The sequence below is a fragment of the Maridesulfovibrio spiralis (SeqCode) genome (assembly GCF_048571135.1).
Classification (GTDB): Bacteria; Desulfobacterota; Desulfovibrionia; order Desulfovibrionales; family Desulfovibrionaceae; genus Maridesulfovibrio; species Maridesulfovibrio spiralis.
This window is the reverse complement of record NZ_CP182344.1, coordinates 1,662,541-1,777,883: the sequence shown is the minus strand read 5'-3', so window position 1 is coordinate 1,777,883 and position 115,343 is coordinate 1,662,541. Positions and strand designations below refer to the sequence as shown.

Below are 115,343 nucleotides of genomic sequence, written 5' to 3'. Positions count from 1 at the left end.
GGGGCAGAATCTCGGCATGGCCCACAAAAAGCAATCCATCGTCCTTCAACTTTTCACTGAGCAGGGAAGCCAGACACCTTCGTGCACCATCATCCAGATATATCAATAGATTGCGGCAAAAGATAACATCGTACCGTCCCTGCGGCAGGCAGCCCTCAACAAGATTACCGGAAAAGAAGCGGACCGCATCCCGGACATCGCGATTCAATTTACGCCCCTGACTACATTTGCTGAAACATCTTTCAGCATAAAACGGCAGCTGCGTACGGAATGAATTCTCCTGAAAGATTGCCGCTCTGGCCTTGTGCAAAGCCCTTTCGCTGATATCCACCCCGTCCACTCGAAAATCCTTCAATCCCGCACCCATAAGGGTCATGGCAATGGAATACGGTTCTTCCCCGGTGGAGCATGGCGCACTGAGAACCCTGAATTCTCTGTCATTCCGTCCCGCTGACATTTCAAACAGCAAGTCAAAAGGCTTTCCGTCCCTGAAGAACCATGTTTCCGGAACAACAATTTCCTCAACCAGTTCAGAAAGCTCTTTTTCACTGGAACGCAGCAGGGCAAGATACTCTTTTTCAGTGCACCCAGTCTCACGCATCCGCGCCTTCAAAGCCAGCCTGATGCCGGAACTGGACAACGAATCAGGCGCCAGCCCGACCGCGCGGTTGAGGATTTTTTGAAACGGAGCAAGATTCATCGGTTACTCCTGCCCTCCTGAAAGACCGTCTCCAGCTTCCTTGGGAAAAAGCACCGTGCGCAACTCTTCGGTAAGCAGCTTGTACGGCTTCAGAAGCTGCAGCATGTTTCCATTGATGCGGGCAACCCTGCCCAACCATGGCGCATCCGGGATTTCCAACCCGGGATCTTCAAAATCTGAATCAGCAACTTTGAGGGTCTCGGTGATATTTTCTGCCAGCAGACCCAGAAAGTGCTCTTCGCGCTTTGCACCTTCATCAAGATCAGCAAGATCTATGATTACAATACGGGTGGACATGCGAGACACACAGGGAAGATCCATGGCCAGCATGGAAAGATCCACAACCGGAGTAACCTTGCCCCGGTAGTTAAAAAGTCCTTTCACGTAATCTGGTGAACGGGGCAATTCCTTACACACTGTTGGCGGAACAACCTCAGCCACAGTGCGTGCCTCCAGCCCGTAAACGTATTCACCTATCCTGAAAGTAAGCACCAGCATCGTTATTCACTCACCTTGAAACGGGAAACTTCGCTGCGTAAACCCTGCACAGCTTCATTCAGCTGCGAGGTAGCCCGGTTGAATTCTGAAAGGGCATCGGAAGTATCGGAAGCGGTATCTGAAAGCTGGGACATGGCTTCACTGATCTGCCCTGCTCCTTCAGCCTGTGCGCTCATACCGTCATTCACCTGCTCGATGCGCGGGTTAAGTTCCCGGACCCCGGTCATGATACCTTCCAGCTTCTTGCCCAGCTTACCCGCTTTATCTGCGCCGAAACGGACATCAGAAGCAAACTTCTCCATCTCGTCCACGCCGGAATCAACGGAGCTGCGCATGTTGCTGATCATATCCTCAATTTCAAGCGCAGCAACGGAAGTCTGGTCTGCAAGACGCCTGATTTCTGCTGCAACCACAGAGAAGCCCTGCCCGAACTTCCCGGCCTTTTCAGCTTCAATGGCGGCATTCAGGGAAAGCAGGTTGGTACGGTCTGCCACTTTGGTGATGGTATTAACGATGCCTTCAATGGAGTTGGCCCGGTCATTTATTTCATCCAGCTTGCCGGTAATGGACACGGTGGCCGAGCTGAGTTCATCCATTATTCTGATCATGGTCTTCAGGCCGTCCTGCCCTTCTGTGGCTAAACTGTTCATGTTGGATGCGGAGTCATTCACGTAGTGCATGGCTCCGGCCAGTTCGCCGGAGTTGGCAGAAATTTCGGCACTGGTAGCACTGATCTGGGTGGTGGCAGCGGCCTGCTGGTTAACGGTGACTTCCAGCTGGCGGGCCGAAGCAGCAATTTCAGTTGAAGACGTAGTCACCTGAATACCGGAGCGCTGCACCTGACCAATGAGGGAATAGAGGGCCTCAACCATTCCTTTGACCGCAAGATAAAGCTGTCCGGTCTCATCAAGAACTTCAGGGTTATCCGCATGCTTGATGGCTTTACGGGCATTGGGACAATGCTCTTCCACTCCGGTAAGACTTTCCCGGGCAGTATAAACATCTCCGGAGGCAATGACCTTGACCAGCTCAACCATATGGCTGACCGGTTCGGCAATAAGCCCGCTGGCATAGAAAGACACGGCAAGAGTAATCGCCAGCAGCACCATTCCGGTGATAAGCAGCCATTCGACCAGATAGTCCAGAACCCCGGTCAAACGGTCGGAAATACCCTGATATTCATCAAGGTAAACCCCGGCTCCGATAACCCATCCCCAAGGCTTGAAATATGTAAATACGGAAAGTTTGTCCCGCCCGCTGTCGTCAGGTCCAGTCTTCCAAAGATAGGTTTTGCTGTTAAGCTTGCCTTCGCCTGCATCCATTGACTGGTTGATAAGGTCTTCGACAAAACCTTTCTTATCGCCGACAGAATCTACAAAAACTCCGTCATTCTTTGCCGAATTGGAAACAATATAGCGGCCCCTGTCTTCTCCGCTGGTTCCGATAACCCAGATATACCCGGTCTTGCCGATGGAAGTTTTAAGCATGGATTTTTTCAACACATCGACGATGTCGTCATGCATATAAACTGCGACCATTCCGGTCACATAACCATCCTGGTCGCGCAGGGGGACATAGATCGTAAACCGGGTTCCATCATCCGGACGCTCATATTTTTCAGTATTGCGTCCGGACAGAACATCATCAATGGCCGATTCAACCTGTCCGTCATCACCTAGAGAATAAAAGATATCTCCCAGCTTCCAATTGCCTTTACCGCTCCCGACAGTGGTGTCTACCACCAGCATGTCACCTTCGGGGTTGATCCGCTGAAAGATGGTGCAGTAAGCACCGGAAATACGGGTAGCCTCAACCAGCATAGGCAATGGTTTACCTTTACGCTGGGCATAGGTAAGTCTGTTGCCGCCGATGCTCAGTACAGGCAGGGTAATATCGCTCTTTTCAGCTGAACGAAGGTTGTTGACCGGCCAATCCGTAACGTTTTTCTGAATCATCACCCGGCCTTCATCTGCAAGCAGAGCCTCAAGAGCCATGGATGCCCTTCTGGTCTCAGCAACCAGCAACTGGTCGGCTGTGCGGCATTCCTCGTACAGATCTGCAGCCAACTGGGAAACATGAGATTCAATAAGAGAGTTTACCTCATCCTTCATGCAGAGCTGCAAACGGTCTTCAAGGACATCGGTAATGAGAAACATGACCACAATAGGAATAATTGCGGCCCCGCAGGCAATGGCGATTATCTTTCTTCTGAGGGAAAAACGCATCGAATACATCCCGGCACTTCCACCCGGCAGACGGAAGCACCCTTTATTACAGATTAAGCGGATTAAAGCATAACAGAGTGCAGATATTCTGACACCCGTCCCTCTCTTGTATTTATTTTATATGATTAAATCAATGACCGTAGGAATTTTGGAGCATTTCCAAAAATATATGAGTTTTTGTGTAAAGAGATTGGCCCGGACTGCCGATAGCAAAAGTATGAACAGGCGGACAAATTTATGCCCAGCCGATGCCCACTCACGGAGGAGTGTATGTATTATCACGGATTTGATAATAAAGCAGCGTCAGCAACAAAGTACTGGACCAACAAAGATGACGAGCTTGTCTCGGTATTATTTGCAAAAATAATCAACAAGACAGTTAACACACAGGAAGCCTGCCCGGAACAGGACCACCTTGTGGACCAGATGGTCAACAATCTTTTCGACCTCTGCTTCTACATTAATAAAGACGTCCACGACTGCTGATACATTTTTCAGAGACCAGTACGTCCGGCTTTAACACCGAAAACGAACTGAGGCTGAACAAAAAAATCCCCGGCAGTTTTAAACTGCCGGGGATTTTTTTGAGATGCTGCCTTATTGGGCGTCTGCTAGCTGACCTGTGCGAGGCGGGGTGCATTCTTAGCTTTTTCTTCTTCCGCTCTCTTACGCAGGTAGTGAACCATGGTCAGGATTGCGGTGATTGCTTCGAAGCCTTCCTGCTCTACGGAATCAACCAGTTCATCAGAAGGATCGGACTGCAGTGCGCTCTTGAGAGCTTTGGAGTATCTGCCGAAACCGTCCATGAGATCAAGAGCCATGTAGTTGGCTTCATCAGGATCTTCAGGATTGATGTCCATGGGAACCAGAACATAGCCCATGATATTGGCAAGTCTGGTCAGGGGACGGATGCTGCCGGTTGCTTTCATGATGGGAATCAGTTCTTCTACACCAACTTTAGCGCCTTTGTCTTCGGGGTTGATTTCGCGAAGAAGGGTGGGGTAGGGTTTGTTGATTTCGGTTGCCACATCACGCGCGGGCTTGTCGTTTTTGAGTACAACATCCTGCAACAGTTTGGTCAGTTCATTATTTGCCATTTTTTATCTCTCCCTTGGTTCATTATTTTTTGATTATAATTAATCTTAATAACAAGCTAATTTCATGCCAGTTTATTATGTAATAACAGACACACATATAATCTTTTGTTTACAGACACTTAGTTTAAAAGAGCCTTCTGACGAAAGGCTCGCAATCGCACAAAGCAGGACTTTTTACTAAAAAACAGTAATATTAATTATCCTACTAATCATTGCTGCTGCGGAAAGAAGGCTATACAAGGAATACTTCTCCCTTGCAAGGGCTGTTTCAGCCAATATTTCAATTTACACGAAAATGGTAGGCTATTACCCAAAAACCAAAAAAGAGCGCCGCAAAAAAAGAGACGCCCTTTCCAAATGAAAAAAGAATTATTCTAATCGAGTCCCAGAGAATCAACGAAAACTTCACCGCTAAAGGTGAGTTCCGCCCCCCCCTGCAAAAAGACGTTACCGTCTTCAATGATAACTTTCAGAATTTCACCGCCGGTTGTGCGGATGCTGACCGCAGCATCGGTCAGTCCCTGCTCATGAAGAGTCAGCTGTACTGCACTGACACCGGTTCCGCAGGCATAGGTTTCGTCTTCTACACCTCTTTCATAGGTGCGCACAATCAGGCTGTCGTTATCGGAAATCTGCACGAAGTTGACGTTTGTCCCTGCGGGGGCAAAAGCTTCATGGTACCGAAAAGCAGCACCGAGCTTCTTGATATCCACTTCTTCAACATCGGCCACCTGCACTACTACGTGGGGAACGCCTGTGTTGGCGAAATGATACTCATATTCTTCACCGTCAATTTCCAGAGTCTGCTTTACGACCAGACCTTCAGGCGGAGTCAACTGAACTTTGACCTCTTCCAGCATCGGGAAGACCTGAACTTTAATCGGTCCGGCATCGGAACCGAAGGTGTGTTCTTCACCGGCAATGCCCATCGCATGGGCCAGACGCCCGGCACAGCGGGAAGCGTTGCCGCACATCTCGGCTCTGGAGCCATCGGAATTATAAAACTGCCAGACGAAATCAAGGCCGGAACCTTCAGGCGCATTTTCAATAAAGAAAAGTCCGTCAGCGTAGACACCGAAAGCACGCTGACAAAGCTTCTTTGCCCAAAGCTCCATTTTTTCAACCGGAACACCAAGCTCACGGTTATCGATAATTACGAAATCATTGCCGCAGCCCTGCATTTTATAAAAAGGAACAGATTTTCCGAACATTTTACTCATTTGGCAGCCTCATTAGTATAATGATCTAAAGTTTAATAATTCATTCCGCCGGCACCGGGTCAATTTTGACATCATCAGGATTCAACAACGCGGGAGCGCAGACGGCGTGCCAGATACAGAAAAGGTGTATCCATAACCGCCACTATAACCTTAAACAGGTAAGTGGTAAAAAGAATTTCTACCCAGACCTCAAAGGGGAAAAGACCCCACAAGGCAACAAGGCAGAACACGGAAGAATCAAGAAACTGGCTGAGCAGGGTTGACGCATTGTTGCGCAGCCAGAGGTGGCGCTCACCCATCTTATCTTTAAGCAGGTGAAAAATATATACATCATTTAGCTGAGAGACAACATACGCGGCCATGCTGCCCAATGCAATACGGGGTAGAAAACCGAAAATAGCCTCAAGGTGGGGCTGCGCAAAATCATCAGCAGCCGGGACGAACTTAAGAGCCAGCTGCATATAAACAACAGCCATCAGTAAAACCACAAAGCCCAGATAGACGGCTTTCTTTGCTTCTTTCTTACCATAAAACTCGCTGAGCATATCAGTTGAAAGAAATACACTGGCGTAAAGAATGTTGCCGAGGGTGGTGGTCATCCCGAACAATTCGATTGTCTTCAGGACCTGAATGTTACACAGAATCAGGTTGAACACAATCAGGCCGAAAAGGCCTATTTTTCCAAAAAATCTATAAATAACAAGCACAAGACTTAGGTCCATAACCGCAAAGCCGAGCCATAATAATTCGTTCATCACATATCTCCTGTATGCGCGTTCCGTAAGTAAACACTACTATCGTAAACGCCGCAACATAATAAATACGGGCCTTCACGGCTCCGGGGTTTGCTCCTAGCGTAATTTATACTGAAAATCCATACAAAAAAGCGGCCCCGACAATCGGGACCGCTTTAATCCAGCCTGACAGCTATAGGCTGAAGGAAACCTTCTTTAATTTACATAATCCGCAGCTTGGGTCTCATTGGAGAAACAACCACACGGTTACGACCCTGCATCTTGGCATCGTAGAGTGCTTCATCGGCCTTGCGCACAATCTCGGTATCCTTTTCAAGGCTTCCGGGACGCACGGAAGAGACACCGATGCTGGCGGTGATAGTAAAACTTGCATCCTGATAGGTCATGGTACTGCCCGCAATCTTCTCCCGAAGCCGTTCAGCGAGCATACGGGCCTGATCTTCAGTGGTATGCGGCAGCAGGATAGCAAACTCTTCGCCGCCGTAACGGGCGATAAAATCTGTGGACCGAAAAGTCTTTTCAAACATGCGGGCCACTTTTTCCAGTACCATATCCCCGGCCATATGCCCGTAGGTATCATTGACGGCCTTGAAATGATCAAGATCGATCATGAGCAGGGCGAGTTCGGTATTCAAACGCTGATGGCGCTTGAACTCTTCGACCAGCCTTTCGTCAAAGCTGCGGCGGTTGTAGACTCTGGTCAGACCGTCACGGTTTGCACGGGTCTTAATCTTCTCGAACATTATCGCGTTACTCAAAGCGAGGGAAAGGTGGTTCACTGCTGCATTGAGTGTAGAAACCTGATCCTTTGCCAATCGGACATTGCGTTCGCAAAGCATGACCAGACAACCGAACTTCTCACCACGGGCCACCAGCGGCAGAGCCAGAATCCTCCCTGATTCCGGGCTGTAAACCATATTGGTGGACACTGCGGGAATTGTTTCAGCCATGTTGTAGCTGGACACATCCATGCCGCTGAGTGCAACCACATTTTCGATCATCAACTCAACCCATTCTTTCTGGACACTTTCAACCTGTCCGGGATTGATAAAAATATCGGCGTCAATATGCTTTCCGGTAGCGAGAACATTCCAGAAGGCCCCCTGCACGGAATAAACCGGAAGCAGCATCTTAAGGTCTTCGGCTGCCTGACCGAGGATGTCAGCAACTTCGAGACGTTCTGTGGCATTAGAAAGAACAGTGTTCAGGAACTGTAATTGTTCTGTCTTGCGGGAGAGCAATTCACGCTCAAGGATTATTTCCTCGGTCATACGGTAAAGATCACCGTAAAGCCCGGAAATTTCCTTGGCCCTGAAAAGAGCATCCTGCACCTTGGAACTGGTAAGCGGAGAGCTGACCACAGCAAGAAATCCATCTTCAAGGACACGCTCAAGATCAGTATTCTGTGTATCGTCTTGAATAAGGATGCGCTGGGTGGATTCAAGATTGCGATATGCGGAACGACGCTCCTCCGGCAGTTCCTCCCAGACTCTCTGCGGAATCCAGGTTGCGGAAGGCTTTTCCTTGTTGCTCAGCTCTTTTTCGCCGGGCAGGGAACGTTCAGAAAAATTTCTCAAAAAGAATCCGGGACCGAGGGAATCCTCAATCTTTCCGGCTTCTGCTGTATTAAGACCGAACCCCCAAAGCAGTTCGGGTCTGTCTCCTCTTTTCATTTTGGTCTCCTTGGTTGCCTGTTTAAGCTGTCAGAAACAGTTTTCCACCCAAGTTTTTGCAAAAAAGGGACCATATAAAAACAAGGACGTCCGGTATTGCGGTCAGACATTCAGAGACTCTTTCCTGAGTCCGGCACAAAAGCATTTAAAACAAGACATTAAGCAGTTAATCAAGTGCGTATTATAAATTTCAAAGCGTATGTAAACTGCTGCATAAGAATACGCTTAATGCAAATAAAAGGAAAACTCTGCCGGGAATTTGACATGCAATAACCTCCAGAAGGGGAAAATAAATCCTTTGACAAGAACATGCCAAATGTGGCTTGAAATAACGTATGAAAACTCAAAGAATATGGGGAACTCTGGACCCATTCCATGAAAGCGGGCCTATTCTGGGCAGGAAGGTGGCCAACGAGGGATTTCTTAACGGACTGCTGAGTCTTGATCCCTTTGATGAATATCACTTTTTTCTTTCCGGAGAAGGCGTCAGAAAAGGACTGCATTCCTTTTTCTGCAAGACCTACCCCGCCCTTATCGAGCATAACCGGGTCAGAATAATGGATCGCCGGGATCTTCCGGCAGAACTTGCCCAGCGTGAATATTTCTGCTTCCACCAGTCGGACTGCATAAATTATCCGCCCCATCTGGGCCGGTTGCGCAACGCATACGCCCACAATATTTTTCCCATTACCGGAACAACCCACTCTTTGAGCTACAGCAATTACGGCTCATTTTTCCTCAACCACCTCTGGTCGGGAACAACCGCCAGGGACTGTATCGTCACCACTTCCAGAGCAGGTAAACTTGTTGTTGAAAATTATTTCAAACACCTACGGGAAGGATTCTGCCTGAGCGAGGAAACCCACCCTGCGCCACAAGTACGAAGAATTCCGCTCGGGGTCACTCCCGGAGAGCTAAATCCGGCGGATGAAGCCCAAAAAGCACAGGCCAAACGCAACATCGGAATTGACAGTGACGACGCCAGGATCAATATCCTCGTCTTCGGACGCATTGCACACTATTCTAAGATGGATGTCCTACCTCTGCTGCGCGCCCTGCAACGTCTTTTCGCCAACGGATTGGACCGGAACAGCATCCGGCTGCTTCTTGCCGGATGGCTGGACGAAGAGGACGATTTCCCTGATACACTTACTCAGCTCTGCCGCAATATGGGACTCGACCTTTCGATCATCGGACGCCCCTCGGATAAGCGCAAAATAGACCTTTTCCGCGCGGCTGATATTTTTGTTTCCATCTCCGACAACCCGCAGGAAACATTCGGAATTACTGTACTGGAAGCAGGCGCGGCCGGACTGCCGGTAATCGCATCCGACTATGACGGGTACAAAGATCTGGTTGTTAATAATGAAACCGGAATCCTCATAGAGACCATTGGACCTGAAGCCACCCCGGATCTGGACATCATAGCTCCGCTTTGCTTCGACAACCACTACCATCTACTCATGGCCCAGCAGACAGCGCTGGAAACACCCAAGCTGGCAGCAGCTCTGGAAAAACTCATTAATGACAAGCAACTACGATTAGACATGGGACTGGCTGGAGCAGAAAGGGTGCGAAAAAATTTCAGCTGGTCCAAGGTTGTTGAAAGCCACGTAGCCCTCTGGGAAGAGTTGAATACCATCCCGGTAAACATCAACGAACTACGCGACAGGCTCCATCCCGCACAGGTACGGTTGGGAGAAACATTTTCACATTATCCAACCCGGACATTAAGCCCTGAAACCAAGCTGGTTACCGGAACTACCGGTCAGGCCATCTACCATGGAAAAGAATTTCCGCTTATTTATAGAGGTATAGACCGAGTCCTGAATCAGGAGATTATCCGCAAAATGGCATTCCTCGCCCGAAAACCGATCAGCACAGCCCAATTGACAGAAAAAATAATCTCCATGGCCGGGGAAATGGGTGAACGTGATGCCCAGTTCCATATCCTCTGGTCACTGAAACACGACATTCTGGAAAAAGTATGCTGACCCGGACCGTAGTCCACCATAGCGCCCTTGCCAAAAGCGGCGGTGCGACCAAGGTCGCAACCATGCTTCATGCCGGGTTGCTCAACGCCGGGCATGAGTCCATCCATTCCTTCGAGGCATCGGAAAAACCGGGAGACCGGCTGATTGCGCCGGAAGAGGCCGCACAATCCATCCCTGAGGGCAGCATTGTGCACCTGCACTCTTCCGCCGATCCAGTCCGCTTTTTGCGCGCACTCCCTACTAATACAAGAATTGTCATAACCCTGCATGATACCCAGTTGATAACCGGAGGATGCGCCTCCCCAATGGACTGTGCACAATTCAGCTCAGCATGCAGTAATTGCCCGCGAAACTTCCCGGACAGTAAACGCTCCCGCCAAGAAAAGATTGCGGCGTTAATCGAATCGGAGGCCGTACTGGTCTCACCTTCCGGCTGGCTGGGCAGACTGGCCCGCAAAGCAGATCCCGCGCTGAAGCCTAAAATCATACCCAACGGCACAGCATGGCCGGAGAAACCAGCAGATCAGAAAGAAGCCCGGCAGCGACTCGGAATCCATCCAGCTTCAAGAGTTTTGCTCTTTGTTGCCCATGGCGGAACGGAAGCGGCCTATAAATCCGGACCTGAATGGAAAAGATACTGGCTGGAGATCAAGCAAGCCGTCCCTGAAGCTCTGTGCTTCGCTATTGGCGGCAAAAGTAATAGCAGGGATGGCGATTTCATCTCTATTCCCTATGTCCAAAGCGCCATGCTGGATAAATTCCTGGCCGCTGCAGACGTTCTGGCTTATCCAACCCTCGGGGATAACCACCCGCTGATTATCCTTGAAGCCATGGCCCAAAGCCTTCCGGCAGTAAGTTACGCTGTCGGCGGAATAGTTGAACAGATTTCGGACGGGGAAAACGGAATCCTGATTCCCCCTTATGAAAAACAAATATTTACCGAAAAGATATCCATGCTCTTAAAAAATCCCAGTCTCTCCCGGAAGATGGGCAGCAGGGGATTTCATACTGGTAAAAAACGCTATTCCAGTGAAAGAGTTCTCGGAGATTACACCAAATTATATTACAATCTTGTGTAATTCGGTGTTAACGTGTTATTATTTTATATATTTCCTAAATTATCACGTGATCCGGGTTGACTTTTTTCCGTGTTTAAACTGGAAATGACTTTATTAATCAGAATATGAAGATAAGAAAAATCTTTCATTAACAAGCATTTCAGGCTAACATTATAATGAGCTGATGCTGTTCCATTAAATGTTGCTTGCTCGATACATTCTTTTTTTCAGGGGAGGATGACAATGTCCCAAACTAATATTCTACTTGAATCAGGCACTAATGAACTTGAAATAGTTGAATTTTACATTGACGAAGTCGACAATGTACATGAAGGTTCCACTCGCCGCAGCTATTACGGAATCAACGTTGCCAAGGTCGTTGAAATTATCCGCCTGCCTGAGTTGACCGACATGCCCGATGCGGCAAACGATGCTGTTCTGGGTGCTTTTGATCTCAGGTCGGAAATTATTCCCCTGATCGATCTTAGCCGCAGAGTCGGTAAAAATAGAATCGAAGACGAAGCTCCCAAGGTCATCGTCACCGAATTCAATAAAATTTCCACTGCTTTTCTCGTCTCCGGAGTAACCCGAATCCACCGCATCAGCTGGGAACAGGTTGAAGCTCCGAGCAAACAGGTTTCTTCGCTGACAGCGAACTCCATTACCGGAGTGGTCAAACTCGAAGGGCGCATCGTTTTCCTGCTTGACCTTGAAAAAATAGTCGCTGACCTCAACCCGGACATGGACCTGACAGACGTGCCGGAAGCATCCCTCGTCGACAAGATCGAAAAACGTCAGCTCAAAGCACTGATTGCCGATGACTCCACCATGATCCGCCGTATGATCGGCCAGATGCTGGAAGATGCAGGTTTTCGTGTAACCAGAACCCACAACGGTAAAGCCGCGTGGGATAAGGTTATGGAATGGAGGGCAAGAGCTGAAGCAGAAGGCAAGGCCATTAACGATTTTCTCGACATCGTAGTCACTGATATTGAAATGCCAGTCATGGACGGTCACAACCTGACCAAACGCATCAAGGATGACCCGGAACTGCGTCACCTGCCGGTGCTGCTCTGCTCATCCATCATCACCGACACCCTTTACCACAAAGGTGAATCTGTCGGTGCAGATGACCAGATTTCCAAAGCTGAAATCAACCAGCTGGCAGAAAGGGTCTTCAAGCTCATCGAGAGAGCAGGAAACTAATAGTTTTCACCAACCTCGAAATATTCAAAAGCCCCGCAAGGACACCTTGCGGGGCTTTTCCACTTTTCAGGCAGCTTGAAAAGCTACTTAATCCAGATGATTGAGCACTGACGCCCTGTCTGCTTGTCCCTGCGATAGGAAAAAAAACTATCCGTCATGGAATAGGTACACAGGTCAACAGAGTAGATATTTCGCCGTGACAATCCAGCTTCATGCAGCTGGTCTATGGTCAATTTCCAAAGATCAACGGTGCTGGTCTCCTTATCATAATATGCTTCAAATCCCGGCTCGAAATCGGATTCAAAATTCACGAACTGGGCAACTGAAGGACTAAGACTTGGGCCGCGTACAGCCAGTAAATCCTTTGGATCACAGCTGTAACGCTCGCAGATATCCGCCACTCCCTTGCCCGGGAAATTAATGGAGTTTCCGCGCCAGCCATTGTGCAGTCCGGCCACAAAATCACCGTTTTTATGGGCGATCATGATCGGCTGGCAATCTGCGGTTTTGATCACCATGGCATGGCCTGCCGTTTTTGTGGCAATTCCGTCCCCTTCAAGAACAGGCTTATCCGCAGGGGAACCTTCCTCCAGATCATAATGCATAACATCGCCATGGACCTGAATACACTCATGCCAGTGGGTAATTCCCAACGATGCGGCAAACTCAGTGCGGTTTGCCCGAACATCAAATGGATCATCACCCACATCATAGGAAATATTGCCCCCGTCATACGGGGATTTACAGCAGCCGCCGCTTCTGGTGCTGAAGGCCACCGAAACTTTCTCCAGTCCCGGAAAAACAAAAGGTATATAACTTATTTTTGCCATATCAATTCCTTATCTGTGCAGACCAGCTGCACATTTTTATCCCACGGTTCTATGGGGAAACCATCCACCAGCTGAAAGCTGTAGCAGACCCCCACGGACAGAAAGCCTTCCTTTTGTGGACGGGCCAGAAAACGATCATAATAGCCGCCCCCGAACCCGATACGGAAACCGTTGCGATCAAATCCCACCCCGGGGACAATAATCAGGTCAGGGGAAACCGCACCTGGAAACTCGCAACGGGTTCGGCATGGTTCCTTGATGCCGAACGAACCGGACATCAGATCCGCTTCAGCGCGAACCACGCCAAAATCCATCTGTCCCGGTTCATTTTTGCGACAGCAGGGCATGAAAAGTTTCTTGCCGCAATTCCAGGCATCCTCAAGCAGCGGGCGAACATCCACTTCGTTCCTGATGGGCCAATAGAGCAGAACTTCCCCGGCTTTAGTCCATTCTTCAAGAGACATCACCGATTCAACTATGCTGTGACTCATGGAATCCACATCCGGTCCGCGCATGGTTGAACGTTTTTCCAGAAGCTGCCGTCTAATTATTTCTTTATCCATCTCAGTCACCTGTATCCCGGTTGTAATCATGAGATGGAAAAATTAAGCACAACCCGGTAACAAAAAGCAATCACCAAGTGCGACAATAATGAAAATTTATCTATCCCCAAAAAGCCCGCCCCATTGCAACCATTGGTTTTTGGGGCCAATGATGCTATCCAGTATCCTTCTGGAAACAAGGACTGATACTACCAACAATCCAGCGATATATAAGCGGAGGCAGCATGGCTGAACCCCAAAAAAAATGGATCGCTTTCGGTGATATTCACCAGAGCCTGAGATTTGTGGATCTCATCCCGGAGATTGAAGAGGTTTCCGGTGTAATAGTCACTGGTGATCTGACAAACCATTCCCCGGCAGGGGCGGTTGAAAAAGTCTGGAACGCTATTTACCGCAAGAACAGCAGTATCCTTGCCCAGCAGGGCAACATGGACCGGGACAATGTTACAGAGTTCCTGAAATCAAAAGGAGCCAACCTGCATTGTGAATACCGTGAACTGGATGCAGGAATCAAAATCATGGGCGTTGGCTGTTCCATTCCAACTCCCTTCGGAACTCCCGGTGAAATTACCGAGGAAGAAATGGGCCGATATCTCGAAGAAACCCACGCCGGACTCGGGGACTACGCACAACTGCTGCTGGTCGTTCACGACTCTCCGTTCAACACCAAGCTGGATGTCATCGGCAACGGCATGCATGTCGGCAGTAAAGCTGTGCGTGATTTTATTGAGAAGCACCAGCCGGAAATTGTCATATGCGGTCATATTCACGAATCCAGCGGAGAAGATGTCATCGGCAAGTCCCGGATTTTCAATCCCGGCATGGCTTCAGGCGGCGGCTACGTGCTCGTTTCCGTCACTGACGGCAAGCTGGACGCAACCCTTAAGCAGATTTAATCATGAGTAAACTTAGATTTGTCTGGGTCGGCAAGGTAAAGGAACCCTTCTTCCGCGACGCCTGCGCCCATTATACCAAGAAGCTGGGACGATTCCACAAGCTGGAAGAAACCATCCTTAAGGATGCTCCTGGCAAGTTTCCGCCGCAAGACAAAGTAAAACATGAAGGCAAGGCCATCATGGGCAAAATAAAGCCCTCTGACATGCTTATCTGCCTTGATGAGAAGGGTAAGGAAATGACTTCGGTTGAGCTTTCCACGCACCTGCAACGCTGGACCGAAGACCCGAACCTGACTCCTACTTTTGTCATCGGGGGGCCTTTCGGATTAGCGGACGAAGTGAAAAATGCCGCCCGGATCAAGCTTTCACTAAGCAAAATGACCCTGCCTCATGAACTGGCCCGGACCATGCTGCTTGAACAGCTCTACCGCGCAGCTTCAATACTTCGCGGCTCGCCTTATCATCACGTTTAATAATACTTGGCCTCCGGCGGCTTAAACCCTTTTGAAAAAGGGTTTAAGAATCCCAAAAACTTTTGTTTCGGCTTCGCCGCCGGTGTTTATAAATTTGGCGGAAATCCTCGCCTTGGAGATATTTATGCTTAAAATGGATTACCTTGAAAGGCTGGAAAAATACATGACTTCCGGTGACATGAAATTCGAATTCGACAACGGAACTGAAGAGAAAAGATTTGAAATCCTCGAATTCCTAGAAAAACTCATGGATGTAGCTGAGATAGCCGACGAGCACGCCACCAAACTGATCTTCAAAGGCGGCCTGCTGGAACAACTTTCAGGCATGGGTCAGGAAAAAGAAGAGTAATAAAATTATCTCTAAAGAACGCAATAAGTATTAAAAGAAAAGGGCCCTCGGAGAATCTCCGAAGGCCCTATTTTTCGCACGGAAAATAAAATCTAAAGCTTGGTGACCCTGACCACCTCTTCGAGGGTAGTCACACCTTCTCTCACCAGACGGATACCATGATCCACCATGGTCTCACGGCCCATTACATCGGTAGCGTAAGCTTTAATACGGTCAGAAGACGCAGTGTCCATAATCAGGCCACGCATTTCTTCGGTAACCGGGATCAGCTCGTATACCCCGCGGCGTCCGCTGAATCCGGTAAAATTGCAATGCTCACAACCGGGCCCGGCAGTCTGTGTGGTAGGTAATCCTTCCGCATCATCAAAGAGCTTGTGGGTGTTCTGAGACACTTCCACTGTCTTGGAGCAGTGTTTGCAGTTAACACGCACCAGACGCTGTCCAAGCACTAAAGAGATGGAAGAGGCCAACAGGAACGGTTCAATGCCCATATCGAGCATTCTGGTTACCGCTGTAGCCGCATCGTTGGTGTGCAGGGTGGAGAGCACAAGGTGACCGGTCAGGGATGCCTGAACAGCAGTACTTGCGGTTTCCTGATCTCGAATCTCACCGACGAGGATAATATCGGGGTCCTGACGCATGAAAGAACGGATGGTTTCCGCGAAAGTCATGCCAGCAGCCTTGTTGACCTGCACCTGATTGATCCCGGAAAGCTGATATTCCACCGGATCTTCAACAGTTACGATGTTCTTGTCATCACGGGGCAATTCGCTGAGTCCGGCATAGAGACTTGTTGTTTTACCGGAACCGGTCGGACCGGTAACAAGTACAATACCATGCGGCTGTGCAAGGACCTTCCTGAACAGCTCAAGATCAGGACCTTTGAGGCCGAGGTCTTCAAGGTTAAGAATGTTCTTGGAGCGGTCGAGAATACGCAAAACAGCCTTTTCTCCGCTCATTGTAGGAATAGTGGAAACACGGACGTCGACTTCCTTCTGTCCGAGTTTGAGAAAAATACGTCCATCCTGCGGCTTGCGGCTCTCGGCAACGTCCATCTCACCCATGACCTTAAGACGGGCGATAACTGTAGGCTGAAGGCCTTTATCCAAACGTTTGACGGCCTTGAGCACACCATCCTGCCGGTAACGGACTACAAAGCCTGTGCCTTGTCCCTCAAAATGAATATCACTGGCTCCGGTAGCAATTGCCTGATGCAGTGTTTTGTTGACCAGCCTGACGATAGGCGCATCATCATGTGACCAACCGAGCAGATCCTGCCCGTCCTCTCCTTCAGCTTCATCAGAATCAGATTCAATAGCGCTTTCCTCTTCCCAGACGGTAAGCGCCTGTTCAAGCAGCGGAAAGAACTCTTCTTCCGCCACAATCTCAGACACCACATTCTTGCCCATTTTCCAGGCCAGAAAATCAGCCATAGGCAGGGACGTTTCGTTCTGCAAAAGGAATTTAATCTCTGTATCGCGAACTTCAACAGGGATGAATTCACTGCGCTGGGGAAAGGTCAAAAACAGATCAACCACTTCCCGCGGAACCAGATTCAAATCATAGGAGGTACTCAATTTTTACGCCCTGCTAGCTATCAGACGAGGAAGAACTAACTTCGCCTGATTCTTCTGAGTCATTTTTGTAAGTATTGAATTCTTTATCGATAAAGCTTTCAAAACGCTTACGCTGCTGACGGTATTTATCCATCTTGGCTTTACTGATGGCTTCAAGCTGCTCGGTAGTCTGGATGATGCGGGCAGAAAGAAAAACCATCAAGGTCTGCTTGTTGTTGCTGTTGGATGTGGTTTTAAAAAGCCACCCCAGCAGAGGCAGATCGGACAAATACGGAATACCTGAATCTGAGCGGCTCTGATCGGACTTAATCAACCCACCGATAACCATGGTCGAACCGTCGGCCAGCAGAACCGTAGTGTCGGTAATGCGGTCGTTGGTAATCGGCAGGTCATCCGCAGTAGTAGACTCTGAAATTGTATTATAGGTCTGGTAGACGTCCAGCTTGATCAGTCCGTCTTCACGGTTGATGCGCGGAGTAATCTTAAGTTTGATACCAACATCTTTGTAGGAGTAGGTGGAAACAACACCGCTACCGGAAGTGGTACTTTCACCACTTTTGTAGGGTCTGTTCTCACCGACGAAAATTTCAGCTTCATTGTTATCCAGAGTCATGATCTGGGGAGCGGAAATCAGGTTGAAGTCAGTTGCGGTTTTGGTGAAGTTGACCAGTGCACCGATGGTGGGAAAAGTCTTTCCCGCATAAGAGATAGTGTCACCAAGAACCCCCATGGAGTAACCACCAGGCATAGCCGCTGGATTGGTTGTGTACCCGGGAAGGTTGCTTCCCGAAGTCTTGGTGTATCCCAAAGTAGCGACACTACCGCCCATTTCAATACCGCCCTGCCATTCAACACCGAATTTTTTGGTGTTTTCCAGAGAGGTTTCAAGAACCAGGGCTTCAATATAAACCTGATCCTGAGCCTGGTCCAACTGTTCCACAAACTTGTCAATCTGAGGAAGCTGATCGGGGCTGGCCATTACGATGAGAGTGTTGGTAGTCTCATCTGCGGAAATCTGGATTTCGTTTTCATCATCGGAATCGGATGACTTATTCTGCTGGTTTGCAGTATTTTTATTTGCGCCTTTTGCTGATGGAATAGCACCGCCGGAGGTAAGACTTTTCAGCACCTCGCCGGCAACAGTAGCTTCGATGTTATGGACCCTGTAGATCTTCATCTTTGAGGAAAAAGACTCATTACTCGAGCGGTCAAGCTTTGAAATCAAGCTTTTGATGTTCTCGATCTGCTCTGAAGTGCCGGAAACCAGCATACTGTTGGCCCAGTCGAGGGATTCAATGACCGGGGGTGTTCCGGCTTTACCGCTCTTTGATAATTTCTGGTAAAAAGAGATCAGCTTGTTTGCAACGGTCATAGAGCTGGTCATCTCAAGCTCAATCAAAGCAGAATCCTGCTTATCTCCGGCTCTTTCAAGAATTGCCAGCAGCTTCTTCATCTTATTAACATTGTCCTGCAGGTCGCGAACCATAACCGCGTCGGCCATAGGCACGGCGGTAACCTTTCCGATACGGGAAGCAACCTGAACAAGTACGCCCTGAACTTTAGCAGGGTCCATCTTACCTTCGAGCTGAAAAATAGATGTGATGATCTCTTCGCCATTACCCGGAGAGGGTGAGGCTTTAACGTCTGGAGAAATGAGTTTCGCATCGCGCACAGGCAACACATAGGTAACGTTATCACGGGTCACGGCATTAAATCCGGCTCCGGTGAGAACTTCCTGAAAAACAGCCATGAGTTCAGGCTCAGTAAGGGATTGTCCGGCATAAATGCTGACATGCGTTTTCGGCAGTGTCTCTTTCTGAAAAACAATATTCCGCCCAGTGTAACGGCCGACAAACTTGATGAATTCTACGAGGGAAATACTCTCAAGATTGGCGTGAACACCGTCACCACCTTCTGGCTGGGCCATTGCAGCAGGAACAGAAAGAGAAATGGACAAGACCAAAGTGACAAAAAAAACACTTAATTTCTTCAGCATATTCAGCTTCATAGGCTCCACCGGACTTCCGGCAAGATCTTATATTCTCTGCAAAAAAATCACCAATCCTGATGATAATTTTCCAGTTCAGACGTTCTAATGTTGCATCCCTGCAAGCATCCTACACTTATAAAGGCCCGTCAAGCTTTCCCACTTCCGGGCTTGATTACATAAACTGATAAAACAAAAATGCGTTGTATGCAAAATGGATAAGTGTTGAGGAAACACAACTCCTGTACCTTTGCCAGATATACCCGAAAGCAAGGGACGGAAAAAATGTCAGCAGTGCCCAATGCACAGGCTGATGAATAAGGTGAACACTGGCAAAAGTTGCCGATGTAATCACATTGGCCAGACTCAACGGTCCCAACCGCCACTTGTACTTCAGGAGTCTGTCTATACCCTCCTGCAGCAGAAATCTGAAAAAGAACTCCTCAAACATCGCCTTGAAAAACAATGTGGAAAGAGTGAGTTTTATATCCGGCTCAGGAACATAAAGCCCCACGAATCCCAATGATAAAAACAAATAAAATATAGGATCGGTAAGGCTGATTGCCCCCCATTTAAACTGGTACCAAATCCCTTTCAAGATTCGGTTTACGAAAAAATCATAAACCATAAGTTTCTTTATCTATATCAAATGTTATTAAATCTAAATAGTTGGAAAGGGCTACAGACCAATCCACTCTCAAGAAGCTACTTCTTGTAGCAGGTTTACACTCTGTCTAAAACCCTTAAAAGCACATCTTCGGGCAAAACTTTAGTCAAACAAGCCAGATCGCCCCGTTCGCAGCTCTCCTTTCCGCACGGCTCGCAATCCATCCCGGCCACGATTTCTTCGTGTTCCGGAGAAGGAAAGACCCAGCTTCCTGAAGAACCGGGCATAACAATGCTCTGAGTTCCAACGGCCACAGCAAAATGCCTCGGAGCAGAACAGTTCCCGATATGCAGCACTGCCCTTTCAATCAGAGCAGCCATGAGGCGCAGGGAACCGGGTTTATCCAACAGCACACACTGGTCGGGTACACCGGATTCTTCCCTGACTTTCAGGGCGACATCCTTTTCGCCGGGACCGTAGAGCAGAAAAAATTTAAAATTAGGGCGTTCCTTGGCTATCAGGCCGATCAGCTTGCCGTAATATTCCTCCGGCCACTTCCGGGTATACCTTCTGTGAGAGGCATCAATGGTAATCAGCTGCTCATCATCAGTGACACCCAAGGATTCGAGGCAGGAATCAGCTTCGGCCCGCTCTTCATCCGAGACAAAAATCCTGGGACGTTCAGAGTTCCAGTCGATGCCCAGAGGCTTAAGCACTCCGGCCTTATACATGCCTGCATAGCCCGGTGGAATTGATTCCGGCCAATGGGTATACAGCCAGCGGTTGTACCACGGCGGCATTTCAGCAAGTTTTACCGGGGCATCACTAAACAGTACCACCCAGCGACAGCGGGGTAATTGCTGAAAATCCACAATCAGGTCATATCCAGACCGGCCGACTTTCCAATAGAAGGCAACTGCTTTCAGAGGATTACGCAGTTCTTTTTTCTTGATTGCCCAGACATGGCTGACTACCGGGTTATTATCAAAAACCTGTGTGCACTTTTCTTCAGTTAAAATATGAATTTCTGCATTTGGAAATCTTTTATGCAAAAGCGAAACAGAAGGAGTTGCCAGAACAACATCACCAATCTGGCGCAACTGGCAGACAAGAATCTTTTTTGGATCAAGGGATGAAATATCTTTCACTATAAAAAGCTCACAAGTATTGTACAAACATCTATGATGTCAGAAAGGACGCAATAAAGCATACCCGTCCGCTAAAGTCCAGACAAGGCAAAGCCGGTATGCTGCACTCAGCATGCCTGCAAATAAACCAGCACTCCATCCCGGTCAAGCAAATGCATCAGACCTGGCTCCCGCCATTCAGAACCAAACAGGCAATATCTCTTTTTAAAAACAACTTTGACAAAAAGAACACAGATCAATTAACTTGCAGACATAAATATACCGACAATCATTCCGCCAAACCTTAAAACGGGAGACCGCCATGAAAAAATTAAGCATCTGCTTAATCGTCCTGATCTTGTCATCTATGACAATCTGCCCTGCCGCATTCAGTGGAGAGAAAGTGAAGGAAACAACACTGCACTTGAGTTATAGCCCGATCGACATGGAACTTCCTCCCTGCCCGGAAAAAATCGCTGTAGTTAAATTTACGGAAAGTCAGCCCATCAAACAGATCGGACAAAGCAAACAATTCAAATACCACCCTTCCATGGATATCGGCACCTGGATGGGCAAGGCGCTGTATACACAGTTAAAAGCTGAGGGCATGAACGTCGAATACTTTGAACACATGGATGATGCAGACGGTATGTTCATAATTACCGGAATTGCAAACAAGGTTTATATCAACCGCCCGGGACAACTGGAAATGCAGTACAAAGTCCGTCTCGACGGCATGGTCACCAAAAACAACAAGCTGCTCTTCGCCCAGAACTACACATCAAAGCAGAAAAAAGACCTCAGCAATACCGGAGACAATGCAGGGAAACTCATGGCCGGACTGCATGACATTTTCAGTATATTCCTCCCTCAAGCAATTAAAACAATCAACGAAAACCGATAACTGCCAATTATTTCCATTGCAAACCCCTATGCCCGGGATGCACTACAGCATTCCGGGCATTATATATACACCGGGGAAGGTATATATTTTAAAAGCTTATGCTTGCATCGTGTGTGAATAACCGCTATTAGAACCCTCCCCGACTTATAATTCTTCCAACACTCCATTATTTTAACATCCTTCAACAGAAGCCGTAGGCAGAAACACACTGCAAGAACAATGAACAGCTTTATCAATAATATAGAATACCATCTCCCGGAACATACCATAGACTGCCATGCATTGGATGAAACCAAACCCCACTGGCATGTCCGCAACTCTCTGCCCAAAACCGGGGTTCGCTACCTGCACCATAGCGAGAAAGATGAAACAACTTTGCAGCTGGCTCATAAGGCCGCTTCAAAGGCTTTAGCCGATGTCCCTGAAAATGAACTACCCGACACCCTGATTGTCTGCACCCAGACCCCGGATCAACTGCTACCTCATGTTTCAGCCTGCCTGCAGCACGAACTGGGCCTTCCATCATCTACCAAATGTTTCGACATAAGCCTTGGCTGCAGCGGATATTGCTACGGATTATCCATCGCCTACGGATACATTGCTGCCGGTATTTCCAAGCGGGTATTGTTCGTAACCGTTGACAACTATTCCAAAGCGATTGACCCGGAAAACAAGACTTCATTCCTTATTTTTTCTGATGGCTCTGCCGCGACAATTATCGACAAGCCTGATTCGGCTCCATCTTTTCTGTTCGGAACTGACGGCAGCCGCAGCGCAGCCATCCGTTGTCTCAATTCCGGTATCAGCGTTGTAACCGGAAAAGAGGACGATGCTCCCATTGCCAAGCCGGACCTGCAGATGGACGGCTTCAATGTCTTTCAATTCACTGTGAAAACTATCCCTGCCGAGATCAAAAAACTGGCCGAACAGGCCGGAACAGGAATGGACAATATCGATCTGTTCGTCTTCCATCAGGCCAGCAACAAGGTTCTTGAATCTTTAGCCGCCAAATTGAGTATACCGGAAGAGAAAATGCTCATTGATCTACACGACGTCGGCAACACTACCTCCTCTACTATTCCCATTGCCATGAAACGGGCAGAGGCAAATGGAAGGCTTAGCCGGGGAGATACTGTCATGCTCTTCGGATTCGGTATCGGCCTCAGCTGGTCCGGAGCCGTCTTCAAATATTAAAATATAAAACTCCCCGGAACACATGTTCCGGGGAGTTTCTGCATTCAAAGGTCCACGCCAATTTAGAGTTGCACTTTCTCCAGAATAAATTGCTCGACTCTGGATATGGATTCCTCAAGGGTCTCCCTATCAGTTTCAACAATCAGATCCGGCTCTTCCGGGGCATCATAAGGAGCTGATATTCCAGTGTAGTTTTTAATTTTACCTTCTCTTGCCATTTTATAATAGCCCTTCACATCCCGTTGTTCGCAAACCTCAAGGGAACATGAAACGAATACTTCGTAGAAATCAGCTTCGCCTATAATCTCACGGGCCATCTCCCGATACTCTTTAAGCGGGGAGATAAAGGCGCACATGCAGACAGTTCCCTTATCAGTGAACAACTTACATACTTCTGCAATGCGTCTGATATTTTCAGTGCGCGCTGCTGGAGAAAAGCTCAAATCTCCGCACAGGCCGTGCCGGACATTATCGCCGTCAAACACATAAGCCCTCATGGCACGATCAAACAATCGCTTCTCAACGCCGTGGGCAATTGTGGATTTTCCCGACCCGGAAAGCCCGGTAAACCAGAACACAGCTGCACGGTGTCCATTCAGCCTTTCCCGGTCTTCACGGAAAACCGCACCACGGAACTTCTGCACATTTTTACTAACAGCCATATAAATTACTCCCCAACTTTATGCAGGTACACATCCCGCTGCGGGAAGGGTATGACTATTCCTTCCTCGTTGAATTTATTATAAATATCTCGACTGAGTGTATGAATTAAACGCCCCCGGTCATGAGGTCTTGCAGCCCAGCAGAGCAGCTCGAACTCAAGAGCCGAATCACCGAATCTGCGAAACCTGACCCGGGGCTCCGGTTGAGCAATAGCAAGCTCGTTGCCTTCTGCCAATTCCATAAGAATTTCCTCCACCCGGTCTATATCAGAACCGTAAGCCACTCCGAGCTTAACTCGTATCCTGAAATGAGGATGCGGACTGCTCTGGTTAACGACTTTACCGTTGGTTATAACCGAATTGGGAATGGTAATCATGATATCGTCACGGGTCTGAATTTTTGTACTGCGCATACCGACAGCCATAACCTCACCGCGATCCCCGTTATCGAGCACAATATAATCCCCGGCACGAAACGGTCGGTCCATGAAAATCGACACACCCCCAAAAAAATTGGCAAGAGTTTCCCGGGCTGCCAGCGCAATAGCCATACCTACAATACCTGCCGAAGCAAAAATAGCCGTGACCGGTATGCCGAACGCGCTTCCGACATTATAAAAAAGCACGAATACAAGCCCGAAAGAAACCAGCCGGCAGCCAAGCTTGATAACATCAGCATCAAGAGCCTCATCATTTACTTTAGCAGTAAGAAGTATGCCGCGCATAATCACATCGCCACCGATAATAATGGCCACACCTGCAAAAAGAGCAAAAAACAACTCCAGCACCATAGTCACACAAGAAAGGACATCACCGGTAAAATTAATTTGTTCATCGGCAACATATTCAATACAAAGACAAACCAGCATGCCGTAAGCAGGAAAAAGCAGTCTTTCCAGACGCCAGTTCCATTTACGGGTTCCCCCTTTCAAAGTCCGATGCCAGAGCCAGAAAAGCCACAAACTCAGGACACCAAAAACAATAAGCAATGCAACTGCCGTCCACTGCCAGACAGCCTGCCCCAGATAACCTTCACGCATCCAGTCCGGAAGTTTTTTTAAAAATCCGTCCGGGATCATCCAACCGGAAGAATAAATATACTGTTCGTAAAAACCGGTATAATTTTCACCTTTATCCGCACGGTAAGGCAGGTGGGAAATTTCGTTGTAATACTCCTCCAGTCTGCGCACCGTTTCCGGGGTGAACAGGTAAGAGCCCATGCGGGGACCATCCGGACAGCGACCGATGGTTATCTCGGTATGCGGAATTCTCCAGAGCTGGATTTTATGGGTCTTAACTTCTTTCTTATCCGGCACATCGCCCATCTTCGGCAGTTCAATACGGTCAAGGACTTCACGCAACCGAAGAACAGATTCAATACTCACATCATCCATTAAAGTCGGTGGAACTTTACTCAGATCAAAACAACGTTCCGCCCTTTGCAAAAACTCCCTCTGCAAAAACAGGTCTTCAGCAGCGACAGCCTCTTCGTAAAGCTTGTCAGAATAGTAAACAAAACTTTCAAGAGTAGCCCGGGGGCTGGATGTATCCGGCGGCTCAAGCGGGAAAATATTCGAGGCTAAAGCCATGCTTCCCTGTGAGGCCAAAAAAATCAATACGCATATTAAGCAGCGGCTGATGGATTTCATAAATCTCCCCTTAATCAAATTATGCCGCACTTTAACATGATAAAGATCAGAATTGCCATTATTTTAAAACAAGAAAACCCACTTCCAGGTATGGAAACGGGTTTTCATCATTCAAATATTATCAACAAACATTAAACGAGGAAGTCTACAAGCACCTTCCAGATACGCTCTGATGTATGGCCGTCCCAGCCCTCAATCCTAGGGGCCGGATTGCCGGTCTTTTTCAACGCTTCGCCAACTTCACGTATAATATTTGCCCCGGAAACTCCGGCCAACGCATTGGTTCCTTTTTCAATTGTCACCGGGCGTTCGGTATTTTTCCGCACGGTAACGCAAGGCACGCCCAGCGCGGTTGTTTCTTCCTGCAAGCCGCCACTGTCGGTAATGACCACCTGCGCATCTTTCCACAAATACAAAGACTCACGGAAAGACAAGGGCGGGAAGGTATGCACATTCTCCGAGAATGAAATACCGAACTGCTTCATCATCTTTTCAGTGCGCGGGTGGATGGGAAAGATCAGGGGCAGCTCATCAGCAATAGTATTCAAGGCATTGACAATCCCTTCCAGCACGTCACGGTTATCGACATTTGAAGGCCGGTGCATGGTCATAAAACCATAGCGGCCTATCTTTTCCTTCAGTTCCCGACTCTGGTAACCAGCTACAACCTCCGGCCCCAGACGGTTCACGTTGTGGAAAAGGTTGTCGATCATCACATTGCCGACATGGAAAATTGTATCCGCGTCCTTACCTTCACGAAGGAGATTGTCGCGTCCGTGGTCTTCAGTGGTAAAGAACAGGTTACTGATGGAATCGGTCACCATGCGGTTGATTTCTTCCGGCATGTCCATATCACCACTGCGCAGACCGGCCTCAACATGGGCCACCGGGATATGGAGTTTTCTGGCTGTTACCGAACAAGCCAGCGTGGAGTTGACATCACCCACCACAACCACAAGATCGGGCTGCTCATCCATACACATCTGCTCGAAAGCAACCATAATCGCCCCGGTCTGCTCGGCATGGGTTCCGGTAGATTTGCCCATATTGAACTTGGGCTTTGGGATATCCAGATCCTCAAAGAAAACCTGTGACATCTGACGGTCATAATGCTGCCCAGTATAAACCATCTGGCACTCAACAGAATCCACTGCGAGCGATGCCCGGAAAATGGGTGCCACTTTCATCAGGTTGGGTCTTGCCCCGGCAACTAGGAATACTTTCTTCATGGTAAATGCCTCCGGCGGCCCTCCGGGGGCCCTTCGGGGACCAGAGAACCCTTTTGTAAAAGGGTTCTCTGGACTCTCCTAAAACTTTTAACCAGCTTCGCTCCGGTGAACGAAATGTATAATTATAATTTATTGCTCATCCCCAACCTATCCCAAATAACAACTAAAAAGTTTTGAGATTCTTAAACCCTTTTGCAAAAAGGTTAAAGTCGCCGGAGGCAAATCAGATCATTCTACATCACGCAAAGCGCATCAAAATTATTCAGGTCCGAACAATTTACTCTGTAATTCTTCCAGAGTGCGGCAGGTTTCGGACTGGTAAATGGGTCCGTAGCCCAGCCTCTTGGCCTGCTTGAGCCTTGTTTCGCCGCCTGAAGCCGGACGGATGCGTCCGTTCAGGTCCACCTCACCCCAGAAAACAGCACCGGGCTGCAGCGGGCGGTCGTAGAACGAAGATAATACAGAGGCCACCACACCCAGATCCAATCCAGGATCACGCATGGCCAAACCGCCGCCGATCTTGGCATAAATATCCAGCTGACCCAAGTTTAAATTGAGCCTTTTTTCCAGCACAGCCAAAATCAGGTTCAGCCTGTTGGTATCAAAGCCCAGCGCGGTGCGACGGGGTATAGAAAGAACCGTCCGGCTGGCTAAGGCCTGCACTTCCACCGCAAACGGCTTATGACCGTCCATGGCCATAACAACCGCTGCACCTGAACAGGAGTCGTCCCGGTCACCTAGAAACAGAGTCGAAGGATCTTCTACAATCTCCATACCTGCTTCGCGCATGGAAAAAACCACCAGCTCGTCGCTGGGACCGAACCTGTTCTTCAGCACACGCATGATGCGCATCATATGCTTACGGTCACCTTCAAGGTAAAGCACGGTATCAACCATGTGCTCCAACAACTTAGGTCCGGCAATCTGGCCGTCTTTGGTAACATGCCCCACGATGACCAGCGTGGTGCTGGTTTTCTTGGCAGCTTCTACCAGCTCGGATGAAACCGCCCGAACCTGACTTACGCTTCCGGGAATGCCATCCGCACGCGGAGAAGTCAGCGTCTGCACCGAGTCGATGATCATCAGGTCAGGCTTTTCCGGAGCTTCCAGAATAGAAAGGGCCTCTTCCGCATTTGTGGATGCAACAGCCAGCAAGCCCGATTGCAGAACACCCAGACGGTCCGCCCTGCCCCTAATCTGGGCAAGCGACTCCTCACCTGAAAAATAAACCGCTTTGTTGCCCATGCGACATTGCTCCGCTGCAAGCTGCAGAAGCAAAGTAGATTTACCAATGCCCGGTTCACCGCCGACAAGCACAGCACCACCCGGAACAAAGCCCTTGCCAAGTACGGTATCAAGCGGCTTGAACCCGGTAGAGCGGGCTTCGGTATGCTCGACGGGGATTTCGGAAAGCGGCACAGCCAAAGTATTTGCCGGAGCATGACTGACCCCGCCCTTGCGACGGACGACAACCTTCTCCTGCAATGTGTTCCACTCACCGCAACGCGGACACTGGCCCTGCCATTTCAAAGCCTGTGCACCGCAATTAGTACAAACAAAAACGTCTTTAGTTTTCATGTGGATGCCTCCGGCGGCTGGGGAAAGAAAAATTTTGCAAAAACTTTCCTTCCCCAGACCCCATCCTTTCAAAACCTTTTAGTAAGCTTCGCTCTTAGTTTTTAAGAACGAACCTAAAATTCACACAAATAAAAAGGCGGGAGATTCAGCTTAAAAGCCATATCTCCCGCCATTCTTAATATCTTATCGGCATAATCGCCCAAGCTACCCCCAAACTAAACCTAACAAAAGGTTTTGGGATTCTTAAACCCTTTTTCAAAAGGGTTTAAGGCCCCCGGCAGGGTCGCCGAAGGCAAGCTATTTCTTAGGCGGATTCTTGGCGTCTACTACGTTAATGACATACTCTTTAACTGCAGGCGAGGGCTTGAAGAACACAACCATGAAAGGCGTATCCATACCCGGCTTGAGCAGCGTGTTGTTGGAGAGTATGCCGACCTTGGAGCCAAGTCCGGCCTCGATTTCTTCTTTGGACTGCACTTCAAGCTGGAACAGGGAAAGGGTATTCCCGCAGAGCAGGCGTCTGGAATCGAGCACCTGTCCTTTGTCGTCGAAAAGCTGGGCTTCAACTTCGATCAGTTCCTTGGGCTTGCTGAAGTTGTTTACAACTTTACCTTCAATGATGAACAGCTGACCGGCCTTGTCGTTGTTGACATAGAACTGGCGCAGATCCTTGAAAGAGAACTTGCTGAAACGCTTGGAAGGCGGCTCGTCGGAATCGGCTGTCCCGCCATCATCTGAAGAGATGAAGGGGATACTGAACGGCAGGCTTTCCCAAAGCTTGAGATACCATGCTGTTCCGAGACCACCACCAAAAAGCAGCAGAACAATCAGGGTAATGATCAATCCTTTCTTGCCCTTCTTCCCTTTCTGATCTTTCCTTTTAGACGGAGGCTCGTCGAGATCTTCATCAAGATCGAATCCGGCTATTTCACCATCATCAAGGGAAATACCTTCATCATCTAAATCTTCTTCAGAGAAATCCTCTTCTTCGAAGTTTTCGTCCTCTTCCTCGAAACCTTCCTCTTCAAAAGTTCCGTCATCTTCCTCAATCTCTTCGTCATCATCGAAAAGGCTGTCTTCAGAAAGATCGGAACTGTCGTCGTCATCACCGAAGAGATCATCATCGTCGAAGAGGGCGTCTCCTTCCTCTTCTTCGGCAGCAGGTGCTGCGGCTTCCTCAGCTTCCGGCTCATCGTCACCGAACAGCTCGTCATCTATATCAAAATCATCTTCCTCAGCAGGAGAATCCCCGGCTTCGGGTTCTGCAAAGGGTTCGTCGTCATCAAAAAGATCGGCCCCTATCTCGGCATCTGCGGAATTATCGTCCGAACCGAACAGGTCATCCTCAAGATCATCTGAATCAGCGGCAGGAGATTCAGCCGGTGCATCATCGACACCGATATCACCGAAAACGTCGCCATCAAGCTCTTCCCCAAGTTCATCGGCGGCCTCATCAAAAAGGTCGTCGTCGAAATCAACTTCCGGTTCGGGTTCCGGCTCGGGTTCAGGTTCGGGTTCCGGCTCAGGTTCAGGTTCCGGCTTTGGCGCAGGCTTAGGTTCCGGTTTAGGCTCCGGCGCAGACTGCTCCTCTTCAAGCAAGGACTCAACTTCGTCCTCCGGCTCTTGAGCTGGAGGTGTTACCTTAAAAATATTCCCGCATTTGGAGCATTTGACCTTAGCTCCGCCCGCCGGAATCTTACTTTCCGGTAAATTGAACTTGGTTCCGCAGTTTGAACACGTAATTATCATGGACCGATCTACCTGCCATTAAATAGGTTTAACCGACTCGTATTTATAACAATTTTAAGAACAGAACACCTTTTAACTAGGCATTATCAAGTTCATACACTGCACTTAAATACCTGTATTTTTCAGCATAGTCCATTCCGTATCCCACAAGAAAGCCACTCTCGAGAATAAAACCAGGAAATTCAACTTCCAGATCAATCTCGCGACGCTCCCGTTTATCAATCAAGGCGCAGGTTTTCACGCTGAGAGGGTTACGTTTCTCAAAAACATGTTTCAAGAACTCAACAGAGTGTCCGGTATCAACGATGTCTTCGATGATCAGCACATGCTTATCGGCGATGGAAACTTCGAGATCCTTGGAGAAATTCATATTCCCGGTTCGGCTGGTTCCGGCACCGTAGCTGGAGAGGCGTACGAAATCGATTTCAGGATCAGCAGAAAGTGCACGGGTGATGTCAGCAAAAAAGAGGTAAGCCCCTTTGAGCACACACACGCATACCAGCGGTTCCTGACCGTAAGTTTCGGAAATTTCTTTACCGAGTTTCTCAATTCTTTCCGCAATTATTTCTTTAGAAAAAACTTCTTTAAGGCTATGGCCCATGATAGTTTTCCTTTTTATTTCAGTTTCATATTCATTGGGATTTCATCACAATCCGGGAACTGAGGACAATTGATACAGTCAGCCCATATTTTCTGGGGTAACACATTTTTATCAGTTTCCTCAAAACCAAGTTTTGCAAAGAATTTCTCAATGTTAGTCAATACAAACACGTCGCAAACACCGAGTTCACGCGCTTCCTGAATACAGGCGGCAACCATCTGTGCTCCCAGATTTGCCCCCCGAGCTTCAGGCACAACAACCAGAGACCGGACTTCTGCCAGACAATCCCAGCTTATGGCAAGTGCACAGCAGCCAAGAATTTTGCCATCCCCGGTCTCCGCCACAAAAAAATCACGCAAGTGGCTGTATATAGAACTTAAAGGACGCGGCAAAACCATTGCGTTCTTTGTACTATCCTTAATGATGGTGTGGATTTGCTTAACATCGCCCATCATAGCCTTTCTTATCTTCACCATCTATATCTACCGGTCCTTTAACATCTTCTTGATATATCTTTCAAACATCTCTCCGGGATAACTCCCTTCCTTATCGAAGACACGCTTCCCGCCAGGACCGTACATCATAGTTCTGGGAATAGACTGGATTCTGAATGCCGGGCCGATATCTTCAGCAGCGAAATAAACCGGGTAATTGAATTTTGCCTCTTTTTGCATAAATTCATCTACCACATCGCTTTCCTGATCCACGGCAACACCAATCATTACCAGCTCATCATCAGAAAATTTCTTACGCAATTCAATGAGTTCCGGAATCTCCGCACGGCAGGGAGGACACCATGTAGCCCAGAAATTAACCAGCACTACTTTACCTTTATTCTTGGCGATAATGTCCTGAACACCCTGAGCATTGATAGTCTCAACACCTTCCGCTGTTTCGGCCTTGTTGCAACCGACAACAAGAAGCAGAAGAAGAACCAGACAGACGCTTAATCTACTCAATATTTTCATACACCCTCCAATGGGGAGCTTATCTGCACTAAACAAGTAAATAATGCACTAGCAGATTCCATGAAATAATTCAAAAATCGGCCCACCCCGTTACTGGAGCAGGTTCTTGGCAACCTTGACCGCTGCAACAGCGTCAGTGGACCAGCCGTCCGCTCCGATGGATTCACAGAATCCTCCGGTGATAACCGCGCCGCCGATCATTACTTTAATATTGAGATCGCGCTCTTTGATCAGGTTGATGGTATCTTCCATCTTGACCATGGTGGTAGTCATCAGAGCGGAAAGACCGACAATCTTGGCGCCGTGCTCTTCAGCAGCGTTAACGATAGTCTCGGCGGGAACGTCCTTGCCGAGGTCGATTACGTTATAGCCGTGGTTCTTGAGCATCAGACAGACGATGTTCTTACCGATGTCGTGGATATCGCCTTCAACGGTAGCCATGATAATGGTTGCCTTTTCCTCGACATCACCGGACGCTTCAAGCAGGGGCTTGAGCTTTTCAAAAGCTTTCTGCAGGGTTTCTGCTGATTGCAGCAACTGAGGCAGGAAATATTCCTTACGCTCGTACTTTTCACCGACTTCCATAATCGCCGGGATCAACTCTTCGTTGACCAGCTCAAAGGGGGCGCGCCCGCCTTCAAGATCACGCTCAACCAAAGCTACAATTGACCCCCGGTCTCCTTTAACGACTGCATCAAAGAGATTTTCCGCACCGGATTTTTTCTCTTTTTTGCCACTGCCAGCAGCACCGGACTGTCCTCCGTCACCTGAGGGAGTCCAATCAGCGTAGCGTTCGATGTACTGCTCAGCCTGCGGATCGCGGGCAAGCATAACTTCGTTGGCGTAAAGGGCTTCACGCAGACGCACAGAATTGGGATTAGAAATGAATGCGCACATGCCCTGCCCCTGACAGAGGGTCAGGAAGCTGGAGTTAAGCAATTCACGGGCCGGAAGCCCGAAGGAAATATTAGAAAGTCCCAGAACAGTAGGCAGGTTCCATTCTTCACGGCAATGCTTGATAAAATCAAGGCAGTGACGCGCAGCCATGGGTTTGGACGAAACGGTCAAAGCCAAAGCATCAACCATGATCAGCCTGCGCGGGATGCCCAGATCATCAGCCTGCTTAAGCAGTTCGGAGACAACTTCCACTTTTTCTTCGCAGGTGATGGGCAGCTTACTGCCAACGATGGGCAGCAGGATGAACGGAGCACCGAATTTCTTACACAACGGGCCGAGACGTTCCATACGTCCTGGTTCACCGCTGATGGAGTTGACCAGAGGGGATCCGGGATATTCCCAGAGAGCCGCTTCAACTGCATCAGGGTTGGTGGAATCAATGGAAAGCGGTGCGGAATGCTGGGAAAAAATTTCTTTTACCAGAGCAGGCAGGATTTCAACCTCGTCAACCATGGGAGCACCGACGTTGACATCAAGAACAGGCGCACCGACAGCCAGCTGCTCTTCAGCAAACTTCATGGCCTCTGTGAACTGACCCTTCTGCAATTCTTCGATGAGCACCTTTTTCCCGGTAGGGTTGATGCGCTCGCCGATGATTACACCGCGCTGCTCAAAACCGATTTTCACGGACTGGGCGCGGGAGGTCAGCACCAACTGGCAGTCGTCCTGCGGCACAGGACGCTTCCATTTGGAATCGCCAACGACATTACGCAAGGCACGGATATGATCAGGACCGGTTCCGCAGCAACCGCCGATAAATTTGGCGCCCACATTTACGAACTTCGCGGACTGCTCGGCAAAAGGCTCTGGCTGGAGACGAAAAACAGTGTTGCGGTTTTCATCCAGCTCAGGGAGTCCGGCATTAGCTTCCACCAGCAGGGGAGAAGAAAGACGCGGCTGCATATTTTCCAGAACCTCAAGAATCTGCTCCGGTCCGGCAGAGCAGTTGGTCCCCATAAGTTCAACACCCATGTTCTGCATGGTGTCGATAAAGGTGGCCGGGCTGGTTCCGGTCAGACAGGCTGCCGGGGATTCGAAAGTCATGGACAGGGCAACAGGCAGGTCACAGACCTCGCGGGCCGCAATGACCACAGCTCTCGCTTCGGCCAGATCGAAATGGGTTTCACCAAGGATCAGGTCAACTCCGCCTTCGACAAGACCGGTAATCTGTTCCTTGTAAATCTCTACCATTTCCTTGAAAGTCATTTCGCCCAAGGGCTGAACAAAATGCCCGGTAGGACCGACGCTGCCGCCGACAAAGACGTTATCACCGGCAACGGAGCGGGCAATGAGAGCCATTTCCCGGTTCAGGCCGATAACGTCCACATCTGCGCCCAGCTTGGGTCTGCTGCCGCCAAAGGTGTTGGTAGTCAGAACATTTGCACCGGCATCAACGTAATCCTTATGAACGGATTTAATTACATCCGGACTCTGCAGACCGAATAGTTCCGGAGACATACCTGCCGGCAGTCCCCTGCTCTGCAAAAAGGTTCCGTATCCACCATCAAAGAAGTATATTTTTTCGTCACTGAGGGCTTTGCGAAAATCAGGCATGCTCAACGCTCCACTTTTTTATTGATTCGAATTTCAGCCAAAATGCTGATCAACATGTTTATATCTAGATGAATTATAGTCCTTTCGGACAACAGGACTGCCGGACAACCGGCTCTAACGGACTGTGCTATGCAGTCCTGAAATTTATTTTTTTGAAAAAAGACACAAAAAAAGTTACCGGGAACTCCAAAAGGAAGGTATAATGCGTTGAAAACGCTTCTACTTAAAAACATTGAAAAGGACAAATAAAAACTATACCCTTGTAAGTTACAGATTAGAACTTTTGTTTACAATAAAATATTCAAATAAATTCAGTTGAACAGGAAACATTAACTGGACAATGTCAGAAAAAAAAGAACCGGTAGAGCTTGAACCTGTTGAAAATGAAGAAGTAAAGCTGCCGCCCAAGGACGATTTCCTGCCCACACCAAGGGCAAAAGGCGAGGTTGCAACAAAGGACCCTCTCCATCTGTATCTTCAGGAAATCAGCCGCTTTCCCCTGCTTGAACCGGACGAAGAATTCCGGCTGGCCAAGCAGGTACAGGAAAACGGAGACCAGCAGGCCGCATTCAGACTGGTATCCTCACACCTCCGCCTTGTGGTCAAAATCGCTATGGATTTCCAGCGCCGCTGGATGCAGAATGTACTTGATCTCATTCAGGAAGGTAACGTCGGGCTGATGAAAGCCGTCAATAAATTTGACCCCGACAAAGGCATCAAATTTTCATACTATGCGGCATTCTGGATCAAGGCTTACATCCTGAAATACATTATGGATAACTGGCGCATGGTCAAAATAGGGACCACCCAGACCCAACGAAAACTTTTTTACAATCTAAACAAAGAACGCCAAAGATTACAGACTCTTGGATTCGACCCAACGACCTCTGAACTTTCAAAAAACCTGAATGTAAGTGAAGAGGAAATTACAGAAATGGACCAGCGTCTGGCCAAAAACGATCTTTCCCTGAACCTTAAGTTCGGCGAAGATTCCGAAGCCACACGCATGGATTTTCTGCCTGATCTCGGTCCCGGAGTAGAAGAAACCCTTGCCAACAAGGAGATTTCCACATTACTGCTTGACCAGCTCAGGGCAATTGTTCCAAATCTAAATGAAAAGGAACAGGTGATCCTGAACGACCGCCTTTTATCCGATTCACCCAGAACCTTGCGGGAAATCGGTGAAGAGTTCGGGGTAACAAGGGAAAGAGTTCGCCAGATTGAAGCAAGACTGCTTAAAAAATTGAGGGAACATCTGGCTGAATCAGTTAAAGACTTTTCACAGGACTGGATACCTGAAAATGAATAAACTGCTTACGGACCTTAAGACAGAAGCAAAAGCAATGGCCTCGGCCCTGCCTGTTCCGGTTTTCTACCGGGACCTTGAAACACAGATTGAATTTGCACGGGACATGTTTTTCGACCATCCTCTGATCATCAGATTGCAGGAAGACGTGCTGCCTTTTCTTTATGATGAATATGCCCACGGCATTTACCACTCCAAAAAAGTAGCCATCGAAGCAGGGGCAATAATCCTGCGCGAAGGCGACGAAATGGATGGCGACCGTGTGCGTGAGCTGGTCCTGCTGGCCCAGTTCTGCGGACTGCTTCACGATTGTTGCCGCCTTGATGAAAACCACGCCCTGCGAGGATCTGAAACGTCCAAGGTAATCCTCAGCAACTACCCCCTTTCCGAACGCAGCAAGGAACTCATTGCCGAAGCAATCGCGCGGCACGAGGCCTTCAAGCCTGAAATTCCCATTGAAAATGACCCCGAACTGGAACTGCTCAGCGGCGCACTTTACGATGCCGACAAGTTCCGCTGGGGACCGGATAACTTCTCCACCACTCTCTGGGAAATCTGTGACTACGAAGACTGGACCGTTGAAGAGATCATTGAAAAATTCCCCAAAGGCCTTGAAATCATCAAGTCCATCGAATCCACATTCAGGACTGAAACCGGTAAGGAATACGGACCGGAAATGATTGCTCAGGGCATTAATATCGGGTCTGCAGTTTACGAAAAGCTGGTTGAATTCTCCAAGGACCCCAAATACCTCCCGCAGGAAGAACCAGAAAGGCTTGTATGATACAACTCCCCGGCTCAACACGCTTTCCGCTGAAGAATGCTCTTGTAAGTGCCCTGCTTGCCCTGCTCATGTTGCAGGGCTGTGCGGGTAAAAATACCGCACAGCCGCAAATTCAGGCTCCGCTCAGTAAGGAAGCACAGCTGACTTATGATTATCTGGTCTATATGGATTACCGCACAAGGCTCGGACAGGCTTTGAGCGGCATGAAGACCCCGCAGAAAATCAACGAAGTCGCCCGCCTGCAGAAGGAAGCATTAGTTGTCCTGAACAGGCTGATCGCTGCTGAGCCGCAGGAAAAGCTTTATATCGACAAATTCGCCCTATACTGGACAACAAACCAGATAGACGAAGCCCGTAACACTCTCAAGGAAGCGCTGCAGAGATATCCTGACAGCCGAGACCTGACCATCAGCCTCGCCAACACCTATCTGGTGGAAAACCGCAACGAAGCGGCCGAAGGGGTTTTAAAAGAGTTTCTGCTCAAACAGCCGGATGAACTGATCGTCACCGGACATCTGGCCCGCATCTATCTGGAACAGAAAAAGTTCGCCCAGGCGTTGGATATCCTTAAAGTAATCCCTCTGGATAAACGTACTCCCCAGATTCATTTCCTGCATGCCAAGGCCAGTGCCGGACTGGGGCTTACCCGTCAGGCCATCAAGAGCCTGAACAGGGCGGTTAAGGCAAAGCCAGACTTCCTTGAAGCTTGGGGTGAGCTGGCGTACATGTACGAAATCGAGAAGGATTACGACTCCGCCGAGAAAATTTATACCAGAATGCTCAAATTCCCGGATGTATCAAATCACATCCGCTTGCGCCTCATGGAGCTTTGCCTCAAGCTGAACAACCCAGAACGGGCCTTGAAACTCGCCATTGAAGGGCCGCGCAACAAATCCTTTCTACTGGAAGCAGCGCAATTGTTCATCAACGGTAAATTTTACGGACAGGCTTCCATTCTGCTCGATTTATTCGCACAGCAGAAAACGGTTCCCGAATCATATTATTTCTTCAAGGCTTCCATTGCTTATGAAGGAGAAGGTGACCCGCAGAAGGCACTGGATTATCTGAAAAAGATCTCCCCGCAGAGCGAACACTATGATCGCAGCCTGCAGTTCAGGGCGCATCTGCTCCTGGACCTTGAACAAAATAAAGAAGCCCTTGAAATAATCCGTACCGGACAGCAGAAATATCCCGAAGAAGTTAATTTCTACCTGCTTGAATCGGGTCTCCATGCTGAAAACGGCGATGACGCGGCTGCTAAAAAAGCACTGCTGCTCGGGAACAGCAACATTCCCAACCATCCGCAGATACTCTTTCAGCTCGGCGTGATAGAAGAGAAAGAAGGCAATCTGGACCAGACCCTGAAGTACATGGAACAGATCATCTCCAGCTATCCTGACCATGCGGATGCGCTCAACTTCGTCGGCTACATCCTCGCTGACCGTAATGAACAGCTGGATCGGGCCATGGTGCTGATCAGCAGAGCCAACAGACTGGAGCCGGATAACGGCTACATTCTCGACTCTCTGGCCTGGGTCAACTACCGCATGGGCAATTTCGAAGAAGCGTGGGAAATAATCAAACGCGCTGTTTCCCTGAAGCCTGAACAGGCTGAACTCTGGTACCACTATGGTGATATTGCCGCGGCACTGAAAAAGAAAAAATCCGCCGCCAAGGGTTATAACAAAGCCTTGAAGCTGAATCCCGAAAACGCCGGTGAAATCAACAGGAAACTTAAGGAATTATGATTCTGAGACCTTTGAGCAGACTTGTAATGCTCCTGAGCGTGATTATCGCGCTCAGCGGCTGTGCTGCCCATAAAAACGGCCCCCTGAATCCGGAAAACACATATTCAGCGTTCCGCAGCACATACGGCAACTGCAACGCCACCGGAATCCGGGCCAAAGCCAGTCTCTACTACACATCCCAAGGAAGCGGCCACCGCACTACCATGAGCATCTGGGGAGAATACAACACCCCCCTGCGGCTTGACGTGCGCGCCGGCATCGGGGCCTATATCGCCCATATCCGTGAAGACCAGAATGGTTTGACCGCTTTCTACCCGGATCAGGAAACAGCTTATACCCATTCATCACCGGTTCAGGCGATACAGATTCTGGGACTGCCCTTTCCTTTCTCACTGAAAGACCTTGCAGGACTTATCTCCGGCTGTTATCCCAACCTGATACCAAAATCATACGATACCGCAGTTCCTGAAAACGGGGACCTGCGTTTTACCTTTAAGTACGGACCGGTCAGTGCCATAACATTGACTGGTCAGGGAATCCCGGTGGAAATATCGGGGCGTGGCGAAATTCCATGGCGCATGGAGCTGTCTTCATACGAAGATGACGGTTCGGGCAAACTGCTGCCGGAGAAAATTGCTGTTTATACCGAACTGGGTGACAAAGCCCTGCTTCGTATAAAATCGAGGACCTTCACCACAAAACCGTGGGAAAAAGATGCTTTGGAGCTGAAATTTCCTGAAGGAACTGACATCGTCCGCCTTGATCGCAAAGGGTATGTAATAATTGAATAAAATGTTTTATCTATTCATACGGAGGGAAGTATGAGCGGACAGGATTTTAATTCTAATGAAAAAAGTAGTGGACTTCTTGAAAATTTCAAACTAGGTATCGACGTCTGGCTGGCAGAGATGAAAGGAATAGTTTCCAGATTACTTGGAAATTTCGAAGTCTCACAGCTTGAAAAACGTCTCGAAAAAGAATACTCACTTCTCGGAAAGCTCACTTGCGGTGACGCTGAAGGTGACACCGAGCTTTGCAGAAAGCAGATTGAGTTTTTCAAAGATGAGATCAGCAGGCTTGAAAAAGAGCAGGCTGCCAAGCGCGATGTAAAATATCGCGACAATGAACGAAAAATGGATATTTAACCGTTCACGGTTTCATATAGAGTGGTGGGGTTCCCGAGTGGCCAAAGGGAACAGACTGTAAATCTGTCGGCAACGCCTTCGGAGGTTCGAATCCTCCCCCCACCACCACTTTGAATCCCCGGTTGATTCCATAAAACAAAAAGTACAGGGTGTTACAAACACAGTTGAGCACAGCCTGAAATCACAGTTCTGCGGGAATGGTTCTCGACAGAACTATTTTTTTGTTGTGCCTATGAATGTTCCAAGCATCCTGCGCGGGAGATCTGGATATGGCCGGTAAAGTTGTAATCGGTTCGGACCACGGGGGCTTCACCCTCAAGACATTTGCCATCAAACTGCTCACCGACATGGGCTATGATGTGGTAGACGCCGGACCTGAAGAAGCTGTCAGCTGCGACTATCCTGTTTACGCCGAAAAAGTAGCCGAAATGGTAACCGGAGAAGACATTCCCGGTATCCTCATTTGCGGAACCGGACTGGGTATGTCCATGGCCGCAAACAAAATCAAAGGCATCCGCGCCGCCATGTGTACCAATGAGTATATGGCAAAAATGGCTCGTGCGCACAACAATGCCAATATTCTCTGCCTCGGCGAAAGGGTCATCGGACCCGGTCTGGCCGAAGAAATCATCCGTGCCTTCATGACAAGTGAATTTGAAGGAGACCGGCACCTGCGCAGAATCAATCTTTTCGATAAATAGTTGAAATCCCGTCAGCATTACTAGCTGGCGGGATTCTTTAATTTATAACATCAGCCGGTATAGCTCAGGGAAGTGGGCAGGGAAGTAGGGCGGTTATCCGTCAAACATAAATACCGAACAAAATATTATTTTTTATAGGGGAACTCAAAATGAGTAACAACCAGTTGGACCAAAAGGCGGTCAACGTTGTCAAAGGCTTGATCATGGACTCCATCCGCAAAGCCAATTCCGGCCATCCCGGCGGCTCCATGTCATCCACCGACTTTGCATATGTTCTTTACAAGGACTTCCTTAAATTTGATCCCAGCAATCCCGAATGGGCAGACCGCGACCGTTTCGTAATGGCTGCAGGCCACGAATCCCCGCTCCTCTACTCCATCCTGCATCTCTGCGGCCTGCTTTCCATCGAAGACCTCAAACAGTTCCGCCAGCTCGATTCCATCACTCCCGGCCACCCCGAACACGACATGACTCCCGGTGTTGAAGCCACTTCCGGACCTCTGGGTCAGGGTTTCTGTGTCGGTGTAGGTATGGCTACCGCTGAGGCTTTCCTCAACGCCAACACCAACGACGATGTTGTTGACCACTACACCTACGTTCTTTCTTCAGACGGAGATTTTCAGGAGCCTGTAGCCCTCGGTGCTGCAACCCTCGCCGGTCTCTGGGGACTTGGCAAACTCATCGTTTTCTACGATTCCAACGACATCCAGCTCGCAGGTCCCACCAGCAAGTGCGACTGCACCGACTTCAAAAAAGTTTTCGAAGCAATGTGCTGGCACGTTGTGGAAATCGACGGTCACGACCACGAAGCTATCCGCGCAGCAGTGAAAGCAGGTCAGGCCGAGACTTCCAAGCCGACCCTGATCATCGGTAAAACCGTGATGGCTAAGGGTGCTGCAACCTGCGAAGGCAGCCACTCCACCCACGGTTCCCCGCTTTCCCACGAAGAAATCGAAGCAACCAAGAAATGCTTCGGTCTTCCCGAAAAAGAAACTTTCTACGTACCCGAAGATGTTGTTGAACATTTTCAGGCCCGTTTTCCCGATCTCAAAGCACTGGCCGCCCAGTGGAAAGAAAAATCCGACGCTGCTCTTGCCGCTGACGAAAAAATCGCCGCTTTCTGGGCAGATGCAAACAAAGATCGTAAAGACATCAAGCTCGAACTGCCTGAATTCGAAGCAGGTCAGTCCATCGCTACCCGTAAGGCTTGGGGCGCTTGCCTCGACGCCATCACCGACGCCCTGCCCACCCTCGTTGGAGGTTCCGCAGACCTCGACCCCTCCAACCAGACTGCGAACTTCCGCAAAAAGGTTGGCGACTTCGCCATTGACGGCAAGACCGCACGTAACCTCGCTTTCGGTGTTCGTGAGTTCCCCATGTCCGTCATCCTAAACGGTATGGCTCTGCACGGCGGCGTGATCCCCTTCGGCGCGACCTTCCTGACCTTCTCCGACTATTGCAGAAACGGCATGCGTATGTCCGCCCTGCAACACCTGCCGGTTATCTACATCTACACCCACGATTCATTCTACGTAGGTGAAGACGGACCGACCCACCAGCCCATCGAGCACGTCGCTTCCCTGCGTCTGATTCCGAACATGCTGGTGCTTCGTCCTGCAGATGCCCGCGAAACCGCAGCATGCCTCGAAATCGCAATGGCACAGGACAAACGTCCTTCCTCCCTCATGCTCACCCGTCAGGGACTGCCCGTTCTCGGCAAAGACGAGTACCCGCAGGTTGAAGAAGGCGTTAGACGCGGCGGTTACATCGTGAAGGACTGCGAAGGCACTCCCGACATGATCGCTATCGCAGCTGGTTCTGAAGTGTCCATGTCTATCGAAGCCGCTTCCATGATCGAAGGCAAAAAGATCCGCGTGGTCTCCATGCCCTCCGTGGAAATCTTCGAAGAGCAGGATCAGGAATACAAGGACTCCGTCCTTGATCCCAACGTCCGCACCCGCATTGCAGCAGAAGCAGGCCGCCCCGAAGGCTGGTACAAATACGTCGGTATCGACGGCGCAGTACTGGGCATCGACCACTTCGGCGCATCCGCACCCGCAGCACAGCTCGCAGAAAAATACGGCTTCACCGCCGCGAACCTCGCTGAACTGATGAAAAAGCAGTTCTAAGACGGTTTAAAATAGATTCTTAAAAAGTCCCCCCGGAGCTTATGTTCCGGGGGGACTTTTCTTATGCGGTCGATGTCAAGATAGTACGGGACCGCTTCAGCACCTACCATAAAGATAAAGGGAATATCCCATAAATATTTATAACAGGAGGTAGGATGCATGCTTAATTACGCAGACTATGAAATGAGGAAAAAAAGCCGGGACGAGCTTACAACCGGACTTGTACTTTATGGCGAGAATGAAACGCCTGAAATGCAGATTGAAAATCTGTGGAAAATCGTCAACCGCAAAACCGGAGCGGACCTTGCCGATCCCAAACCAGACTTTGCTGAATTCTCCAGAAGTGACATCATGTATCCTTCCATGATGAAACCGGATGTCAAACTCCGTTGGGAGCTGAAAAATACCGAATGGGAGGATTCTAAGGCCCGCCACGCAAACCTGAAACGCATAGTCCATGCTCAATTCATGGACGAGAATCCCGACCTTCCCTTAGTGCAGATTTTGAAAAAAACTGCCTACGGTTATGAAATTCAGGCTGAATTCAAAAAAATAATCAGCAACAGACAACCCAACCCCCGAATTGCCCAACCCGGTACAGGCCGGACCATCCGGGACGAACTGAAGCGCGATAAAATCGACATAAATGAAATCAACGATAAGATTGTACAATTTCAATCTCCCCGGTCAGGAAACGCCTTCGCAACCATGGAGGTGGACCGGGACGCGAATCTACGCATGAACAGGAAAGTTCTGACATCTGCAGAAAACACCCATACCTTTGAATATCAGTATGACGGCGAAGGGCGCTTATCTTTTGTCCTGTGCGATGGAAAAGCGGTTGAAACATACCGTTACAATCTCGCCGGGCAACGGACATTTTCCCAAGTCAGCGGTACTGAGAAGCAAGAATACCAATACAATAATCTCGGCCAACTTATCTGCGCAGGCCACACTATCTATACATATGATTCTGACGGTTACCCGTCAGAGAAAAAAGAGCCCGAAGGCGTAACCACCTATAGCTACCTGCAGACAGGTCAACTCTGCGAAGTTCACCTACCGGGGGGACTCCACGTCCGGTACCGATTTGATGAAGATGGATTCCGTACTGAAAAATTTATCAACAGCAAACTTATCCAGCGTTACCAATGGGCTGATCTGACCACCCTTTCTACTGTCGAGGATAATTCCGGGCTGACCAGATTTGTCTACAATGAAAATGATAGACTGACCGGAATAATCCGCAATGGCCAGAAGCTGCTGGCAGCAACCGATCAGCTGGGCAGTATCTTTGCTGTTGCTGATTTGTCAGGAAATAGTGTACAGGAAATCCTATATGACTCTTTCGGTAGAAGAATACAGACCAGTAATCCACAGCTAGCCCTAGCGCTCGGGTTTGCCGGAGGGCTGTACGATTCAGATACCGGACTGATCCATTTCGGCTACCGTGAATATGATCCGGCAACAGGCCGCTTCATTTCACCGGACCCGTTGGGTTACTCAGGGGGCGATGTTGATCTTTACGGCTATTGCCTTGATGATCCCATTAACTTTACTGATCGCACTGGTTTGTTTGCACACGGAGGTGGATTTGGTTCATTCGGCTCGGGAAATATCGGGGGAAGAGCAACGTCATCCCTTGGAGCCAGTAGAAGCAATGTTGGCGGAAATCCATCAGGCACAGGTTCGGGCAATCCTCGTGGACACGGTGGAGTTTTTGGTGCATTCGGGTCGGGCAATATAGGAGGAAAAGCACATTCGAGATTAGGATTTAATGATATAAATAAAAACCTTAAAAGTGCTGCTACTAAACCTTCAAAGTCCAATAAACCAACTGCACAAAATGCTCCCAGTGTGGATGAACTTGGTGGTTACGCTGGCTACACAGGATATTCAGGGCCAAGTTTTGCTGAATATCTTGGGAAAGATTTCGACTTGAAAGGTGTCGGGAAAAATTTCAGATTGGAAAATATCGGGACAAATAAAAAAAGCCGAAAGCACAGCACGAAAAAGAATAAAGCACGATATTCTGGCATACAACAAGCGCGAGACATGGAGGCAAAAGCGGAAAACTTGGGCTACAATACGGGGATCAACAATAGCCGGGGAGGAGGAGAATCCACACCTGCCAAATCCAGTGCTGAGCATGCGCGGGATATGGAACATACCTATAGAGCCATATCCCAAAAAATACAGGACGCAGAAAGAGCAAGGCTTGATAAACAGAAAGCTATACGGCACCGGATGACTGAGGAAGTCAAAAATCGTAAAGATAGACTACGACGTACGGCTCTTCGTAATAAGAAAAATACAAAAAACGATCTGTCACTTTGGGATTTGGGTGAAGGAGCACTAACAGGTGGAATTACAGGAGCCATTGGCTTTGGGACATACGGGAGCGTACTAGGCCCGGGAGGCACTGTTGCAGGAGCAATAACTGGTGCTTTTTATGGCTCTGCAATGGGAATGCTCAAAACATTAGGATACAAAGCTTTCTCGGACCAACTGGGTGTCGACAGAAAAGACTTAGAAACATTTTCAGGTATACTTGGAAGCGCTAAACCAACCACACACAAAAGAGACTTCAAATAATGAAATTTGCAATCATAGCTATTAGCCTTATCGTATACACTACCATCCTGCTTACATATATAGTTAGATCTAACAAAGAAATTATTTGCAAAAATTGCCAGCACAAATATACAGCAACACCAAAACGAATACTAGCCTATATATATTTATTACAATCAATAGGCTTAGCAATTGGAATTACAGCTCTTGATTTGAGTAAAGACTTCACATTCAGCATTATTCTCGCCACAGCAGGCATATACTACCTGTTAAAAAAAGAAGGATATAAGTGCTACAACTGCAAAACGATAAACCAACTTCCATAAACTACATTCCCCGGATTTAAATCCGGGGAAAATGGATTCTTTCATAACTTTGGAGTAATTTTTAATGCAGCAGGAGCAGCGATCAGAAGGCTGGTACAAATACGTCGGCATCGACGGCGCAGTACTGGGCATCGACCACTTCGGCGCATCCGCACCCGCAGCGCAGCTTGCAGAAAAATACGGTTTCACCGCCGCAAACCTCGCCGAACTGATGAAAAAACAGTTCTAAGACGGTTTAAGATAGTAATTTAGAAATCCCCGGCAGCCTTGTGGTTGCCGGGGATTTTTTTGACCAACTCCACCTGCCCACTACCTTTACACCCCCGTTCAAAACATCTAAATTCCCAGCTCATCATGAATACTAAACTCCAAAACTGAGCAATGCAGAAAAATATAAATAAAACCTTATTGATCCTCGCTGTTCTTTCCGTAGCAATCAGGATCATTCTTTTCTATGCAATGGGACCGGAGCAGCATCACCAGCACGATACCCCTTCCTACTTTGCCCCGGCACAGTCCCTGATTGAAAACTTCACCTTTGTGGGCTCGGAAGGTCCGCAGGATATTTTCAGAACTCCGGGCTACCCCGTATTTATCGCCATTCTGCAATTTCTTACCGGATCGGTTTACAGCGTGATCGCGGCCCAGAATGTTCTGGGACTGCTCATGGCCTACATGGCGTGGAGATACTTCAGACGTGACAGCGAAACAGCCGGGTATATCGCCTTCGGACTGGTGGCTTTCAACTTCCTGCTGATGTTCTTTGCCAACACATTCCTGACTGAAGTTCCGGCCTCGTTCCTCACCCTGTGCACATTCTTCCTGCTGCTCAAAGGCAGCAGGGATGAACAAACAGCCCTGAAATACGCTGCGGCTGCGGCGGTCATGGCCGGGATTACCGCTATTGTAAGGCCCATTGCCATATACCTCTGCCTGCCTGCGGTAATCTTCATCCTGCTCTGCTATCCGACTTGGAAAAAGAAACTCGTTATTTCAATGGTCTTTATAGCCGTATTTTCTCTTATTCCTCTTTCATGGTCGGCGCAGAACTACCAAAGAACCGGACAGTTCGCCTTCAGCAGCATCGAGAAAAACTTTTTCCTGAGCTACATGGCTACCGAAGTCCTTTCGGCAGAGGAAGGCAGGAGCCATCTGGATATGTCCATCCCCGCTGAAACCTATGCAAAACTGACCGCAGAAGCTGAAAAAAGATATGCCGAGCAGAACGGGCCTAATAAAAAAACCTTAAGCGAAGTTAAACGCAGCCTCGCCTTTGAAACCATGACAACCTATCCCGTGACTACGGTCATCTGCTTCCTGCGCAATACCGTGCTGACCTTTCTGGGTAACGGGACCACCCTGCTTGCCAAGCTGACCGGGCTGCCGAATAAGATTACAGCCGCCATCGGCTTTATCTATACCATTCCGGCACTGCTGCTTGCGCTGGGCGGACTGCTCTACTCATGGCGCAAAGATCCACAATATGCAGTGCTGGCCTTTTTGTTTACCGGATACTTTGTGGGCACGACTTCGCTGGTCGGTAATTTCGGTCCGCGTTTCAGGATGCCTGTAGAACCCATTCTGTGCATATTGATCAGCTACAGCATCTGCGCGATCCTCGAAAAACTTCATAAAAACAAAGCGGTGTAACGTATTTTCCCGGAAATCCCTACTAACGAAAAACAGCTTCGCCCTAGCGGGTAAATGCTCTGGAAGTTGGACATTCAGCCGGATTTTATTTATAAATCATAAATTATTTTTAAATCAAATTTTATATCAATAAATCAATAAGTTAAACATCGTGCATCAAGTTGCACACATGCAAAAGATAAATATATGAGCCAGACTACTTTAAGCATTGTAATCCCCTGTTACAACGAAGAATCCACCCTGCAGATCTGCGTCGACCGCGTTCTTGCTGTTGCCAATGACGATTTGGCATTGGAGATCATCATTGTTGATGACTGTTCTTCAGACAACAGCCTTGAAATCGCCAGAGAAATAGCTGCCGAAAATGAGCGGATTCAGGTTGCAGCCCACGAGGTCAATCAGGGTAAAGGCGCAGCACTGCGCACCGGATTCACCAAGGCTACCGGGGATATCGTTGCTGTTCAGGATGCCGACCTAGAATACAATCCCATGGAATTCAGGGAGCTGGTCAAGCCGATTATCGAAGACCGCGCTGACGTTGTCTTCGGTTCGCGCTACCTGAAGATCAATGACCGCAGGGTTCTCTATTTCTGGCACTCGCTCATGAACCACTGCCTTACTTTCTTTTCCAACATGTATACCGACCTTGGGCTGACCGACATGGAAACCTGCTACAAGGTATTCAAACGTGAGGTTATCCAGTCCATTGACATCAAGGAAAACCGCTTCGGTTTCGAGCCGGAAGTCACCGCGAAGATTGCCCAGAAACGTTGCCGCATCTATGAAATGGCAATCTCATACAACCCCAGAACCTACGAAGAAGGTAAAAAAATCGACTGGAAAGACGGCGTCAGAGCCCTTTACTGCATCCTGCACTATTCAGGACATACCGCTCCGGCACTGGTCCAGTTCTTCACCTACTTTTTCATCGGCGCGATCTCATGGCTGGTCAATATCGCCGCATTCTCCATCTGCCTTGCCTCTGACATGGGCATCGCTTCTTCCATCGCGGTGGCCTACGTTCCAGCTACTTTAGTCAACTATTTCTTATGCATATCTCTCTTATTCAAACATAAGGCCCAATGGAATGAGAAGGCGGAACTGCTTGTCTTCCTGACCATCACGGCATTGGCCTACCTGCTCGATACGGGTACGACCATTGCGCTTACCAAAATAGGTTTGGGTGCCATTGCCGCTAAGATGCTGGCCAGCATTATGACCATCACCTTCAACTTCCTCGGCAGGAAATACCTGACCTTCTACAAGTCACCGCTGCCGGGCTGGAAGAAGACAGAAAACCTCAAAAACAAATAACTGCCTGAACGACCATAAAAAGGATTAAAACATGCCCTTAATGAAACGAGTTTTGGTTACCGGCGGAGCAGGATTTCTTGGTTCACATCTGTGTGAGAGACTGCTGGCCGAGGGAAACGAAGTTATCTGTGTGGACAACTTCTATACCGGACAGAAAAAGAACATCATAACCCTGCTGGACAACCCTTATTTTGAGGTCCTCAGACATGATGTAACCTTTCCGCTCTACATTGAAGTGGATGAGATTTACAATCTGGCCTGTCCGGCATCCCCCATCCACTACCAGTTCGACCCGGTGCAAACCACCAAGACTTCAGTTCACGGCGCAATCAACATGCTCGGTCTCGCCAAAAGGGTTAAAGCCAAACTGTTTCAGGCTTCCACTTCCGAAGTTTACGGCGATCCAGAAATGCATCCGCAGAAGGAAAACTACTGGGGCAACGTTAACCCCATCGGTGTCCGCTCCTGCTATGACGAAGGCAAGAGATGCGCAGAAACCCTCTGTTTCGACTACTGGCGTCAGCACGGCCTTGAAATCAAGGTCGGCCGCATCTTCAACACCTACGGGCCACGCATGGACCTCAATGATGGCCGGGTTGTTTCCAACTTCATCGTACAGGCTCTCAAAGGCAAGCCCATCACCGTTTACGGTGACGGTTCGCAGACCAGGTCATTCTGCTATGTAGACGACCTGATTGAGGCGTTTATCCGCACCATGGCGACCGACAAATCTTTTACCGGTCCGGTTAACCTTGGGAACCCTTCTGAAATGTCGGTCCTCGAGCTTGCGGAAACCATTGTTGAACTAACCGGCTCCAAGTCTGAAATCGTCCGTAAACCGCTTCCCAGCGACGACCCGACCCGCAGACGGCCGGATATCACCCTCGCCAAGGAAATCCTCGGCTGGGAGCCGAAGATCAAGCCTCTCGACGGACTGAAGGAAACAATCAAGTACTTTGACAACATCCTCAGCGAATTCGATAAATAAAAGGAAAGCCGCCGGAACCGAAGTTCCGGCGGCTTTTATAATGCAGATTTACAATCTTAAGTTCTAGCCGATCAAGGCATCAGCCACGGCAACGCAGACCGCCAACGCGGAATGGTCACTGCGTCCGGAAAAATCTTTGCCGTCCATGCTGAGGGTTGCAACCCAGTCTGATTCAGTCAGGCAGCCCCGGCTCATGTCTTCCATTTTAAATCTCCAGCCCTCTTCTTCCATCTTTTCAGTGATCTTCAGGGCATCATGGATATCTTCCATAGCCCGTTCGGGCATGGCATCTCCAAGCTTTTCTTTGAGCAGCGCTTCAAGACTTTCGTATGTATATTCAGCCATTATAATTTCCTCCAAATTGTTCGGTTACTCCTTATATGCCTAAGAAGGGGAAAGGTGAAGGAAATCCTACGGCTCGCAAGCCCTGTTATATTGCCCGCAAACACCAGAAATGATGTATTTTGTCTCCGGCCTTGTATTCCATGGAACTTTCAAGTGCATGTCCGAGTTCTTCCAGTTCATTCGCAGGCGGTGCGGGATCGTTGGAAAGAATCACGATACGGCCTTGAGTAGCCAGCATGGGCTTTACGAACTCCAGCAGCTCTTTCCAAGGCATGAAAGCCTTGCTCAGAATCAAATCCGCCGGAAGCGTCTGCTGCGGAATTTTTTCCGCCCGGCCCTGAAAAACATGGGTACGCGGCAGCTTCATCACCCGCAACGCGGTCCGCATGAAAATCGACCGCTTCTGACGCGCTTCGACCAGATGGTAATCACCTGCCTGCCAAAGGGTACGCAAAGGTAGCCCGGGCAAGCCTGCCCCGGCTCCAAGGTCGAGGGAAACCGGATTATCGAGCAGCTCCAGTGAATCCAGAAAATCAGCCAGATGCAGGCTGTCGATAATTAGGGAATGGAAAACATCTTCCCAGCCCTGAGGACCCACAAGGTTCATGGACTTGTTCCATTTAACCAGCATGGTCATGTAGTAGGCCAGTACTCTTGCCTGATCCGTGGCCGCTTTAAAGCCGTCATCCTGCTTCGGGTTATCTTTAAGTTTGCGCCCGGCCTTGCTGGCAGCCCCCAGAATATCCGCAGCGCATATATTAATTTCTGACATCAGCTCTCCTTACTGTTCCCGGCAGATTGCACACAAAGTCCATTCTTGGCAACTCCCCGTCTTTTCAGCACTGAGCGGATGGAAACCAGCACCGCCACAGCACAAAGAACAGAAAGGCTGGACAGGGAGAAACGCATCACAGTGAGGTAATCAACAGCGGATTCCGGTGTAACCGGGGCCTTGCCCATGATTGTGGACAGGAAAATCGCGATGATAACCATGCTGAAAACCATGCCGATGGTCCGTAAGCCACCGGAAATTGCCGAAGCAAATCCGTAGCGGGAAGGAGGCACACTTCCCATGAGAATAATCATGTTCGGTGAGGAGAACAGCGCAAAGCCGATTCCAAGCACTACGAACATGGTATAGAGATATGACAGCTCGGTCTGAGCGGTAACCATTGCGCCCATGACCGTACCTGCGGTACAGGCCAGCATTCCCAGCAGCGCAAGAAAACGCGGGGAGAATTTGTCTGCCAGACGTCCGCATAGCGGCGAAAGCACGGCCTGCACAATCGGCTGGATGACCAGTACCAACCCGGCATCATGCGGGCTGAATCCCTTTACGCTCTGCATATACAGGCTGAATAGAAAAACTATGCCGAATGTCCCGGCGTAGTTGATGAACTGTACCAGTGCCGCATCTGAAAAATCACGTCGTTCTTTGAAAAGGGTCAACTCAACCAGCGGAAACTTTGTTCTATCCTGTAGGTAAATGAACAGGGCCACGCCGAGCAATCCTGCTACCAAAGCCACAGGTCCGAACCATCCGGCTCCCAGACTTGTTCCACCAAAAACAATCGCAGCCACCGAAAGACCGACAACGATACTTCCAAGCAGATCGAATTTCTCGTCGGAAGGCCTGAATTTACCGTTCAGATTACGCCGGGCCACATAATAGGAAATCCCCAAAGGAATCATGCCCAGAAAATACAAACTCCGCCAGCCCAGATGGGTGGTAACCAGTCCTCCAATATACGGACCGGCTGAAAGACCGACATAGACCGCTGCCACAGCCAGCCCCATAGCTTTACCACGCTCTTCTTTGGGGACAGAATTGGTCAGCAGTGCCATGTTGGTAGCAACCCCCAAACCTCCCGCAGCTCCCTGCAATATCCGCAGTACAATGACAGTTTCGATGTTATGAGCAAAGCCGATCAGCATGGTAAAGATTGCGTACAACAACACTCCCAACCGGAAAACAGGCTGCCGGCCGTGCATATCCGCCAGTCTGCCGAAAGGAAGCAACAGCGCGGCTACACTTCCGATATAGACTGATTCAACGAGACTGAGATCAAGCCCGCTGGCCCCGAACTCCCGGCCCATTACCGGCAGGGTAATGCCCACTGCCGAGAACATGAAGGGCATTGTGAACTGGGTTACCGATACTGTGAATATGACGGCTTTTTTCTTTGCGTCATCCATAATTATCTCCAAATCATTATAAAATATCCCAGACTTCCGGCAGACCAAGGCTTTCACGGCTGGTATCAATAACCTTAGTCATCAATTCGACCAGCTGCTTTGTTTCATCAGCAGTGAGTCCGGAAAGCATAGTCGAATTGGATTCCATAAGCACCTTATGCAAATCATCACGCATGGCAACGGCCTTATCTGTCGGGTAGACCAGCTTTTGCCGCTTGTTTTCGGGGTTTTCCTCGCGGTACAAAAAACCCTCTTTAACCAGCTTTGCCACAGCGCGGGCCGTAGCCCCTTTATCGACACTCAAAACCAGCGAAAGCTGATCCTGCGACCTTCCCGGATGCCGTAAAACCTGCATGATGAAACCTATCTGTCCATAGGTTATGCCTATGGCTTTAAGCCTTTCAGCCAGAATAGCTTTATGCAGCCTGCCCATCTGACTGTTCATGAATCCAAAAGAAACGTGTTTTTTTACCATCTTTATCCTCATTGTTGACAAGTCAACAGTTGACTTATCAACTATCCAAAAGAACACATGCGGTCAAATGAAAAAAGAAAAAGTGTTGATTCGCACTGAAACGTGTGCTCATATGCTTTTTAACTCAAACAAGTTATTAATACTATAGCACACACTAACCGACTGGAATATTGATGGCTAATGTCTTAATTATCGATGACGACCCTTTCATAGGGGAACTGCTGATCGCCATTGCAGAAGCTTTAAATCATGACGGAACAAAAGCCCTGACTCTGAAAGAGGGCATGGCTTTAGCACGCGAAGAACGCTTTGATGTAGTATTTCTTGATGTAATACTGCCGGATGGCAACGGACTGGATGCCCTCCCGGAACTGCAGCAACTCAACAACATACCCGAGGTTATCATCATTACCGGGAAAGGAGACTCGAAAGGTGCTGAATTAGCTATTAATTCAGGCGCTTGGGACTACATAGCGAAGCCTGCGAGTCAGGAAGAATATATGCTGCACATGAAAAGGGTATTCCAATACCGCAGCGAAAAACAATCTTCCTCTCCCAAACTCGGACACCACAATATCGTCGGTCGCTCCGATTCAATAGTCCGCTGCCTTGGGCAGGCTGCCAAAGCTGCAGAAAGCCACGTTGGCGTACTTCTTCTCGGTGAGACAGGCACGGGTAAGGAACTTTTCGCCCGCGCTGTCCACGATAACAGCACACGGCGTAATGAACCTTTTATCATTGTTGACTGTGCTTCAATTCCGGAAAATCTTGTTGAATCAATTCTTTTCGGACATGAACGGGGAGCTTTCACAAGCGCGGACAAAAGCCAGGAAGGCCTGATAGCCAAGGCAGACGGCGGAACACTTTTCCTCGATGAAGTTGGTGAACTTCCCATGAGCCTGCAGAAATCTTTTCTCAGGGTGCTTCAGGAACGTACCTATCGTCCAGTAGGCGGAAGCGAAGAGAAACGCAGTGATTTCAGACTGGTTGCCGCAACAAACCGTGACCTTGAAGCTTTAATCCAGAATGGCCGTTTCAGGCAGGATCTGCTTTACAGACTGCAGGCTTTTACCATTGAACTTCCTCCCTTACGCCAGAGGGGAGAAGATATTCACAGGCTTTCCAGATACTACCTCAATAAACTGGCTGCTGATTTTAACGCACCGCCCATAGCCATTTCCGATGAATTTCTGGATGCACTGATGTCCTATTCATGGCCCGGCAATGTGCGAGAACTCTTCAACGTGCTGGAACAGGTTTTTACCTCCAACCCTGAAGCTGGTGAGTTTCTACCTATCCATCTTCCGGTCCGGCTCCGTGTGTCTGCTGCTCAAGCCTCTGTTCTCCCTGAACATGGATCACGCAACACACTGACCTTGATTAAAGGACGGAAAAATCAGTTTCAGAATGTCGAACTGGCACTACCGGAAACGAACATACCTGATTCCCATAAATTACCTTTATTCAAAGATTACAAGGAAGAAGCAGTTAACAACGCTGAAAAAATATATCTGGAACAACTTATTCTGGTAAGTAAAGCCAACATGGCCGAAGCGGCCAGAATTTCCGGAACCTCAGTGTCCCGACTCTATGCCTTGCTCAAGAAGCACAAGATTAAAAAACAATATTCAATATACTAAAAAACGAATCCCCTGAGACAGAGAGCCTCAGGGGATTCGTTTTTCCGCAATTATTTAATATGTTAGTCCATTGAACTGATATTAAATGCCACGGAATAAAAGTGATGGGTGAAATCAACATATTCAACCGGAACATTCTTAGGCACTTCAATCCTTGCCTGTGCAAAGTTAACGATACCTTTAATACCACCATCTACCAGATAGTTCGCAGCTCGCTGCGCTCTTTCCGGGGGGGTAGTGATAATACCGATCTCAAGACCGAGCTCTTCAACTCTCGCCTTGAACTGACGGGTACACACAACTTCGAGTCCGGAGACAACTTCGCCGATTTTATACGGATCGCAGTCAAAAGCAGCCCTGATCGAAAATCCACGCAACGCGAATTCCTTATGACGCAACAAAGCGCGGCCGAGGTTGCCAACGCCTACAAGGGCGCAACCCCAGACACGGTCAACACCGAGGGACTGTTTTATGGATGAAATGAGTTCATGCACGTAGTAACCTACGCCACGCACTCCGAATTCACCGAAATACGCCAAATCCTTACGAATCTGAGAAGGATTAACAGAGCAGGCACGAGCCAGTTTTTCAGAGGAGATAACCTCCACTCCGTCCCGTTTAAGTCCTGTCAGAACCTGTATGTAGACAGCAAGCCGTTTAATGGTTGCTTTGGGGATATTCTGGGTTTTCACTTTAGTTTCCTATTTTCCATGGCTATACACTTGCCCGAAAAGTCTTGGCTGGCAGTTAAAGATTCAAAGGTCGGAAGCCCACTACCTTCCCTCGCAAGTTCGATCACACCCCTACTGGAGAGCTGGAACTAACGCAACCTTTTCCTCCGCCTTCCATTTTAATTAATGTACACTAAAACCCTTGGTTTCGGCTACCCCGTGAAACGCATATTATTAATTTATGCAGGGAATTAAAGCCTAAATGCCAGTAAAACCCCTATACCGGCATAAAGTATGTGAAAAAATTAACAATTATTTGAAGAAAAAAAGGAGGTCCGAAGACCTCCTTTAAATATCTCCAGATCCTTAGAACTAACCGATGAGGGGGTTAGCGAAGAGCAGGATCAGGTTAACAACGAGAGCGTAAATGGCCAGGGATTCTACGAATGCCAGACCAAGAATCAGAGTAACAGTGATTTTACCACCAGCTTCGGGGTTACGTGCAGTACCTTCACAAGCAGCTTTCAGACCGAGGCCCTGACCGATACCACAACCAGCAGCAGCGATAGCCATACCGAGAGCGGTAGCAGTAGCGGTAGCGGAAGCAACTTCGGGAGCTACGCCAGCAGCGAATGCTGCACCAGCAGCGAGAACCAGAGCCATGGTGTTCAGAACGATAAGCAGAGCTTTACGCATTGTAAAATCCTCCAAAATATAAGTTTATTTAACAGGTCGTTAGACCATTTCCCCTAAATTAAGTGCTTGAATCCTAGTGAGCTTCTTCCAGAGAACCCTTGAGATAAATCATGGTCAGCATGAAGAAGATGAAAGCCTGGATAACCTTTGCCAGCATGAACAGGAAGTACATGGGCAGGGTGGATACCAGAGGAGCAAGCATGAACAGAAGTACGAGAACGATTTCTTCACCGCGGATGTTACCGAACAGACGCAGAGTAAGCGAAAGCGGACGTGAGATGTGAGAAACCAGTTCGATGATCAACATCAAGGGAGACAGAGCCGGAATGGGGCCCATGAAATGCTTGATGTAACCGGCACCATGAAGTTTGATACCGATGTAGTTGTAGTAAAGAAAAGTACATACAGCCATTGCTGCGTTGGTGTTGACGTTCGCTGTAGGAGCGTCAAACCCGGGGACGAGACCCATGAGGTTCAGTACGAGGATGTATACAAAAAGAGTACACATGAAAGGAAATACTTTGCGTCCGCCCTCACCGACGTTAGAAACGACAAATTCTTCCAATCCCCCGATGATAATCTCGGCAAGGTTCTGCACCCCGCCGGGAACCAGACTGAGCCTTCTGGATACGATGAAACCCAGTACGAAAAGAACACTCATTCCGAACCATGTGTACCACACGTGGTTGGGGATGTGAGTTCCCAGAGCGTTGTTAAGCTCTGTCATGATCAATAATGGATGTGGTAAACCTCCAGCCATGATCCTTATGCCTCCTTCACTTTTTGCCGAAACCCGGCTACGCCCCAAAATATCGCATTCACAACTACCGTACTAAGACCGACCAGAAGAGCGTAAATTGAACACTGCCCCCAGACTATTAGCCCGTAGATGGCCAACCCGGATAAAATGAGTCGACCGTAGAAGCGAATTAACAAGGACACAACCGCGCCCTTGCGCATGTAAGCCAGATGCTGACCGAACTTGGCCAGCGACCAGAAATTGAACGTAATCAGAACCGCTCCTGCCGCCAGACCCAGTGCCCAGGGGGCAAACCCGATGGATACTACAGCAGCTATAAGACATGTTCCGACAGTAAGGTACAATTGATTCCGCACCAGACTGCGTACGTCCGGATGAGTGAAGCCCCGCCTGTGGAGGAATTGTTCAATCTTCTGATTAATTTTCATTGGTTCCAGGACCTTTCCCCTGATCCTTTTTCTGAATCCGCTGAACTTCGTCGAATACGTTCTTGAAGCCGGCAGCGATTCCGAAACACAAGAAAACAATTAGAAGCCAAGGCTTCGTTCCCAACCATTTATCGAGATACCACCCGATAGCCAACCCGACAAAGGTAGAGGCAACGAGATGAGTTCCGATCGTAGCGGCATTACCGAGCAGATCGAAGGTCTCTTTATTCCCATTTAAAAAGAACATGTTGCTTCCGGTCCTTTATTTTATCCGGGATGGAAATTTGGTGCGCAAAGCGGACTTTGCGCAAACCTTCACAAGTGAGTCCCGTCTAGCACAATCCCCAAATAAGAGTCAACGGATTCTTTATCCATAAGCTCTATTTTACTGAAATTTTATTTCAAATGATCAGCAGAGGAACCCACCTCGCAACAAAACACCAGAATTTCATATCCCTGAATACCAATATGCGCAACTGCAAAATCGATTTTGAACACCTGTTCAATCGTTTTTATCATTATTTTTTGTTCTAACAATCTAAAATTAAATACTTTTTTAATTTGTAAAAAATTTCACAATCAATTCAATTATTAATATTCGTAGATACTCCCTGACCAGTGACTTTTTTTTCATATACAAGTAATCTCACGATTCAAACCGGATACCGATTTAATACAGGAAGATTAAGAAAACATGACCATAAATGAATTATCCTTGGACAGACTCAGCTCCAGACAGGAGCCGGCTGAAATCAAGTACAGCACCAGCTCCGAAATACCGGAATCAAAATATGACTACGACCAGTTCCAGCCGAGGGCATTACAGGCCTTCCGCATGGCCCTTGCCATTAAAGGTACATGTCACAATTTATATCTTTCCGGGGACCCCAACTTAGGCAGAAGCTACTTCGCCCGTGAATATTTCCAGCTTCGGGCCACGAATCAGGCCACCCCGCCGGACCAACTTTACCTGCATAACTTCTCCCGGCAGGATCACCCCATCTCGGTGAGCCTGCCTGCCGGACAGGGTAAAAAGTTCAAAAATGCTTTGGCTGAGACAGTTACTCAAATCAAGGAACAGCTGCCCACATGGTTTGAACGTGAACCGCACGTCAAAGCTCTTGAACAGATATCCCGCAATTTTCAGGACGAGCGTGAAGACCTTTTCGCAGACATGGAATCTCTGGCCAAGGACAGAGGATTCAGCCTTGAAATAGACGATCACGGCGGACTGACTCTGATCCCTCTTGTTGAAGGACGCATTCTCAATGACGAAGAATTTGAACGCCTTGAACCGGACGTGCGCAAGACTCTGCGTAATGCCGCGGACGACCTGCTGGCCGAAGTAACCACCATTCTGCGCCGCATCAGCAAAACCGAAGAAGGATTCCGCAAGGACGAACGCAAGCTACATCAGGATTCTGCAAAAGAACTGCTCAAAGACCTTCTGGATCCGCTGCATGAAAATTTTGACAAATTCGAACGCATAAAAGACTACCTGGGCGGCCTCGAAGACGAACTTTTGGATAATATTGAATTATTCATGCCTAAGGAAGCGCAGCCGACTTCCCCTATTCTGGGACTGCAGCTGCCTGAAGCTTCTCCGGTGGAAGAACTTTTCGCACGCTTTGAAGTCAACCTGCTGGTTGACCACAGCAAGACCAAGGGCGCTCCTGTTGTCATGGCCGACCACCCGACCCTTTTCAACTTGCTCGGATCCATTGAGCGAGAATCCGAAATGGGTGCTCTTTACACTGACTTCACCCTCATCCGGGCCGGGGCCATCCACAAAGCCAACCACGGATATCTTATCGTTTATGCTGACGACATCCTGACCACCCCTTCCTCATGGGAAGGACTGCTGCGCGCTCTGCGTACCGGGCAGGCCAAGATTGAAGATCCGGGCGACGGAGATCAGGTCCGCACCAAAACCATTGAGCCGGAACCGATTCCCCTCGACCTGACCGTTATCCTGATCGGCTCCGAGGAAACATACGAAATTCTCCTCTATAACGATGAGAGATTTGGTAAATACTTCAAACTCAAAGCCCACATGCAGCTTTCCGCTAAACGTAATGAAGATAACGTGGAACGCTTTGTAAGAGTACTGGGCAAAATTATTGATGATTCAAAACTTCTTCCCTTTGACCGTGATTCGCTGGCCCGCATTGTAGATTTTTCCAGCCGCTTGGCCGAAGACCAGAAAAAACTCTCCCTGCGTATCCCGCTTTTGAAGGAAATGATGGTCGAAGCCTCGGCCCTTGCAAAGCTGGACGGCAAAGAAATAGTAGATCTGCCTACCATTGAAGAGGCTATCTCCATGAAAGACTTCCGCTCTAATCTTTATGAAGATGAATACATGAAAGAGTATGACCGCGAAGTTATCAAAGTGGAAACCTCCGGCGAAGGAGTAGGCCGGGCCAACGGACTTTCCGTTACTCTGTTCGGTAATTACGAATTCGGATTGCCGCACCAGATTTCCTGTACAGTTGGTGTCGGTCATGGTGGGATTCTCGACCTTGAACGCGAAGCGCGCATGGGCGGTCCCATCCACACCAAGGGAATGATGATCATCAAGAGCTACCTTGTGGGACTGTTCGCGCAGGACAAGCCCATCGTGCTGACCGGTAGCCTTTGCTTTGAGCAGAGTTATGCCGGAATCGAAGGAGATTCCGCATCCGGTGCCGAATTGGCTGCGCTGCTCTCATCCATTTCCGGTGTGCCCATCAAATTTGATTACGCCTTCACCGGTGCTGTCAGCCAGTCCGGAACAATCATGGCCGTAGGCGGAGTCAGCCGCAAAATTGAAGGATTCTTTGAAGTCTGTCGCCGCAGAGGTTTTAACGGCAGACAGGGAGTTCTCATTCCAGCAGATAATGTGCTAAACTTAATGCTTAAAAGTGAAGTGCTCAAAGCCGTGGATAAAGGAGATTTCCATATTTACCCGGTAAAGACCATTGAACAGGCCATCTACATCCTCACCGGAATGGAAGCCGGAGCCCGCGGTGAAGACGGCAAATTCCCTAAGAATACTGTTTACCGCAAAGCGGATGACAGGCTGGCTGAACTTGCAAAAATGGCCAGCCTTTACGAATGTAAAAAATAAACCTGACAGGAAATTCATATGTCCAATTCATGGATTAAGGGTAAAATACCTGAATTTGTCCGCGATACTTTCAGGGATTTCTGCCTCGCGGGCAGCGCGCTGGAAGAGCAGTTCGAAACTTTCGACCGCGAACGCAGCGTCAGCTTTGAAGCCCTTGACGATCTCATCGGAACAAAGATGAACAAAGGACTGCTCTGGCGATTGAAAGATACCGCGCATCTTCTCTTTCGTAATGAAGAAGGGGATCCGCTTGCCGGACGATTTCTTGATTGGGGCATGGGTTATATATTCCACGAAGCTTTCAAACTTCGCGAAGATGCCTATCAGAACCTCAATTACGCCCCCCTTTTTTCCAGCCTGCGCGGAAAAGACACCACTTTGCCGGAATCGGTAATCGGTCAGGACTTTGTTCAGGTCGTTGAGCAGACGGAAGAAAGTATGGAGCGCGAAATAAGCCGCATTAGATTTATTATCGCCAGATGCCGCAAACTTTTCCCCATTTACCTGAAAAAACACAAGGACAACCCCCTGTTGGGACGTTTACTTTTCTCTCAGAACCATCTGATTCATGAAGTTTTTCGCGAAGAATACGAGTTACTTATCGATACCATATACGAGGATGAACCTGAAATGCTTTATGTCCTTGCCGCCCGGAGCCTACGACTTGGGGGATGGATGGCAAAGGCAATTGAGGCTGCGGAACAGGCCCATAAATTAAACCCAAACAACCTCAAGGTATTGCAAGAAAAAGAAATTGTTGATAATTGGACGAAAACAGTTAAAGTATGACTAAGCAAGCGAACAAATTCTAAATAATCGCAGGAGGCCTTGAGAAATGAAAAAAATGATCTGGCTCGCAATCGCATTCAGCCTGATGTTTACATGGGGATGTGCTAAAAAGCAGGTTCCTCAGGAAGAAGTTGTGGTTGTAGAGGAAACTGAGGTTGTAGTTGTTGAGGAAGAACCCGCTGCTGAAGTTGTTCCTCCGACTCCCATGGAAATCTACGAAAGTGAGTACAAAACCCTGCCCACTTCCCACGTAGTAACCAAAGGCGAATGCCTCTGGTGGATCGCTGAATACCAGCAGATTTACAATGATCCTTTCATGTGGCCCCTTATTTACAAAGCTAACAGGGACCAGATCAAGAACCCTGACCTGATTTACCCCGGTCAGTCTCTTGAAGTTCCCCGCGCTGGCTTCGACCTTGACGAAGTTAAAACTGCACGCAAAGAAGCCGGTGCTTCATGGAAAGCTCTCCAGCCCGCTGAGAACGCAATGGTTCCCGGTGAAATGAAAGCAGCACTCGGTTACCTGTAGAAATACAAGTACACATAGATTTTAAAACCCGGTTTCCGCATCTGTGGAAACCGGGTTTTCTTTTGCTTGAATCCTAGCGTGATTACAGGGTATAAATTAATAATGAAATTTATAAACTGGCTACGTTCGGGATTTGGGAAACTGGTAATTGCCACGGCCCTGCTCCTCATTTTAAGCACGCTTGCTTTCTACTGGATCGAACTGAGTGAAGGCGAGGACGCGCGCATATCCCATGCCTTCTGGTGGGCCATCGTAACCCTGACCACAGTAGGATATGGAGACATGGTTCCGACCACTGTTCCGGGCCGTATCCTTGGCGGACTGGTCATGATCTCAGGCATTGGGCTGGTGACTTCGCTTACCGGTAATATGGCTTCCATGCTGGTGGAGCAAAAGGCCAAAAAACGCAAGGGACTGCTAACAGTGAAAATCAGCGACCACATCATTATACTTGGTTGGAACGACTATGCGTTCGGGCTCATAGACTCTCTGACAGATCAGACCACACCCAAAAAACTGCATCTGGTCATAGTCAGCAACCTTGAAAGCGAAATACGCGATGAAATTTCCTTCAAACTGGACATGGGCGATCGCCTCCATTTCGTTCACGGCAACATCAGCCAGACCAATGTCATATCAAGGGCCAACCCAAGTGTCGCCCGCAATGTTTATGTACTCTGCCAGAGTGGTCTTGAAGACAAGGACTCCGACCAACAGGCCATCTACGCTGTACTGGCCCTGCGCACACTGGCCCCCAAAGTTCCGGTTTATGCCGAGATCGCCCGCCACGAAAACAAGGAACACCTACTCCGTGCCGGAGCCAATGAAATCCTCGTCCGCGGTGAGATTTCCGGTCGCATGATGGGCATGATGGGAGCCAGTCCGTCCATATGGTCATTCTTCCGAAACCTTATAGGCCTCGGTGATTCGGGCAGGCTCTGTTTCCGGCCCTGCAATGCGGATGAAAAACAATTGAGCTGGGGTGAACTCAGCACCAGAATAAGGAACAATAACGGAGATCTTCCTGTGGCGGCCTGTAAGCTGGGCAAAAACCTGAGCCTGCAGGATGTACTGGATGAAGGTTCCGCCTTAGACCAGTTCATCATGGAATTGTTCAAAACTTCCGGTCAAGACACTTCACTGGGCATGCAGGGACCAAAAGTTCAAATGAATCCATCGGATAATGAACCCATGTCTGACTACGATGCTCTGCTGGTCATTAGTGCTCCCGGAGGGCAGGCTCATGGCTGATTACTGGCAGTCCATCCCCCTTTTCCAGAATCTTGATGATCAGGAATTACAGCAGGTCAAACCCATTTTCGCCAATATCGCGGTCCGCTCCGGCACAGATATCATTTCAGAAGGCGAAGGGGGCGACGAAATGTTCATTCTCGTGGATGGAAAAGTGCGCATAACCAAAGCCATGCTCATGAAAGGCATGACCCTGCCACTTAATGAGATAAAGAATACCAGCAAAGTACTGGCTAACCTTGATGCCGACAGTTACCCCATGTTTGGTGAAATAGCACTTATCGACCGTGACCACCGCTCTGCCACAGTTACTGTGGTGGAGGATTCCGAATTTCTGGTAACTGACCGCATGAAATTTTTTGAATTTGTGGAAAAACACCCGGTCACCGGAGGCAAACTGCTCATGACCATCAGTAAAAGGCTGGCCGCAACTGTCCGCCGCAACAATAACGAGCTTGTTAAACTGACCACCGCCCTCGCGCTGGCTCTTTCGCGCAATGTTAAGTAGATGTTGTCATAAATTTTAACAAAAAAACTCTCCTGCCGCTTCAACATATTGATCACATATGGACTTCATATTGGCAGACCGTTGCCTTCGATACAAAGTATTTCCCTAAAGAAAGCACTGTATAAGCACACGCTCCAGAATTCAGGATTAATTCCCTGCAATACCCTACAAAGCTGATATGAAATATAATCTTCTTTGTATACATGTACCAATGACTGCTGGACTTTAATCAATTCAATAACTATGGAATGGTTACCAACTGCGCCCAGCGCACGTAGGTTAATAAAGATTTTCCATCTGATGGAGGCCTATATGTCCAGATATGTACTGCTGCTTGCCTGCCTGTTGCTCTGCTTTTCCGCAGGCTGCTCAAAAAAAAGAATTTACTCAACTCCCCCGGTTTCCCACCACAAGGTAAAAAAACAGGATTCACCCAATGTGGTTAAGCCGGTCCTGAAAACCGACCCCTACACCGTGCATGGTCAAACATACGTGCCGCACCTCAGCTCCAAAGGCTATAAGGCACAGGGACTCGCTTCATGGTACGGAGACGATTTTCACGGCAAAACAACTGCCAACGGTGAAACATATAACATGTACGCCATGACATCTGCCCACCGCACCCTGCCCATGGGGACCATGCTTGAGGTCACCGACCGCGACAGTGGACGCAAAGTAATCGTCAGGGTTAATGACCGTGGCCCCTTTGCCGACCCGGATCTGCGAATCATCGACCTTTCATATGCAGCAGCATCAAAGCTCGGCATCATCAATAAAGGACTGACTCCAGTTGAACTCCGGGCCATTGAGGATGTCAATGTAGAGCCTGTTGAAGCTACTGAAATTGTGGCGGAAACTGCTGCCCCCGCAGAAGAAGCCGTGGTGGAAGAAACTGTACAGGCTGCACCGGAAGTTGAAGAAATCATCATCACCGAAGAAGCCACCGCGCAAGCCCACTACTATATTCAGGTGGGCGCGTTTACCGACCATGACCGTGCACAGGCTGTACTCGAAACCCTGAAAAACAGCGGATATAAAGAATCACGCATGGTTGAGGTAGACGTGAACGGCAAGAAATTTATGCGCGTTCAGGCTGGATATTTCTACAATATCCCCGCAGCAGAAGATGCCATGACCACCCTTGCAAATGAATACGGAAACGTGATTCTGGTTACTAAATAATTGTTGATGCGCTGCGCAGGCAGTCTTTTCATACGAGATAAAAAAAGCCGCCCTGTCTTTCGACTGGGCGGTTTTTTTGCGAACATCAATTCTAAAAAGACCACAAGTATCTGATAATTTGCAAAAAGTATGAAAGGGGAACTGGAAATCATCCAGCTCCCTTGTTTCACTGCAAAATATCAAAAAGAGGGAAAACCCCGGCCCGCATCATATGCGGACCCGGCTTATCCGTTCAGTTCAGCTCTGAACTTGCGGGAAAGCCTGAAGACAACAACCTTGCGCGCAGGCAGGGTGATTGCTTCATTGGTCTGGGGGTTACGTCCTTTACGAGCATTTTTGTCGTAAGCTTCAAATTTACCGAATCCGCTGATCAGCATGGCATGATCTTTTTTCACGGCCTGCTTCATGATGTCGAGGATGGATTCAACCAGTTCCTTGATCTCAGCTCTGTTCCGGTCAGTCTTTTCGTAGATGTAGTCAACAACGCTGGCTTTAGTGAGGGTGTTTCCGGTAGCCATTTCCTTTCCTCCGTTGTCCCCGGCCCTGAGGTCAGGGGCGGCGGGTTTAAAGTTATCCGCGAACAAACATAAGCATGCGCGCGGTGATTCAGGTAAAAGGCGTTATCGTGTGGGAAAAATTTACTGTTAATTTATCCCATTATCATCTTTTCTATCTTTTGGGCAAGAGCCATTGCTTCATCCATGCTTTCATATTCACTCTGTGCCCAGTGAACGAAACCGTCATCCTTAAATCTGGGAATGAGATGAAAGTGGGTATGAAAAACAAGCTGTCCTGCCGCTTCATTATTATTCATAATCAGATTCAGCCCGTCAGCACCGGTTGCTTTGACAATAGCATCCCCGGCCTTCTGAGCTGCTGTGATGATATCCTGTCCCAGTTCAGCTGGAAGATCCCAGATATTTTCACAGTGCTGCTTGGGAATCACAAGAGCATGCCCTTTATTGACCGGACCGATGTCCAGAAAGCTAAGCACTTTGTCAGTTTCATAAATCTTAAAGCAGGGAATTTCCCCGGCCACGATCTTACAAAAAATACAATCCTGATTACTCATAATAAGAACTACTGCTTTAGTTGCATGTTGCGACAAATAATCTTAAACCGATCTTGAAAGCCTCAAGAGACAGTTATATTTAAATAAATAACCGACCACGTTTTTTTAATCAAGCTAATTTATTAAACAAAGGCATGATTTGTCTTATTTTATTCTTCGGATAACCCTGAAAGATGCACACAACAATTTTCAAACATCCTGAGCCGGAACATTCTAAAACTCGTATCTGGCCGGTTTTCATGCCTTTTATGGGCTGCCCTACAAAATGTATCTACTGCTCACAGGACAGGCAGACAGGGGCAGGAACTAAGACATTAAGCGAAATATATCAAGCAATTGAGCAGGACATTCCTGCTTTTTTCGCAGAAAGGAAACGGACACCACTTGAACTTGCATTTTTCGGCGGCACTTTCACCGCGCTGCCTTTTGAATGGCAACAACGCTTCGTCAAGCTGGCTGGGGATTTTAAAAAGAAGGGCTACCTGACCAAAGTAAGATGCTCCACCCGCCCGGACTGCATTAAAGCGCAGCATCTCGCCCAGCTTCGTGAAGACGGACTGGATATGATTGAACTGGGAATTCAGAGCTTTTCAGCTAAAGTTCTGCGCCGCTCCGCGCGCAATTATTCCCCGGAAACAGCAATCAAAGCCTGCCGCGTTGTCCGTGAAAGTGGAATGTCTCTGGGTACTCAGCTTCTGCCCGGACTGCCGGGAACAGAACGCGGAGACTTCCAGCGTGACATCAGCCAAACCATTAAACTTCAGCCTGATGCCGTGCGCATCTACCCTTGCCTGACCGTTAAAGGAACCGGACTGGAAAAACTTTACCGGGCCGGAAAATATACTCCATGGTCCCTGCTGCGCACTGAAGAAGAACTTTCCCCGGCCCTGCTGCGTTTATGGATGCATAAAATCCACGTAATCCGAATCGGCGTAGCGCATGAGGACGGCTTTGAAAAAAGCATTTTAGCCGGGCCAGTGCATCCGGCACTGGGACAAAAAATCCGTTCCAAAGCTCTATACCTTTATCTGCGATCCCGGCTGGCATTGTCTGAAGGAGAGATCGATAGGATCATCGTGCCTCAAAAATATTCCGGGGAACTCTGGGGACACAAAGCAAGCCTCAAACCGCTTTACCATAGAATTAATATCATTCCGCTAAACACTTCCTTTTCAGCATCTCTCAATTTTAAAATTATCTTTAAATAACTGCACCTCCTATTGCTTTTAGTAATCCCTACTGTTAGTACTTTTGCAGCTATCGGAAAAGACCTTTTCCGAAGCTGTAAAATACGTCATATTAATGATAGCATTTGTAAAATATGATGATCAGTACCCGCAACCAATACGGGATCTACAAGGAGATAAATTATGAGCACACTGAGCGCTGAAGAAAAATACCGCAATTTCATCCCTGACGAGAGCCGCGAATATCTTGAAAAACTCTTTGCCGATTTCAAACGGACCGTAACTATTGAAGTGTACACTGCTGAAGGTGAACACCGCGAATACAATGAATTCACACTGAATATCTGCCGGGCATTCAATGTTATGAGCGATAAAATCAAATTGCATGAATACGCCATGGACAGCGAAATGGGGAAAAAGCGCGATATCATAGCCACTCCCACCGTGCTGATCTCCCCGGAAGAATACGATATCCGTTTTCTCGGCGCGCCTGCCGGTGAAGAGGGCCGTGCTCTGGTAGAGTCACTTAACCTTGCTTCCAAAGGGGCAGAAGGAATTTCCGATTCCACAAAAGAAATCCTCGAACCGCTTGAGGAAAACAGACTGATCAAAATTTTCGCCAGCCCGACCTGCCCCTACTGCCCCGGTCAGGCCATCAATGCATTCAAAGCCGCAATCGCCAGACCGGACAAAATTTCTGCATGGAATGTCTCCACCCTTGATAACGAGAATATGGCCCGTGAATACAACGTCGGCTCTGTCCCTCACACAGATATCAACGAGACAGTCACCTTCACCGGACTGGAACCTGAAGAAAAATTCATGCTGCAACTGCTTTTCCTCAAGCCTCTGGAGGATGTAATCGAAGAACAAAAGGCCGCTAAAAAAAATGAAGCAAAAGCCTCAGACACTGTTTACGAAGATGTCGATCTGGTCATCATCGGTGGCGGTCCTGCAGGCATGAGTGCCGGAATCTACGCCAAGCGCAGTGGACTGAGCTGTATTATTCTTGAAAAGCAGGGCGTCGGCGGACAGGTGGCCCTGACCCCAAAAGTTGAAAACTATCCCGGTTTTACCAATATCCAAGGCTTTGAACTGGTGGAAATCCTCGGCTCACATGCCCGCGAATACACTGAAATTCACCAGTTTGCAGAAGTCAGCGACGTAAAATACGGTCCGCGTATTGAAATCACCACCGAAGAAAAGGTCTACCGGGCCAAAGGCGTGCTGCTGGCCACCGGAGTTAACGTCCGCATGCTCGGCGTTCCCGGTGAAGACAAATTCTACGGACACGGAGTCAGCTATTGCGCAACCTGTGACGGCAACTTCTACAAAGGCGGCAAGGCCATCATTGTCGGAGGCGGTAACACAGCCCTGACCGATGCGCTGCACCTCAAGCATCTGGGAATTGAAACAACCATCGTACACCGTGGCGATAAATTCCGCGCAGAAAAAGTTCTGCAGGATTCCGTTAACCGGGAAGGTATCGAAATAATATGGAACAGTCAGGTCACCGAAATTATCGGAGAAGATCAGGTTGAATCAGCACGCATCATCAACAAAGACGGCACTGAAACCATCAAGGATACCGACGTAGTTTTCGTTGCGATTGGACATACCGCCAACACCGAACTGGCTGAGAAACTGGGCGTTGAACTGCGCAATGATGGTTTCATCCAAGTTGCTCCGACCCAGCGCACCAGCGTGGAAAGAGTCTACGCAGCCGGTGACGTGACCGGAGGCGTGCGCCAGATCATCACCGCAACTGGACAGGGAGCTGCTGCTGCACTGACCGCCTTCGATGATTTCACCAGACTCTTTGACGATAACGCTAAAACTGAAAAGAATATTTGGTAGTAATTTGCCTCCGGCGGCCCATCGGGGACCCCAAAACTTTTCGTTAAGCTTCGCAAAAAGCTTATTGAAACGGCTGTAAGAAGAAAAATAGCAATAACATATGAGTTATTGCTATTTTTCTTTTTACTTATTTTTAATACGAAGCGGCAAAGCCTAATATAACGTTTTGGGAGAGTCCAGAGAACCCTTTTGGAAAAGGGTTCTTTGGCCCCCGGAGGGACCCGCGGTAGCGCCGCCGGAGGCAATCTTAATGCACAAATAAATTCTGCTTTACTTTGAGAAAATTATTCACCGTACAGCCGAGTCCTACGGGATCTTGATACATAAGCCAGTGGGTTGCATTTTTATAGCGCACCAGCCAGCTCCCTTTGATCTCATTTGAAATTTGAACAGCCAGAGGTTCTGGCAGGATATCATCATCCAGACCGGTGATGATCAGCATCGGCTGATCGAGATTTGGTAAACGGTTGCAGCAACCGTCCCATTCAATCATAGCATCGGCTTGTGCCTTTATCACTGCCGGATCAGCCGGACCTGCCTGACGGGGCAGCCGGGCGAGAGCATCAGGATATTTTTCTACCCATCCCGGCGGGAATATATGAGTCATAAGTTCCTTTATATCCATCTTCAACAACCTGTGCGTTATCTCCGCTACAGGTCGTGCAGCACAGGAAGTCCCCAAAAGAACAAGCTTAGCTGCCCTGCCGGGATAATTCAGTGCCATCTCCTGCGCAATCAAACCACCCATGGACCAGCCGAAAACGCCAGCCTGATCATAACCTAGCACCCGCAACAGTCCTGCGCTATCCGCAGCCATGCGCTTGATGGTAATCTCTTCGGTCCCTTTGCCGGACCCGCCCATACCGCGGTTATCGAAAATGATCACCGTGTGTTCTTTGGAAAGCTCACGAATCAGAGCAGCATCCCATATATCCATGGTCCCGGCATAGCCCATAATCATAAGCAGAGGCGGACCTTCCCCGAAAATGCGGTAGGCAAGCTGAACATCATCAACCTGAACCGTTTGTCTGGGCAAAGGAGTCAGGTATTGAACCGTATCCGGCAGACTCTTTTGCCCGCACCCGGCCAGCAAAATGAACAGAATGAATAATGGGATAAAACGACGCATTGCGGCTCCTTGGTATTTATTCCGGCTCAGGATAACCCGCATCTTCTTTTTTGCCCAGCATGGCTTTGCCTTCTTCTACAGAATCTGCGGCGGTGTCTGCGGCAGCATCTTCATGGGGTTCCGGAAGCTCGACAACCTCAGCATCTTCAGCCAGTTCGTCATTAATATTTACCGCTTCCACCCTGTCAGCAAAGTGATCATCCATAACTTCATTTCTGATCGTGGTTACGCTGAAGAGATCACCTTTGCCGGCCTTTGCAGCTACACGCCGCAGGAAATCACGGATTGCTGCGCCATGATCGCGTTGATCGCCGGAGACAGCGGCGCAACGCTCGCCGATTTCACGCAAGCCATTGATCATCAACCTGATTTCAGGATGCTTCCTGAACATGAATAGTGCTGCCAGAGCGGAGGCATCGACCTCGCCTAATCCATCCACAACTGCGGCATAAATCTGATGTTCCTCAGTAATCTCGTCAGCAATAATCCCCTGCACGATGCTGATCAGCATTTCATCACTACCGCTTTCCCCCTTGCTTCCGGCAATAAGCAGCCATCGGGAACGCATTTCCGGTTCAAGACCTGAATCAAGGATATCTTCAGCTGTGAGCTGACCTTCCAGAAATCTCTTGAACAATTCACGGCAGAGGATGTTTATACGCTCAGCTTTGAAATTTAATTCTGCCCTTTCACGCAAAGTCCGGTCAGCTTCGACCATTTCCGCAAGTTCCCGGCGCATGTCATCATCACGCAGGTCGGCAAGTTCCGCCTGAAGCTGCTCGCCTTCCATGTAACGCAGGGAATGAAATTCCTGCTTCATGTGCTGATTGCGGGCCTGCGGCTCAAACAATTCATGCAGCCGTTCATAGTGCATGTTGCCGAGCTGTTCTTTCCAACTTTCAACCATGATCAAAGCACTCACCGGATCTTTAATGCCGATTGTTTCCAACGCCCCGGCATACATGGCCTGCTTGGCGGTGAGCAGTCTCAATTGCAGCAGTTCGGGATTGCTGCCACGATAAAGGCGCATGATCGCCCCTTCAAGCAGTTGCTCCCCATGCTTGAGTGAAGAAGCATCCGGGCTGATGGTTACAGCCTTAAGTACGGAATCGATAGTCTGCGCGGCAGTAGTTTCTTTCCAGTTCTGGTATTCCTGACTCTGATGTCTGGCCACTGCATCCACCGCTGTTTTGCGGCGTGATTCGAGGATATCCATGAACCGGACCCGGCACTCATCATCCGGCAATTCATCACGCAGCCTGCCGCCCTCCTCTGCGAAATAATCATTTACCACAAAGACACCTGCCTGCGCTTCCCCGGCGCGCAGTTCCATTACCCCGGTTTCGGGATCGCGCAGGATTTCCTGAAGACCGATTTCAAAACGGTTGTAGGCATCGAGTACGCGTAAATCGCGCTCTTCCTCTTCCCGGTCCCGGGCGCGCTGCAGCAAATCAGGATTGATTCCGTCACGGGCTGTCAGCAGTTCCAAGTCGGGACTCATACCCGGCTCTTTTGCTGGTCCCAAAAATTCGCCAGCCTCCAAGCCTTTTAAAAAATCTGCACCTTTTGAATTCACGATTTTCATTGTCACTTTCTCCTTTTAGTATCTGTTTTAATTCTAAAAAAATACACAGGACAAAAAATAACAACAGGGGCGGACCTGAGTCACCTGACTCAGGTCCGCCCCTTAAATAAATGCAAAACGAGCGACCTGTCTGTGGTTTAACAGGCCGCCCGTTTTTGGCAATCTTAAGAATCTCAGTATTCAATCCGGGTTCATCCACTACCCGGATGAATTTCAGAAGTTTTATCCCTTTTCAGGAAAAGGGCTTAAAACCGACAGCGGAAACTTCCTGAACCGCTGCCGATCTTTAGTGCTTATTAAGCGGTGTAATTAGATACCGCACTTTGCCATGTAGTCGATGAGATCGGCCAGACGGCAGGAGTAACCCCATTCGTTGTCGTACCATGCGTAAACCTTGGCAAGGTTGCCGCCCTGTACAACGGTGAAGTCTGCTTCGACGATACCGGAGCGCGGATCGGCGAGGAAGTCGGAGGAAACAAGGGGAGCTTCAGAGTAGCCCATAATGCCCTTGAGTTCGCCTTCGGAAGCAGCTTTCAGGGTAGCCTTGAGTTCTTCGGTGGTAGTGTCATTTTTGAGCACTGCAACGAAGTCAACAAGGGAAACGGTGGGTGTTGGAACACGCACAGAGTAACCTTCGAAACGGCCTGCCATTTCGGGGATTACGAGAGCAACAGCTTTAGCCGCACCTGTGGAGGTGGGGATCATGTTGCAAGCAGCAGCGCGGGCACGACGCAGGTCCTTATGAGGCTGGTCGAGAATACGCTGGTCGTTGGTGTATGCGTGAACAGTAGTCATCACACCTTTCTCAATACCGAACTTCTCGTGCATGGTCTTAACGATAGGCGCGAGGCAGTTGGTGGTGCAGGAAGCGTTGGAAATAATGGTGTGCTTTGCAGGATCGTAATCCTTGTGGTTAACACCCATTACAACAGTGATGTCTTCTTCCTTGGCAGGAGCGGAAATAACAACTTTCTTAGCTCCGCCTTCAAGATGCTGTGCAGCGGTAGGACCGGTTCTGAAAATACCGGTACACTCGATAACGATATCTACGCCGCATTCACCCCAGGGAATCTGGCGGGGATCGCGCTCAGCGAAGTTTTTGATCACGTAGTCGGAACCAACGTACATGGTGGTACCTTCCACTTTTACTTCAGCGGGAAACTTACCGTAGTTGGTATCGCGTGCGAAAAGGGCAGCGTTGGTGTTGATGTCGAAAAGGTCGTTGATTGCAACAACTTCAATAGTGTCACGATGCCTTTCCCAGATAGTCTTAAGAACCTGACGGCCGATACGGCCGAAACCGTTAATACCTACTTTTACTTTGCTCATTTCAAAATTCCTTATATTCAAGCGTCCTAAAGATCGTCGACGCGGTAGATGTAATCGTTTGCCAATTCACTTGCACGCTTAAGGGCGCTGTACATGCGGGCATTTTCAAGAGCGAGGCCGGAAAGATCGGCAACGCATTTGAGGAAGTCCAGTTCTTCTTCGGAGAACTCACGGAGTTCTGCAGAGTATACACGCAGAACGCCGATGACTTTTTCACCGCGTGCGGTGAGGGGAAGAACAACGAGAGAGCAAAGACCTTCTTTGGCTGCTTCTTCAGGATACTGGAAGCGGTCGTCCTTTCTTACATCGGAAATAGATACGATCTTACCTTCGAGAACTTCCTGATCCAAACGGCTCTTGGAAACCTCAACAGGTCCTTTCTTTTCATAACGTTCGCTCAGACCGTAAGATGCGTCTGCTTCGAGAACTTCACCCTTGCGATCAAGAAGTCTGATAAAACAACCTTTAAGTTCCATTTCAGTTGCCACTTTTTCGGCAATGCTGTTCAGAACTTTTTCCGGTTCCAAGCTGGAGTTAACAGCTCTGGTGATTTCGAAAATTGCTTTGTAGAGTCTGGTTACACCCATTTCTCATACCTGCCTTGTTTATGTTTAACCGAAAGGGCCGCTTGAAGGGCGGACCTGCGTATCAAGTTCTTGGTTAAATGCTTTCTAACAGATTTGAAAACATATTGCATGTAAAAAATGACCACTTTCTAACATTTTTATGTTTTTTGTTCCTAAATGATTTTCGTTTATGAAAATTTTGTTCGCCTCTGCTACGTATAACTAAACTACACTTATTTATGAACTAAATAAACTCAAAACCATCGAAACCATTGCAAATAAAGAAATTTGCTTTAGTGACAGCAGATAAATATATCCAAGAGAAAAACTGGCCGGGGGTAGAAGAAGATCAAGAAAAGCAAAAGTTCGATTATGAAATACGAACATGCCCCGAAGAAAAGACTGTTTCAATAATAACAGAATACACCCTGACAGCAACCACTAAAGTTACTAACAAGACATAATAAGAAGGAAAGAAGAGTTAACTAGGAAGTTGCTTTCCGCAAGGTATTCAGGAAACGGGAGCGTAAGGCATCGCTCATCAGCCCTTTCTTAACCGGGGATAGCTTAAGAAAACCGCCCATCAAGGAACGCATGAAATCTTCACTGCGGCTGTTGGGATTGTCAAAAATCAGGTTCTGCAGGGTTCCCCGCTCAAGGGATTGCAGGATGACCCGCTCAAAACTGTCTGCAGGATGAATGACACGCTGTTCGCGCTTATCCATCTGCAAGGCCCCGGTGGGACATTTAAGCGCGCAGACACCGCATCCAAGGCAGATATCTTTATTGATTTCAGCGTAGCGGCGCGGTTTGGATGATCCGGGAACTTCTTCCTTATGAAGGGTTATGGCATCAACAGGGCAGGCGCGTCCGCATTTTCCACAACCATTACAATCCGCAAGTTCAATTTCAGCAATGAAGGTGGAAGAAACAAGTATTCCCGGATAGCCGGAATATTTGATCCCGTTCATCAGATTGCAGCAACATCCGCAGCAGTGGCAAAAGAACCCGGCTCCCTCACGGACATTATCGGAAGTGAGCGTAAAGCCCAGCTCCCGTGATTGGGCCATGATATCATCCATTTCCGAACGGGAAATCTCACGCGCAAAATTATTACGGATCAGAAAATCAGCGGCCTCGCCCATGGAGGTGCATGTTTCAAGGTCGATACCGCATTTCTGTTCTCCGAGATGCATCTTCTCATGACGGCAGGAACAGAGACTGACCGCAAAACGGTCCTGCTGTTCGACCAGAAAGGAAGCCTTTTCGTAATCGAGCACTTCCACATGATCCACATTGCGGATGGTCCCTTCGTGTGGCAGGGCGCGCATGATGGAAATCTGTTCATTATTGCCGAAGTTGGCTTCAAAAAAGGACTTATCTCCGAACATGTAAGTGTTGAACAACTCGGCCCACTTTGCAGAATCAAGCTCGCCCTTGGTGCGCATCATGGTGAACTCAAAAAAACCGATCACAAAGGGACTGATCATATATAGATACTGATCCTGCTCCCAGAGATCGCAAACCAGACCTTTATGACACATGGATTCAAGCATGGGCCGCAGGGCGCGTTCGTCCATGCCGGTCAGCTTGGCAATACGCTCAAGGGAAGACGGACGGTAAGGCATGCGCACAATCAAATCCGCTTCCGCAGGGGAATACAGGGCTTTAAGCATTTCACGCATGGAATCGGACCACGGCATACGCACGGTGGTTCCGTCCACTTTGTCACCCAGTTGGCGGTAGATGTCTTTTCCGATGATGTGTCCCATGAGCAGGGTAATTACAATATTTCCCGCAAAATCCCAAGCCCCTTACGCAGCTCCACTATATCCTTGGGGCCGCTCAAGGAAAGCCTGATATTAGCCGGAACAGGGCCGCCGCCCACAGCGAATTTCTCAGCCCCGAAGATATTTAGCCCTGCCTCACGGGCGCGAGATTCGACCATGTAGCCCTTCCACGGCTCCGGCAAAGACAGCCAGAGGAAAAATCCGCTGGGATTAATACCTAATCCCATGCCGTCCAGCAGATCCTTAACCGCTTCATAACGGCGGCGTGCTGCCTGACGTTTCAACTTAACTGTTATATCGGCTGTGCCGTCCTGAATCCATTGCGAAATAAGCTCCACATTCAACGGCGGAGTCATCCAAACAGAATTAAGAATCGCATGGGCGAGTTGCTTAAACCGCTCTCCCTGGGCAACCATGAAAGCCACCCGCAATCCCACAGCTATAGACTTGGATACCCCGGCAATAAACACACTGCGTTCCGGAGCAAAAGACGTAACCGGAGGCAGGTCACTATCCACGGTCAACCCGTAAGCATCATCTTCTATAATGGTCAGATCATGGTTGCAGCAGATCATGGCAATCTGCTCGCGCCGTTCAAAGGGCATGCACACAGAAGTGGGATTCTGCACACCGGGCATGAGCGAAATACCGTTTATATTTTCCCGGCGGCAGATTCTGTCGAGCTGTTCGGGAATCATACCCTGATCATCCATGGGAACCGGGACCAGCCTGATTCCAAGCATATTGGCAAGGGTTTTCATGCCCGGATAGATCAAAGCATCGGTAGCGATACGGTCCCCGGCCCGGAACAGGCTGCTCAGGCAGCAGCTCAAGGCATGCTGCGCACCGGAACAGACCAGAACGTTCCCGGCTGTGGTTTCCAGACGATAACGTTTAGCCCATTCCGCCCCAACTTCACGATGTTCCGGTAAGCCCTGCGGATCGGTGTAGCGCAGGAAAGCATTCAAATTTCGGCGGCGGGTCAGCTTTTTCATGCCTTCCTGAATATCCGGGTCCAGGTCATAAAAAGTATTGACCATGCCCAGCTCAATCATGCCCCGCACGTGCGGTTCAAAGCTGACCATTGATGAAGACGTGATCGCATCTGAAGCTATGAAGGTTCCCCGGCCCACAGTGCCGCATACAAGCCCCCGTTTTTCAGCCTCGGCGTAGCCACGGGTGACCGTGCTCACGTTCATCTTCAGATCATCAGCAAGATCACGGTGGGTGGGCAGCTTATCTCCGGGCTGAAGTTTCCCGGCATAAACATCGCGTTCAATGGCATCAGCCAGACGCTTGAACTTGGGACGAACACTCTCTTCCAATTCAGGTAACCATTTTGTCATGCAGACAATGTTTCATTTGACTACATACAATGTCAAGCATATGAATACAATTAATCACGACGAAGCACACAATTTTGCTTTATAATTCCCAAGCCCACACCGTCCAGTGGGCAGAATTCCCTTGTAGGGCGTTGCTTACGGCAACGCCCCAAATCAAAAAACATCCCCTGATCTCCCACACAAAGGCGCGAAGCGAACTGAACGGTTTTGAAAGGGGCAGGGTCTGGGGAGGGGAAAACTTTTGCAACAGTTTTCCCCTCCCCAGCCGCCGGAGGCACACAATGCAAGAAAATTTCTGGGCTTTCCTTATCTTTGTCATCGTCATGACCGGGACCCCCGGTCCGGGCAACATCGCTTCCATGGCACTTGGGCAGGCGGTGGGCTTCAAACGCTCGATCCCCTTTCTGTCCGGCGTGGTCATCGGCGGCATGACCATGGATATCCTGACTGCCATCGGTCTTGCGGAACTTTTCATGAGCTACCCGCAGGTTTCGTCAGTGCTCAAAGTCGGCGGGATGATCTACATCCTCTACCTTGCATGGAAGGTTTTGAACATGCAGGCCAACTCATCGGGTAAGCCTAAAGCCTTCAAATTTGTGGAAGGGCTGGTCCTGCATCCGCTGAACCCTAAGCATTATGCCATGACGGTCTCAGCATTTGCACAATTTGTAGACCCAAGTGCAAATCAATTCACGGAAATTGCTATCTTCGTAAGCACGTTCACCTTCGGGGCGGCCTTCTTTCACTCCATGTGGTGCTTTGCGGGCGAATCGTTTATGAAGTTGTTGCGCTCCCCGGTGGTACGCCATACCGTGAATATTTCCATGGTCGTGCTTATGGTAGGAGCTACGGCTTACGCTTTATATAAATAAGATGCCTCCGGCGGCTTAAACCCTTTTGCAAAAGGGTTTAAGAATCCCAAAACCTTTTATTAGGCTTCGCCAGATTAAATAAGGATGAATAAATATGACTAAAAAAATCGGATGGATCGGAACCGGTGTAATGGGCAGCTCCATGTGCATGCATCTGCTTAAGGCAGACAATGAAGCTTTCGTATACAACCGCACTAAATCAAAAGCAGCCCAGCTTGTTGCCGAAGGTGCAACATGGTGCGATTCCCCGGCTGAAGTTGCCAAGAAAGCAGATATAATTTTTACCATTGTCGGCTATCCCACTGATGTGGAACAGACTATCCTCGGTGAAGACGGCGTGCTGGCCAATGTGGAAAGCGGTAAAATCATCGTTGATATGACCACTTCCGAACCTGCACTTGCTGAACGCATCGCAGAAGAAGCTGCAGCAAAAGGCGTAGGCGCACTGGATGCTCCCGTTTCCGGAGGAGACCTCGGTGCCCGCAATGCGACTCTGGCCATTATGGTCGGCGGGGAGCAGAAAACTTTTGATGAAGTTACTCCTCTCTTTGAAGTGATGGGCAGCAATATCAGGCTTATGGGTAAACCCGGTGCAGGCCAACACACCAAGATGTGCAACCAGATCCTCATTGCCGGAACCATGATCGGGGTGGTTGAATCCCTACTTTACTCATATAAAGCAGGCATGGATCTCAATGAAGTAATTGATGTGATCGGTTCCGGGGCTGCCGGATCATGGTCCATCAACAACCTTGGACGCCGCATTGCCGATGATGATTTCAACCCCGGTTTTTTCATCAAGCACTTTGTCAAAGACATGGGCATCGCCCTTGATGAAGCCAAGCGGATGAACCTCGCACTGCCCGGTCTGGCTCTGGTCAACCAGTTCTACATCTCCGCCATGGCAATGGGCTATGAAGAGCTGGGAACACAGGCTTTGTACAAGGTTCTGGAAAGGATGAATAAAAATTAGATACAAGATCTAATAGCTTGAAGTCGTTATGGATAAATAATTTTTAACTTAATTTTCAAATAATTGTTGACTTCGTTTTACGATCTGCGTAGAAACGATTTCTCCGGCGCCGAGGTAGCTCAGTCGGTAGAGCAGGGGACTGAAAATCCCCGTGTCGGCAGTTCAATTCTGTCCCTCGGCACCACCTGCCTAGAATAGCCGTTACAACTAAGTTGTAACGGCTTTTTCATTTTCTAAGGATAAACTAAATTCTCGTCCCCGATTCCATCCAGCACTTCAGCATAATATTTCGCAGCCTCTTCCTTTGCTCCGTGTAAATCCATAAGTGTGTAATTTCCGCACTCAACCGGAGAAGCACCGGGAACATCGCCCTCGAAACCTGCCGCAAACCTAAACAGCTCCTGAATCAATTCCACGACATCCTTTGAGTCGTAACGACCATTGAGCAACAGGTAGAATCCGGTCAGGCAGCCCATGGGACCAAAGTAAATAATCTTATCGCCATACTCTGCATGGTTACGCAGAAAGGTTGCCCCGAGATGCTCCAAAGTATGCGCAATCGCCGGATCAAGAGCGGATTCATTGTTAGGCTCTTTTACCCGTAGATCAAAAGTAGTCACATTTTCAGCGCCGATTTCATCACGACGGGAAACATAAACCCCGCGCTTAAGTTTTGTATGGTCTATCTTAAAGCTCTCAATTTTATTCATATCAATCTCCAAAAATTATAATTCCAACCGGCGAAGCCCTAATAAAAGTTTTAGGAGAGTCCAGAGAACCCTTTTACAAAAGGGTTCTTTGGTCCCGCTGAAGGCGACCCGCGGTAGCGCCGCCGGAGGCAAAATCTTCTCATCAATCCCAGCGAAGCCGGCTCATAACTCCTTCAGCATAGACAAAACCATGCGTACGGAATTGGCGGCGGCTTTTTCCATGCTGGCTTCGTAGACTGAACTGCTTCCGTCTTCGTGGACCTTATCGGATATGGAACGGATCAGGATGAAAGGCACATCGAACAGAAACCCGGTCTGCGCGATGGCCGCACCTTCCATCTCAACAGCCATTACGTCGGGAAATTTCTGCTCGATCTGGGAAATCTGCTGCGGGGTATGGATGAAAGAATCACCGGAAAGAACAGGCCCCTGATGCACACTGATGCAATCCTCATTGATCCATGCCTTCTGCGCCAATCCGAGCAGAAGCTTGTCAGCCTGATACGCGGCAGGCATCTGCGGAATCTGGCCCATTTCATAATCAAAAGCAGTTGCATCGGCATCGTAATAACGCACTTCCGACGAAATCACGATATCACCGACCTTGATGTTGCCGGGAAAAGCCCCGGCCACCCCGGTATTGATCAGGTAGTCAGGTTTGAATTTGTCCAGCAGGAGGGTTGCACCTACCGCGGCATTAACTTTCCCTATCCCGCAAAGAAACAAGGCAACTTCTACCCCGCTGATGCTCCCGGTATGATAAACGAACTGCCCGAAATTCTCGGTACTCGGCCCTTCCAGTTTATTGACCAGCAATGCAAGCTCTTCTTCCATCGCCGCGATGATTCCTATCTTCAAAACTACTTTCCTTTTATGTGTTCCGGCTAATGAACTGCCGTGTTCATGCTTGATAGGTAATCAAAATCCATGTAATTAGTAAAATTAATAGTTCTACTTTTTTACATTATTTAAACTTACTGAAGAGATGAAAAATGCTGCCCGACCTGAACAGACTGAAAGTGTTCTTCCACATATTCAATGAGCAAAGCAGCACCGGGGCCGCTAAAGTACTGCACATCACCCAATCCGGGGTCAGCCAGCATTTGAAAAAACTGGAAGAAGAGCTTCAGACCGAACTGTTCACAAGGGTCAACCGCAAACTGGTCCCTACAGCTGCGGGCAAACAATTGTATGAGATTGTACAGAGCTTCATCAATGAACTTGAGCAGGGAGTCCGGCATATCAATGACGGCCTTGAAACCCCCTCCGGCCCCTTACGCATCGGTGCACCTGCTGAATTCGGTAAAATATACCTGCCGCCTATCTTCGGATCATTCCGGCACAGATATCCGGGTGTAACCATGCATCTGGAACTGAAAGAGCCTAAGGTGCTTTTTGAAATGGTTGCAAGCGGGGATCTGGACTTTGCCTACATCGATATCCTGCCATTTTTCATGGACACACCGGGCGGAACAGCAGCCTACTCCATCGAACCTGTGGTCCGGGAAGAGTTTGTACTGGCCTGCTCAAAAGAATATTATCGAGCCAGAGTCAGCGGCAGCAACTATGAACAACTCAAACAACTTGACTTCATCGGCTACAAAAATGACATCGCGCTCTTTCAAAGCTGGTTCAAACTGCATTTCATGAAAGAACCGCAGCAACTAAACCTGACCTTCGTTGCCGATAACTCAGGGGCCATTGTATCAGCCATTAAAGCCGGACTGGGGGCGGGAATAACGGTCAGCCACCTGATGAACAGGGAAATTGATACCGGAGAGATCATCGCCATTCGTCCCGGCACTGGAAAATTGGAAAACACTATTTCCTGCGTGCAATTCAAGGACAAAAAGCCGAACATCACCGAAACGGCATTCCAAGAGCATTTTCTACTGGAACTGCGAAAGAATTATGCGAAGCTGGGAGTAGGATAAACAGAGCAGAAAGCCGGCGCAATTAGCTCTTGCACATCGGGCTAGGACAAAATATCAAGCAACCTACCAAACAATTAAAAAATGGAGAGCATAACCAATGTTCAAAATTATTATTACTTCCACTTTTTTAATCTGCCTGCAGCTCTTCAGCATGCTGGGCGTGACGGAAACAGCCTTCAGCGAAGACAGCATTGAAAACCAGATCATCGTCAGGTTTACCAAGGGAGTCGGTGAAAGCGATGCCCGTGCTATCGCCTTAAAACATGACATGCGCGTAGTCGATGTGATCGACAGCCCGAAGAACAAATACGGACAGTGCATTCTGATACTTGGCTCAACACGCAGCACAGGTGAAATGATTAATACACTTGAAGAACTCGAAGAAGTGGACTCGTGCGCCCCGAACTTCATAAACCAGAGCAAACTGGACACAGGAAGGGACTTAGGCGGGCAATGGCCTGTGCAGATTGCAGCAGCCTAATTCAGAAATGCAGCAGACATGAAAAAGCCCTCATGATTTCTCATGAGGGCTATTCTAGGCACTTAGTGGTGCCGAGGGACAGAATTGAACTGCCGACACGGGGATTTTCAGTCCCCTGCTCTACCGACTGAGCTACCTCGGCGCCGCTGAGGAGAGATTACTAACCAAACCGGAAGCAGTTGGCAAGTACTTTTTTTAATTTTCTTCAACTTTTTTTTAATCCGAGCTTCTCAAGAGCTTCATCAGAGACGAGTCCGCGAATTCTCCTCGCATACTCATTTTTTAATTTTTCCAAATATTCCGGGTCAGTTTTACCTTTCCAAGTTGTTATTTCATTATACCGCTTGGGAATGTTGATTTCCTCGGGATTATAGCCTGTTGCAAACCGTATTTTCCAGCGCATGGCCCGGACCCTTTCCCCGATGCTATCCATATTCTCGGCGATTTCTTCGTAACCTACCGACTTGAGACATTCCGCCAACAATTCATCTTTATAAACCCCACGGGCGAACAAACAGGAAACCATGGAGGTCAGAAAAGCCCTTCCGGTCTCATCACTGATCAGAAAATCACAGACCTCATGTTCATCTTTACGGTCGTTTTTCTGATCCCATGAATATCCGCCGGAATCGAGGTGGGAATGACGGAAACCAAGCCCTTCAGCAACGTAGAAGGCTTCCCCGGTAGCGTATCCGGCCATTTCCTGACCGAGTACACAGGCAAAGTCTTCGCCGCCGTACTTTGCAGCAGCCACAAGGGAGCCTTTGCTCAGCGCGGCATAGAATTCATTTTCCGCATTTCCGAGGTGCTGGACTGCCTTCTTGTAGTTCTCCGCATCACCGAAAGCCAGCGGGACAATTGTCTCGGCTTCACTGACCAGACCTTTTTCAAAAGCTTCAGTGGCCCACGCAAGGGCTACCCCGCCGGACATGACATCCAGCCCGGCCTTCTCTACCTCGTCCATGATGCCCAGAACCTGAAAAGCATCAGTTACCCCGAGCATGGACCCGGTAGCGAATATCGGTTCATAGTCATAGGCAACCTGACGGTAGAGGTACTGGTTCGCCTCCATGAACTTTTCGCGCACAAAGCCGATATGGATACAACCAACCGGACATCCGGCGCAGGCGGCATTACGCAGCAGGGTATCGTCGGCAAATTTCTTTCCGGTAATTCCGTCGATCTTTTCGTCTTTGGTGGCCTGAAGGTTGCGCCACGGCAGGGATTCCAATTCGTTCAATGCATCAAGGTTCGCAGCTGTTCCGAGGCTGTGGTACTTGCTCATCATGTCAGTGGCGGTCATCTTCTGATAAACACGCTGATAAATCTTGGAGTACTCTTTGCTTTCCGGCAGGGCGAACGAACCGTCCCCTTGGATGACGATTCCCTTAAGATTCTTGGCCCCCATGACCGCGCCTGACCCCAGCCTTCCGAAATGGCGGTAGGTATCGGCATTTATGCAGGCCATGCCCGAAAGATTCTCCCCGGCAGGACCGATACGCAAAATAGACCTGTGCCCGGAACCGGGAAACATGGAGCGCAGGATTTTTCCAGTACTGAACACATCCTTACCGGCCAGAAACTGGACGTCTTTCACTTCAAGATGCTTCATGCCCAGAGACAGGCAGGACAGGCGCGGAGCACGCCCGGTGATGACCAGAGCATCATAATCCGCAAACCTGATCGCCAGCGCAGAACGTCCTCCGGCATGACTTTCCGCGAACTGGTCATGGTAGGGAGACTTGAAAGAACAGACTGTTTTGCTCATCAGCGGAAAAAGCCCGGTCAAAGCACCGATGGAAAATATCAAAGGTTGTTCGGGATCATCCCAAGGGGAATCGGCCTTTCCGTATTTTTCAAAAAGCAATGCCCCCAGTCCGCTGCCCCCGGCAAATTCATTACGGCCTTCGACCTTAACCACCCGGCCTTTACCGCTACCCAGATCAACAACCAGAACCCTGAAATAATCACGTATCATTATGATTCCCCTCCCTTGCCGGATTCAACCATCTCAAGGCATTCGTGCGGGCAGAATTCAACGCAGCGACCGCAATGGATGCAAACGTAAGGACGATCCTTCAGATCAAGATAAATTGCGTCAACCGGACAGGCCTCGGCACATTTGCCGCAACGGATGCAAAGGTCTTTTTTGTGGATAACTCCACCGCCTTTCTTGCGCATCTTCATGGCCCCGGTAGGACAGGCTTCAGCACATGGAGCGGGGGAGCAGGCCAGACAGACTTTTGCGACAAATCCGGTAGAAAGTCCTCCGGACGAAGCAATACGGATACCCGCGGTATTCCACGAAAGCAGCTTGTGCACCAGCCGTGCGCAGGCAAAGGAACAGGAATGGCATCCTATACAGCGTTCCATACGCGAAGCAGTCAATGTTTTCATAAGGTCTCCGGGAAATATTTAATTTTATAAAATGGTAGCAGGAATTTTAACACAGCAATGTTAATTTAAAAACTCTATTCGGAAACAGGCATTATATTCTTTGAGACATAAAAGAATGGGCCGGCAGTATTACTGCCAGCCCACATGGAATGAAAAAATAAAAACAATACTATTTCAAAGCGTCAGCCTGCTCCAGATTGCCGATGCCTTTTCCTTCGTACTCTTTGCCCTTGAGGTTGGCGACCAGCAGTTTGGTCAGCACACCTTTGGGTCCGAGTTCGAGGAAATTACGTGTTCCGGCTGCGTACTGGTTGGTAACAATCTCAATCCAGCGCACGGAAGAAGTCATCTGAGAGCACATGATCTTTTTGATTGCTTCAGGATTGGATTCGGTTCCTGCAGTCACGTTGAAATAAACCGGGAAAACAGGAGCGTTCCAATTCAGCTTTTCAAGATAAGCGCTGAATTCATCTGCGGCTTCCTGAATAAGCGGGCTGTGGAATGCGCCACTTACAGGCAGGGGAATAGCACGGCCTTTCTTTTCTTTGATCACGGTTCCGGCGGCATCGATGGCTGCTTTTTCTCCGCTGATTACGTACTGGGCCGGGGAGTTGTAGTTGGCTACACGAAGTTCCTTACCTGTTTCAGAAGCACCGAATTCTACAGCTTCTTCAACTGCAGACTGATCCAGCTTGAGAATTGCTGCCATACCGTGGTTTTCATTGGCAACCTGGGACATAAGCTTCCCACGAAGGCAGACGGCCTTGATGGTGTCTTCGACGGAAAGAATACCGGATGCACCGAGGGAGGCAAATTCACCGAGGCTGTGTCCGGCTGTTGCCGCAGGTTTGAGAGTATCTTTAAGATAGGTCCAGATGGACAGGTTCACTACAGTAAGACCGGGCTGCAAGGCGTCTGTCTTAGCCATGTCAGCGGCATCGCCTTGCCAGTAGATTTCACGCAGAGGCAGGCCGGATTCGGCTTCGGCAAATTTCCACAGATCCATGGCAGTGGACCATTTTTCGGCAAGATCACGCCCCATGCCGGATTCCTGAGAACCCTGACCGGGAAAAAGTATAGATAAATCAGACATATTAAAAACTCCTTAAAGTAAGGCGAGAAAAATCCCGACTGTATATAACGGAAACATATAATGCACTTTCATATTTAAGACGTGTCTTTAGAAAGCAGATTTAGCATGCATATTCAAGCTCAAATTAAAATACATATACGTATCTTAATTTCAAAATACGGGAGTGAATACAAATTATGAATGAAGCAGAATCAATAAACTAAAGTTCCAGCACCCCGGCTACCTTGGCCTCAAGTTCTTCTTTATCAATGGGCTTTACACAATACTCATTAGCCCCGTGTTTCAGGGACTCGCGGGCGGTCTCAAGGGTCGGATACCCGGTAAGCATAATCACTTTCAGTTCCGGCAGGATTTTCTTCATCTCTTCCAAAACTTCAACTCCGGTCATCTTCTTGAGCTTAATATCAAGGATAGCCAGCTCAACACCGCTGCCATCCAAAAAGGCAAGAGCTTCTTCCTCCTCGGAAAAAACACTTACTTCATGCCCCTTGCGTTCCAAAATGCGCTTGAGAAGTATGCCTGCATCCACAACATCATCCAGAACAAGAATATGTGCCATAACGACTCCTTAAAATTAACTGACCGATCATAATATCTAGCTGAACTTTAGTCGAGACCTCTGTTTTGCCATAACTTTCCCCACCATGCAGGAAGCACATATTTTTAACTCTGATTTCAGCAAAATGGCTTTTACAAATATTTCTTCTAATGTAGCTCTTGTTTTCGAAACACGAAAAATATTTATACACAAATTTCATTTTGCTAATTTATACATTTTAGATATGCAAAATAACAAGCAGACTACACTATAAATTACGCATACTACCAAAACCAGCTGTCGAATTTGATGGACAATAATCGAAATGTATTCTATGCGGTATCCTCAATTGTGCGTTTAGCGCATTTTACATATATTTTTTGCTGAATCAGTAAAATGGTTGCTGTTTCAGCTGGTTTTTTCTTAAGGAGTTCAAACAACATGCAAAAAAGAGAAACTTGGGGTTCCCGGTCCGGCTTTATTCTTGCCGCGGTGGGCTCTGCAATCGGTTTGGGTAACATCTGGCGTTTTCCTTACATGGTATATGAAAACGGCGGTGGAGCATTCCTGATCCCTTACTTTGTAGCTATGCTTGCTGCGGGTATCCCCTTCATGATCCTCGAATTCGGTCTCGGCCAGAAATTCAAGGGTTCCGCGCCAAAAATTTTCTCATCCATTTCCAAAAAATGGGAATGGCTCGGCTGGTGGCAGGTAGTGGTATCATTCATCATTGCCTCTTATTATGTTGTAGTTATCGCATGGGCGATGAACTACGTAGGCCTTGCCTTCACCCAAGGATGGGGAGCAGCGCCCAAGGACTTCTTCTTCGGAAGCTTCCTCGGCCTGACCGACTCCCCCATGAACATGGGTAACGTGCAGGGTTCAATCTTCCTGGCAACAGCCGCTGCCTGGGCATTTACTTTCATTGCCCTTTTCACCGGTGTTAAGGCCGGTATTGAAAGGGTCAATAAGATTTTTATGCCCCTTCTCTTCCTGCTTGTGTTTATCTTCATCGGCAGGGGACTCATGCTCCCCGGAGCCATGGACGGCCTGAACTGGCTCTTCAAACCCGACTTCGCCGCCATCATGGATGGTAAAGTATGGGCTGACGCATTCGGCCAGATCTTCTTCAGCCTTTCCATCGGTTTCGGTATCATGCTGTCATACTCCAGCTACCTGCCGAAAGAATCCGACATCAACAACAACGCCTGCATGACTGTATTCATCAACTGCGGATTCAGCATAATCTCCGGTATCATGATCTTCAGCGTGCTCGGCTACATGGCCCAGCAGCAGGGTGTTCCCATCAGTGAAGTTGCCGGTGCAGGTGTAGGCCTTGCCTTCATCACCCTGCCCACCGCAATCAACCTGATGCCCGCTCCTGTCTTCTTCGGCGTGCTGTTCTTTACTGCACTGGTTGTTGCCGGTCTTTCTTCCATGATTTCCATCAACGAAGTTATTACTTCTTCTGTTATCGATAAATTCGGTGTTTCCCGTAAAAAAGCCGTAGCAATCTGCTGTTCTCTCGGCTTCATGGTCAGCATCGTTTTCACCACCGGCGGCGGCCTGCTGCTGCTCGACATTGTTGACCACTTCGTCAACAACTTCGGCATTCTCATCGGCGGTTTCATTGAAATCATATTCGTCGCATGGTTCTGTAACCTCGATGAAATGCGCGTTCATGTTAACAAGACCTCTGAAATCTCCGTTGGCTCTCTGTGGCTGAACAGCCTGCGTTTCGTAGTTCCGGCCATGCTTGGCTTCATGATCGTTACCAACTTCGTCGGTGACATCTCCAAAAACTACGGCGGATACTCCAACACTGCTATCATCGCTTTCGGCTGGGCAACTCTTGCTCTCTGCCTTGCTGTGGGTTTTGCCCTTTCCAGCAAAGAAAGCGCTTTTGCAAATGTTTCCTCCACCAACAGTGACTTCCTCAAAAGGAGATAGAACATGACTACCAGCGCAATCATCATGATGCTCTTCGGCCTCGGCATTACCTGGGGCGGAGCTATCGTCTGCTTCCGCATCGCTTTTAAAAACAAATAGCGGTCGGTCTGCAATAGAATAAAAAAAGGGTGCGTTCCTTACGGGGAACGCACCCTTTTTTCAGGAAAGGATAGCGGTGCCGAACTGTTTAGCGAGGGAGGAGAACGACACCGCCAAGGGGTTGGACTGCAAAATAACCAAATACATTTCAGACCAAATCAGGGGTGTGATTCTTTATAGAATATAATAATGAGAATTTAAATCAAGCACTATTTAGAATTAATCCTGTCAGTGCATAAATTTTAACCTGAAAACCACTTCCGCCCGCCGCAACAGACAAAACAACACCATTCATTCAGACAAAAAGATGATCCGCATTTCCGGGCCGTTGTGCTATAAAAAATCAATCACGAATTCATTTTTTAACGGAGAGAATAAGAATGGACGTATTTGAAGCTATTTATTCCCGCAGAAGTGTACGCAAATTTCAAGATAAGCTTGTTTCCGAAGAAGACATCAAAGACCTCCTCGGCGCAGCAATGATGGCCCCCAGTGCAGGAAACCAGCAGCCCTGGCAGTTCATTGTTGTAGATGACAAAGAGAAGCAGACAGCCATAACCAAGCTCAATGAACATGCTCCCATGGCTGATAAAGCCCCTGTCGGCATTCTGGTCTGCGGCGACACCAGCCTCGAAAAATACGCCGGTTTCTGGGTGCAGGATTGTTCTGCAGCGATTCAGAACCTGCTGCTGGCCACCCACGCAAAAGGACTCGGAGCTGTCTGGACCGGAATCTACCCCCTAGAAGACCGGGTCGAAAATTTTCAGAAACTCTTCAATCTGCCCGGAAATGTTATCCCGCTGGGCTACATGGTCATCGGTCATCCCGGCCATGCTTCCAAGAAGCTTGACCGCTACAAGGAAGAAAGAGTCCGCCGCAACAGCTGGTAGGATTATTTTTTGAACTATGTTCTCATGATACCCCGGTGCATGCCGGGGTTTTTATTTTTCCATCCAAGCCAGCACCCGAGCCCACATATCTTCAGCAAGCTGCGCATCAAAGCCATCATCTTTCGGATTGGCGAACCCATGCCGGGCATTATCCAGCTGAATCAATTCATATTCAACTTCTGCAGCATGCATTTCCGCTTCGAACATCCGCGCATGCTCCTCTGGAACAACGGGATCATTATTCACGTGAATTGCCAGCAAAGGACATTTTATATCTCCGCCGGTAACGGGATGACTTGTATCAAGATACCCATAGACCGAAACCGCCCCCTGCAACTCCGACCCGGTGCGGGCCAGTTCCAGAGCTGCTCCGCCGCCGAATGAGAAGCCAAGCGCATGAATACGGGATAGATCAATCTGTGGCTGTGCTCTAAGCACATCAAAGCAGACAATGGCCCGTTCCCGCATAAGCAAACGGTCATTGCGATAGATACGGTGAGTGGTCCGGGCTTCATCTATTGTGGAAGGACGGTTGTGTAACCCATAAAAATCAGCGGCCAGAACTACATATCCCTTAGCTGCCAGACGTTGCGCATGCCCGATGATGACCTCATTAAGTCCGGTGTATTCATGAATAAGCAACACCGCCGGAAACGGTCCCGGCCCTTCGGGCAACAGCAAAACGCTTTCAAGTTCCGTATCAAGGTGAATGTGATCAATTATACGTTGGTCAACCATTACAGCTAACCTTTATCCCCGAATTTTTCATTAAGCCTGATCATGGAACCGCAAAGTCCTCCGGTCTCTTCACAGTCATATGAAGCAACATCCTCTTTCGGTTCTACATGAATGGTTACATGGCAGTTGTTCAAATCAGACTTGATACAGTCTTCAATCTCCATACATAAATCGTGGGATTCAGTGATGGTCGATGCGCCGGGAAGCAGGAGATGAAAATCAACAAAACGCTGTGATCCGGCCCTGCGGGTGCGCAACCCGTGATAGAGCACATCGACCCCGCCACAACTGCGGATGGCGGAATCAATAGCCATTAACTCTTCACGCGGAAGAGTGTTGTCCATCAGCCCGGAATAGGATTTTTTGATCAGGGAGAACCCGGTAAAGACAATATTCGCGGCCATGACCATTGCGATAAGTGGATCAATGAACGCCCATGACGGAGGAGTGAAAAGCATAATGCCCAACCCGGCCACCAGCCCCACTGAAGTCCATACATCGGTCAAAAGATGTTTTGCATCCGCTTCAAGAATAATGGAGTCATGGATCTTGGCCCCCTTAAGCATGACCTTGGCAGTCACATAGTTAACGACAGATGAAAGCAGGGCTATTCCCAGACCAATGCCCAGATTCTGGGGCACAGAAGGGCTCATGAATCGCTCGACCGAGGCATAAACAATACCCACCGCCGCAATAAGAATAAGCATTCCTTCCGCACCGCTGGAAAAGTACTCCGCCTTACCATGTCCGTATGCATGCTGCTCATCAGCGGGCCTAAGAGCCAAAGTCAATGTCGCCAATGCGAACAGAGCAGCCGATAAATTGACCAAAGTCTCCAATGCATCAGAAAGCAACCCAACTGAATCTGTTACGTACCATGCCCATGATTTAAGGATCATAGTGAGAATCGAGGCTGCAATTGAGTAGTAAATATACTTCCGTGGTGATTCCGACATGCTTTTTACCTGCTTTATATTAATATTTAAAACTTTTTTCAGATTATATATGCTCGTACAACGAATCTACTATTTTTACGTTTTCATTAAAATTATAGGCACTTTTTTACCAAAAACGAAAACTATGCCCCATTATTTTTCGACAATAATTTACATTGCCTCAATGTATTGTTTGGTTGTTCATTCAGTTTTGCAATTGAAATCTGTAACCATACAATAATAACTCAATGTTGTACAACTCTCTATGCTTGCGTTTTGCTTATTGTTTTTTTACTGAATGCAAAAAAAACATATGCCAAAATTAACTTATGCCCTATTTGCCACAAATTTGTTGACAATATTCACAACATCTCCCTATGACGAAGCCGTCTAGCATAATTTTTTTTTTAAACACGGGGGATGAATATGACTGAAAGTTCCAACATCTTTAAACGTATCGTATCCGGCAGTCTGGTTGTACAGATCATGGTCGGTATTGCGGCAGGTATAGCTCTGGCAACCGTTGCTCCTGAAGCAGCAAAATCTGTCAGCCTGCTTGGCTCCCTTTTTGTTAAGGGCCTGAAAGCGGTTGCACCCATTCTGGTTTTCGTAATTGTTGCGGCGTCCATCGCCAACCAGAAAAAAGGCGCACACACCAACATGCGCTCCATTATTTCTCTATACCTGATCGGTACCTTCATGTCAGCACTCGTTGCTGTTACTATGAGCTTCCTCATGCCGACCACCCTTACCCTGGTTGCGACTGACACCAGCGCAACACCTCCCGGCGGTATTGCAGAAGTTCTGAACACCCTGCTCTTCAAGATCGTGGATAACCCGGTCAACGCTCTCTACACCGGTAACTTCATCGGTATTCTCGCCTGGGCACTTGCTCTCGGTTTCTTTTTCCAGCATGCAAGCGACAGCACCAAACAGGCTCTGGAAGATCTCTCCCAAGGCGTATCCGGCGTAGTTAAAATGGTAATCCGCTTTGCACCTCTGGGTATCTTCGGTCTGGTTTCCAACACTATCGCCACCACCGGTTTTTCCGCTCTGGCGGGCTACAGCCACCTGATCATGGTTCTGCTCATCTCCATGGGTACCATCGCCCTGATCATCAACCCGGCTATCGTATGGTTCAAAACCAGACGCAACCCTTACCCGCTAGTATTTACCTGCCTGCGTGAAAGTGGCATCACCGCATTCTTTACCCGCAGTTCCGCAGCAAACATTCCGGTTAACATGGAACTTTGTAAGAAACTCGACCTGCACGAAGATACTTACTCCGTATCCATCCCCCTTGGTGCAACCGTAAACATGGGCGGCGCGGCGATCACCATCACCGTTATGACCCTTGCTGCTGTACACACTCTCGGAATTCAGGTTGATATCGCTACCGCACTGCTGCTCAGCCTTATCGCTTCCGTATCCGCATGCGGTGCTTCCGGTGTTGCCGGCGGTTCCCTGCTGCTGATCCCCCTCGCATGTTCCCTGTTCGGCGTTCCCAACGAAATCTCCATGCAGGTTGTTGCTGCCGGTTTCATCGTTGGTGTAATTCAGGACTCCGCTGAAACAGCACTGAACAGCTCCACCGACGTTATCTTCACTGCTGCTGCCGATATCGCAGCTAAACGTGGCGAAGTCGCAGGTGAAACTGTAAAAGCTTAAAGCAATGCCTCCGGCGGCTTAAACCCTTTTGCAAAAGGGTTTAAAAATCCCAAAACCTTTTATTTGGGCTTCGCCACTTTGCATATCAAAAGGGCCGTGTGTTTCGACGCACGGCCCTTTTTTCTTGACGAATTGTGAATCCATGATGACTCTGTTCACCTGCCACCAACAGTAAAAATTATCCCTTTTTAACTGATAGGGATTCCAAAGGGGCTTAGCTCCTTTGGCCGCCGGAGGCGAAATGCCATCGACAAAAGCGCGAAGCGCATCAAATCACAGCCCCCGGCAGGGCCGTCGGAGACATCAAATTGCACAATCACGATAGAATAAAAGAATATATAGAATCCCTGCTGGCTTCCCCGACCATGGGTGATCAGGTCGTTCATCACCGGGCGATGGACGGGACTGATCCAAGCTTCGGAGAACCGCGCCGTCCTTTTTCCCCTTCGGTGAATTCCGTACTCGGCTTCAGGAATATCGAACACCTCTATTCCCATCAGGCTGAGGCTACCGACTACGCACGCGCCGGACGCAATGTGGTTGTTGCCACTCCCACCGCCAGCGGCAAAACCCTGACCTACAACCTACCCGTGCTTGAGCAATGTCTGCGCGATCCTGATTCACACGCGCTCTACCTTTTCCCACTTAAGGCTCTGGCGCAGGACCAGCTGAAGACATTTAATGAAATGGCTGCCCTGATCCCTGAACATGCTCGCCCTGAAGCAGCTATCTACGACGGTGACACTTCGCCCTATAGACGTAAGAAAATCCGCGACACCCCGCCCGCAGTGATCCTGACCAACCCGGAAATGCTGCACCTCTCAATGCTGCCCTACCATGAAAAATGGGCCCCTTTTCTTGCCGGATTGACCCACATCGTTGTCGATGAAGTACATACCTACCGTGGGGTGATGGGTTCGCACATGGCCATGGTTTTCCGGCGTCTGCTGCGCATCTGCCGCTATTACGGGGCCGATCCATCATTTATCTTTTCTTCTGCCACTGTGGGCAATCCGGCTGAACTCTGCCACGACCTGACCGGACTGGAAGTAAACGCAATCACCAATTCCGGTGCAGCCAGCGGCAAACGCAATTACATTTTCTTCAATCCGGTTGTTTCGCCCTACAGCGCGGCAATCCAATTACTCAAAGCCGGACTTGCACGTGGCTTGCGAACAATTGTCTATACCCAATCACGCAAGATGACCGAGCTGATCGCCATGTGGGTCAACGAAAAGGCCGGGGAATACAAAGACCGCATCAGTGCCTACCGGGCCGGATTTCTCCCGGAAGAACGGCGTGAAATCGAGCAGAAGATGTCTTCCGGAGAACTGCTGGCGGTAATATCAACCAGTGCCCTTGAACTGGGCATCGACATAGGTGGACTCGATCTCTGCATTCTGGTGGGCTACCCCGGGTCAGTTATGGCTACCCTGCAGCGAGGAGGGCGAGTAGGACGCAGCCAGCGCGAATCAGCGGTTATTCTCATCGGACAGGAAGACGCTCTTGATCAATATTTTATGCGCAACCCGGACGATTTCTTTTCCCGTCCGGCGGAAAATGCCGTGCTTAATCCTTACAACCCGGTAATCATGCAGCGTCATCTTGTCTGCGCCGCAGCGGAACTTACCCTGCGCGACAACGACTATCTGCTGCGCGATGAAGAAATCAAAAAACGGGTTACCGAGCTTGAACAGGAAGGCATCCTGCTGCGCAACAAACGTGGCGATGAGATTTATTCCACCCGCAAACGCCCGCACCGAGAGGTTTCCCTGCGCGGAGCCGGGGCGACCATGCATATCGAGGACTCTGCAAGCGGCGCGACCATCGGCACCATTGATGAAGTCCGGGCTTACTCCGAAGCCCACGAAGGAGCAGTCTATATCCACCGAGGCTCTACTTACTGCATTAAGGAACTGGACCTCGGAACCAAGAAAATCAAGGCCGTAAAAGAGCGGGTCGGCTACTACACCAAAGCCCGCAAAAACAAGTCCACCGAAATCCTCGATGTCTATGCCCAGAAAAAAGTCTTCGGCATTGTCATGCGCTTCGGCAAACTGCGGGTCACCGAACAGGTAACCGGATATGAAAAACGTGCGGTCAGGGGCGGTAAGCTGCTCGGGATAGTACCGCTGGATATGCCCCCGGTTGTATTTGAAACACAGGGACTGTGGATGGAGATTTCCCCGCAGATAAAACGCCGTGCCGAAGAGGACTTTATCCATTTCATGGGCGGCATACACGCTGTGGAACACGCTGCCATCGGCATCCTCCCGCTTATGGTGCTCACCGACCGCAACGACCTTGGTGGAATCTCAACCCCCATGCATGAACAGGTCGACGGTCCGGCAGTGTTCATCTATGACGGCATCCCCGGCGGAGCCGGGTTGACCATGCAGGCTTTTGAACAAGCCGAAGAACTCCTTGAACGCACTTTACAGATCATTGTAGACTGTGAATGTGAACTGGGCTGCCCGACCTGTGTCCATTCCCCTAAATGCGGATCAGGTAACAGGCCCATCGACAAAGCTGCGGCAATCTATGTACTGGAAAATATGGTTAACGGACAACCACCGGAAAAAATTGAGGATTTATCTATGGTACTGGTCCCCTACGGCGAAGAAGTGAAGAAAGAGAAAAATTCCAAAGAACCCAAAAATTTCGGCGTTCTGGACGTGGAAACCCGCCGCTCAGCTCAAGATGTTGGTGGCTGGAACAAAGCCGAACGCATGGGTATCTCCATTGCAGTGCTTTATGATTCCACTGAAGACAAATTCTTTGAATATGAGGAAGAACAAATCCCGGAAATGATGGAGCGTGTCCAAAAGCTTGATCTGATCATCGGGTTCAACATTGAACGATTCGATTACAAAGTGCTCTCCGGCATCCATGCTTTTAACTATAACGGACTGCCCACACTGGATCTTCTGCTCAAGGTACATGAACGGCTTGGATACCGCCTTAAGCTGGACAACATTGCTCAGGCTACTCTTGATGCCGCTAAAAGCGCGGACGGCTTGCAGGCTCTTGAATGGTGGAAAGAAGGACGTCTGGACCTGATCACCGAATATTGCAAGCAGGACGTGGCCGTAACCCGCGATGTCTACCTGTTTGGCAAAGAGAACGGATACGTGCTATTTACTAATAAAGAGAAGAAGAAAGTAAGGTTACCAGTCGATTGGTAACAGGAGAGTATACACAGAAAGCCTCTTGAAACTCTCCGCAGATACGGAGGTTCTTATGCCCGTAAAGTTGCACTTGTTGATTATGGCCCTTTTTTTGGTCCTGCTCTCTGCCTGTGGACAGCAGGAAGCGACTTTCTACGAACTCACCTTTGAGCAGGATAAAATCCTGCTTATCGACAGCAACAGACCTTTCAGCGGGATTTACACCGAATATTACGACGCCGGACAGCAAGTCCCCAAGAGCCGGATTTTCATAAAAAATGGAGTCATGGACGGTGGATTCTACCACTATTACCCTGACGGAAAGCTGCGCGAAAAAGGCACCAACCGCGAAGGCAAGATATACGGATACCATTCCCTTTACTGGCCTAACGGCAAGATAAAACAGAAGTTCTTTGTCTGTCGAGACAAATCCGGATATAATTACGAATACTTTGATAACGGCAAAATCAGGGAAATGCGCCATTACAATGCGCAAGCCCAGTTGGATGGAAAGTCCTTCACCTTCCACCGTAACGGAAATATCAAGGATGAAATGAACTACAAGAACGGCAAACGCGAAGGGTTGTTTATAACCAAGGATAAGGCCGGATTTCTGGTCAATGTATTTGAATACCGCAATGACATCCTGCAGGAGCACGCCCGGGATCATGATCTTTCCGACCACACCCAGTATTCAGCCGAAAACACTATGTTTTATTATTTTTAAATTTTGTTTCGCTGCACAATCCTAAAATATAAAACCCGCCGCAGACAAAAAATGCGACGGGTTTCTTACGTTTCGATAACTATTGTTTATGCCTTGAGTTTCTCAGTCATACTGTTCAAAACCCTAACCTGATCAGATAGTTCCATGACAACAGACCTTGATAAATCCATGGCATTCGATGTTTCACCGGAAATTTCGCTCATACCGGTGATGCTGCTGTTGATCTCTTCACTGGCTGAACTGTGTTCATCGGCAGCAGTGGCGATGGATTGAACCTGTCCAGTGGCATCATTAACAAGCGTTACAATCTGGCGCAGTGATTCGCCGGACGCATTGGCAAGTTCAGTGACTCTGGAAATCGTATCTACAGACTTGACGGTGTTATCAATATTCCTGCGGGCTTCTTCCTGAATTCCTTTAACAGCCACACCGACATCATTTGTGGCACTCATTGTTTTTTCAGCCAATTTGCGCACTTCGTCAGCAACCACAGCGAATCCTCGCCCGGCTTCTCCTGCCCTTGCGGCCTCAATGGCAGCATTAAGGGCTAGCAGGTTAGTCTGATCGGCGATGTCAGTAATAACCCCAATGACCTGACCGATGCTTTCGGCCTGCTCACCAAGTGTTTCCATGTCATCCATCAAGGTCTGCGCCTGAGTAGACACCTCACCAATTCCGTTTACAGCACGGTAAACAACATCCGCTCCCTCTTCCGCCATGGCACGCGCTTTATCCACAGCCTCTGCCGCGCTGGATGCATTGTGCGCAACCTCCAGTACCGCGGAATTCATCTGATCCATAGCGCCCGCTGTTTCTTCTGCCCTTCTTGCCTGCTCTGAAGCCCCGGCACTGGATTGCTCAATCTGAACCATAAGATTCTCAGATGCAGATGATACAGAAGATACCACCTGTTCTATGCGGGAAGCCGCTTCATACATATCGGAAGCTCTGGATTCAGCAAGTTCATTGGCAGAACGCGCTTTTTCACTGGCCAGAACAGCCTCTTTTGCTTTGCGAGCCGCTTCCTGTTCTTTTCCGGTAATTTCAGCAATATTGTTTTGCAAGGCAACAGCCATATCCGTAATGGCTTCCTGCAGCTGACCTATCTCATCATTACTTTCAGATGAAAGCGCTGTATTAAAATCTCCGGAAGCAATTTTAGCGGCAACTTCCTTAGTTTCCACAATGGGTCTGATGATTCCACGTGAAACAACAAAAACTAAAGGTAACAATACCAACATGAAAAGTGCTGCTGATACACCGATTTGAAATAATACACTTTTCACAGCCAAATCATCCATAGCACTTTTAATAGCTGCAGCTTCGGACTCAACATTATCGATATATACCCCGGTTCCCACCCAGAAAGGGGTTCCAGGAATCATGGCCGCATAACCAAGCTTAGGCATAGGCTCGTTTTTGCCGGGTTTATCCCATGAAAAATATACAAAATCGCCACCTGAACGAGCAGCTTGGTCAAGCTCACGAACAGAATAAATTCCGTCTTTACCTCGTAGATTATTGAGGTCTTTACCGTGCAGGGCCGGTTTCACCGGATGGGCAACATTCACTGTTCCACGGTAAATAAAATAATAACCTGACGAATCATTTTCAAAAAATGCATTTTTGATCATTTTCCTGAACAATTCGATCTTGTCATTATCATTACTAAGCCCGGCAGAGGCATCGGCCAAAGCCTGAGCCATGGATGAGACAGCAACCTTGATTTTATTCTTCTGTCCATCAAGCATTATGTGCTGAACTTTTTCAGCTTCGGCCTGATTAAGCTTGAAGGAAGAATATATGCTGACGCAGATTGTTATTAACGAAGCCAAAAAGGCAATTACAAACAGCAACACCAATTTATTACGAATTGAGAGCTTATTCAAAAAACTTCTCCTAAGGAGTAACTATAGTATGATTTATTCTAAATGTGCGGGAAGAAATGGACCTAGGAAAAGCACCCGAAAACTACGGATGCTTATCTGGTTTAAATACTCATGAACTGGGGGGCGGGGAATTATTTATTTTCCGGTAATCTTATATTTCTTCAATTTATACTGCAAAAGACTCTTGGAAATACCGAGCATTTCAGCGGCATCAACCTTGACGAAATTGCTGGCGACAAGTGCACGGCGCACCAGAGTGGCCTCAATTTTATCCAAGGTGTCAGCAAGATTGAGCTTGGCGGGCAACAGGTCAACCGCACTTTTGAACTGTGCTTCTTCATCCTTGATTTCAGCGGGCAGATCCTCGGTCTCGATAACTATACCTGACGAAAGCACAACACAACGTTCTACAACGTTCTGCAACTGGCGCACGTTTCCTGGCCATTCATAGGCGGTCATGTAATCCATTGCAGCCGGGGCAAAACCTTCAAATTCCTTGTTATTGTCAGCGGAATAGGTAGCCAGAAAATGGTCTACTAAAAACGGAATATCCTCACGCCTTTCCCGAAGCGGCGGCATTTCAATGCTCACAACATTGAGGCGATAATAGAGGTCTTCACGGAATTCCCCTTTTTCCACAGCTTCTTTCAAGTTCTTGTTGGTCGCGGCAACAATGCGGATATCAACCTTGATAGGTTCGCCGCCTCCAACCCGCTCGATGGTCTTCTCCTGCAACACGCGCAAGAGTTTTACCTGCATGTCGTGGGAAATTTCGCCAATTTCATCGAGAAAAAGTGTACCCTGATCAGCAGCCTCAAAGCGTCCTCTTTTAAGGGCTACTGCTCCGGTAAAAGAACCTTTTTCATGTCCGAAAAGTTCGCTCTCCAGAACCCCGGAGTTGAATGCCATGCAGTTCACGGAAACAAAAGGCTTGTCACAGCGCGGCGAAGCCTGATGAACAGCCTGCGCCACCAGTTCCTTACCTGTCCCTGATTCCCCGGTGATCAGCACTGTGGAGCTACCCGGAGCGGCCTTGCTGATCATGTCGAAAACATGAAGCATAGGCTTTGAACGGCCGATGATGTTGCTTGGTGAATAGCGGTCTTTGATCTGCTCACGCAGTTGCCTGTTTTCCTGCTGCGCTTTAGCGAACTGGGCCGCCTTGGTAACGGAAAGAAGCAGTTCTTCGTTGGCAAAGGGCTTGGTTATGTAATCAAAGGCCCCGATTTTCATTGCTTCAACTGCTGATTCAATAGACCCGAATGCGGTCATAATGATTACCGGAATATATGGAAAATTCTTTTTAACATGCTCCAGCACATCCTGCCCGGTAAGTTTGGGCATTTTCATATCAGTAATGACCAGATCGACCTCTGATTCATCAAGATAGGCCAGCCCTGTTTCCGGGTCGGAAAGGGCTGTGATGGTATAACCTTCATCTGAAAGCATGGCCTCCAGAATGAGCAGGTAGTTCTGTTCGTCGTCAAGTATGAGAATATTTGCAGGCATTTTCTAACAGTCTTTTCTTTCAGGTAAAAATATTTCCAAACGTGCTCCGCCCTCGGGATTATTCCCGATACGCAGCTTTCCGTTATGGCTTTCCACAATATTGGTCACAATGGCAAGCCCAAGGCCGGTTCCATTATCTTTGGTGGTAAAAAACGGGTCTTTAACTTTTTCAACAATTTCATCAGGGAAACCCGTACCGGAATCGGAAACCACAACATTAATCCCGCCTTCAATCTCAGCAATGGACACTTTGATAGTTCCGTCCTTTTCCACTGCCTGCATGGCATTGCCGATAATATTGTAAAATGCGCGGTAAAGCAGGTCTTCATCTGCACAGACCATATGCCCCGGCAGGTAATCCCTTTGCAGTTCAATATTGCTTTCCCGGCACTTCGACTCAAGGAACATGTATATTTTATCCAACAGTTCAGAAGGATCAAGAGCATTCATAGTGATTTTGCGCGGTCTGGCGTAATCAAGAAAATCGCTGACCGTGCGGCTCAGCCGTTTTGTTTCTTCATGAATGGCCCCCAAAATCTTCACATTAACAGGGTCGCTGTCCTTCAGTCTTTTCAGCAACAATTCAGAGCTGGAACGGATGATACCCAGCGGATTGCGAATTTCATGGGCCACACCGGAAACCATGCGCCCGATACTGGCCAGCTTTTCACTCTGGTTCAGTTCCTTTTCAAACTGCTGCCGTTCCTTCATGCGCTGTTCATTTACAATGTCAGCACGGCGGATAATAGCCATGATGGTAGCAAAAAGTATGAGTGCCGAAAAACAGGAAGTGAACAGTATTAAGCGTTCAAAATTGATAACCGACTGGTAATCTTCGGTAATATCCTGTGTAATTTCCATGACCCCCATGATCACGTTTTCCTCAACATTCAGACTTTTTTCCGAACGAAGAGGATAAACGATCTTGAGCTGCATGGTTCCAGGGCGCATATTAAAATCGAAAATGAGAGCCGTTGTGGATTTCTTGCTTATAAATTCATATTTCGGGTTACCGCTTTGCAGAACCTCTTTAATGAATTCCCCGGCTAGATCAGTCTTACCTATTTTGTCAGTATCCGTTGAATACGAAACCGTCAGCTCCGGATCATAAATGCGTACTTCGTTAACTTTAAAGCTATGCACAGTGGAACGGACTACCTGATCTAAACGGTCCATCTGCTCTTTATGCTTCAAACCGATCCGACCGAAACCAATGAGGGTAGGAAGGATGAAACGGCGATAAATCTGGTGGTTCAGGTTCTCTGCCTGCAATAAAGCAAATTCTTTCTGCTTCTCCAGCAATGTCTCGTCCGCATGCTTAGCAAGAAACAAGGAAAGACCAAGGCTGCTGGCAATAATAACCATCAGCAATGTCCAAGAAAGAAGCTTTACAAGCTGGAATGATTTAACCTGCAAATCCTGTTGTTCTGATTCCAAAGAATGCCTCCGGCTTTTTGCCTCCGGTGGCCCCAGCGGGGAGTCTTCCTAAAGTCCCTCCGGGGGCGCTTTCAGCGGGACCAGAGAACCCTTTTGAAAAAGGTTTATCTGGACTCTCCTAAAACTTTTAATAGGTATGATTAAGTACTAGCCTGCTCATTCGTGCCTTAAAGATAGCTACTAGTAAAGAAAAAGGGGAAACTTAAGCTCTATCCTAAGTTTCCCCATACAAAACAACTAGAGAGTGCAGAGGGGATTATCCCCTTTGCCCGCCGGAAGCGAAATACTATCGACAAAAAGCGCGATAGCGCATCAAATCCTTAAAATTCCTGTTCCAGACGTTCGGTATTCAGAAAAGAATCAAGGCTGTCTTTTTCTTTTTGCAGACCATCTGCACCTAGACGTGCTTTTGCGAGCAACTTGCCCATTTCAACTGCGGGCTGGTCAATGGGATTAATTTCTATCAGCCAGCCGGTAAAAATGGTCGCTGCCATAAGCAATCCCATCAAGCGTCCAGCGGCTTCTTCACAATCTTCGCCCATCTGCATTTCCACCAGCGGAACTTTGTTAGCAGCCAGAGCCATTTTAGTTCCCAGTCCTTCAGCATGGATCAGCTCACCGAACTTCTTGCCCTTAAGATAGGCGAAATTGTCCGGGATATCTTCCGGAAAGGCAGCACCTTCTGGAAGCGAGGGGCAGGTCAGGAACAGGCAGCCCTTGTTGCGTGGTCCGTCCAAAAACATCTGGTTAACCGAATGCTGATCAGTGGCTCCGACGGCTGGAAGCGGCTGACTACCCTTGCCGTCCTTACCGAGACTTTCAGCCCAGAGCTGCGCAAACCAATGCCCGAAGCAGGCCCATTGCGGAATATATGAAAAGAAAATCAGTTCATTGTAACCTTCACTCATCAGGCCGGAAGCCCAGCAGGCAAGCTTAAATGCCGGATGCCCACTCAGGCTGTCACCATTGAGTTCTGGTGAAGCCAAAGGGGACAGCACAGCAGAAGCTCCTTCGACCATGGAGCGGTAATCAATACCCATAAACATGGCCGGAAGCAGACCGACAGCGGAAAGTACGGAATACCTGCCGCCGAGACTGTCGGGAACTTCAAGGGTGCGTACGGAAAATTCATCTGCCTGCTCGCGCAGGAATCCCTTTTCCTTATCGGTTACGAACAGGAGATTACGGCTCCAATTGTCACCGAGATCCTGTTTGAGTTTATCGCGGACAAGGAAATACTGGCTGATGGTTTCAATGGTCCCGCCGGACTTGGAAACAACAGCGACCAATGTTTTTTCAAGGGGAAGTTTTTCAAGATAAGCGTCGAGGGTCTTGGCGCAGACATTATCTGCGATCCAGAGCCACGGACCGTTGTGCCCGGGCTGATCCTGTTGCGGAAAGAAAGCTTTCTGTAAGGCGCGGGCACCAAGCGCGGAACCGCCGATCCCCAGCAGAAGCATGTGGTCGAAACTTTTTACGTAATCTTCAAGCCCCTCCAGATCATGGAGCAGGGAAGCCATAAAAGGCATGGAGCAGAAAGGCAGCTTTCCGTCGGCAACTTCACCGCTGAACCTGGCGGCGATGGATGCGGCGGAATCACAATGAGACTCGGAATCAAGTCTTTCGTACCAGCTGTCGGTCCAATCAAGAATATTGGCAGCCATATTCGATCTCCTGGTATAGGTTGCAGCCTGCCGAGAAAACACCATCTGCGTTGTTGCTGCGAAAAAGCCTGAAACTCACGTATGCTTAAATACGCTTCGTTCCAGTCTTTTTCTTGCGCCTAGCATCTGGCACTTTCTCGACAGGCTGATTATTTATTTTTAATCAAATATGACTATCTTTACTTGCTTTTTATTTTCCCATCAACACTTTGCCGATTTTTTCCAGTGAATTTTTGAGGACTTCGTCATCAACGGCATAGGAAAAACGGATGCAGCGGTCATCACCGAAAGCGGAACCGGGCACGAGAGCTACTCCGGCTTCTTCCAGAATCTTGGTGCACATGGAGGCGGAATCAGGGGTTTCTTCAGTAAAGAAAGCATCCAGAACCGGGAAGAGGTAGAACGCTCCGTCAGGTTTGGGGCAGATTGCGCCGGGCCATGAAGTAATGATGTCATAAGCGAGGTCACGGCGACGCTGGAACTTGACCTTCATTTCATCAATGAGATCCCAGGGTCCTTCGAAAGCGGCCAGAGCTGCTTTCTGGGCCATGGTGTTCACGTTGGAAGTGGACTGTCCCTGAATTTTGATCATGGCTTTAACCAGATCAGCATGGGCCAGAGCAGTCCCTACACGCCAGCCGGTCATAGCGAAGCTCTTGGAGAGTGCGCCAACAATGGCTACATCTTCAGGGTTCTTTTCCCAGAAGTTTGCAAGGGTGGAATATTCTGCGGGTGCATAGACCAGACGGTCATAGACTTCATCAGAAACAATAAAGATACCCTTTGATTTTGCCCAGTTTGCAATTTCGGTCAGCTGTGCCTGCGGGTAATGACCGCCGGTGGGGTTGGACGGGGTGTTCAGGATGAGCAGTCTGGTTTTATCGGTGCAGGCTGCTTCAAGGTCCTTGATCTCGGCCAGAAAGCCGGATTCAGCGGTTGTGGGAACAATGACCGGCTTACCTTCCGCCAGCTCGACCATTGCCGGATAGCTGACCCAGTAAGGTGCGGGGATAAGCACTTCATCGCCCGGATCAATAAGGGCCATGAACAGGTTATAAAGCGACTGCTTACCGCCGTTGCTGATGATGGTATTTTCTGCTTCGGCCTTAGCACCATAAAATCTACCGTAATAATTAGCTACGGATGTTCGCAGTTCAGGAAGTCCGGGTACTGCGGTATAACGGTGAAAACCGTCGTCGACAGCTTTCTTCATTGCTTCACAGACATGTGCCGGTGTAGGGCAATCAGGTTCGCCAACTGCTAGGCTGACGATTTCCTTGCCCTGTGCACGCAGTTCCTGTGCTTTAGCGTTTACAGCCAGAGTTGCCGACGGCTTAGCTCTCATAAGTCTTTCAGAAATTTTCATATCCCTTTCCTGCTGCTTGAGTTATATGTTTATCCATAGGCCATTGACGGTAGTTAAACATGAATTATAACAATAAATTCAAATATTTAAATACTTGAATCTGAAGTTTCTCCCTTAAGGAGCACAATTATCAGGATTGTTGTTAAGGTCCATGCTCTATTGGGGAACTTAATTGAAAACAGCAAAAACGTAAATCTTTCTGTGTAACATATCCCACTTTCCAGCTCTGTTTTTCGACCGTTTACCAAAATGAGAGTCCGCCAGACTGATTAACATAATGTTTTTTGCAAAACCGGACCAGCCCTGCTACAACCCATACCGAGGAGTTTAATAATATGATTTACAGATTTCTGATACTGACAATCCTGCTGTTGAGCCTTGCTTCCTGTGCCCCTGTCATGATGAATGGTGAAGTAACTTCCGATCAGGGGACCGAACTTGGTCAAGTTGAAATGTCTGCCAGCAACCGCCCTGAATTTAAAGCATACACTGTCAAAGCTTTTCTTCCTGACGAAACTGAATTCAAAGGTGAAATCAAATACTACGAAAAATCAGTCACCCTTTATAGTAATGATGGCGTCAGCATGAAATGCGACTTTATCCTTAACGATCCGAAACAAAAATTCGAAGGTGGAGGAACCGGTTCCTGCACAACTTCCGACGGCCAGAAACTGAAGGTTAAATTTTAGTTCTGAAATATGGGGAATTTAATGATCCGGATTAACCGGCTTTCATACAATTTCGGCGCAAACTGGGCTTTAAAAGATATTTCCCTGCACATCCAAAAGGGAGAATTCATATTCCTGACCGGACATTCCGGTGCCGGGAAGACAACTCTCATGCGCCTTCTTTACGGAGCACTGCCGCTCACCCGAGGTCAGGCATCTGTTGCCGGGTATAACCTGCACAATATCAAACGCGGACAGATTCCCATGCTGCGCCGTGAACTCGGCGTTGTTTTTCAGGATTTCAAAATCCTGCCCAACCGCTCTGTTTACGAAAATGTATCTCTGGCTCTGACCGTACGCAGCATGCCTAAATCAGTTGTAGATAAAAGGGTCCGGGCTATAATCCGCGCCCTTGGACTTGAGAAGAAAAGTTATTCCAAATGCGGCAGCCTTTCCGGCGGCGAACAGCAACGCGTGGCAATCGCCCGGGCCATGGTGGTCAACCCCAAACTGATCATCGCTGACGAACCCACCGGAAACCTCGACTTCGAACTGTCCATGCACCTGATGGACGTTTTTAAACAATTCCACACCCATGGAACCACGGTGGTCATGGCAACACACAGCCGAGAAATCCTGCGCTGTGTGCCGGATGCCAGAATTATTCATCTTGAAGACGGCCAGCTCAGCGAACCGCCGGAGTATCTTACCTCGGAGCTTTGCCCATGTTAGCACTTTTCTTCAGGCTTATCGGACGTGGTATCCGTGATATGGGTTTACACCCTTGGGCCAATATTTTCACTTTGGTTGCTGTTACCATGGTTTCCGTTATGGCCGGTTTATTCATGATTACAATGCACAACGTCAATCAGGAATTGCTCAAGAGTAAAGGTCAGGTAGAAATACAGGTCTTCTGGTCAGCCAATACCCCTGCTGAAAATTATGAAAAACAGTGGGCCGACCTGCAAAATATTGAAGGTTTAAAAGATATACGCACCTTCACACCCGAAAATGCTCTCAAGCAGCTTTCCGCTGCCCTGAGTGATACGGACGATTTTTCATGGCTTGGTAAAGAACGCAATCCCCTGCCGCCCACCGCCCTGCTCTCTTTTTCAGTAGAACCGGGCATGAAAAATGAACGTTGGGCCGCAGATTTGCTGCATGACCTTAAAGCACTTCCCTTTGTGGACAAGGTGCATTACAATCCCCTGCAGATTGACCTTGCCAGGGGCTGGATCAGCCTCACAAAATCCATAGTCTGGCCCATCATAGGCTTTCTCGGACTGGTAGTCGCACTGGTTGTCGGTAACACCATGCGCCTTTCGCTCATGACCCGTAAGGATGAAATCGAAATCCTCTACCTCGTGGGTGCCAAGCAATGGTTTATCCGCCTTCCGCTCTTAACCGGAGGGGCACTGCTCGGACTTGCCGGAAGTTCTATCGCCCTTGGTATCCTTTACGCTGCCCAGCAATTTTTCGCAGATATCCTGAACTTTCCGCCGCTATTCATGAAACTGACCTTCCTGCCCACGGAACAATGCCTGATACTAGCAGGAACCGTCACCCTGATCGGAATGCTGAGCAGTTTTGTGGCTGTTAAGAATTAAATTTTATTTTGCCTCCGGAAGCCCTTCGGGGACCAGAGAAACTTTTTGGAAAAAGTTTCTCTGGACTCTTCAAAAACTTTTATCAGGGCTTCGCTGTCTATTGGCATAATCCTGCATTTTAATCCCCAAAAGGCCATTCCTGAATAAAAGGAAATTTTTCATACTAACCAGCTGTCTAAAAGACACATAGCGACAGCTTAATAAAAAGTTTTGGGATTCTTAAACCCTTTTCCAAAAGGGTTTAAGGCCCCCGGCAGGGTCCTCGAAGAGCCGCCGGAGGCATCCCAGTCAGGAGAGAACCACTATGAGAAGTAAAAAAATGACCGGAGGGCTGGAAAAGGCCCCGCATCGTTCCCTGCTTTACGCACTGGGCATGTCCAAGGACGAGATCAACCGTCCGCTGATCGGTATCTGTAACGCAGCCAATGAGATTATTCCCGGTCACGTGCACCTGCACAACATCACCCGTGCGGTTAAAGACGGCGTCCGTCTTGCCGGGGGTGTGCCCATGGAATTTCCGGCCATCGGTGTCTGTGACGGTCTGGCCATGAACCACGCCGGCATGCGCTACTCCCTGCCCAGCCGTGAAATCATTGCCGATTCCATCGAGATCATGGCTACCGCCCATCCTTTTGACGCTCTGGTGCTGGTTCCCAACTGTGACAAAATCGTACCCGGTATGCTCATGGCTGCCCTTCGCCTGAACATCCCTACCATCGTTATCAGCGGCGGTCCCATGCTCGCAGGACGCAAGGATGGTAAAAAGGTCGACCTGATCACCGTATTCGAAGGTGTTGGTCAGGTTAAGACCGGTAACATGAATGAAGACGAACTTTCCGTACTTGAACAGAGCGCATGCCCCACCTGCGGTTCCTGCTCCGGCATGTTTACCGCTAACTCCATGAACTGTCTTTCCGAAACAATCGGTCTGGCACTGCCCGGCAACGGTACCATCCCCGCTGTTCTCGCCGACCGGACCCGCCTTGCCAAAGCTGCCGGACAACAGATCATGACCCTGCTTGAAAAGGACATTAAACCGCGCGACATCGTTACCGAAAAAAGCCTCAAGAACGCGGTAACCATGGACATGGCACTCGGTTGCTCCACCAACACCGTGCTGCACCTGCCCGCTATCTTCAACGAAGCAGGTCTGAATCTTGATCTGACCGTATTCGACAAAATCAGCCGCAACACTCCAAATCTCTGCAAACTTTCCCCGGCCGGTCCCGATCACATTGAAGACCTGAACACTGCGGGCGGTATTCAGGGCGTTATGGCTGAACTTTCCAAGTCCGGTCGTATTGAACTTGATCCGCTGACCGTTACCGGAAAAACCGTTGGTGAAAACCTCAAGGAACTGAATGCCGGAATCACCGACCACAACATAGTGCGTCCGATTGATAATCCCTACTCCAACGAAGGCGGAATCGCTGTCCTTTTCGGTAACATTGCTGAAGACGGCTGCGTAGTTAAGCAGTCCGCTGTGGCACCTGAAATGATGAAACGCACCTGCAACGCCAAAGTTTTCAACTCTGAAGAAGAAGCTGTTGAAGCAATCCTCGGCAAACAGATTGTAAAAGGTGACGCCGTGGTTATTCTTTATGAAGGCCCCAAAGGCGGTCCCGGCATGCGTGAAATGCTGACCCCCACCTCGGCCATTGCAGGTATGGGACTCGGCGCAGACGTAGCTCTAATCACCGACGGACGTTTCTCCGGCGGAACCCGTGGTGCTGCTATCGGACATGTTTCACCGGAAGCCGCTTCCGGCGGTGCTATCGGACTGGTTCAGACCGGCGATGTTATTGAAATTGACATCCCCGGCCGCTCTATCAATGTTAAACTTGATGAAGCAGAGTTCGAAAAACGGCGTGCTGAATTCAAGCCCATTGAAAAAGAAATGCCTTCCGCGTTCCTCAAGCGCTACAGCCAGAACGTAACTTCAGCATCTACCGGTGCTATTTATAAGAAATAAATTGCCTCCGGCGGCTGGGGAAGGGAAAACTTTTGCAAAAGTTTTCCCTTCCCCAGACCCCATCCCTTTCAAAACCTTTCAATTCGCTTCGCGCTTAGATTTACTGAGCAATCAGCAACACTGACACCGCATTATCTTAATTAGATATTGCGGTTTTTGTTTTTCCCTGCCGCCCCCCTCAGGCATAAATAAAATAGACAATCCTCAAAGCAGGCTATAACTTAAGCCCGCAAAAGCCAGTCAGGGAAGTGCTTTTCACATCCGTTCGCATAAAAAAGGGGAAGTAGAATGTCTAAAGTATATTTCTGGAATCTGCGTACCACACGCAAATCTCCGCATGCCTTGAAAATGAAAAAACTGCTCAAGCAGTCCGGCCTAAATGCTATCATTGATCCCGGTAACCTCGTGGCCCTCAAAGTCCATTTCGGCGAAAGCGGAAATACCGGCTATCTCAACGCGCTAAACCTGCGTCCCATTGTTGATTTCCTGAAAAAAGCAGGCGCTAAACCTTTTTTCACCGATACCAGTACTCTTTACGTAGGTGATCGCGGTGAATCTGTTTCCCACGGGCTGCTGGCTGCGCGCCATGGATATGATCCCAACATAGTTGGTGCTCCGGTAATGTTTGCGGATGGCCTGCGGGGGGAATACGAAACAACCATCCCATATAACGGTAAATATATTTCTGAGGCCTACGTTGGTGGCATGTTCATGGAAACCGACATGATGGTTACTCTTAACCATGTTAAAGGTCATGGATTGGCTGGATACGGTGGAGCAATTAAAAATATCGGCATGGGCTGCGCTTCCAAAAGAGGTAAAATGCACGTGCATGTATCAACTGCTCCGCACCTGCATCCTGAAAAATGTACCGGATGTGGAGTCTGTATCACCGAGTGCGCGGCAAAGGCACTCGACATCGACGATGAAGGTAAAATTTTGATGGCTGGAAAATGCAGCGGATGTGGTCGCTGTTTTCTATCCTGTCGATACGGAGCGATTTCCATCGATTGGAAAAGCGATGTTGATATATTCACCAAACGTCTCATTGAATACAATAAGGCAATTCTTGACCGTTTGAAACGCCCGGCTATGCACATAAACTTTCTTATGAACATCACCCCGGACTGTGATTGCCACGGTTACAGTGATGCACCCATCTGTCCCGATCTAGGCGTCATGATTTCTTCCGATCCGGTAGCTGTAGACCAGGCTTCCCTTGATATGATCAATTCAGCTCCGCCGCTCTACCCCAGCCGCCTGCCTGATGGACTCAGTAAGGGTGATGACAAATTCAAAGCTCTCACACCTGACACTCCTGATTCCTTCGGCCTCAAATTTGCCGAAGAAATCGGACTCGGTTCCCGGAACTACAAGCTGGTTACTATTTAAAAATATCCAGCTCAAATATTGTTCATAACAAAGGCCGTAGTATCTTTATGATATTGCGGCCTTTTCTGTTTTGAACAATATACACCTACTATTTGTTCAAAATTAGTACTTTATTTTAATATACTTAAGCTAATTAGGCACAAAAGATACCTAGTAATTCATTCCCTTTTTTCGAGCTGTATTTAACCGCACTTCTCCATAAATTTTAATGAACCAACAAAAAATGGCGGTATATCTTCATGCAGATATACCGCCAGCGTATTTTTGAACAATTATGGGCTACTATTTGTTCGTAATTAAACCTTCTTTTTCAAGCATTTGCATCAGTTCCGCACAATTAGCAGCAACAAAGTCAGGGTCTGCTTCCTTGAGTTCTTCAACAGACATCCGGCCTGTAGCAACTCCTGCTGTCATGGACCCTGCCCGCTTGCCGGTTTCAATATCCATAGGATGGTCACCGACCATAAGTGTGTTCGCCGGATCAACGCCGATAACATCAAGGGCTTTAAACAGATGCTCCGGGTGCGGCTTTACATTTTGAACATCTTCGCGGGAAAGAAAACAGCCGGAAATATTCTCAATCTCAGGGACCAGCTCACGCACTGCCGAGGCTGTGTTACGGGTGATGATTCCGGTCTTGATGCCCGAGTTGCGCAAGCTGGATAAAATTTCACAGGTGAACGGAAAAAGCTTGCCTTGGCGGGCTGCTTCCACTTCCATAGTAATAATCAAAAAACGACAACGGGTATGGAATTCCTTACCCAGATCAGGGTCATCTTCAGCGAGACAATTGGAAATGAAATCAACCCACTCGAGGGCCGGGATATCATTCTTCTCCGGCAATGGATCTAAAAATGCCCTGCCTAAAGCCTTCAGCCTTTTTTTCATTTCATCGAAATCAATAGTCAACTCTGCTAAAGTTCCGTCAAAATCAAATACAATTGCTTCTATTTTTTTCATATTCCGCTAAGTTTTGTACGGTCTTGCTTGCCCAAGTGCTAATCTGAGGATATAAATTCACAACTTAATCAAGCAGATATTCCGGTTGAGAACAGTTTTTCAGGAGTCAATGTGTCCGGTAAATTTGATGTAATTATTGCAGGTGCGGGTCCTACAGGATCAACAGCCGCCTGCATCCTCGCTGGTAAAGGTTTCAAGGTAGCCCTGATAGATAAATCCGAGTTTCCGAGAAAGAAACTCTGCGGTGGTCTCTTGACCTACAAGGCTACAGAAGTATTGAACAAAATATTCGATTGTGATGTTGATTGCCTCAAAGAAAAAGGTATCATCAATTTTGAATCACCCGAATACTCCATCAACTACCGCGACTACAATATCCGCGATGCTCAATCCACAATACCTTTCCGTTTCGTGGACCGGGTGGATTTTGATTACTTCCTTCTGCAAAAAGCCGCAAATGCCGGAGCCCACATTTTCACTGGTGAAAAAATCACGCACTGCAACTATCAGGATGCTGAAATTAAAACCGCATCTAACCGCATTTTCAAAGGAAAATACCTGATAGGTGCAGACGGTGTTCATTCCACAATCCGCGGATCTGTACCCTACGATAAAAGCAAATGGCGTGGGGATATGGCCGCAACCATTGAAATCATTTTCGATGAAAAGGATTTCCCGCGCAAAGTCACCAAACCCGAACTCTACATCGGCCATCTCAGAGCCGGATATATCTGGGTTTTCCCGGCCAATGGAAAAGTAGTTACCGGAATAGGTGCACTTAAACGCTGCACCAAAGACTTCAAGAAAACCTACATGAATTTCTTGCGCAATCAGGGCATCGCAGATCCCGAATCCCTTCATCTACAAGGCTATCCTCTGCCTTATGGAAACTTCATGGAGAATCCCTGTTTCGGGCGCACTCTGCTCGCCGGGGATGCTGCCGGACTGGTGGAACCGCTCTTCGGTGAGGGAATCTTCTACGCCCTGCAGACCGGACGTTATGCAGCTGAATCAATCGCCAAGGGAATAACCGAAAACAAATCCCCGAATAAACTCTACCTCGAACGGTTGAACAAATACGTTTTCCCCGAATTTCGTTATTCCAACTACCTGCGCTGGACACTGTTCTATTCCCAGCCGCTCTTAAAGCACATGTCATTCAAAATGATGTTCAAATCCATGCCCAGAATTCTGGCCGACATGGTGCACGGGATCAGGTCATACAAGTTTTTATTGAAGAAAGAATGGGATTAATACTGCCTTCGGCGACCCTGCCGGGGGCTTTAAACCCTTTGAAAAGGGTTTGTTGCACTGTCGTTATCCCTAAGACTCGCGTAAGCCCGCTCGCCTAAGGGCTAATGCAAAAATCCCAAACTTTTTTTATATGGCTTCGCCGGTTAGATTTAAAGATATTACAAACACAAACCCCCGCAATATTTTCAAGATATTGCGGGGGTAATTTTATGCTCAAATTCTAAAAGATACATGCGAAGCATAACTAAAACGTCTTTTGGGAAGAGGGGATGGGGTCTGGGGAAGGGGAGAAACCCTTTTGGGCGTTAGCAAAAGGGTTTCTCCCCTTCCCCAGCCGCCGGAGGCAATCAAGACTTTATCTGCGACAACAACATACCGCAAAGCATCAATCCACAACCTATCAATCCTTGGGTTGTAAGGATTTCTCCGAGCAGCAACCACCCGGCAAATGCAGCAAACACAGACTCAAGACTGAGGATAATTGCGGCATGGGCAGGCTTTGCTTCCTGCTGCGCAACGACTTGTAAAGTATAGGCAACCCCGACAGACATAAGCCCGCCGTAAAGAATGGGCACAATTCCATCCCATATTCCTGAGAAAGTCATGGTCTCAAAAGCAAAAGCCCCGATAAAGCTGAATGTGGAACAGGCCACAAACTGGCCGGCCGCAAACTTGACCGGATCAACCTTACTGGCCAGCAACGAAATAACAACAACATGCCCGGCAAAGAATACCGCACAAATCAGGACCAACATGTCTCCCATCTCGATATGAAAACCTTCGTTAACCGAAAGCAAATACATACCGATTACGGCCAGAACCGCCCCTATCCATGTAGGAAGACCGGTCTTCTGCTTGAAAAAGAGACCCATGATAGGAACAAAAACCACATACAACCCGGTGATAAATCCTGCGTTTCCAGCAGTAGTATAAACTAATCCCCACTGCTGAAAAGTTGCCCCCATGAAAAGCGCCCCGCCTGCGATCAGACTGCCCTTAATAAAACTTTTCTTATCAACTTCCTGATAAGTACCGTCTTTCTTCTTTTCACGGTCAATGCGGTGAATAAGCGGGATCAGTGCGGCAGCACCGAGAGCAAAACGAACCGCGTTGAAAGTGAGCGGTCCCATAAAATCCATACCCACCCTCTGGGCTACAAATGCAGCACCCCAGATAATTGCGGTGATGAGCAGTAAAATATCAGCTTTCAGACTCTTGGTGTTCATAAGATCCCTTTTCAAAAAAATCCGGCAGAAAATTAATTCTGCCGGATTAATAAGACTCAGTTATTTAAAACTTTTATTCAGATTCAATCTCTTCTACAGGTTCGGTCAGCAGGAAATCACCCTTCTGGATCCAATCCTTGAGCTTATCAGCAATTTCCAGAGATATGGAATGGCTTGTCAACGGAACGGTGGGGATATCCTTACCATTCAGGTTGATAGAACCGGACTTAAGCTCTTCAAGGGTAACATGGGCGAGGATATTTCCGACTCCGTTGGGGTAATCATACCCGTAATCTTTAACCGGCATCTGAATATCGGCATCTGAGACGCCGGTAAACCATGCTATTTCCTCGTTGAGGATAGGAATGGGTATGCCGACACCAATTGATGCCGTGCAGCCGTATCCGGGGAAACTAAGACCTCGGAAGTAGCGGGAATCCATTTCCTCAACATTGCTGGATTTGAGCATGAGTGTTCCGGACGGGGTAAGCGGAATACCGCGTTCGTTACGCTGCGGGCTCTTAACATGCTGTGTTCCCGCGCCGATGACATATCCTTTGGCCCCGGCAAGGAATATACGTGTACCCATACCGATAGTCCGCAGGTAGGGATCATTGAACAAAGGAGAAAGCTGCCCGGCAGTGGCAAAGTTAACATTGCGCTGGTTGGGTTTGAGCGGTCCCATGTAGGTGTAAACGGTCCTGCTGGTCATGTTCACAGCGGCATTGTAGTTCTGATAACAGTTGCGCGGGTTCAGAATGGTTACGTCTTTAAGATCCTTGAGGGAAACATCTTTTTCGATTTCACGGCGCGGGTAACAGTCTGTTCCGTAAGCTTTGGCTTTCAGTCGTACAGTTTTTCCGGCAATGAGATCTTCGATTACATGTCCGCCGCCATAAGTGAAACGCCCCGGATGGACTTTGTTCAAGGGATCGTCCGCGGAAGGCTCGGTTACACCGATGTAGGAATCAACGGCAGCAACACCAGCATAAGCGGGAACATTGTTCAGCCAGACCTGAGAAGTCTTAATTAGCGGCGGAACCTGCCCGATATTGAAAAACATTCCAGAAGAGCACATGGGAGAGAAAGTCCCGGTGGTGACTACATCTATCTCTTTGGCTGCTTCAACTTTGCCTTTGGAACGGACAATATCGACCATTTCTTCAGCATTGACGACAACAGCCTTACCTTTCTTGATACGTTCGTTGATTTCACTGATTGTCTTGGTGACTTCAAAGGTAGTGGCCATTTGAAAAGACTCCGGTTGGAATTTGATGAGATGTCTGACCAAAGTTTCCACAATACGTTCAAAACTAATATTCCGGGCTGAACAGCCCATGGCAATTTTGATGATAATGTCAGACGAGCAAAGATTGTGGCTTAAATAGCCTCTGATTGCAATTTTATTTTTTTAAAGGGGTAGATATTATTTCAAAGTTTAAAAACGTTTTAAGGGCGAATATGCCTTGGCTTAAGCTATATAATAATGTATAAGAACGTGTGGTTGTAGGGGTTGAGGATTTATCATTTTTTTTAGTTTTTTTTCCCTTTTATTTTAATAACTTAAAACACCCCAAAAAAATATATTATTCACGTGAAAGAAGCACTTAGAAACCATCTTTTAAATTCATGCTCCGATTCCGAGCTGGCCCGCTGGTTTGACCCCATTAACATCGACATTTCCGAAGAGAACGGGGAAGTTGTAGTTACTTTCCCGCACGCTTTTTTTGGACAATGGTTCAGATCCAGTATCCAGGACCGTTTTGAAGAGCAGCTTGGCCAGTTTCTGGGCAGCGGGTTCTCCGTATCCTACTCCAACAACGGTTCGAGCAGCACGACTGTGCAGGAACAACCTGTCAGTGTTAAAAAAATTGATTTCCCTTTCGGGCACAACTTCACCTTTGAAAACTTCCTGATCAGCAAGAAGAACTACTTTCCACTTGCTTCAGCCAAGGAAGTCGCCCGTGTCGATAACGTTTCCTTCAACCCTTTTGTTATCTGCGGCAAGAGCGGTTCAGGTAAATCCCACCTCTTAAAAGCCATTGCCAACGAAGTCTGCAAAAAAGTTGACCGGGAGAAGATATTCCTCGGCAACGTTGATGACGTGCAGAATATCTACTCTGTTCGTTTTGGCGGTGATGTTATGCGTGCGAGGAATTATTTCTTTGAATTCGAATACTTCTTCCTCGACGACCTCAAGCAGATCAAAAAATACGAACACCTGCAGCAGGAACTCATCTCTATTTTCAACAACTTTTATGAACATGGAAAACAGATGGTGTTCAGCTGCTCCGATAAATTGGCTTCCTACGACTTTTTGAACAAGAACCTGAAGTCCAGACTGGAATGGGGGCTGATCGTCACCCTGAAGCGTCCTGACCTCGAAATCAGGGCCAAGTATATCCAGAAACAGTGCAAGCTCAAAAAACTGCCCTTGAGCAAAGATCAGATCCTAACGCTATCCCAGCGTTTTCAGGACTTCAGGTATCTGCAGGGCATCATCATCAAACTTTCTGCATTCCGTGAACTTGTGCGCAAGAACATGGATGACCGGGATTTTGAACATATCCTGAGCAACACGGAAGAAAAGGCAGATGAGACTCTGACACCGGAATACGTGATTGAGTCCGTTGCCTCCCACTTCAATCTCAAACCTTCCGACCTTACAGGCAGCAAAAGGCACAAGATAATTGCCCACGCAAGGCAGGTTGCCATGTTCCTTTGCCGGGAACTTTTAGGCATATCCTACCCCGCCCTCGGTCGGACTTTTGGAGGTAAAGACCACTCGACTGTTCTGTATTCTGTAAAAAAAATACAAGAATTACAGAGGGATGATAAAGTTTTGAAAAGACTGTTGATAGACTTGAAGAATAAATGTCTTTTGCGTGTCTCAAACTGACAAAGTTCCAAACGAGTGTAGGTTTGTTACTCAAATGCTACAGGAATTGTTTGTAAAAAAATATTTAATTTTAAGTACTTAGTTAAGAAAGAAACATAAGAACCGACCTTATTAAAAAAACAAGGAGAATATATATGTTTTTAAAGGTGAATAGGGATGAAGTGATCGAAGGATTGCAGAAGTCTGCCAGCATCATTCCCGCCAAAACAGGAGCCGCTTATCTGCGCACCATCTGGCTGAAAAGCGAAGCCGGAAATCTGCGCATCATGTCCACTGATTCCAATCTGGAATTCTGCGGTACATATCCTGCCGAGATTGTGGAAGAGGGACTGGCCGGTGTTCAGGGACGTGCCTTTTATGATCTGGTCCGCAAACTTCCTTCCGGAGAACTGACCATCAAAAATGACGCTGACGGTTCTTCCATCCTTGTTGAACAAGGATCAAGGAAGTACAAGCTGCCTGTGAATGATCCTACCTGGTTTCAGAAGTTCTCCGATTTTCCTTCTGAAGGAGCAGTTTTCTGGTCTGGTGATTTCCTGCTGGAGATGATTGAAAGAATTGCTTTCTGCATCAGTGATGAAGACAGCATGGAAGCCATTGCCTGCATGAACATGATTCCCGCATCTGATGAGAATGGTAAATATGTCGAAGTGTGCGGACTGAACGGACACCAATTTGCAAGAATGAAGTTCATCAATGACGACATTCATTCAATTCTTCCTGAAGAAGGAATCCTGATTCAGAAGAAATATCTTGCTGAACTCAAGAAATGGCTCACCGATGATGAGATTGAACTGAGCCTCAGTGAAAAACGTCTTTTTTTCAAAACCGCAGACGGCAAAGAAACTTTCAGCCTGCCGCTGAGCTACTACCAGTATCCGAATTACAAGAATTTTCTGTCCAAACTCAATGATGACGATGTTTCCCATATGAAAGTGGAAAAATCCGAGCTTTCCATGGCTCTGGACCGTATCTCCATTTTCAACACTGATTCCAACCGTTGTGCATCTTTCCTGTTCAATCCCGGTGAGCTGGTTCTTTTTTCACAGGGGCAGGAAGTCGGTACTGCGACCGAATCCATGGAAATTCAATTCTCCGGTGAAATGGAACGCATCGCTTTCCCCACCAAGAACCTTATTGAGATTCTCGGGCATTTCCAGTCTGACAACATCAATTTCACTCTGACCGGAGCTGAGGCGCCTTGCGGCGTTACCGGCGATGATGACAACGAATATCTCGTAATCGTCATGCCCATGAAGGTTCAGGAAGAGACTTACTACAGCGAGGAAGACGTTTAATGGCTCCCAATCAAGATTACAGCGCGGAATCGATTACGGTCCTTGAGG

105 protein-coding genes and 3 tRNA genes (2 of these 108 only partly in view) are annotated in these 115,343 nt (G+C 48.4%); 52 read left to right on the top strand and 56 right to left on the bottom strand.

The genetic code is table 11. The features are described from left to right. The 3 genes in view from ACNI29_RS08050 to ACNI29_RS08040 are tightly spaced (at most 3 nt apart) and all read right to left on the bottom strand, a layout consistent with a single transcriptional unit that may run on beyond the window. Positions 1-700 carry the 5' portion of a CheR family methyltransferase gene (locus ACNI29_RS08050; RefSeq protein ID WP_419781685.1) on the bottom strand. The gene continues 593 nt to the left of window position 1, outside the view, so only the first 700 of its 1,293 coding nucleotides appear in the window; the start codon lies at positions 698-700; the stop codon falls past the left edge of the window. 3 nt (positions 701-703) lie between these two features. Continuing rightward, positions 704-1,198, bottom strand: coding sequence for a chemotaxis protein CheW (locus tag ACNI29_RS08045; protein ID WP_419781684.1), 495 nt, complete (start codon positions 1,196-1,198; stop codon positions 704-706). A 2-nt stretch (positions 1,199-1,200) separates the two neighbouring features. After that, entirely contained in the window at positions 1,201-3,423 is a 2,223-nt protein-coding gene (locus tag ACNI29_RS08040) for a methyl-accepting chemotaxis protein (RefSeq protein ID WP_419781683.1), read from the bottom strand. Between the two features lie 270 nt (positions 3,424-3,693). Here ACNI29_RS08040 and ACNI29_RS08035 point away from each other — a divergent pair, with 270 nt between their 5' ends. Next, positions 3,694-3,909 carry a hypothetical protein gene (locus ACNI29_RS08035; protein WP_419781682.1) on the top strand — a complete coding sequence of 72 codons (216 nt, stop codon included), beginning with the start codon at positions 3,694-3,696 and terminating at the stop codon, positions 3,907-3,909. Positions 3,910-4,034: 125 nt separating this feature from the next. On the opposite strand, the gene ACNI29_RS08030 is transcribed toward ACNI29_RS08035, so the two are convergent. From ACNI29_RS08030 to ACNI29_RS08015, 4 genes are all read right to left on the bottom strand, one after another. Continuing rightward, positions 4,035-4,520, bottom strand: a complete 486-nt coding sequence (locus ACNI29_RS08030) for a phage regulatory CII family protein (RefSeq protein WP_419781681.1) — start codon at positions 4,518-4,520, stop codon at positions 4,035-4,037. A gap of 374 nt (positions 4,521-4,894) precedes the next feature. Further along, positions 4,895-5,740, bottom strand: a complete 846-nt coding sequence (gene dapF / locus ACNI29_RS08025; RefSeq protein WP_419781680.1) for a diaminopimelate epimerase — start codon at positions 5,738-5,740, stop codon at positions 4,895-4,897. A gap of 74 nt (positions 5,741-5,814) precedes the next feature. After that, positions 5,815-6,495, bottom strand: a complete 681-nt coding sequence (locus tag ACNI29_RS08020) for a queuosine precursor transporter (protein WP_419781679.1) — start codon at positions 6,493-6,495, stop codon at positions 5,815-5,817. 200 nt (positions 6,496-6,695) lie between these two features. Beyond that, positions 6,696-8,168 carry a sensor domain-containing diguanylate cyclase gene (locus tag ACNI29_RS08015; RefSeq protein WP_419781678.1) on the bottom strand — a complete coding sequence of 491 codons (1,473 nt, stop codon included), beginning with the start codon at positions 8,166-8,168 and terminating at the stop codon, positions 6,696-6,698. A gap of 335 nt (positions 8,169-8,503) precedes the next feature. Between ACNI29_RS08015 and ACNI29_RS08010 the strand changes: the two genes are divergently transcribed. The 3 genes from ACNI29_RS08010 (at position 8,504) to ACNI29_RS08000 (ending at position 12,426) form a co-directional block, all read left to right on the top strand. Beyond that, positions 8,504-10,162 carry a glycosyltransferase family 4 protein gene (locus ACNI29_RS08010; protein ID WP_419781677.1) on the top strand — a complete coding sequence of 553 codons (1,659 nt, stop codon included), beginning with the start codon at positions 8,504-8,506 and terminating at the stop codon, positions 10,160-10,162. Beyond that, positions 10,156-11,241 (top strand): glycosyltransferase, encoded by a 1,086-nt coding sequence (locus ACNI29_RS08005; protein WP_419781676.1) that lies wholly within the window; start codon positions 10,156-10,158, stop codon positions 11,239-11,241. Before ACNI29_RS08010 ends, ACNI29_RS08005 begins: the two co-directional genes overlap by 7 nt. 222 nt (positions 11,242-11,463) lie before the next feature. Then, positions 11,464-12,426: a chemotaxis protein gene (locus ACNI29_RS08000; RefSeq protein WP_419781675.1), complete on the top strand. Its 963-nt coding sequence runs from the start codon at positions 11,464-11,466 to the stop codon at positions 12,424-12,426. Positions 12,427-12,509: 83 nt separating this feature from the next. On the opposite strand, the gene ACNI29_RS07995 is transcribed toward ACNI29_RS08000, so the two are convergent. Together ACNI29_RS07995 and ACNI29_RS07990 are read right to left on the bottom strand one after the other, a co-directional pair. Further along, positions 12,510-13,256 (bottom strand): purine nucleoside phosphorylase YfiH/LACC1 family protein, encoded by a 747-nt coding sequence (locus ACNI29_RS07995; protein WP_419781674.1) that lies wholly within the window; start codon positions 13,254-13,256, stop codon positions 12,510-12,512. Then, positions 13,244-13,819: a 5-formyltetrahydrofolate cyclo-ligase gene (locus tag ACNI29_RS07990; protein WP_419781673.1), complete on the bottom strand. Its 576-nt coding sequence runs from the start codon at positions 13,817-13,819 to the stop codon at positions 13,244-13,246. Before ACNI29_RS07990 ends, ACNI29_RS07995 begins: the two co-directional genes overlap by 13 nt. 224 nt (positions 13,820-14,043) lie before the next feature. On the opposite strand from ACNI29_RS07990, the gene ACNI29_RS07985 reads away from it, so the two are divergent. The 3 genes from ACNI29_RS07985 to ACNI29_RS07975 all read left to right on the top strand — a co-directional run bounded on the left by ACNI29_RS07985 (position 14,044) and on the right by ACNI29_RS07975 (position 15,537). Further along, on the top strand, positions 14,044-14,715 hold the full coding sequence (locus ACNI29_RS07985; RefSeq protein WP_419781672.1) for a metallophosphoesterase: 672 nt from the start codon (positions 14,044-14,046) through the stop codon (positions 14,713-14,715). 2 nt (positions 14,716-14,717) lie between these two features. Further along, entirely contained in the window at positions 14,718-15,188 is a 471-nt protein-coding gene (locus tag ACNI29_RS07980; protein WP_419781671.1) for a 23S rRNA (pseudouridine(1915)-N(3))-methyltransferase RlmH, read from the top strand. A 124-nt stretch (positions 15,189-15,312) separates the two neighbouring features. Then, positions 15,313-15,537 carry a hypothetical protein gene (locus ACNI29_RS07975; RefSeq protein ID WP_419781670.1) on the top strand — a complete coding sequence of 75 codons (225 nt, stop codon included), beginning with the start codon at positions 15,313-15,315 and terminating at the stop codon, positions 15,535-15,537. Between the two features lie 92 nt (positions 15,538-15,629). On the opposite strand, the gene ACNI29_RS07970 is transcribed toward ACNI29_RS07975, so the two are convergent. The 4 genes from ACNI29_RS07970 to ACNI29_RS07955 all read right to left on the bottom strand — a co-directional run bounded on the left by ACNI29_RS07970 (position 15,630) and on the right by ACNI29_RS07955 (position 20,856). Continuing rightward, positions 15,630-17,114 carry a GspE/PulE family protein gene (locus ACNI29_RS07970; protein ID WP_419781669.1) on the bottom strand — a complete coding sequence of 495 codons (1,485 nt, stop codon included), beginning with the start codon at positions 17,112-17,114 and terminating at the stop codon, positions 15,630-15,632. Between the two features lie 13 nt (positions 17,115-17,127). Further along, a complete protein-coding gene (gene gspD, locus ACNI29_RS07965) occupies positions 17,128-19,122 on the bottom strand; it encodes a type II secretion system secretin GspD (protein ID WP_419781668.1) in 1,995 nt (664 codons plus the stop codon). A gap of 154 nt (positions 19,123-19,276) precedes the next feature. Continuing rightward, a complete protein-coding gene (mrtJ, locus tag ACNI29_RS07960; RefSeq protein ID WP_419781667.1) occupies positions 19,277-19,729 on the bottom strand; it encodes a JDVT-CTERM system glutamic-type intramembrane protease MrtJ in 453 nt (150 codons plus the stop codon). A gap of 95 nt (positions 19,730-19,824) precedes the next feature. Beyond that, positions 19,825-20,856, bottom strand: coding sequence for a glycosyltransferase family 9 protein (locus ACNI29_RS07955; RefSeq protein WP_419781666.1), 1,032 nt, complete (start codon positions 20,854-20,856; stop codon positions 19,825-19,827). A 301-nt stretch (positions 20,857-21,157) separates the two neighbouring features. Here ACNI29_RS07955 and ACNI29_RS07950 point away from each other — a divergent pair, with 301 nt between their 5' ends. Continuing rightward, positions 21,158-21,739, top strand: coding sequence for a hypothetical protein (locus tag ACNI29_RS07950; protein ID WP_419781665.1), 582 nt, complete (start codon positions 21,158-21,160; stop codon positions 21,737-21,739). Between the two features lie 219 nt (positions 21,740-21,958). Next, positions 21,959-22,933, top strand: a complete 975-nt coding sequence (locus ACNI29_RS07945) for a 3-oxoacyl-ACP synthase III family protein (protein ID WP_419781664.1) — start codon at positions 21,959-21,961, stop codon at positions 22,931-22,933. A 62-nt stretch (positions 22,934-22,995) separates the two neighbouring features. Here ACNI29_RS07945 and cysC read toward each other — a convergent pair whose 3' ends face one another. The 9 genes from cysC to ACNI29_RS07900 form a co-directional block, all read right to left on the bottom strand. Further along, complete coding sequence (gene cysC / locus ACNI29_RS07940) at positions 22,996-23,595, bottom strand: adenylyl-sulfate kinase (protein ID WP_419781663.1); 600 nt, start codon at positions 23,593-23,595, stop codon at positions 22,996-22,998. 5 nt (positions 23,596-23,600) lie between these two features. After that, positions 23,601-25,244: a mechanosensitive ion channel family protein gene (locus ACNI29_RS07935; RefSeq protein ID WP_419781662.1), complete on the bottom strand. Its 1,644-nt coding sequence runs from the start codon at positions 25,242-25,244 to the stop codon at positions 23,601-23,603. Between the two features lie 131 nt (positions 25,245-25,375). Beyond that, positions 25,376-26,473 (bottom strand): non-hydrolyzing UDP-N-acetylglucosamine 2-epimerase, encoded by a 1,098-nt coding sequence (gene wecB / locus ACNI29_RS07930; RefSeq protein WP_419781661.1) that lies wholly within the window; start codon positions 26,471-26,473, stop codon positions 25,376-25,378. Between the two features lie 258 nt (positions 26,474-26,731). Continuing rightward, positions 26,732-28,051 carry a DNA repair protein RadA gene (radA, locus tag ACNI29_RS07925; protein WP_419781660.1) on the bottom strand — a complete coding sequence of 440 codons (1,320 nt, stop codon included), beginning with the start codon at positions 28,049-28,051 and terminating at the stop codon, positions 26,732-26,734. Between the two features lie 297 nt (positions 28,052-28,348). Then, positions 28,349-29,800, bottom strand: a complete 1,452-nt coding sequence (locus tag ACNI29_RS07920) for a DUF3426 domain-containing protein (RefSeq protein WP_419781659.1) — start codon at positions 29,798-29,800, stop codon at positions 28,349-28,351. 76 nt (positions 29,801-29,876) lie between these two features. Further along, positions 29,877-30,401: a hypoxanthine phosphoribosyltransferase gene (hpt, locus tag ACNI29_RS07915; RefSeq protein ID WP_419781658.1), complete on the bottom strand. Its 525-nt coding sequence runs from the start codon at positions 30,399-30,401 to the stop codon at positions 29,877-29,879. Positions 30,402-30,415: 14 nt separating this feature from the next. Then, a complete protein-coding gene (locus tag ACNI29_RS07910) occupies positions 30,416-30,877 on the bottom strand; it encodes an N-acetyltransferase (protein ID WP_419781657.1) in 462 nt (153 codons plus the stop codon). A 6-nt stretch (positions 30,878-30,883) separates the two neighbouring features. After that, positions 30,884-31,369 (bottom strand): TlpA family protein disulfide reductase, encoded by a 486-nt coding sequence (locus tag ACNI29_RS07905; RefSeq protein WP_419781656.1) that lies wholly within the window; start codon positions 31,367-31,369, stop codon positions 30,884-30,886. Between the two features lie 90 nt (positions 31,370-31,459). After that, a complete protein-coding gene (locus ACNI29_RS07900; RefSeq protein WP_419781655.1) occupies positions 31,460-33,880 on the bottom strand; it encodes a homocysteine S-methyltransferase family protein in 2,421 nt (806 codons plus the stop codon). 340 nt (positions 33,881-34,220) lie between these two features. On the opposite strand from ACNI29_RS07900, the gene ACNI29_RS07895 reads away from it, so the two are divergent. From ACNI29_RS07895 to ACNI29_RS07835, 13 genes are all read left to right on the top strand, one after another. Then, positions 34,221-35,189, top strand: coding sequence for a sigma-70 family RNA polymerase sigma factor (locus tag ACNI29_RS07895; RefSeq protein WP_419781654.1), 969 nt, complete (start codon positions 34,221-34,223; stop codon positions 35,187-35,189). Beyond that, positions 35,182-35,970 carry an HD domain-containing protein gene (locus ACNI29_RS07890; RefSeq protein WP_419781653.1) on the top strand — a complete coding sequence of 263 codons (789 nt, stop codon included), beginning with the start codon at positions 35,182-35,184 and terminating at the stop codon, positions 35,968-35,970. The genes ACNI29_RS07895 and ACNI29_RS07890 overlap by 8 nt, the downstream gene beginning before the upstream one ends. Next, positions 35,967-37,718, top strand: coding sequence for a tetratricopeptide repeat protein (locus ACNI29_RS07885; RefSeq protein ID WP_419781652.1), 1,752 nt, complete (start codon positions 35,967-35,969; stop codon positions 37,716-37,718). Before ACNI29_RS07890 ends, ACNI29_RS07885 begins: the two co-directional genes overlap by 4 nt. Beyond that, on the top strand, positions 37,715-38,509 hold the full coding sequence (locus tag ACNI29_RS07880; RefSeq protein ID WP_419781651.1) for a hypothetical protein: 795 nt from the start codon (positions 37,715-37,717) through the stop codon (positions 38,507-38,509). The genes ACNI29_RS07885 and ACNI29_RS07880 overlap by 4 nt, the downstream gene beginning before the upstream one ends. 30 nt (positions 38,510-38,539) lie before the next feature. After that, a complete protein-coding gene (locus ACNI29_RS07875) occupies positions 38,540-38,863 on the top strand; it encodes a DEAD/DEAH box helicase family protein (RefSeq protein WP_419781650.1) in 324 nt (107 codons plus the stop codon). 23 nt (positions 38,864-38,886) lie between these two features. After that, positions 38,887-38,971 (top strand) — tRNA-Tyr (locus ACNI29_RS07870). 161 nt (positions 38,972-39,132) lie between these two features. Then, positions 39,133-39,564 carry a ribose 5-phosphate isomerase B gene (gene rpiB, locus ACNI29_RS07865; protein WP_320006758.1) on the top strand — a complete coding sequence of 144 codons (432 nt, stop codon included), beginning with the start codon at positions 39,133-39,135 and terminating at the stop codon, positions 39,562-39,564. Positions 39,565-39,713: 149 nt separating this feature from the next. Next, positions 39,714-41,693: a transketolase gene (gene tkt / locus ACNI29_RS07860; RefSeq protein ID WP_419781649.1), complete on the top strand. Its 1,980-nt coding sequence runs from the start codon at positions 39,714-39,716 to the stop codon at positions 41,691-41,693. Between the two features lie 159 nt (positions 41,694-41,852). Next, on the top strand, positions 41,853-44,288 hold the full coding sequence (locus ACNI29_RS07855) for an RHS repeat domain-containing protein (RefSeq protein ID WP_419781648.1): 2,436 nt from the start codon (positions 41,853-41,855) through the stop codon (positions 44,286-44,288). Between the two features lie 369 nt (positions 44,289-44,657). After that, entirely contained in the window at positions 44,658-44,822 is a 165-nt protein-coding gene (locus ACNI29_RS07850) for a transketolase-like TK C-terminal-containing protein (protein ID WP_419781647.1), read from the top strand. 152 nt (positions 44,823-44,974) lie between these two features. Continuing rightward, positions 44,975-46,243: a hypothetical protein gene (locus tag ACNI29_RS07845; RefSeq protein ID WP_419781646.1), complete on the top strand. Its 1,269-nt coding sequence runs from the start codon at positions 44,975-44,977 to the stop codon at positions 46,241-46,243. 186 nt (positions 46,244-46,429) lie between these two features. Continuing rightward, positions 46,430-47,557 (top strand): glycosyltransferase, encoded by a 1,128-nt coding sequence (locus ACNI29_RS07840; RefSeq protein WP_419781645.1) that lies wholly within the window; start codon positions 46,430-46,432, stop codon positions 47,555-47,557. A 31-nt stretch (positions 47,558-47,588) separates the two neighbouring features. Next, positions 47,589-48,545 (top strand): UDP-glucuronic acid decarboxylase family protein, encoded by a 957-nt coding sequence (locus ACNI29_RS07835; protein WP_419781644.1) that lies wholly within the window; start codon positions 47,589-47,591, stop codon positions 48,543-48,545. Between the two features lie 63 nt (positions 48,546-48,608). Here the strand turns inward: ACNI29_RS07835 and ACNI29_RS07830 are convergent, their stop codons facing one another. The 4 genes from ACNI29_RS07830 to ACNI29_RS07815 all read right to left on the bottom strand — a co-directional run bounded on the left by ACNI29_RS07830 (position 48,609) and on the right by ACNI29_RS07815 (position 51,561). Then, on the bottom strand, positions 48,609-48,890 hold the full coding sequence (locus tag ACNI29_RS07830; RefSeq protein ID WP_419781643.1) for a hypothetical protein: 282 nt from the start codon (positions 48,888-48,890) through the stop codon (positions 48,609-48,611). Positions 48,891-48,975: 85 nt separating this feature from the next. After that, positions 48,976-49,662, bottom strand: coding sequence for a 16S rRNA (guanine(527)-N(7))-methyltransferase RsmG (gene rsmG, locus ACNI29_RS07825; RefSeq protein ID WP_419781642.1), 687 nt, complete (start codon positions 49,660-49,662; stop codon positions 48,976-48,978). Further along, positions 49,662-51,086 carry an MFS transporter gene (locus ACNI29_RS07820; RefSeq protein ID WP_419781641.1) on the bottom strand — a complete coding sequence of 475 codons (1,425 nt, stop codon included), beginning with the start codon at positions 51,084-51,086 and terminating at the stop codon, positions 49,662-49,664. Before ACNI29_RS07820 ends, rsmG begins: the two co-directional genes overlap by 1 nt. Positions 51,087-51,102: 16 nt before the next feature. Beyond that, entirely contained in the window at positions 51,103-51,561 is a 459-nt protein-coding gene (locus ACNI29_RS07815; protein WP_419781640.1) for a MarR family winged helix-turn-helix transcriptional regulator, read from the bottom strand. A gap of 173 nt (positions 51,562-51,734) precedes the next feature. On the opposite strand from ACNI29_RS07815, the gene ACNI29_RS07810 reads away from it, so the two are divergent. After that, complete coding sequence (locus ACNI29_RS07810; protein WP_419781639.1) at positions 51,735-53,201, top strand: sigma-54-dependent transcriptional regulator; 1,467 nt, start codon at positions 51,735-51,737, stop codon at positions 53,199-53,201. A gap of 62 nt (positions 53,202-53,263) precedes the next feature. Here the strand turns inward: ACNI29_RS07810 and ACNI29_RS07805 are convergent, their stop codons facing one another. The 5 genes from ACNI29_RS07805 to ACNI29_RS07785 all read right to left on the bottom strand — a co-directional run bounded on the left by ACNI29_RS07805 (position 53,264) and on the right by ACNI29_RS07785 (position 56,003). After that, on the bottom strand, positions 53,264-53,893 hold the full coding sequence (locus tag ACNI29_RS07805; RefSeq protein ID WP_419781638.1) for a redox-sensing transcriptional repressor Rex: 630 nt from the start codon (positions 53,891-53,893) through the stop codon (positions 53,264-53,266). Positions 53,894-54,244: 351 nt separating this feature from the next. Next, entirely contained in the window at positions 54,245-54,568 is a 324-nt protein-coding gene (gene atpE, locus ACNI29_RS07800; RefSeq protein ID WP_136675342.1) for an ATP synthase F0 subunit C, read from the bottom strand. A 73-nt stretch (positions 54,569-54,641) separates the two neighbouring features. Further along, positions 54,642-55,328 carry a F0F1 ATP synthase subunit A gene (atpB, locus tag ACNI29_RS07795; protein WP_419781637.1) on the bottom strand — a complete coding sequence of 229 codons (687 nt, stop codon included), beginning with the start codon at positions 55,326-55,328 and terminating at the stop codon, positions 54,642-54,644. Between the two features lie 5 nt (positions 55,329-55,333). Beyond that, positions 55,334-55,756, bottom strand: coding sequence for an ATP synthase subunit I (locus ACNI29_RS07790; RefSeq protein ID WP_419781636.1), 423 nt, complete (start codon positions 55,754-55,756; stop codon positions 55,334-55,336). After that, positions 55,746-56,003 (bottom strand): AtpZ/AtpI family protein, encoded by a 258-nt coding sequence (locus ACNI29_RS07785; protein ID WP_419781635.1) that lies wholly within the window; start codon positions 56,001-56,003, stop codon positions 55,746-55,748. Before ACNI29_RS07785 ends, ACNI29_RS07790 begins: the two co-directional genes overlap by 11 nt. A gap of 447 nt (positions 56,004-56,450) precedes the next feature. Between ACNI29_RS07785 and ACNI29_RS07780 the strand changes: the two genes are divergently transcribed. From ACNI29_RS07780 to ACNI29_RS07755, 6 genes are all read left to right on the top strand, one after another. Continuing rightward, the gene (locus ACNI29_RS07780) at positions 56,451-58,862 is read left to right on the top strand and encodes an AAA family ATPase (protein ID WP_419781634.1); all 2,412 of its coding nucleotides are present in this window, start codon (positions 56,451-56,453) and stop codon (positions 58,860-58,862) included. Positions 58,863-58,880: 18 nt separating this feature from the next. Next, complete coding sequence (locus tag ACNI29_RS07775) at positions 58,881-59,651, top strand: hypothetical protein (protein ID WP_419781633.1); 771 nt, start codon at positions 58,881-58,883, stop codon at positions 59,649-59,651. 46 nt (positions 59,652-59,697) lie between these two features. After that, positions 59,698-60,180 carry a LysM peptidoglycan-binding domain-containing protein gene (locus tag ACNI29_RS07770; protein ID WP_419781632.1) on the top strand — a complete coding sequence of 161 codons (483 nt, stop codon included), beginning with the start codon at positions 59,698-59,700 and terminating at the stop codon, positions 60,178-60,180. Positions 60,181-60,282: 102 nt separating this feature from the next. Continuing rightward, positions 60,283-61,431: a potassium channel family protein gene (locus ACNI29_RS07765; protein ID WP_419781631.1), complete on the top strand. Its 1,149-nt coding sequence runs from the start codon at positions 60,283-60,285 to the stop codon at positions 61,429-61,431. Then, complete coding sequence (locus tag ACNI29_RS07760; protein ID WP_419781630.1) at positions 61,424-61,939, top strand: cyclic nucleotide-binding domain-containing protein; 516 nt, start codon at positions 61,424-61,426, stop codon at positions 61,937-61,939. The genes ACNI29_RS07765 and ACNI29_RS07760 overlap by 8 nt, the downstream gene beginning before the upstream one ends. Positions 61,940-62,251: 312 nt before the next feature. Then, on the top strand, positions 62,252-63,121 hold the full coding sequence (locus ACNI29_RS07755) for a septal ring lytic transglycosylase RlpA family protein (protein ID WP_419781629.1): 870 nt from the start codon (positions 62,252-62,254) through the stop codon (positions 63,119-63,121). Positions 63,122-63,345: 224 nt separating this feature from the next. Here the strand turns inward: ACNI29_RS07755 and ACNI29_RS07750 are convergent, their stop codons facing one another. Together ACNI29_RS07750 and ACNI29_RS07745 are read right to left on the bottom strand one after the other, a co-directional pair. Next, entirely contained in the window at positions 63,346-63,639 is a 294-nt protein-coding gene (locus ACNI29_RS07750; protein ID WP_015853597.1) for an integration host factor subunit alpha, read from the bottom strand. A gap of 131 nt (positions 63,640-63,770) precedes the next feature. Further along, positions 63,771-64,193 (bottom strand): HIT family protein, encoded by a 423-nt coding sequence (locus ACNI29_RS07745; protein WP_419781628.1) that lies wholly within the window; start codon positions 64,191-64,193, stop codon positions 63,771-63,773. A 173-nt stretch (positions 64,194-64,366) separates the two neighbouring features. On the opposite strand from ACNI29_RS07745, the gene ACNI29_RS07740 reads away from it, so the two are divergent. Both ACNI29_RS07740 and ACNI29_RS07735 read left to right on the top strand, forming a co-directional pair. Further along, positions 64,367-65,401, top strand: coding sequence for an elongator complex protein 3 (locus tag ACNI29_RS07740; protein ID WP_419781627.1), 1,035 nt, complete (start codon positions 64,367-64,369; stop codon positions 65,399-65,401). A 162-nt stretch (positions 65,402-65,563) separates the two neighbouring features. After that, the gene (locus ACNI29_RS07735; RefSeq protein WP_419781626.1) at positions 65,564-67,237 is read left to right on the top strand and encodes an FAD-dependent oxidoreductase; all 1,674 of its coding nucleotides are present in this window, start codon (positions 65,564-65,566) and stop codon (positions 67,235-67,237) included. A gap of 247 nt (positions 67,238-67,484) precedes the next feature. Here ACNI29_RS07735 and ACNI29_RS07730 read toward each other — a convergent pair whose 3' ends face one another. The 4 genes from ACNI29_RS07730 to ACNI29_RS07715 form a co-directional block, all read right to left on the bottom strand. Beyond that, on the bottom strand, positions 67,485-68,366 hold the full coding sequence (locus ACNI29_RS07730; RefSeq protein WP_419781625.1) for an alpha/beta fold hydrolase: 882 nt from the start codon (positions 68,364-68,366) through the stop codon (positions 67,485-67,487). 16 nt (positions 68,367-68,382) lie between these two features. Then, the gene (locus ACNI29_RS07725) at positions 68,383-69,951 is read right to left on the bottom strand and encodes a hypothetical protein (RefSeq protein WP_419781624.1); all 1,569 of its coding nucleotides are present in this window, start codon (positions 69,949-69,951) and stop codon (positions 68,383-68,385) included. Between the two features lie 309 nt (positions 69,952-70,260). Next, positions 70,261-71,280, bottom strand: a complete 1,020-nt coding sequence (gene gap, locus ACNI29_RS07720; protein WP_419781623.1) for a type I glyceraldehyde-3-phosphate dehydrogenase — start codon at positions 71,278-71,280, stop codon at positions 70,261-70,263. A gap of 26 nt (positions 71,281-71,306) precedes the next feature. Beyond that, positions 71,307-71,867, bottom strand: coding sequence for a GAF domain-containing protein (locus tag ACNI29_RS07715; protein WP_419781622.1), 561 nt, complete (start codon positions 71,865-71,867; stop codon positions 71,307-71,309). Between the two features lie 251 nt (positions 71,868-72,118). Between ACNI29_RS07715 and ACNI29_RS07710 the strand changes: the two genes are divergently transcribed. Continuing rightward, a complete protein-coding gene (locus ACNI29_RS07710; protein WP_419781621.1) occupies positions 72,119-72,310 on the top strand; it encodes a hypothetical protein in 192 nt (63 codons plus the stop codon). Between the two features lie 21 nt (positions 72,311-72,331). Here the strand turns inward: ACNI29_RS07710 and ACNI29_RS07705 are convergent, their stop codons facing one another. Together ACNI29_RS07705 and ACNI29_RS07700 are read right to left on the bottom strand one after the other, a co-directional pair. Next, on the bottom strand, positions 72,332-73,618 hold the full coding sequence (locus ACNI29_RS07705; protein WP_419781620.1) for an ATP-binding protein: 1,287 nt from the start codon (positions 73,616-73,618) through the stop codon (positions 72,332-72,334). Between the two features lie 11 nt (positions 73,619-73,629). Continuing rightward, a complete protein-coding gene (locus tag ACNI29_RS07700; RefSeq protein ID WP_419781619.1) occupies positions 73,630-74,982 on the bottom strand; it encodes an aminotransferase-like domain-containing protein in 1,353 nt (450 codons plus the stop codon). Positions 74,983-75,263: 281 nt separating this feature from the next. Here ACNI29_RS07700 and ACNI29_RS07695 point away from each other — a divergent pair, with 281 nt between their 5' ends. The 3 genes from ACNI29_RS07695 (at position 75,264) to ACNI29_RS07685 (ending at position 77,011) form a co-directional block, all read left to right on the top strand. Then, a complete protein-coding gene (locus ACNI29_RS07695; protein WP_419781618.1) occupies positions 75,264-75,854 on the top strand; it encodes a LysE family translocator in 591 nt (196 codons plus the stop codon). A 94-nt stretch (positions 75,855-75,948) separates the two neighbouring features. After that, positions 75,949-76,827: an NAD(P)-dependent oxidoreductase gene (locus ACNI29_RS07690; protein ID WP_419781617.1), complete on the top strand. Its 879-nt coding sequence runs from the start codon at positions 75,949-75,951 to the stop codon at positions 76,825-76,827. 108 nt (positions 76,828-76,935) lie between these two features. Beyond that, positions 76,936-77,011: transfer RNA gene (locus tag ACNI29_RS07685), tRNA-Phe, on the top strand. A gap of 49 nt (positions 77,012-77,060) precedes the next feature. Here the strand turns inward: ACNI29_RS07685 and ACNI29_RS07680 are convergent. Both ACNI29_RS07680 and ACNI29_RS07675 read right to left on the bottom strand, forming a co-directional pair. Continuing rightward, positions 77,061-77,537 carry an S-ribosylhomocysteine lyase gene (locus ACNI29_RS07680; protein WP_419781616.1) on the bottom strand — a complete coding sequence of 159 codons (477 nt, stop codon included), beginning with the start codon at positions 77,535-77,537 and terminating at the stop codon, positions 77,061-77,063. A gap of 162 nt (positions 77,538-77,699) precedes the next feature. Further along, positions 77,700-78,395, bottom strand: coding sequence for a 5'-methylthioadenosine/adenosylhomocysteine nucleosidase (locus tag ACNI29_RS07675; RefSeq protein ID WP_419781615.1), 696 nt, complete (start codon positions 78,393-78,395; stop codon positions 77,700-77,702). Positions 78,396-78,529: 134 nt separating this feature from the next. Between ACNI29_RS07675 and ACNI29_RS07670 the strand changes: the two genes are divergently transcribed. Continuing rightward, positions 78,530-79,471: a LysR family transcriptional regulator gene (locus tag ACNI29_RS07670; protein ID WP_419781614.1), complete on the top strand. Its 942-nt coding sequence runs from the start codon at positions 78,530-78,532 to the stop codon at positions 79,469-79,471. 97 nt (positions 79,472-79,568) lie between these two features. Next, entirely contained in the window at positions 79,569-79,952 is a 384-nt protein-coding gene (locus ACNI29_RS07665) for a S8 family serine peptidase (RefSeq protein WP_419781613.1), read from the top strand. Positions 79,953-80,018: 66 nt separating this feature from the next. Here the strand turns inward: ACNI29_RS07665 and ACNI29_RS07660 are convergent. The 5 genes from ACNI29_RS07660 to ACNI29_RS07640 form a co-directional block, all read right to left on the bottom strand. Continuing rightward, positions 80,019-80,094, bottom strand: a tRNA-Phe gene (locus ACNI29_RS07660). Between the two features lie 63 nt (positions 80,095-80,157). Beyond that, complete coding sequence (locus ACNI29_RS07655) at positions 80,158-81,930, bottom strand: aldehyde ferredoxin oxidoreductase N-terminal domain-containing protein (protein WP_419781612.1); 1,773 nt, start codon at positions 81,928-81,930, stop codon at positions 80,158-80,160. Next, the gene (locus ACNI29_RS07650; protein ID WP_419781611.1) at positions 81,930-82,349 is read right to left on the bottom strand and encodes a 4Fe-4S binding protein; all 420 of its coding nucleotides are present in this window, start codon (positions 82,347-82,349) and stop codon (positions 81,930-81,932) included. Before ACNI29_RS07650 ends, ACNI29_RS07655 begins: the two co-directional genes overlap by 1 nt. A gap of 169 nt (positions 82,350-82,518) precedes the next feature. Continuing rightward, positions 82,519-83,442: an ACP S-malonyltransferase gene (locus tag ACNI29_RS07645; RefSeq protein ID WP_419781610.1), complete on the bottom strand. Its 924-nt coding sequence runs from the start codon at positions 83,440-83,442 to the stop codon at positions 82,519-82,521. A gap of 199 nt (positions 83,443-83,641) precedes the next feature. Beyond that, a complete protein-coding gene (locus ACNI29_RS07640; protein ID WP_419781609.1) occupies positions 83,642-84,001 on the bottom strand; it encodes a response regulator in 360 nt (119 codons plus the stop codon). A gap of 420 nt (positions 84,002-84,421) precedes the next feature. Here ACNI29_RS07640 and ACNI29_RS07635 point away from each other — a divergent pair, with 420 nt between their 5' ends. From ACNI29_RS07635 to ACNI29_RS07625, 3 genes are all read left to right on the top strand, one after another. Continuing rightward, the gene (locus ACNI29_RS07635) at positions 84,422-85,930 is read left to right on the top strand and encodes a sodium-dependent transporter (RefSeq protein ID WP_419781608.1); all 1,509 of its coding nucleotides are present in this window, start codon (positions 84,422-84,424) and stop codon (positions 85,928-85,930) included. A 3-nt stretch (positions 85,931-85,933) separates the two neighbouring features. Further along, positions 85,934-86,029, top strand: coding sequence for a MetS family NSS transporter small subunit (locus ACNI29_RS07630; RefSeq protein ID WP_419781607.1), 96 nt, complete (start codon positions 85,934-85,936; stop codon positions 86,027-86,029). A gap of 380 nt (positions 86,030-86,409) precedes the next feature. After that, positions 86,410-86,919, top strand: a complete 510-nt coding sequence (locus ACNI29_RS07625; protein ID WP_419781606.1) for a nitroreductase family protein — start codon at positions 86,410-86,412, stop codon at positions 86,917-86,919. A gap of 51 nt (positions 86,920-86,970) precedes the next feature. On the opposite strand, the gene ACNI29_RS07620 is transcribed toward ACNI29_RS07625, so the two are convergent. Continuing rightward, positions 86,971-87,657: a dienelactone hydrolase family protein gene (locus tag ACNI29_RS07620; protein ID WP_419781605.1), complete on the bottom strand. Its 687-nt coding sequence runs from the start codon at positions 87,655-87,657 to the stop codon at positions 86,971-86,973. 5 nt (positions 87,658-87,662) lie between these two features. Then, positions 87,663-88,613, bottom strand: a complete 951-nt coding sequence (locus ACNI29_RS07615; protein WP_419781604.1) for a cation diffusion facilitator family transporter — start codon at positions 88,611-88,613, stop codon at positions 87,663-87,665. Between the two features lie 405 nt (positions 88,614-89,018). Here ACNI29_RS07615 and sstT point away from each other — a divergent pair, with 405 nt between their 5' ends. The 3 genes from sstT (at position 89,019) to ACNI29_RS07600 (ending at position 94,154) form a co-directional block, all read left to right on the top strand. After that, entirely contained in the window at positions 89,019-90,260 is a 1,242-nt protein-coding gene (sstT, locus tag ACNI29_RS07610; protein WP_419781603.1) for a serine/threonine transporter SstT, read from the top strand. A 365-nt stretch (positions 90,261-90,625) separates the two neighbouring features. Next, the gene (locus ACNI29_RS07605; RefSeq protein WP_419782096.1) at positions 90,626-93,445 is read left to right on the top strand and encodes a DEAD/DEAH box helicase; all 2,820 of its coding nucleotides are present in this window, start codon (positions 90,626-90,628) and stop codon (positions 93,443-93,445) included. Between the two features lie 55 nt (positions 93,446-93,500). Continuing rightward, positions 93,501-94,154 carry a toxin-antitoxin system YwqK family antitoxin gene (locus ACNI29_RS07600; RefSeq protein WP_419781602.1) on the top strand — a complete coding sequence of 218 codons (654 nt, stop codon included), beginning with the start codon at positions 93,501-93,503 and terminating at the stop codon, positions 94,152-94,154. 86 nt (positions 94,155-94,240) lie between these two features. Here ACNI29_RS07600 and ACNI29_RS07595 read toward each other — a convergent pair whose 3' ends face one another. The 5 genes from ACNI29_RS07595 to ACNI29_RS07575 all read right to left on the bottom strand — a co-directional run bounded on the left by ACNI29_RS07595 (position 94,241) and on the right by ACNI29_RS07575 (position 102,019). Further along, a complete protein-coding gene (locus ACNI29_RS07595) occupies positions 94,241-96,043 on the bottom strand; it encodes a methyl-accepting chemotaxis protein (RefSeq protein WP_419781601.1) in 1,803 nt (600 codons plus the stop codon). A 135-nt stretch (positions 96,044-96,178) separates the two neighbouring features. Next, positions 96,179-97,552, bottom strand: a complete 1,374-nt coding sequence (locus ACNI29_RS07590; protein WP_419781600.1) for a sigma-54-dependent transcriptional regulator — start codon at positions 97,550-97,552, stop codon at positions 96,179-96,181. Positions 97,553-97,555: 3 nt separating this feature from the next. Beyond that, positions 97,556-98,989: a sensor histidine kinase gene (locus tag ACNI29_RS07585; RefSeq protein WP_419781599.1), complete on the bottom strand. Its 1,434-nt coding sequence runs from the start codon at positions 98,987-98,989 to the stop codon at positions 97,556-97,558. A 320-nt stretch (positions 98,990-99,309) separates the two neighbouring features. Beyond that, positions 99,310-100,653, bottom strand: coding sequence for a phosphoglucose isomerase-related protein (locus ACNI29_RS07580; RefSeq protein WP_419781598.1), 1,344 nt, complete (start codon positions 100,651-100,653; stop codon positions 99,310-99,312). Positions 100,654-100,843: 190 nt separating this feature from the next. After that, positions 100,844-102,019, bottom strand: coding sequence for a pyridoxal phosphate-dependent aminotransferase (locus tag ACNI29_RS07575; protein ID WP_419781597.1), 1,176 nt, complete (start codon positions 102,017-102,019; stop codon positions 100,844-100,846). A gap of 335 nt (positions 102,020-102,354) precedes the next feature. Between ACNI29_RS07575 and ACNI29_RS07570 the strand changes: the two genes are divergently transcribed. From ACNI29_RS07570 to ACNI29_RS07550, 5 genes are all read left to right on the top strand, one after another. Continuing rightward, positions 102,355-102,708 (top strand): hypothetical protein, encoded by a 354-nt coding sequence (locus tag ACNI29_RS07570; protein ID WP_419781596.1) that lies wholly within the window; start codon positions 102,355-102,357, stop codon positions 102,706-102,708. Positions 102,709-102,729: 21 nt separating this feature from the next. Beyond that, positions 102,730-103,419, top strand: a complete 690-nt coding sequence (gene ftsE / locus ACNI29_RS07565) for a cell division ATP-binding protein FtsE (protein WP_419781595.1) — start codon at positions 102,730-102,732, stop codon at positions 103,417-103,419. Then, positions 103,413-104,294 (top strand): cell division protein FtsX, encoded by an 882-nt coding sequence (locus ACNI29_RS07560; RefSeq protein ID WP_419781594.1) that lies wholly within the window; start codon positions 103,413-103,415, stop codon positions 104,292-104,294. The genes ftsE and ACNI29_RS07560 overlap by 7 nt, the downstream gene beginning before the upstream one ends. A gap of 304 nt (positions 104,295-104,598) precedes the next feature. Further along, on the top strand, positions 104,599-106,266 hold the full coding sequence (ilvD, locus tag ACNI29_RS07555; RefSeq protein WP_419781593.1) for a dihydroxy-acid dehydratase: 1,668 nt from the start codon (positions 104,599-104,601) through the stop codon (positions 106,264-106,266). 288 nt (positions 106,267-106,554) lie between these two features. Next, positions 106,555-107,658: a DUF362 domain-containing protein gene (locus tag ACNI29_RS07550; RefSeq protein ID WP_419781592.1), complete on the top strand. Its 1,104-nt coding sequence runs from the start codon at positions 106,555-106,557 to the stop codon at positions 107,656-107,658. A gap of 282 nt (positions 107,659-107,940) precedes the next feature. On the opposite strand, the gene ACNI29_RS07545 is transcribed toward ACNI29_RS07550, so the two are convergent. Then, positions 107,941-108,618, bottom strand: a complete 678-nt coding sequence (locus ACNI29_RS07545; protein WP_419781591.1) for an HAD family hydrolase — start codon at positions 108,616-108,618, stop codon at positions 107,941-107,943. A gap of 111 nt (positions 108,619-108,729) precedes the next feature. Here ACNI29_RS07545 and ACNI29_RS07540 point away from each other — a divergent pair, with 111 nt between their 5' ends. Next, positions 108,730-109,872: a geranylgeranyl reductase family protein gene (locus tag ACNI29_RS07540; RefSeq protein ID WP_419781590.1), complete on the top strand. Its 1,143-nt coding sequence runs from the start codon at positions 108,730-108,732 to the stop codon at positions 109,870-109,872. 347 nt (positions 109,873-110,219) lie between these two features. Here ACNI29_RS07540 and ACNI29_RS07535 read toward each other — a convergent pair whose 3' ends face one another. Both ACNI29_RS07535 and ACNI29_RS07530 read right to left on the bottom strand, forming a co-directional pair. Next, positions 110,220-111,098: a DMT family transporter gene (locus tag ACNI29_RS07535; protein ID WP_419781589.1), complete on the bottom strand. Its 879-nt coding sequence runs from the start codon at positions 111,096-111,098 to the stop codon at positions 110,220-110,222. A 73-nt stretch (positions 111,099-111,171) separates the two neighbouring features. Then, a complete protein-coding gene (locus ACNI29_RS07530; protein WP_419781588.1) occupies positions 111,172-112,347 on the bottom strand; it encodes a homocysteine biosynthesis protein in 1,176 nt (391 codons plus the stop codon). A gap of 345 nt (positions 112,348-112,692) precedes the next feature. Here ACNI29_RS07530 and ACNI29_RS07525 point away from each other — a divergent pair, with 345 nt between their 5' ends. The 3 genes from ACNI29_RS07525 to gyrB form a co-directional block, all read left to right on the top strand. Beyond that, positions 112,693-113,997: a DnaA ATPase domain-containing protein gene (locus ACNI29_RS07525; RefSeq protein ID WP_419781587.1), complete on the top strand. Its 1,305-nt coding sequence runs from the start codon at positions 112,693-112,695 to the stop codon at positions 113,995-113,997. 134 nt (positions 113,998-114,131) lie between these two features. Continuing rightward, complete coding sequence (gene dnaN / locus ACNI29_RS07520) at positions 114,132-115,295, top strand: DNA polymerase III subunit beta (RefSeq protein WP_419781586.1); 1,164 nt, start codon at positions 114,132-114,134, stop codon at positions 115,293-115,295. Next, positions 115,295-115,343, top strand: partial view of a DNA topoisomerase (ATP-hydrolyzing) subunit B gene (gyrB, locus tag ACNI29_RS07515; protein ID WP_419781585.1) — the 5' end (the start) only. Its footprint extends 2,342 nt past the window's final position; only the first 49 of its 2,391 coding nucleotides appear in the window; its start codon is at positions 115,295-115,297; its stop codon lies off the right edge, out of view. The genes dnaN and gyrB overlap by 1 nt, the downstream gene beginning before the upstream one ends.

Excerpts from the sequence above, each read along its gene's own strand:
- ACNI29_RS07560 (WP_419781594.1), top strand. The coding sequence starts at position 103,413 with ATGTTAGCACTTTTCTTCAGGCTTATCGGACGTGGTATCCGTGATATG.
- ACNI29_RS08035 (WP_419781682.1), top strand. The coding sequence starts at position 3,694 with ATGTATTATCACGGATTTGATAATAAAGCAGCGTCAGCAACAAAGTAC.
- wecB (WP_419781661.1), bottom strand. The coding sequence starts at position 26,473 with ATGAAGAAAGTATTCCTAGTTGCCGGGGCAAGACCCAACCTGATGAAA.
- ACNI29_RS07905 (WP_419781656.1), bottom strand. The coding sequence starts at position 31,369 with ATGAAAATATTGAGTAGATTAAGCGTCTGTCTGGTTCTTCTTCTGCTT.
- ACNI29_RS07835 (WP_419781644.1), top strand. The coding sequence starts at position 47,589 with ATGCCCTTAATGAAACGAGTTTTGGTTACCGGCGGAGCAGGATTTCTT.
- ACNI29_RS07815 (WP_419781640.1), bottom strand. The coding sequence starts at position 51,561 with ATGGTAAAAAAACACGTTTCTTTTGGATTCATGAACAGTCAGATGGGC.
- ACNI29_RS07735 (WP_419781626.1), top strand. The coding sequence starts at position 65,564 with ATGAGCACACTGAGCGCTGAAGAAAAATACCGCAATTTCATCCCTGAC.
- ACNI29_RS08040 (WP_419781683.1), bottom strand. The coding sequence starts at position 3,423 with ATGCGTTTTTCCCTCAGAAGAAAGATAATCGCCATTGCCTGCGGGGCC.
- ACNI29_RS07750 (WP_015853597.1), bottom strand. The coding sequence starts at position 63,639 with ATGGCTACCGGAAACACCCTCACTAAAGCCAGCGTTGTTGACTACATC.
- atpB (WP_419781637.1), bottom strand. The coding sequence starts at position 55,328 with ATGGCTGGAGGTTTACCACATCCATTATTGATCATGACAGAGCTTAAC.
- ACNI29_RS07650 (WP_419781611.1), bottom strand. The coding sequence starts at position 82,349 with ATGAAAACATTGACTGCTTCGCGTATGGAACGCTGTATAGGATGCCAT.
- dapF (WP_419781680.1), bottom strand. The coding sequence starts at position 5,740 with ATGAGTAAAATGTTCGGAAAATCTGTTCCTTTTTATAAAATGCAGGGC.
- ACNI29_RS07665 (WP_419781613.1), top strand. The coding sequence starts at position 79,569 with ATGTTCAAAATTATTATTACTTCCACTTTTTTAATCTGCCTGCAGCTC.
- ACNI29_RS07985 (WP_419781672.1), top strand. The coding sequence starts at position 14,044 with ATGGCTGAACCCCAAAAAAAATGGATCGCTTTCGGTGATATTCACCAG.
- ACNI29_RS07895 (WP_419781654.1), top strand. The coding sequence starts at position 34,221 with ATGTCAGAAAAAAAAGAACCGGTAGAGCTTGAACCTGTTGAAAATGAA.
- ACNI29_RS07840 (WP_419781645.1), top strand. The coding sequence starts at position 46,430 with ATGAGCCAGACTACTTTAAGCATTGTAATCCCCTGTTACAACGAAGAA.
- dnaN (WP_419781586.1), top strand. The coding sequence starts at position 114,132 with ATGTTTTTAAAGGTGAATAGGGATGAAGTGATCGAAGGATTGCAGAAG.
- ACNI29_RS07770 (WP_419781632.1), top strand. The coding sequence starts at position 59,698 with ATGAAAAAAATGATCTGGCTCGCAATCGCATTCAGCCTGATGTTTACA.
- ACNI29_RS07690 (WP_419781617.1), top strand. The coding sequence starts at position 75,949 with ATGACTAAAAAAATCGGATGGATCGGAACCGGTGTAATGGGCAGCTCC.
- radA (WP_419781660.1), bottom strand. The coding sequence starts at position 28,051 with ATGAAAACTAAAGACGTTTTTGTTTGTACTAATTGCGGTGCACAGGCT.
- ACNI29_RS07785 (WP_419781635.1), bottom strand. The coding sequence starts at position 56,003 with ATGTTCTTTTTAAATGGGAATAAAGAGACCTTCGATCTGCTCGGTAAT.
- ACNI29_RS07780 (WP_419781634.1), top strand. The coding sequence starts at position 56,451 with ATGACCATAAATGAATTATCCTTGGACAGACTCAGCTCCAGACAGGAG.
- ACNI29_RS07700 (WP_419781619.1), bottom strand. The coding sequence starts at position 74,982 with ATGACAAAATGGTTACCTGAATTGGAAGAGAGTGTTCGTCCCAAGTTC.
- ACNI29_RS07715 (WP_419781622.1), bottom strand. The coding sequence starts at position 71,867 with ATGGGTGTAACCAGACTCTACAAAGCAATTTTCGAAATCACCAGAGCT.
- ACNI29_RS08045 (WP_419781684.1), bottom strand. The coding sequence starts at position 1,198 with ATGCTGGTGCTTACTTTCAGGATAGGTGAATACGTTTACGGGCTGGAG.
- ACNI29_RS07935 (WP_419781662.1), bottom strand. The coding sequence starts at position 25,244 with ATGAAATCCATCAGCCGCTGCTTAATATGCGTATTGATTTTTTTGGCC.
- ACNI29_RS07790 (WP_419781636.1), bottom strand. The coding sequence starts at position 55,756 with ATGAAAATTAATCAGAAGATTGAACAATTCCTCCACAGGCGGGGCTTC.
- ACNI29_RS07845 (WP_419781646.1), top strand. The coding sequence starts at position 44,975 with ATGCAGAAAAATATAAATAAAACCTTATTGATCCTCGCTGTTCTTTCC.
- ftsE (WP_419781595.1), top strand. The coding sequence starts at position 102,730 with ATGATCCGGATTAACCGGCTTTCATACAATTTCGGCGCAAACTGGGCT.
- ACNI29_RS07760 (WP_419781630.1), top strand. The coding sequence starts at position 61,424 with ATGGCTGATTACTGGCAGTCCATCCCCCTTTTCCAGAATCTTGATGAT.
- ACNI29_RS07850 (WP_419781647.1), top strand. The coding sequence starts at position 44,658 with ATGCAGCAGGAGCAGCGATCAGAAGGCTGGTACAAATACGTCGGCATC.
- ACNI29_RS07580 (WP_419781598.1), bottom strand. The coding sequence starts at position 100,653 with ATGGCTGCCAATATTCTTGATTGGACCGACAGCTGGTACGAAAGACTT.
- cysC (WP_419781663.1), bottom strand. The coding sequence starts at position 23,595 with ATGGCTGTTAGTAAAAATGTGCAGAAGTTCCGTGGTGCGGTTTTCCGT.
- ACNI29_RS07775 (WP_419781633.1), top strand. The coding sequence starts at position 58,881 with ATGTCCAATTCATGGATTAAGGGTAAAATACCTGAATTTGTCCGCGAT.
- ACNI29_RS07695 (WP_419781618.1), top strand. The coding sequence starts at position 75,264 with ATGCAAGAAAATTTCTGGGCTTTCCTTATCTTTGTCATCGTCATGACC.
- hpt (WP_419781658.1), bottom strand. The coding sequence starts at position 30,401 with ATGGGCCATAGCCTTAAAGAAGTTTTTTCTAAAGAAATAATTGCGGAA.
- ACNI29_RS07705 (WP_419781620.1), bottom strand. The coding sequence starts at position 73,618 with ATGGGACACATCATCGGAAAAGACATCTACCGCCAACTGGGTGACAAA.
- ACNI29_RS07920 (WP_419781659.1), bottom strand. The coding sequence starts at position 29,800 with ATGATAATTACGTGTTCAAACTGCGGAACCAAGTTCAATTTACCGGAA.
- ACNI29_RS07630 (WP_419781607.1), top strand. The coding sequence starts at position 85,934 with ATGACTACCAGCGCAATCATCATGATGCTCTTCGGCCTCGGCATTACC.
- ACNI29_RS07990 (WP_419781673.1), bottom strand. The coding sequence starts at position 13,819 with ATGGATAAAGAAATAATTAGACGGCAGCTTCTGGAAAAACGTTCAACC.
- ACNI29_RS08000 (WP_419781675.1), top strand. The coding sequence starts at position 11,464 with ATGTCCCAAACTAATATTCTACTTGAATCAGGCACTAATGAACTTGAA.
- ACNI29_RS07855 (WP_419781648.1), top strand. The coding sequence starts at position 41,853 with ATGCTTAATTACGCAGACTATGAAATGAGGAAAAAAAGCCGGGACGAG.
- ACNI29_RS07765 (WP_419781631.1), top strand. The coding sequence starts at position 60,283 with ATGAAATTTATAAACTGGCTACGTTCGGGATTTGGGAAACTGGTAATT.
- atpE (WP_136675342.1), bottom strand. The coding sequence starts at position 54,568 with ATGCGTAAAGCTCTGCTTATCGTTCTGAACACCATGGCTCTGGTTCTC.
- ACNI29_RS07740 (WP_419781627.1), top strand. The coding sequence starts at position 64,367 with ATGCACACAACAATTTTCAAACATCCTGAGCCGGAACATTCTAAAACT.
- ACNI29_RS07995 (WP_419781674.1), bottom strand. The coding sequence starts at position 13,256 with ATGGCAAAAATAAGTTATATACCTTTTGTTTTTCCGGGACTGGAGAAA.
- ACNI29_RS07530 (WP_419781588.1), bottom strand. The coding sequence starts at position 112,347 with ATGGCCACTACCTTTGAAGTCACCAAGACAATCAGTGAAATCAACGAA.
- ACNI29_RS07975 (WP_419781670.1), top strand. The coding sequence starts at position 15,313 with ATGCTTAAAATGGATTACCTTGAAAGGCTGGAAAAATACATGACTTCC.
- ACNI29_RS07755 (WP_419781629.1), top strand. The coding sequence starts at position 62,252 with ATGTCCAGATATGTACTGCTGCTTGCCTGCCTGTTGCTCTGCTTTTCC.
- rpiB (WP_320006758.1), top strand. The coding sequence starts at position 39,133 with ATGGCCGGTAAAGTTGTAATCGGTTCGGACCACGGGGGCTTCACCCTC.
- ACNI29_RS07600 (WP_419781602.1), top strand. The coding sequence starts at position 93,501 with ATGCCCGTAAAGTTGCACTTGTTGATTATGGCCCTTTTTTTGGTCCTG.
- ACNI29_RS07635 (WP_419781608.1), top strand. The coding sequence starts at position 84,422 with ATGCAAAAAAGAGAAACTTGGGGTTCCCGGTCCGGCTTTATTCTTGCC.
- ACNI29_RS08020 (WP_419781679.1), bottom strand. The coding sequence starts at position 6,495 with ATGAACGAATTATTATGGCTCGGCTTTGCGGTTATGGACCTAAGTCTT.
- ACNI29_RS07645 (WP_419781610.1), bottom strand. The coding sequence starts at position 83,442 with ATGTCTGATTTATCTATACTTTTTCCCGGTCAGGGTTCTCAGGAATCC.
- ACNI29_RS08030 (WP_419781681.1), bottom strand. The coding sequence starts at position 4,520 with ATGGCAAATAATGAACTGACCAAACTGTTGCAGGATGTTGTACTCAAA.
- gap (WP_419781623.1), bottom strand. The coding sequence starts at position 71,280 with ATGAGCAAAGTAAAAGTAGGTATTAACGGTTTCGGCCGTATCGGCCGT.
- ACNI29_RS07625 (WP_419781606.1), top strand. The coding sequence starts at position 86,410 with ATGGACGTATTTGAAGCTATTTATTCCCGCAGAAGTGTACGCAAATTT.
- ACNI29_RS07900 (WP_419781655.1), bottom strand. The coding sequence starts at position 33,880 with ATGCCTGATTTTCGCAAAGCCCTCAGTGACGAAAAAATATACTTCTTT.
- ACNI29_RS07885 (WP_419781652.1), top strand. The coding sequence starts at position 35,967 with ATGATACAACTCCCCGGCTCAACACGCTTTCCGCTGAAGAATGCTCTT.
- ACNI29_RS07950 (WP_419781665.1), top strand. The coding sequence starts at position 21,158 with ATGAAAAAATTAAGCATCTGCTTAATCGTCCTGATCTTGTCATCTATG.
- ACNI29_RS07570 (WP_419781596.1), top strand. The coding sequence starts at position 102,355 with ATGATTTACAGATTTCTGATACTGACAATCCTGCTGTTGAGCCTTGCT.
- mrtJ (WP_419781667.1), bottom strand. The coding sequence starts at position 19,729 with ATGGTTTATGATTTTTTCGTAAACCGAATCTTGAAAGGGATTTGGTAC.
- ACNI29_RS07535 (WP_419781589.1), bottom strand. The coding sequence starts at position 111,098 with ATGAACACCAAGAGTCTGAAAGCTGATATTTTACTGCTCATCACCGCA.
- ACNI29_RS08005 (WP_419781676.1), top strand. The coding sequence starts at position 10,156 with ATGCTGACCCGGACCGTAGTCCACCATAGCGCCCTTGCCAAAAGCGGC.
- sstT (WP_419781603.1), top strand. The coding sequence starts at position 89,019 with ATGACTGAAAGTTCCAACATCTTTAAACGTATCGTATCCGGCAGTCTG.
- ACNI29_RS08010 (WP_419781677.1), top strand. The coding sequence starts at position 8,504 with ATGAAAACTCAAAGAATATGGGGAACTCTGGACCCATTCCATGAAAGC.
- ACNI29_RS07550 (WP_419781592.1), top strand. The coding sequence starts at position 106,555 with ATGTCTAAAGTATATTTCTGGAATCTGCGTACCACACGCAAATCTCCG.
- ACNI29_RS07655 (WP_419781612.1), bottom strand. The coding sequence starts at position 81,930 with ATGATACGTGATTATTTCAGGGTTCTGGTTGTTGATCTGGGTAGCGGT.
- ACNI29_RS07820 (WP_419781641.1), bottom strand. The coding sequence starts at position 51,086 with ATGGATGACGCAAAGAAAAAAGCCGTCATATTCACAGTATCGGTAACC.
- ACNI29_RS07590 (WP_419781600.1), bottom strand. The coding sequence starts at position 97,552 with ATGCCTGCAAATATTCTCATACTTGACGACGAACAGAACTACCTGCTC.
- ACNI29_RS07910 (WP_419781657.1), bottom strand. The coding sequence starts at position 30,877 with ATGGTGAAGATAAGAAAGGCTATGATGGGCGATGTTAAGCAAATCCAC.
- ilvD (WP_419781593.1), top strand. The coding sequence starts at position 104,599 with ATGAGAAGTAAAAAAATGACCGGAGGGCTGGAAAAGGCCCCGCATCGT.
- ACNI29_RS07730 (WP_419781625.1), bottom strand. The coding sequence starts at position 68,366 with ATGCGTCGTTTTATCCCATTATTCATTCTGTTCATTTTGCTGGCCGGG.
- ACNI29_RS07725 (WP_419781624.1), bottom strand. The coding sequence starts at position 69,951 with ATGAAAATCGTGAATTCAAAAGGTGCAGATTTTTTAAAAGGCTTGGAG.
- ACNI29_RS07830 (WP_419781643.1), bottom strand. The coding sequence starts at position 48,890 with ATGGCTGAATATACATACGAAAGTCTTGAAGCGCTGCTCAAAGAAAAG.
- ACNI29_RS07640 (WP_419781609.1), bottom strand. The coding sequence starts at position 84,001 with ATGGCACATATTCTTGTTCTGGATGATGTTGTGGATGCAGGCATACTT.
- rsmG (WP_419781642.1), bottom strand. The coding sequence starts at position 49,662 with ATGTCAGAAATTAATATATGCGCTGCGGATATTCTGGGGGCTGCCAGC.
- tkt (WP_419781649.1), top strand. The coding sequence starts at position 39,714 with ATGAGTAACAACCAGTTGGACCAAAAGGCGGTCAACGTTGTCAAAGGC.
- ACNI29_RS08015 (WP_419781678.1), bottom strand. The coding sequence starts at position 8,168 with ATGAAAAGAGGAGACAGACCCGAACTGCTTTGGGGGTTCGGTCTTAAT.
- ACNI29_RS07875 (WP_419781650.1), top strand. The coding sequence starts at position 38,540 with ATGAGCGGACAGGATTTTAATTCTAATGAAAAAAGTAGTGGACTTCTT.
- ACNI29_RS07620 (WP_419781605.1), bottom strand. The coding sequence starts at position 87,657 with ATGGTTGACCAACGTATAATTGATCACATTCACCTTGATACGGAACTT.
- ACNI29_RS07575 (WP_419781597.1), bottom strand. The coding sequence starts at position 102,019 with ATGAAAATTTCTGAAAGACTTATGAGAGCTAAGCCGTCGGCAACTCTG.
- ACNI29_RS07745 (WP_419781628.1), bottom strand. The coding sequence starts at position 64,193 with ATGAGTAATCAGGATTGTATTTTTTGTAAGATCGTGGCCGGGGAAATT.
- ACNI29_RS07945 (WP_419781664.1), top strand. The coding sequence starts at position 21,959 with ATGAACAGCTTTATCAATAATATAGAATACCATCTCCCGGAACATACC.
- gspD (WP_419781668.1), bottom strand. The coding sequence starts at position 19,122 with ATGAAGCTGAATATGCTGAAGAAATTAAGTGTTTTTTTTGTCACTTTG.
- ACNI29_RS07890 (WP_419781653.1), top strand. The coding sequence starts at position 35,182 with ATGAATAAACTGCTTACGGACCTTAAGACAGAAGCAAAAGCAATGGCC.
- ACNI29_RS07810 (WP_419781639.1), top strand. The coding sequence starts at position 51,735 with ATGGCTAATGTCTTAATTATCGATGACGACCCTTTCATAGGGGAACTG.
- ACNI29_RS07605 (WP_419782096.1), top strand. The coding sequence starts at position 90,626 with ATGGGTGATCAGGTCGTTCATCACCGGGCGATGGACGGGACTGATCCA.
- ACNI29_RS07615 (WP_419781604.1), bottom strand. The coding sequence starts at position 88,613 with ATGTCGGAATCACCACGGAAGTATATTTACTACTCAATTGCAGCCTCG.
- ACNI29_RS07670 (WP_419781614.1), top strand. The coding sequence starts at position 78,530 with ATGCTGCCCGACCTGAACAGACTGAAAGTGTTCTTCCACATATTCAAT.
- ACNI29_RS07980 (WP_419781671.1), top strand. The coding sequence starts at position 14,718 with ATGAGTAAACTTAGATTTGTCTGGGTCGGCAAGGTAAAGGAACCCTTC.
- ACNI29_RS07545 (WP_419781591.1), bottom strand. The coding sequence starts at position 108,618 with ATGAAAAAAATAGAAGCAATTGTATTTGATTTTGACGGAACTTTAGCA.
- ACNI29_RS07880 (WP_419781651.1), top strand. The coding sequence starts at position 37,715 with ATGATTCTGAGACCTTTGAGCAGACTTGTAATGCTCCTGAGCGTGATT.
- ACNI29_RS07680 (WP_419781616.1), bottom strand. The coding sequence starts at position 77,537 with ATGAATAAAATTGAGAGCTTTAAGATAGACCATACAAAACTTAAGCGC.